This is a genomic window from Pseudomonas sp. LBUM1676, assembly GCF_059695605.1.
This window is the reverse complement of the sequence record NZ_CP166777.1, coordinates 6314715-6430057: the sequence shown is the minus strand read 5'-3', so window position 1 is coordinate 6430057 and position 115343 is coordinate 6314715. Positions and strand designations below refer to the sequence as shown.

The window sequence follows — 115343 nt, the reverse complement described above, 5'->3', positions numbered from 1 at the left end:
AATGGGTTGTCCAGCAGGCCTTCCTTGATCATCTGCTTGGCGAACCACAGGTGACCGGTGTCGAAGATTTCCAGCTCGGCTTTCACGCCCAGCTCTTGAATGCGTTTGGCGCCGGCACGCAGCTGGGCCGGAGTGGACACGTAGATGGTGTCGCCATCGCCGAAATTCAGGGTGCCGCAATCGAGGGTGCAGATTTCCGGCAGCAGCTCTTCAACGTGGGCCAGGCGGGTCAGTGGGCCGACCAGGTCGGTATTGGGGCCGAACTCCATCGGGTTCTCGCCCGCGCCGATCTCCAGGTCGCCGCCCATGCCGGCGGTGAGGTTGACGATGATGTCGACGTCAGCCTCGCGGATGCGCTCCATCACTTCGCGGTAGAGCGCCACGTCACGGCTGAACTTGCCGGTTTCGGGATTGCGAACGTGGCAATGGACCACGGTGGCGCCAGCTTTGGCAGCTTCCACGGCGGCCGCGGCGATTTGTTTCGGGGTGACCGGCACATGTGGGCTTCTGGCGGTCGTGTCGCCAGCACCGGTGAGTGCGCAGGTGATGATGACGTCGTGGTTCATGAGGCGGTTCCTTGCAGGCGTGATGGTTCCGTTCGCAGCCCGGTGGGGCTGCGAATCGGGGGTTCGATCGGGTTTATTTGGTCGTCAATTTCAGGTTTTCAGCCGCGGGTTTGCCATCGAAGGTGGTCACGCCTTCGAGCCAGCGTTGCTTGTCCTGGGGGTGATCTTTCAGCCATTGTTTGGCCGATTCGAAGGCGTCCTTGTGATCCAGCAGCGGCTGCATCATCCGGCTCTCGTCTTCGGCGGTGTAAGTCAGGTTGCTCAGCAATTTGCCGATGTTCGGGCATTGTTCGGAGTATTTCGGCGCGGTGACGGTCCAGACCGTGGCCATGCCTTCGTTCGGGCCGAGGGCGTCTTCGCTGCCGGTGAGGTAAGTCATCTGCACGTTGACGTTCATCGGGTGCGGCGCCCAGCCGAAGAACACCACGGCTTCTTTGCGGCGAACGGCGCGATCCACCGCCGCGAGCATGCCGGCCTCGCTGGACTCGACCAGCTGGAACTTGCCGAGGCCAAACTGGTTCTTGGCGATCATCGCCTTGATCTGGGTGTTGGCGCCCGAGCCTGGCTCGATGCCGTAAATCTTGCCGCCCAGTTCTTTTTCGAACTTGGCGATGTCGGCGAAGGTTTTCAGGCCCTTGTCGGCGAGGTAAGTCGGTACGGCGAGGGTGGCGCGGGCGTCCTTGAGGCTTGGCGCTTCAAGCACCTTGACTTGATTGGCGTCGACGAACGGCGTGATGGTCTGGGTCATCAGCGGGTTCCAATAGCCCAGGAACAGGTCCAGGCGCTGGTCGCGGATCCCGGCGAAGATGATTTGCTGGGACGCGCTGGTTTGTTTGGTGTTGTAGCCGAGGCCGTCGAGCAGGACCTGCGTCATGGCGCTGGTGGCTATCACGTCGGTCCAGTTCACGACGCCCATACGTACGTTCTGGCACGACGCGGGTTCGGCCGCCATGACACTGGCGCTCAACAAGGCGGTACCGCTGAGTGCAAGAACACAGCTGCTGATCAGTCGTTTCATGTCGGGGTTCCTCGGCAGTTCGTTATTGTGGGTCCGGGCGTCTTCGTGCGCCGGTGATGCTCAAGTTACGCAGCATAGCCCCCGTGAAAGCGCACTACGGCGACCAGCTCTTGCACTGCGGCGACCTGTCCTCTTGAATGCCGTCGGCAAGTGGCGTATCAACGTCCACACGCTACCCGCCCTCACGTTACCCGCCTATCGAGTGCGCTCCATGTCCCAGGATTTTTACTTCATGTTGATGCCGGGTTTCTCGGCCATCGGGTTTATCTCAGCGATCGAGCCGCTGCGGGTCGCCAATCGCTTTCGCGGCGAGCTGTATCGCTGGCATGTGCTCAGCGCCGACGGTGGCGCGGTTCTGGCCAGCAATGGCATGTCGGTCAACGCCGACGCGGCGCTGGAACCGCTGAAGAAAGGCGCCACCCTGTTGGTAGTCGCCGGTTTCGAACCGCTGAAATTCGCCACCCCGGTGCTGGAGCACTGGTTGCGCCGCCTGGACAACGAAGGCGTGACCCTCGGCGCCATCGATACGGGCAGCTTCGTCCTCGCCGAAGCCGGCTTGCTCGACGGCCATCGCCTGACCCTGCACTGGGAAGCCATTGACGCGTTCAAAGAGTCCTACCCGCAGCTCAGCGTCACCCAGGAACTGTTCGAGATCGACCGCCGCCGTATCACCTGCGCCGGCGGCACCGCTTCCATCGACCTGATGCTCGACCTCATCGGACAGGCCCACGGCCCCGAGCTGGCGATCCAGGTCAGTGAACAATTCGTACTGGGGCGCATTCGTCCGCGCAAAGACCACCAGCGCATGGAAGTCGCCACGCGTTATGGCCTCAGCAACAAGAAACTGGTGCAGGTGATAGGTGAGATGGAGCAGCACAGCGAGCCGCCGTTGAGTACGCTGGAACTGGCGGAATCGATCAAGGTGACTCGGCGGCAGTTGGAGCGATTGTTTCGGCTGCACCTGAACGACACGCCGAGCAACTTCTACCTGCGGTTACGGCTGGAGAAGGCGCGACAATTGTTGCGGCAAACGGACATGAGTGTGCTGGAAGTGAGTATTGCGTGCGGGTTTGAATCGCCGTCGTATTTCACCCGCAGTTATCGGGCGCGGTTTGCGCGGTGTCCGCGGGAAGACCGACGACGGAGCGAGCAAGCCCGCTCCCACATTTGATCTGCTTTGATCTTACTTTTTCATTAAGGCCGAACACGCCGCCTTGTACGCCTCATGCTGATACTTGTTCAGCGTCGCCGGCAGCGCAAAATCGAACTTCTTGTTCTGCGCATTGATCGTCTGCGGCGACAATAGCGTCACCTCACAACTCTCCAGCAACTGGAAAACCCCTTCGATCTTGAACGTGGTCGGCCCACCGGCAAACTCGCCTTTCTTGCTGCGTTTCTTGATCGCGATCCGATCGATGGAATTCTCCCGCACAAACGACGCCACTTGAGCCGCAAACACTTTGACGTTCGCCGCCTCGTCGTCATCGTCGAGGGCGATTTTCTTGGTGGCCAGGGCGACATGGCTCAGCGCCAGGCCGTCGAGGGAGGCCACCGCGATAATCGCTTCGCTGCCTTTGATTTCGATGCCGCAGATGTTCATATCAATCCCTTTTCCCGATGCTGGCGTGCAGCTTACAGCTCTAGTTGGCTGGCGGTGATGCCAAAAGCCGCGGCAATCTTCTCACGGGTCGCCTTGCGCGGCTTGGCGACGCTCTCTTGCTGGGCGAAGGCCGGCTGGGAAATGCCCATGCGTCTGGCCACTTCATCCTGTGTAAGGTTCAGGTGTTCGCGCCAGGCTTGAACAGGGAGTACCCCATCGACAAGGCGGCTGACTACTTCGTGCGGGATCAAATGATTCTCCATTCTTGTGTTTACTGCTGTCCGATCGACTCCAGAAACTCCGACCGCTCATCACTCATCCGTGCCACGCAATCATTCTGCGCAATGTTGAACGCCTTGCTGCCGCTGGTCGCCGGGAACGCCTCGACCGCGCAATCCGCGTCCCGGGTCTTGAGCCACTGTTGCTGAGACGTCTTGATCCTGGCGGTGACGTCGGCCAGTTGCGCCTGGTTCTTGCCGTAGAGCGTCTGCATGCGCTCGTTCAGGCTCTGGTAGTTTTCCTTGAGCAAGTCTTCGGCTGTGGTTCGGCTGTAGGCCGAGCATTCCAGGGTCTGAATTTCGTTTTCGACGGCGTCGCAGGGGTTGTCATCGGCCTCTTCAGCCTGTACGCCAGTCGCTATCAGTGCCAAAGCCAAGAAGATCGATTTCATTGCGTTGCCGCCCCTTATTCAATGAAGCATCAGTAAAACATCCGGTGATGCGATGGATTCTCGCGTATGCGCACGGGCTTGAACAGGTGGCTTATCCAGCCGGCTGACGACCCTTTGTCGCGGATTGACGCTTTCGGCAATTCCCCTGTCGTTTTTGCACCCGGCTGCCCCGGTCCTCAGGCATATGCTGGCCCCAAAGCGCCGGCATACGATTCGGCGCATGAATCGCTAATAGGGGACAGCCTGATGAGCCCAGCCGAATTGCACGCCGACAGCATCGTTATCGACGGGCTGATTATTGCCAAGTGGAACCGTGAGCTGTTTGAAGACATGCGCAAGGGCGGTCTGACCGCAGCCAACTGTACCGTGTCGGTGTGGGAAGGCTTCCAGGCCACCGTCAACAACATCGCCGCCAGCCAGAAGCTGATCCGCGAGAACAGCGACCTGGTGATTCCGGTGCGCACCACTGCCGACATCCGCAAAGCCAAGGAGCAGGGCAAGACCGGGATTCTCTTCGGTTTCCAGAATGCTCACGCCTTTGAAGACCAGATCGGCTATGTCGAGGTGTTCAAGCAGCTGGGCGTCGGTATCGTGCAGATGTGCTACAACACCCAGAACCTGGTCGGTACCGGTTGCTACGAGCGCGACGGCGGCCTGTCGGGTTTCGGTCGTGAAATCGTCGCCGAAATGAATCGCGTTGGCGTCATGTGCGACCTGTCCCACGTTGGCTCGAAAACGTCCGAAGAAGTCATCCTCGAATCGAAGAAACCGGTCTGCTACTCCCATTGCCTGCCGTCGGGCCTGAAAATTCACCCGCGCAATAAATCCGACGAAGAGCTGAAGTTCATCGCCGACCACGGCGGTTTCGTCGGCGTGACCATGTTTGCACCGTTCCTGGCCAAGGGCATCGATTCGACCATCGACGATTATGCCGAAGCCATCGAATACACCATGAACATCGTCGGCGAAGATGCCATCGGCATCGGCACCGACTTCACCCAGGGCCATGGCCAGGACTTCTTCGAATACCTGACCCATGACAAGGGCTACGCCCGCCGTCTGACCAGCTTCGGCAAGATCATCAACCCGCTGGGCATCCGCACCGTCGGCGAGTTCCCGAACCTGACCGAAACCCTGCTCAAACGCGGCCATTCCGAGCGCGTGGTGCGCAAGATCATGGGCGAGAACTGGGTGAACGTCCTGAAAGACGTCTGGGGCGAATAAGCCGCCGCACTTCTGAATCCTTACCTGCGGCCATTCGCGCCGCAGGCAATACCAAAATTTTTCTGGAGTTAAGTTTCCATGGCCAAGATCGCCCCGCAATTGCCAATCGAAGTCGACAGCGAGACCGGTGTCTGGACCTCCGACGCACTGCCGATGCTGTACGTGCCGCGTCATTTCTTCGTCAACAATCATATGGGCATCGAGGAAGTGCTGGGCGCCGAAGCCTACGCCGAAATCCTCTACAAGGCCGGCTACAAGTCCGCCTGGCACTGGTGTGAAAAAGAGGCCGAGTGCCATGGCCTGGAAGGCGTCGCGGTGTTCGAGCACTACATGAAACGCCTGTCGCAACGGGGCTGGGGCCTGTTCAAGATTCAGGACATCGACCTCGACAAGGGCACCGCCAGCGTCAAGCTCGAACACTCCGCGTTCGTCTACGTGTACGGCAAGGTCGGGCGCAAGGTCGACTACATGTTCACCGGTTGGTTCGCCGGTGCCATGGACCAGATTCTGCAAGCCCGCGGCAGCCAGATCCGTACGGTTGCCGAACAAGTCTACGGTGGCTCCGAAGAAGGCCACGATGACGGTTTGTTCACCGTCAAGCCGTTGTAAGTCGAGGATCCCGCCATGGCTTTCGAAGCAATGTTCCAGCCGATCCAGATCGGCAAACTGACCATCCGCAACCGCGTGCTCAGCACCGCGCACGCCGAGGTCTACGCGACCGACGGCGGCATGACCACCGACCGGTACGTCAAGTATTACGAAGAGAAAGCCAAGGGCGGGATCGGCCTGGCGATTTGCGGCGGTTCTTCCGTGGTGGCGATCGACAGCCCGCAGGAGTGGTGGAGTTCGGTGAACCTTTCCACCGACCGCATCATTCCGCACTTCCAGAATCTCGCCGACGCCATGCACAAGCATGGCGCGAAGATCATGATCCAGATTACCCATATGGGCCGTCGCTCACGCTGGGACGGCTTCAACTGGCCGACGCTGATGTCGCCGTCTGGCGTACGTGAGCCGGTGCACCGTGCCACCTGCAAAACCATCGAGCCGGAAGAAATCTGGCGGGTGATCGGCAATTACGCGCAGGCCGCTCGCCGGGCCAAGGCCGGGGGCCTGGATGGCGTCGAATTGTCCGCGGTGCACCAGCACATGATCGACCAGTTCTGGAGCCCGCGGGTCAACAAACGTACGGACGAATGGGGCGGCAGTTTCGAGAATCGCATGCGGTTCGGCCTGGAAGTGCTCAAGGCCGTGCGCGCCGAAGTCGGGCCGGATTTCTGCGTCGGCATCCGTCTGTGCGGTGACGAATTCCACCCGGATGGCTTGTCCCACGAGGACATGAAACAGATCGCCAAGTACTACGACGATACCGGCATGCTGGACTTCATCGGAGTCGTGGGTTCGGGTTGCGACACCCACAACACCCTGGCCAACGTGATCCCGAACATGAGCTATCCGCCGGAGCCGTTCCTGCACCTGGCGGCCGGTATCAAAGAGGTGGTCAAGGCTCCAGTGCTGCACGCGCAGAACATCAAGGACCCGAACCAGGCCACCCGTATCCTGGAAGGCGGTTACGTCGACATGGTGGGCATGACTCGCGCCCACATCGCCGACCCGCACCTGATCGCCAAGATCAAAATGGGTCAGATCGACCAGATCAAACAATGCGTCGGCGCCAACTACTGCATCGACCGGCAGTACCAGGGCCTGGACGTGTTGTGCATCCAGAACGCTGCGACATCCCGCGAGTACATGGGCCTGCCGCACATCATCGAAAAGACCACGGGCGTGAAACGCAAAGTCGTGGTGGTCGGCGCCGGCCCTGCCGGGATGGAAGCCGCACGTGTGGCTGCCGAGCGTGGCCACGACGTGACTTTGTTCGAGAAAAAGGAATTCATTGGCGGGCAAATCACCACCGCGTCGAAAGCACCGCAACGGGACCAGATCGCCGGTATCACGCGCTGGTATCAGCTTGAACTGGCGCGATTGAAGGTCGACCTGCGCCTGGGCGTGGCGGCCGATGCGCCGACCATTCTCGACCTGCGCCCGGACGTGGTCGTGCTCGCCGTCGGCGGTCACCCCTTCCTGGAGCAGAACGAACACTGGGGCGCGGCTGAAGGCCTGGTGGTCAGCAGCTGGGACATCCTCGATGGCAAGGTTGCACCGGGCAAGAACGTGCTGGTCTACGACACCATTTGCGAGTTCACCGGCATGTCGACGGCCGACTTCCTGGCCGACAAAGGCAGCCAGGTCGAGATCGTCACCGACGACATCAAGCCCGGCGTGGCGATTGGCGGCACATCGTTCCCGACCTACTACCGCAGCATGTACCCGAAAGAAGTGATCATGACCGGCGACATGATGCTGGAGAAGGTCTACCGCGAAGGCGACAAGCTGATCGCGGTCCTGGAAAACGAATACACCGGCGCCAAAGAGGAGCGGGTGGTGGACCAGGTGGTGGTCGAAAACGGCGTGCGCCCGGACGAAGAGATCTACTACGCGATGAAGGAAGGCTCGCGCAACAAGGGCCAGATCGACGTCGAAGCCTTGTTCGCAATCAAGCCGCAACCTTGCCTGGAACAGAGCGGCGATGGCTACTTGCTGTTCCGCATCGGCGACTGCGTGGCGCAACGCAACGTGCACGCGGCGATCTACGACGCGTTGCGGCTCTGCAAGGATTTCTAACGGATAACCACCATCACATGTGGCGAGGGAGCTTGCTCCCGCTGGGCTGCGAAGCGGCCCCAAAACCTGCAGTCGGGGTGCATCAAATAGGCACCGGCGACTGTTTTGGGAGCGCTTCGCACTCCAGCGGGAGCAAGCTCCCTCGCCACAAGTAAGTACGTCGCTCTTACCGGCGCGCACATGACTCCGAGGTCTTTGGGAGCTCCACCATGTTGAACACCCTTCTTCCAATCCTGTTGTTCGCCGCCCTGGGCCTGGCTGTCCTGGGCGCGTTGCGGCGGGTGGCCATGTGGCGCCGGGGCCGGGCTTCGAAAGTCGACCTGATCGGCGGCCTGTTCGCCATGCCCAAGCGCTACATGGTCGATTTGCACCACGTCGTCGCGCGGGACAAATACATCGCCAATACCCACGTCGCTACGGCTGGCGGCTTTGTGCTGGCGGCGGTGCTGGCGATTCTGGTGCACGGTTTCGGCCTGCATAACCGCATTCTTGGCTACGCCTTGCTGTTGGCATCGGTGCTGATGTTCGGCGGCGCGGTCTTCGTTTACCTGCGTCGGCGCAATCCGCCAGCACGGTTGTCGAAAGGCCCGTGGATGCGCCTGCCGAAAAGCCTGATGGCGTTCTCGGTCAGCTTCTTCCTGGTGACCTTGCCGGTGGCCGGGATTCTTCCAGTGGACTTCGGCGGCTGGTTGCTGGCCGCATTGCTGGGCCTGGGCGTGCTCTGGGGCGTGTCGGAAATGTTCTTCGGCATGACCTGGGGCGGGCCGATGAAGCACGCTTTCGCCGGGGCGCTGCACCTGGCCTGGCACCGTCGCGCCGAACGTTTTGGTGGTGGTCGTTCCACCGGTTTGAAGCCGCTGGATCTGAATGACCCGAACGCGCCGCTCGGCGTGGAGAAACCCAAGGATTTCACCTGGAACCAGCTGCTTGGCTTCGACGCCTGCGTGCAGTGCGGCAAGTGCGAAGCCGCGTGCCCGGCCTTCGCCGCCGGCCAGCCGCTGAACCCGAAAAAACTGATTCAGGACATGGTCGTCGGCCTCGCCGGTGGTACGGATGCCAAGTTCGCCGGCAGCCCTTACCCAGGCAAACCAATCGGTGAACACGCGGGCAACCCGCATCAACCGATCATCAACGGTCTGGTGGACGCTGAAACCCTGTGGTCCTGCACCACCTGCCGCGCCTGCGTCGAGGAGTGCCCGATGATGATCGAGCACGTCGATGCCATCGTCGACATGCGTCGCCACCTGACCCTGGAAAAAGGCGCGACCCCGAACAAGGGCGCCGAAGTCCTGGAAAACCTGATCGCCACCGACAACCCGGGCGGCTTCGCCCCGGGCGGACGGATGAACTGGGCGGCGGACTTGAACCTCAATTTGCTCAGCGAAAAGAAATCCACCGACGTGCTGTTCTGGGTCGGCGACGGCGCCTTCGACATGCGCAACCAGCGCACCCTGCGCGCGTTCGTCAAAGTGCTGAAAGCGGCGAAAATCGACTTCGCGGTACTCGGCCTCGAAGAGCGCGACAGCGGCGACGTGGCCCGACGTCTGGGCGATGAAGCGACCTTCCAGTTGTTGGCCAAACGCAACATCCAGACCCTGGCCAAGTACAGCTTCAACCGCATCGTCACCTGTGACCCGCACAGCTTCCACGTGCTGAAAAACGAATATGGCGCCTTCGACGGCAACTACCTCGTGCAGCACCACAGCACCTACATGGCGGAAATCATCGGCGCTGGCGCCCTGAACCTTGGCCAGCACAAAGGCAGCAGCGTGACCTATCACGACCCGTGCTACCTCGGCCGCTACAACGGTGAGTACGAGGCGCCACGTGAAGTACTGCGAGCACTCGGAATTGAAGTCAAAGAGATGCAACGCTCCGGTTTCCGTTCGCGCTGCTGCGGCGGTGGCGGCGGTGCGCCGATCACCGACATTCCGGGCAAGCAACGGATCCCCGACATGCGCATGGAAGACATCCGCGAAACCGGCGCCGAACTGGTGGCGGTGGGTTGCCCACAATGCACCGCGATGCTCGAAGGCGTGGTCGAACCGCGTCCGCTGATCAAGGACATCGCCGAACTGGTGGCTGACGCGTTGCTCGAAGACGCAGCGCCGAACAAGCCGTCTACGCCGGCCAAACGTGAACCTGCGGAGGCCCACTGATGAGCGACATTATCCGCCGCGACCCGCGCGCTGAATGGATCGCCCGCAATCGCCTGCACCCGCTGCACGCGGCGATGCAGCCGGTGCAGCACAGCTGGATGGGGCCTAACGGTGTCATCCGCAAGAATCCCCATGGCATCGGTTTTATCGGCCCCAACGGCATTAAACGGATCGACCGCAGCGGCGCGCAACAGGGCGGGGCGGCCAAACGCTCGGCCGCGGTTGAAGTGCAACTGCCGCTGCATCAGGTGCCGCAGCCGGCGTTTTACATCAACGTGGTGCCGGACATGGTCGGTGGCCGCTTGAGCAGCCACGACCGCGACCTGCTCGGCCTGGCGCATCAGCTGGCGGGCAAGGACGGTGCGGTATTGGCCGTGGTCTTCGGTGAACACAAAGAAAATGCCTTCGCCACTGCGGGCGTCGATCGCTTGCTGGTGCTCGATGGCGATGAATTCAGCGGTTATGCACCGGAACAACGGGTCCAGGGCCTGCGGGCTGTGGATAACCAGTTCAGCCCGCGTCACTGGTTGCTGCCGGACAGTCGCAGCGGCGGTGGCGAATTGGGTAGGCGCTTTGCCGCTGCCCTGGGTGAACGCCCGGCCACGCGAGTCTGGCAGGTCAAGGATCAGGAATGCATCGGCCGTGCCGGTGCAGGCTTGCAAGACTTGGCGCGCCCGGTGGCACGCTTGATCCTGGCCGCCGTCGAATGCGCCGAGCCGGTCAGCGAAACCCGTCACGAAGCTTTGCACGTGGAGTTATCCACAGCCGTCGCCCGCAGTCTGTCGCGCATCGAAGATCTGGGCGCGGTGGCAGTGGATCCGGCGGCCATTCCGATGGCCGAAGCCGAGTTCATCTTCTCCGGCGGCAACGGGGTCAAGGATTGGGGACTTTTCCACAGGACGGCCGAAGCGTTGGGCGCTACCGAGGGCGCGTCCCGGGTGGCGGTGGACGACGGCTTCATGGCTCGCGACCGGCAGGTTGGCGCGTCCGGCACCTGGGTCACTGCACGGGTCTACGTGGCCGTGGGGATTTCCGGGGCGATCCAGCACCTGCAAGGCATCGGTGCCTGCGACAAGGTGGTGGCGATCAACCTCGACCCTGGCTGCGACATGATCAAACGGGCCGACCTGTCGGTGATCGGCGAAAGCGCGGAGATTCTTCAAGCTTTGATCGCGGCGGTAGAGGCTTACCGCAACGAAGCCAAGCGCGATGCGGCTTAAGGAAAGGAAAGGGTTATGAGCACGAAAATCATCAGCCTGGTGTCCATCGGCGCCCACCCGACCTCCGGCCGGCCACGTCGCGCGGAACAGGATGCGCGGGCGGTGGAACTGGGTCTGCAACTGGCTGGGGATAACCTGCAAGTGCTGCATGCCGGCGACGTCGCGGAACCTGCGCTGCGCGCTTATCTGGGCATGGGCCTGGAGCAGTTGCATGTGCTTGAACAACCTTCAGGCGCCGATGCACTGCCGGCATTGACCGCGTATTTGCGTGATGCCGGAGCTCAGGTCGTGCTGACCGGCAGCCAGGCGGAAACCGGCGAAGGCTCGGGCATGTTGCCGTTCCTGCTGGCGGAGAATCTGGGCTGGCCGCTCGTCGTAGGGCTGGCTCAAGTTGAATCCATCGACGGCGGTTCGGCGCTGGTGCTGCAAGCTTTACCACGCGGTCAGCGTCGTCGTTTGAAAGTGCGGCTACCGTTTCTCGCGACGGTGGATAACGCTGCGCCGAAACCTCGGCAGAGCGCTTACGGCCCGGCCCGACGCGGGGTGTTGCAGGCGGATGAAGTCGAAGTGATCGACGATGAACTGCTGGCGGTCGCCACCCTGCAACCGGCCAAACCACGGCCTAAACGTTTGAAGGTGATCAAGGCCAAGAGCGGCGCGGACCGGATGAAAGCGGCCACGGCCAAGGCCAGTGGCGGCGGTGGGCAGGTCCTCAAAGGGCTGAGTCCCGAGGCGGGGGCCGAGGCGATTCTCAAGCTCCTGATCGAAGAAGGCGTGGTCCGTTAACAGCTAATCGGCACAGATCCAATGTGGGAGCGGCCTGCTCGCGAATGCAGTCTGTCAGTCAAATTGATGTTGGAGATGACGCCTCTTCGCGAGCAGGCTCGCTCCCACAAGGGAAAAATAATGGCAGTTGAGTTTCGTTCGGCCGTGCGTGCGGATGCGCGTGAGATTGCTCGTTTGTTTCAGATCACATCAGAGGGCGCCGCGGACTACATCTGGAGCCAGTTGGCGGAGCCCGGTCAGGATCTGCTGGACGTCGGCACCCTTCGATATGCCCGTGACAACGTGGACTTCTCCTGGCAGAACTGCCTGATTGCAGAGTCCGACGGCCAGGTCATTGGCATGATGCATAGCTACGTGATGCGTCACGATCCGCTGGCACCGCCTGTGACCGACCCGGTCCTGGCGCCATACGCGACGATGGAAATCCCCGACACCCTCTACATTTCCAGCCTGGCGCTGCATGAGGGCTGGCGCAACCTGGGCCTGGGCAAGCAATTGCTCGACTACGCCTATGATCGTGCCAACCAGCTCGAGCTCAATGGCTTGAGCCTGATCGACTACGCCGTGAACACCGGCGCTCGTCGGTTTTACGAGCGACATGGCTTCCGGATCGTCGATACCTGCCAGGTCACGCCGCATCCGATGATTCGGGTGACGGGTGAGGCCTATCTGATGTATCGACCGTAGGATTGGTGTCTGCGGCTTTCCTTCGTCGGGTTTGAGGGTGATCCTAGCAGAACTGCTAGTGTCGGTTTTGCGGGTGGTTTGTTACGTTGATGAACAGGTGATGCCCGCTTACCCTGAGCTGGGTGATCGCCCGATCAACCCGCGAAGTTGCCGAAGCACTGCGGGTCAATTACGTCTGCAAAAGGACGCTGTCGATGCCCGCTCCTCGTCAAACCCGAGGTCTTGTCCGCTCTCCTGCTGTGGCCTTTTCGCGAACCCTGTTGCTGGCGCCTGATCTGCAACAGACCATCCTCGCTGAACTGGACCGCACGGGTCCGAATCGTCTTGCCTATACCCCCTATGGTTCCCAGAGCAGCCTGCTTGCAGCGCAAAGCAGGCTTGGCTTCAGTGGACAGCTCATGGAGCGGCCAACGGGCTGGTATCACCTGGGTAATGGTCACCGTGTGTATAACCCGGTGTTGATGCGCTTTCATAGCCCGGACCGGTTGAGTCCGTTTAGTAAGGGCGGATTGAATCCTTATGTTTACTGCGTGGGGGACCCGGTCAACTTCACAGATCCAACCGGTGAGTTCGGCTTGGCGATTTCTCAACTAATTCAGCGATCTCTGACTGCAGCCTTGCATGTCGGGATTCCAGCAGGGCTATTGCTGGCACCGAAGGCTACCGGTTTGGCGTTGCAAGGCGTTCGTGCCAGCTTGGCTGGCTCTGCTACCAGTGCTGCTGGCGCTCTCCTTCAGTTAGGAGGGGTAGCGGCCGGTACATATGTCTCCAATGTAGGAATAGCATTATCTGTGGGTGGTCTTTTCACACGGGTAGCTGTGACAGCCCGTGCGGCCTATCAGAGAGGTGCGCTATGGGCGACTGTCAGAGGAAACTTGAGAAGTGTATTCGGGATGTCCAGAGCAACACCGACAGGAACTGCAGCAGGTGTTGGAGGCGGTAATTCAATGTCTCTCAATGTCATATCACCCTCTAATACTGCATTACCAAGTCGCGTACCGCTGGCAGGCTCGGCCGAGACCCCGCCGTTTGCGTCCAGTATTGCCATCAGAACGCGCTAATTTTTTAGGTCGAGCTTGGTTACCCACAAACCCTGTTAGCGCTTCTGTGGATAACCTGTTCGCCCCTGGCTCCAGCCTATGCAAACCAAGCCCTGCAGCCAGTCGTACAAAAAACACTCAGCCTAACCCACGGTTTTTTCGAGCTTTTTCCAGAGGATAAGTTTGTCGGCGAGCCAATACTTGCCCCCAATCTCTGTTGGCGCTTCTGTGGATAAGATGTTTGCTGTCCGCTGTAGGCCATGTAAAACGGACTTATCAGGCTGTTGATCAAAAAACGATCAAAACCTTGTTTTACACCGATAAACCTCCTGCGAAGCCCTGTTTTTCACGGCTTTGAGCGGTTTTCCACAGATCTGCCGTAGTTGCCCCCAAAGTCTGTTGGCGCTTCTGTGGATAAGGTGTTCGCCATCCTCTGTGGGCCAGGTAAACCGTGGCTTGTAGGCTTTAGGTCAAAAAACAACCAATTGTTGTCAAGAACCCTTGTTCCCGATAAGTCACGGATTTTCTTCGCATTCTGTGAATAAAATTTTCACCGATTCCACACTTGTCCCCATTTGCTGTGGGTGGAGTTGTGGATAACTTGTTCGCCAAACCCTGCAAGCCACGTTCCGCATAGGCCTGAACGCAATAGATCAGATTTCATACAGTTCCAAGGCCCTTCCTGACTTCGATCGGTCACCTGTTTTCACTCGCACGGCACAAGACAGCCGTCACTTATCCACATCCGGTTCAGGGAGAACGCGCGGGATGAGGCGTACCCGGATCGGGTGTTGAATGGTTATGTGAAGGTGCGGTTGGTGGAGGAGTGCATCGTGGAAGAGTTTATTGGTGAGGATGGCAGTGTGCGGTGGTCTTCGAGTTGATCGGGTGAATGTAAGGCCGCTTACGCGAGCAAGCCCGCTCCCACACTTGATCTGCGTCGTTCACAAAACTTGTGTACGCCACCGATCCACTGTGGGAGCGGGCTTGCTCGCGAAGCTTTTGATCTTAATCAGCCCTGAACCGGAACACCTTTGAGGTACGGCGCAGGCTCAGCCCCAAGGTTGTTCAGCAAGCGCTCGCTGTACCAGTCCACAAAGTTCACCACACCAAACTCATAGGTCTTGGAATAAGGCCCTGGCTGGTACGCCGTGGAGTTGATCCCGCGCTGGTTCTCTTCCGCCAGGCGACGGTCCTGGTCGTTGGTCGCATCCCAGACCTGGCGCATGCGCTCCACGTCGTAGTCCACGCCTTCGACCGCGTCCTTGTGCACGACCCACTTGGTGGTGACCATGGTTTCCTGGGCGCTGATCGGCCACACCGTGAAGACGATGATGTGATCGCCCATGCAGTGGTTCCACGAGTGCGGCAGGTGCAGGATGCGCATCGAGCCCAGGTCCGGGTTCTTGATGCGGCCCATGAGTTTGGCGCAGCCTTGTTTGCCGTCCAGGGTCATCGACACGGTGCCCTTGAGCAGCGGCATGCGCACGATGCGGTTACGCAGGCCGAAGCTGGCGTGGGCGTAAGGGATTTTCTCGGCTTCCCAGGCGGCGGCGGAGGCGGCGACGTGGTCCTTGAACGCCTGGTCGGCGCGCGGGTCGGTGACGTCATCCCACTCCAGCAGGGTTTTCAGCAGTTCCGGGTGCGACGCGTTGCAGTGGTAGCACTCGCGGTTGTTTTCCAGCACAAGCTTCCAGTTGGCCTTTTCCATCAAGGTGGTGGTAATCGCCACCTTGGTGTTTTCCATGTCGTACGGTTCCATGTAATGGTTCAGCGTCGACAGAAAGTCATCAATGGCCGGCGGGTTCTCCGCCAGGCTGATGAAGATGTAGCCGCCGGCAGTCTTCACGTTCACCGGCTTGAGGCCGTACTGCTTCATGTCGAAGTCGGCGCCCATTTCGGTGCCGGCGAACAGAAGGCGACCGTCCAGCTCGTAGGTCCACTGGTGGTAGTGGCAGACCAGCTTGGCGACCTTGCCCTTTTCACTGGTGCATAGCCGCGAACCGCGGTGACGGCAAACGTTGTGGAACGCATGCACCACGCCTTCGGCGCCGCGAATCACGATGATCGGGTTCTTGCCGATTTGCAGGGTCAGGTAGTTGCCCTTGGTCGGGATCTCGCAGGTCATGCCGGCGATCAGCCACTCTTTCTGGAAGATTTCCTGCATGTCGATATCAAACAGCCGCTCGTCAGAGTAAAACGGCTGCGGCAGCGAGAAAGTACGCTCGCGCTCTTGCAGCATCTGCGCGGTGGCCTTGCGTGCGGGTTCCAGCGGATCGCCCAGGCTGATTTTTGCGGTGACGTCCATCGATTTGATCCTCAAGGCCATTCTGTGTGGCCGGCGAAAGTGGCTAATCAGGGTTACTACGCAAGGTGTAAGGATTATGTATTGGTATGGGGCGAGTGTGGGGCCGGCGCTGGCCAGAACCTTATCCATGGGCGACATGGCCCAATCTGTTCCCGACGCGCAACCCCCGGTAGTTGGGGGCTGGTCGCGATAAGTATGTGAATGTCGCAGATAGGTAAATGGGTGGTTCGCGCTATACGCAGAATCGCCAACATAAGGCCGACCATCGGCGGTGGAGAACAGCATGTCCAACAGCTTCCTGAATCCGGTAACCACCCAGACCTGGGCCAATGGTCGACACATCGTCCGTTGCGTCAAAGTCATCCAGGAAACCTGGGATGTGCGCACCTTCTGCTTTATGGCTGACCAGCCGATCCTGTTCTTCTTCAAGCCGGGGCAATTCGTCACCCTGGAGCTGGAAATCGAAGGCGTGCCGATCATGCGCTCCTACACCATTTCCAGCTCGCCCTCGGTGCCGTACAGCTTTTCGGTAACGATCAAACGCGTGCCGGGCGGCAAGGTCTCGAACTGGCTGCACGACACTCTGCATGAAGGCCAGGAGCTGGCAGTACACGGCCCGGTCGGGCTGTTCAACGCCATGGACTTCACCGCGCCGAAGGTGTTGTACCTCAGCGGCGGCGTCGGTATCACGCCGGTCATGTCGATGGCGCGCTGGTTTTACGACACCAACGGCAACGTCGACATGGTGTTTATCCACAGCGCCCGCTCGCCCAAGGACATCATCTACCACCGCGAGCTGGAACACATGGCGTCGCGGATCGACAACTTCAGCCTGCACCTGATCTGCGAGAAGCATGGCCTGGGTGAGCCGTGGGCCGGATATCGCGGTTACCTGAACCAGAAAATGCTTGAGTTGATGGCACCGGACTTCCTTGAGAGGGAAGTCTTCTGCTGCGGCCCGACCCCGTACATGAACGCTGTCAAACGAATGCTCGAGACCATCGGTTTCGACATGTCGCGATATCATGAAGAATCCTTCGGCGCGACGCCACCGGAAGCTCGCGCCGATGCGGTGGAGCAGGCCGAAATCGCAGCGGACGCACCGGACATCGACGTGGCGGATCTGCACCAGGTGGAATTCACGGCGTCCGGCAAGAGCATTCGTGTGGCGCCGGGTGAAACCGTGCATGCCGCAGCGGCCAAGCTCGGTCTGTTGATTCCGAAGGCGTGCGGGATGGGGATCTGCGGCACGTGCAAGGTGTTGAAACTCGGTGGCGAGGTCGAAATGGACCACAACGGCGGGATTACCGAAGAAGACGAAGCCGAGGGGTTCATCCTGTCGTGCTGCAGCGTGCCGAAGGGCGACGTGCGCATCGAGTTCTGATATCGGTTGCCAGTTAGCACCGAACCTGTGGGAGCGAGCCTGCTCGCGATAGCGGTGGTGAATGTACCGGCGCTTTCGCGAGCAGGCTCGCTCCCACAAGGGTTGGTATTTCAGTCCACAAACAAATCCGGCATCAGCTTGTCGTTGGTGCCGGGCTCGAAGCGGTAATGATCGAATTCGGTCACGCCATTTTCCCGCAGAATCTCTTCATCAATCAGCAGCCGACCGGTGATGCTGCAGCCGCTGCTGTCCAGAATGACGTGGGCGGCATCCGCCATGATCGCGGGCGTTCGTGCGTGTTTGAACGACTCGCGTGACCCGAGTTGAAACTCGATCGCAGCGGTCGCAATCATCGTCTGCGGCCACAGCGAGTTGACGCTGATGCCGTAGTTTTTGAATTCCTCGCTCATGCCCAGGGTCAGCATGCTCATGCCGTATTTGGTCACGGTATAGGGGCTGTACTGGGCAAACCACTTGGTCGCCAGGTTCAGCGGCGGGGACAGGTTGAGAATGTGGCCGCTGCTCTTTCTCAAGTACGGCAGGGCGGCCTGGCTGCACAGCAGCACGGCGCGGGTGTTGATCTGGTGCATCAGATCAAAGCGCTTGAGCTCGATGTGTTGCACCCCGGTCAGCTTGATCGCGCCGGCGTTGTTGACCAGTGCATCGATGCCGCCGAAGTGTTCGTTGGCCTGGGCCAGCGCCTCACGCACCGCGACTTCATCGCGTACGTCCACTTGCAAGGCCAACGCCTTGCCGCCGGCGGCTTCGACTTCCTGCGCCACACTGAAAATCGTGCCCGGCAGCTTGGGATGGGGTTCGGCGCTTTTGGCGGCAATCACGATATTGGCACCGTCGCGCGCGGCCCGCAGCGCGATCTCGCGACCGATCCCGCGGCTGGCGCCGGTGATGAACAGGGTCTTGCCTTGTAGTGACATGCGTGCGCTCCTGATTGTTGTTATCTGAGCGAATGGAACGGCTCGCCAGTCAATGTAGACGAAGTCTTCAGGTGTACGCGGTCACTGTGGCGAGGGAGCTTGCTCCCGCTGGGCTGCGAAGCAGACCCAAAGTCTGAGAATGCGGTCTGTAGGCAGACCGCATTGGCTGGTTTTACGACTGCTGCGCAGCCGAGCGGGAGCAAGCTCCCTCGCCACAGGGGGTAGGGTTGCGGCTTAGCGGGACATCACTTCGCGAATGTCCGCCGCCAATTCCCGTACACGTTCCTCTTCGGTATCCCACGAGCACATGAAGCGTGCGCCGCCGTTGCCGATGAAAGTGTAGAAGCGCCAGCCCTTGGCCGTCAGCGCGGCGATTGCCGGTTCCGAGAGTTGCAGGAATACGCCGTTGGCCTGCACCGGGAACATCAGTTCCACGCCTGGAATGTCGCTGACCAGTTCGGCCAGCAATTGCGCGCAGTGGTTGGCGTGGCGGGCGTATTTGAGCCAGGCGTCGTTTTCCAGAATTCCGACCCAGGGTGCCGACAGGAAGCGCATCTTGGAAGCCAGCTGTCCGGCCTGTTTGCAGCGGTAATCGAAGTCTTCGGCCAGTTTGTGGTTGAAGAACAGGATCGCTTCACCCACCGCCATGCCGTTTTTCGTGCCGCCGAAGCACAACACGTCGACACCGGCCTTCCAGGTCAGGTCTGCCGGCGAGCAGCCCAGGAATGCGCAGGCGTTGGAGAACCGCGCGCCGTCCATGTGCAGGTTCAGGCCGAGCTCCTTGCAAGTGACACTGATGGCGCGGATTTCTTCGGGGGTGTAGATGCTGCCGACTTCGGTGGCCTGGGTCAGGGTCACCACGCGGGGTTTGGGGTAGTGGATATCCTGGCGCTTGAGGGCGACTTCACGGATCGATTCCGGGGTCAGCTTGCCATTTTCGGTACGGGCAACGAGCAACTTCGAGCCGTTGGAGAAGAACTCCGGTGCGCCGCATTCGTCGGTTTCGACGTGGGCGGTTTCCGAGCAGATCACGCTGTGGTAACTCTGGCACAGCGACGACAGGGCCAGGGAGTTGGCGGCGGTGCCGTTGAAGGCAAAGAACACTTCACAGTCGGTTTCAAACAGTTTGCGGAATTGATCGGACGCGCGAGCGGTCCACTCATCGTCGCCGTAAGCGCGCTGGTGGCCGTGGTTGGCCTGTTCCATGGCCGCCCAGGCTTCAGGGCAGATACCGGAGTAGTTGTCGCTGGCGAACTGTTGGCTCTTATCGGTCATGGCCGGCTTCCGTGGTCGAACCTCTTATGGTTAAGAGCTTCGTGGTCAATGATGGTGCGCACTTTACCGAAGATCGTCCGGGGAGCACACGGGATGTTTCTGTCAGAAAAATACAGGGATGACGGGCAATTATGCACATGACTCAACGGGACGGTGCACTGGATCTGCTCAAGTGGCTTGCGCTCTTGAGCATGGTGCTCGATCACCTGCGATATGTCGGTTATCCCGTCGATATTCTGTATGTGCCAGGTAGGTTGGCGTTCCCGTGGTTCTGTCTGGCGATGGCGGCCAATCTGTCGCGCGCCCCAAGCGTCACGACCGACGGCCAGTGGCGTTATATGGGGTGGTTGCTGCTGTTTAGCGCCATCAGTGAAATTCCCTACCGAATGTTCATTCCTGATCCCGACACCTTGAATGTGTTGCCCACGCTGGCCCTGGGCCTGTTGGTGGCGCGTGGCTGGCAGCAACCGCTGCTGCAACCGCTGCTGCAATCGCGACTGCTGGCGGCCGCTGCCGTGGTGTTGGCGGCACTGTTCCCGGAGCGACTGATGTTCGGTTTTTTCGGGGTGCTGTTGCCGTTGGCGATGCTGCTGGTGATCAGGCTGCCCTGGTATTTCAGCCTGTTGCCGGGGCTGGTGTGCCTGGCGGCCAATCAGTGGGAGGTGCTGTATTACTCGGCCCGGTTTGGCAATGGTGCTGCCATTCTCGGCATCGCCACTTGTCTGATCGCGCCATTGCTGGGACTGGTCTTGTTGCGACATGCCCGAGGCGTCCGGCCACCGCCGATGCGGCGCTGGGCGTACGCCTTGTATCCGCTGCATTTTCTCCTGCTGCTACTCGTCCGCCAGATCGCCGCCTGACCCTGTGGGAGCGAGCCTGCTCGCGAAGAGGGAGTGCCAGGCGACATCAATGTTGCTGATACACCGCCTTCGCGAGCAGGCTCGCTCCCACAGGGATCCTTGCTGGTTCGGAGATCGTGTTCGGCATGCCATTTCCCGCCATGTCGTAAACGCACCTTTGCGTGGCGTCCGTAGGCATTTGGCCTGTCTGCGCCGGTCATACCATCGCATTCAAAGGGCACTGCCGAAAGGTACGTGCCTCACCGAGACGAATGGCGCACCACCGCCGCTGGGAGAGACGCGATGTTCAGCAAGCAAGACCAGATCAAAGGCTACGACGATGCACTGCTGGCGGCGATGAATGCCGAGGAGCAACGCCAGGAAGATCACATCGAGCTGATCGCGTCAGAGAACTACACCAGCAAACGCGTCATGGAAGCGCAAGGCAGTGGCCTGACCAACAAATACGCCGAAGGCTATCCGGGCAAGCGCTACTACGGTGGCTGCGAGCACGTCGACAAGGTTGAAGCCCTGGCCATCGAACGCGCCAAGCAACTGTTCGGTGCCGACTACGCCAACGTGCAGCCGCACTCCGGTTCTTCGGCCAACAGCGCCGTTTACCTGGCCCTGCTGCAAGCCGGCGACACCATTCTCGGCATGAGCCTGGCCCATGGTGGTCACCTGACCCACGGCGCCAAAGTGTCGTCCTCGGGCAAGCTGTACAACGCCGTGCAGTACGGCATCGACACCAAGACCGGGCTGATCGACTACGACGAAGTCGAGCGCCTGGCTGTCGAATGCAAACCGAAGATGATCGTCGCCGGCTTCTCGGCCTACTCCAAGACCCTCGACTTTCCACGTTTCCGTCAGATCGCCGACAAGGTCGGAGCGCTGCTGTTTGTCGACATGGCTCACGTCGCCGGTCTGGTCGCTGCCGGCCTGTATCCGAACCCGTTGCCGTACGCCGATGTGGTCACCACCACCACCCACAAGACCCTGCGCGGTCCGCGTGGCGGCCTGATCCTGTGCAAGTCCAACGAAGAAATCGAGAAGAAGCTCAACTCGGCAGTCTTCCCGGGTGCCCAGGGCGGCCCGCTGATGCACGTGATCGCCGGTAAGGCCGTGTGCTTCAAGGAAGCGCTGGAGCCTGGCTTCAAGGCTTACCAGCAGCAAGTGATCGACAACGCCCAGGCCATGGCCGGCGTATTTATCAAACGCGGCTACGATGTAGTGTCCGGCGGTACCGATAACCACCTGTTCCTGGTCAGCCTGATCCGTCAGGGCCTCACCGGCAAAGAGGCGGACGCAGCACTCGGTCGCGCCCACATCACCGTGAACAAGAACGCTGTCCCGAATGATCCACAGTCGCCGTTCGTGACCTCCGGCCTGCGTATCGGCACCCCGGCGGTGACCACTCGCGGCTTCAAGGTGACCCAGTGCGTCACGCTCGCTGGCTGGATCTGCGACATCCTCGACAACCTCGGCGACGCCGACGTCGAAGCGAATGTCGCGCAGCAAGTGTCGGCACTGTGCGCGGACTTCCCGGTTTATCGCTGAGCGCGGTTTTGGAGTAAATGACTATGCAACGCTACTCGGGCTTCGGCCTCTTCAAACACTCCCTCAGCCATCACGAAAACTGGCAGAAAATGTGGCGCACGCCGACCCCTAAAAAGGTCTATGACGTGGTCATCGTCGGCGGTGGCGGGCATGGTCTCGCCACGGCTTACTACCTGGCGAAAGAACACGGCATCACCAACGTGGCCGTGGTCGAGAAGGGCTGGCTGGGCGGCGGTAACACCGCGCGCAACACCACCATCGTTCGCTCCAACTACCTGTGGGACGAGTCGGCGCACCTGTACGAACACGCGATGAAACTGTGGGAAGGCCTGTCCCAGGACCTGAACTACAACGTGATGTTCTCCCAGCGTGGCGTCTACAACTTGTGCCACACCTTGCAGGACATCCGTGATTCCGAGCGTCGGGTCAGCGCCAACCGCCTCAACGGCGTGGACGGCGAACTGCTCGATGCCAAACAAGTGGCCGACGAGATTCCGTACCTCGACTGCTCGAAAAACACCCGCTACCCGGTGATGGGCGCCACCGTTCAGCGTCGCGGCGGCGTGGCCCGTCACGATGCCGTGGCCTGGGGTTTTGCCCGTGCCGCCGACGCCTTGGGCGTGGACCTGATTCAACAGACCGAAGTGATCGGCTTCCGCAAGGAAAACGGCGTGTGCATCGGTGTTGAAACCAACAAGGGCTTCATCGGCGCCAAGCGCGTCGGTGTAGTGACCGCCGGTAACTCCGGGCACATGGCCAAACTCGCCGGTTTCCGTTTGCCGATTGAATCCCACCCGCTGCAAGCGCTGGTATCCGAGCCGATCAAGCCGATTATCGACAGCGTGATCATGTCCAACGCCGTGCACGGTTACATCAGCCAGTCCGACAAGGGCGACCTGGTGATCGGCGCCGGTATCGACGGCTACAACGGCTACGGCCAGCGTGGTTCGTACCCGGTGATCGAGCACACCATCCAGGCCATCGTCGAGATGTTCCCGGTGCTGTCGCGCGTACGCATGAACCGGCAGTGGGGCGGCATCGTCGACACCACGCCGGACGCGTGCCCGATCATCTCGAAAACCCCGGTGCCGAACATGTTCTTCAACTGCGGTTGGGGTACCGGTGGCTTCAAGGCAACACCTGGCTCGGGCAACGTCTTTGCCGCCAGCCTGGCCAAGGGTGAAATGCACCCGTTGGCTGCACCTTTCTCCATCGACCGTTTCCACAACGGTGCGTTGATCGACGAACACGGCGCTGCAGCAGTCGCCCACTAACAGGAGAAATCCCTATGTTGCATATCTTCTGTCCTCACTGTGGCGAACTGCGCTCCGAAGAGGAATTCCACGCATCCGGCCAGGCGCATATCCCGCGCCCACTGGACCCGGCCAGCTGCACCGACGAGGAGTGGGGCGACTACATGTTCTTCCGCGATAACCCTCGCGGTCTGCACCACGAACTCTGGGATCATGTCGCCGGCTGCCGTCAGTACTTCAACGCCACCCGTGACACCGTGACCTACGAGATTCTCGAAACCTACAAGATCGGCACCAAGCCACAATTCACCGACAAGACCGACAGCCCGAAAGCGGCCGCCACGGCTCTGGGAGAGAAGGTATGAGCCAGATCAATCGCCTGTCCAACGGCGGACGGATCGACCGCAACAAAGTGCTGAGCTTCACCTTCAACGGCCAGGTCTACAAAGGCTTCGAAGGCGATTCCCTGGCCGCAGCCTTGATTGCCAACGGTGTGGACATCATCGGTCGCAGCTTCAAGTACTCCCGTCCGCGCGGCATCTTTGCCGCCGGTGCCGAAGAGCCGAACGCCGTGCTGCAGATCGGCGCGACCGAAGCCACGCAGATCCCCAACGTACGCGCCACGCAACAAGCGCTGTATCAAGGTTTGGTCGCCACCAGCACCAACGGCTGGCCAAGCGTGAACAACGACATGATGGGGATTCTCGGCAAGGTCGGCGGCAAGCTGATGCCGCCGGGCTTCTACTACAAAACCTTCATGTACCCGCAATCGTTCTGGATGACTTACGAGAAGTACATTCGTAAGGCCGCAGGTTTAGGCCGCTCGCCGACCGAGAACGATCCGGACACCTACGACTACATGAACCAGCACTGCGACGTGCTGATCGTCGGCGGTGGTCCTGCTGGCCTGGCCGCTGCACTGGCAGCTGCGCGCAGCGGCGCACGCGTGATCCTGGCCGATGAGCAGGAAGAGTTCGGCGGCAGCCTGCTCGACTCCCGCGAAAGCCTCGACGGCAAGCCGGCCACCGAGTGGGTCGCCAGCGTCATCGCCGAACTCAAGGACACCCCGGACGTGCTGCTGTTGCCGCGCGCCACGGTCAACGGTTACCACGACCATAACTTCCTGACCATTCACGAGCGCCTGACCGATCACCTCGGCGATCGCGCCCCGATTGGCCAGGTCCGTCAGCGCATCCACCGGGTTCGCGCCAAGCGCGTGGTGCTGGCAACCGGCGCTCATGAACGTCCACTGGTTTATGGCAACAACGACGTGCCGGGCAACATGCTCGCCGGCGCTGTCTCGACTTACGTGCGTCGTTACGGCGTGGCGCCAGGCAAAAAACTGGTGCTGTCGACCAACAACGACCACGCCTACCGCGTCGCTCTGGATTGGCTCGACGCCAGCCTGCAAGTCGTGGCCATCGCCGATGCCCGCAGCAATCCACGCGGTGCACTGGTTGAAGAAGCTCGCGCCAAAGGCATTCGCATCCTCACCGGTAGCGCCGTGATCGAGGCCCGCGGCACCAAGCGCGTGACCGCAGCCCGCGTGGCGGCGATCGATGTCAAAGCGCACGCGGTGACCAGTCCTGGTGAATGGCTCGATTGCGATCTGGTCGCCAGCTCCGGCGGTTACAGCCCGGTGGTCCACCTGGCGTCGCACCTGGGCGGCAAGCCGATCTGGCGCGATGACATCCTCGGTTTCGTACCGGGCGAAGCACCGCAGAAACGCGTGTGCGTCGGTGGCATCAATGGTGTCTACGGTCTCGGCGATTCCCTCGCCGATGGTTTCGAAGGTGGCGCTCGCGCGGCCAGTGAAGCCGGTTTCAGCGGGGTCGAAGGGACCCTGCCCAAAGCCCTGAGCCGTGTCGAAGAGCCGACCCTGGCGCTGTTCCAGGTGCCTCATGAAAAGAACTCTGCGCGTGCGCCGAAGCAATTCGTCGACTTCCAGAACGACGTCACCGCCGGTGGCATCGAACTGGCGACCCGCGAAGGCTTCGAGTCGGTCGAGCACGTTAAACGCTACACCGCACTGGGCTTCGGCACTGACCAGGGCAAGCTCGGCAACGTCAACGGCCTGGCCATCGCCGCCCGTTCACTGAACGTGACCATCCCGCAGATGGGCACCACCATGTTCCGTCCGAACTACACGCCGGTCACCTTCGGCGCCGTGGCCGGCCGTCACTGTGGGCACATCTTTGAGCCGGTTCGCTTCACCGCGCTGCATCACTGGCACGTGAAGAACGGCGCCGAATTCGAAGACGTCGGTCAGTGGAAACGCCCGTGGTACTTCCCGAAAAATGGTGAAGGCCTGCACACCGCGGTCAAGCGCGAATGCAAAGCCGTGCGCGACAGCGTTGGCCTGCTGGACGCTTCGACCCTGGGCAAGATCGACATCCAGGGCCCGGACTCCCGTGAGTTCCTCAACCGCATCTACACCAACGCCTGGACCAAGCTCGACGTGGGCAAGGCGCGTTACGGCCTGATGTGCAAAGAAGACGGCATGGTGTTCGACGACGGCGTAACCGCCTGCCTGGCCGACAACCACTTCGTGATGACCACCACCACCGGCGGCGCTGCACGCGTGCTGCAATGGCTGGAAATCTACCACCAGACCGAATGGCCAGACCTGAAGGTGTACTTCACTTCCGTGACGGATCACTGGGCAACCATGACCCTGTCCGGGCCGAACAGCCGCAAGCTGCTCAGCGAAGTCACCGACATCGACCTGACCAATGAAGCGTTCCCGTTCATGACCTGGAAAGAAGGCCTGGTCGGCGGAGTGCCGGCGCGGGTGTTCCGGATTTCGTTTACCGGTGAGCTGTCGTACGAAGTCAACGTGCAGGCTGACTATGCGATGGGCGTCTTGGAAAAAATTGTTGATGCTGGCAAGAAGTACAACCTGACGCCATATGGCACCGAAACCATGCACGTGCTGCGGGCCGAGAAGGGCTTCATCATCGTCGGGCAGGACACTGACGGGTCGATGACCCCGGATGACCTGAACATGGGCTGGTGTGTCGGTCGCACTAAACCGTTCTCCTGGATCGGCCAGCGTGGCATGAACCGTGAAGACTGCGTGCGTGATCAGCGCAAACAGTTGGTGGGCCTGAAGCCGATCGATCCGACCAAATGGCTGCCTGAAGGCGCGCAACTGGTGTTCAACACCAAGCAAGCGATCCCGATGAGCATGGTCGGTCACGTGACGTCCAGCTACCTGCACAACTCCCTGGGCTATTCGTTTGCCATGGGCGTGGTCAAAGGCGGCTTGAAGCGCATCGGTGAGCGGGTGTTCGCACCGCTGGCGGATGGCAGCGTGATCGAGGCGGAAATCGTTTCTTCGGTGTTCTTCGATCCGAAAGGTGATCGCCAGAACGTGTGATGGTCTCGAGATCTGTGGGCGGGCTACCAATCGCTAGCAGGCTAGCTCCCACAGGGGAAAGCGGTTGAATGTGGGAGCTAGCCCTGCTGGCGATGACGGCAGTGCAGCCACCACAAGAACCAACAGAATTCAGGAAAGGTGCTTTATGACCGCAGCCAATGTGTACCAACAACGCCCAACCACCGGGGCCAAGGCCGAGTCGTCGTTGCATCATGCCGACCTCGCCAGCCTGGTGGGCAAGGGCCGCAAAAGCGCCGGCGTGATCGTGCGTGAGAAAAAACTCCTCGGCCACCTGACCATTCGTGGCGATGGCCACGATGCGGCCTTCGCCGCTGGCGTGCACAAAGCCTTGGGCATTGAATTGCCCGGTGCGTTGACCGTCATCGTCAAAGGCGAAACCAGCCTGCAATGGATGGGACCGGATGAATGGCTGCTGATCGTGCCGACCGGTGAAGAATTCGCCGTGGAGAAAAAGCTGCGTGAAGCGCTGGGCGACCTGCACATTGCCATCGTCAACGTTAGCGGCGGTCAGCAGCTCCTCGAACTGAGCGGCCCGAACGTGCGCCAGGTATTGATGAAATCCACCAGCTACGACGTGCACCCCAACAGCTTTCCGGTCGGCAAGGCAGTCGGCACCGTGTTTGCCAAATCGCAACTGATGATCCGCCACACCGCCGAAGACACCTGGGAACTGCTGATCCGTCGCAGCTTCTCGGATTACTGGTGGTTGTGGTTGCAGGATGCGGCTGCCGAGTACGGGCTTAGCGTTCAGGCCTGACCCAGTGGTGTGTCATGACTGCTTTTGTGGCGAGGGAGCTTGCTCCAGCTCGGCTGCGAAGCAGTCGTAAAACCTGAACCCGCGTTCCTTCTGAAGGCATGCGGTTGCTGATTTTGGGGTCGCTTCGCAACCCAGCGGGAGCAAGCTCCCTCGCCACAGAGTTCTCTCTGATCACTGTTGTAGCAGCAGGAGTCACCGCACTATGAGCCGCGCCCCAGACACATGGATTCTGACCGCCGACTGCCCAAGCGTCCTCGGCACCGTGGATGCGGTGACCCGCTTTCTGTTCGAGCAGGGCTGCTACGTCACCGAGCACCATTCCTTCGATGACCGGCTCTCGGGCCGCTTCTTCATTCGAGTGGAGTTCCGCCAGCCCGACGGTTTCGACGAGCAGTCGTTCCGCGCAGGTTTGCAGGAGCGCGGTGAAGCCTTCGGCATGATCTTCGAACTGACCGCGCCGAACTACCGGCCGAAAGTGGTGATCATGGTCTCCAAGGCCGATCACTGCCTCAACGATTTGCTCTACCGCCAGCGCATCGGCCAGTTGTCCATGGATGTGGCCGCCGTGATCTCCAATCATCCGGATCTCAAGCCGTTGGCCGATTGGCACCAGATTCCGTACTACCACTTCCCGCTGGACCCGAACGACAAGCCGTCCCAGGAGCGTCAGGTCTGGCAGGTGATCGAAGAGTCCGGGGCTGAACTGGTGATCCTTGCGCGTTACATGCAAGTCCTGTCGCCAGAGCTGTGCCGCAAACTCGATGGCAAGGCGATCAATATTCACCACTCCCTGCTGCCGGGTTTCAAAGGCGCCAAGCCGTATCACCAGGCTTACAACAAGGGCGTGAAACTGGTCGGCGCCACGGCGCACTACATCAACAACGACCTCGACGAAGGCCCGATCATTGCGCAGGGCGTGGAGGCTGTGGACCACAGCCACTATCCCGAGGACCTGATTGCCAAAGGCCGGGATATCGAAGGACTGACCCTGGCGCGGGCCGTTGGTTATCACATTGAACGACGCGTGTTTTTGAACGCGAACAGAACGGTCGTTCTTTAGATCGCCATCGTCGGATCGCCGCCCGGGGCAAGCCCGCTCCCACAGTGGGCTGAGGTATACCCGAGATCTGTGGGCGACATAAAACCCTGTGGGAGCGAGCTTGCTCGCGATGGCGGCATAACAGACAACACAAGACGCACAAGCAATAACCCGAGCAATCAACGCGCCGCCGATCCCGGGCGACGCGGCTATTACATAAAAACAACAGCGAGGTGAAAGCATGTCTGGCAATCGTGGTGTGGTGTATCTCGGCAATGGCAAGGTCGAAATACAGAAAATCGACTATCCGAAAATGCAGGACCCGCGCGGCAGGAAGATTAACCATGCTGTCATCCTGCGCGTGGTTTCCACCAACATCTGTGGTTCCGACCAGCACATGGTGCGCGGCCGTACTACCGCTCAAACCGGCCTGGTGCTGGGCCATGAAATCACCGGTGAAGTGATCGAGAAGGGTAGCGACGTCGAAAACCTGAAAATCGGCGACCTGGTCTCGGTGCCGTTCAACGTGGCTTGCGGGCGCTGCCGTTCCTGCAAGGAAATGCACACCGGCGTCTGCCTCAGCGTCAACCCGGCCCGTCCAGGCGGTGCCTACGGTTATGTCGACATGGGCGACTGGACCGGTGGTCAGGCTGAATACGCGATGGTGCCGTATGCCGATTTCAACCTGCTGAAACTGCCTGATCGCGATCGCGCGATGGAAAAAATCCGCGACCTGACCTGCCTCTCCGACATTCTGCCGACCGGTTATCACGGTGCCGTGACGGCTGGCGTTGGTCCAGGCAGCACCGTGTACATCGCGGGTGCCGGCCCGGTCGGTCTGGCCGCTGCCGCTTCCGCTCGCCTGTTGGGCGCAGCAGTAGTGATCATCGGTGACGTCAACACCGTCCGCCTGGCGCACGCCAAGGCCCAGGGTTTCGAAATCGCCGACCTGTCCCTGGATACTCCACTGCACGAACAGATCGCCGCACTGCTGGGCGAGCCGGAAGTGGATTGCGCCGTCGACGCCGTAGGCTTCGAAGCGCGCGGTCATGGGCATGATGGTGTGAAACACGAAGCGCCGGCTACTGTGCTCAACTCCCTGATGGGCGTGGTTCGGGTTGCCGGCAAAATCGGTATTCCTGGCCTCTACGTCACCGAAGATCCAGGTGCAGTGGATGCCGCCGCCAAAATGGGCAGCCTGAGCATTCGCTTCGGCTTGGGTTGGGCAAAATCCCACAGCTTCCACACCGGGCAGACGCCGGTGATGAAGTACAACCGCCAGCTGATGCAGGCGATCATGTGGGATCGTATTCATATTGCTGACATTGTGGGTGTTGAGGTGATTAGCCTGGATGACGCGCCACGTGGTTATGGCGAGTTTGATGCGGGTGTGCCGAAGAAATTTGTGATTGATCCGCATAAGTTGTTTAGTGCAGCGTAAGGCTTCACGCAAAACAAAACGGCGACCTTCGGGTCGCCGTTTTTGTTAATAGTGAAGTCGTTTGGATGCGTCCTACTACTGCCGAACAGTCTCAGCCGGATCGAATATTGTTGATTGTAGAGTTGATGTTTTTTTTCCCGCGCCTGCGGAGAAGTCAGCAAGTCCAGAATCTGCTGTTCTTTGAACAGCTTCATATTTAGATCGTAAATTGACCCGCTAACCATGTTGTGAGCGCTACGGGGTTGAAGCTCTTCGTAAATATTTTGGTTGGAGTAGTTAGGACTAGGATAACTCCATTCTGTTTTAGACATAATTCCTCTCGGCAGCGGAGCGCGAGGTCCGAGTTTTGCTGTGGGTTCGATGAAAAAGTCTCTTTTGCTGCTCAACGAAGATGCGTAGCTAGACGAAGCCGAGGAAATTTTTGAGCTCCCGGACGAGATAGAGGAGTAAGAGGAGAGTTGCCCCTCGTCCGGATAGTCCAGGCTGACGATTGTTGAACGTTGTGAGTGGGGGCTCGGAAAGTCAAGGAGCGCTCGTGTGTATGCCTCGTTGGCTCGAGCCATACGTTTGGCTCTTGCCATGGGCGAGGGTCTAAGTTTTAAGAAGTTCAAAACCCCTTTCATTGGAGCGCCAAAGTGCCCAGTGTGATCACTCAGGTTCGCAGGATCCCTTTGCAATATGCATAGGCATTTAACCCACCCTTTCCAAACGGACTCCAACTGTCCGGACTGTTGAATCGCATCAACGCTGGGTTAAACGCCCGATAGCCATTCCCCAACAAATAGCACCCCGTCGCCGGATCCTGCGGTTCACCGTTGAAGCCAAGCAGGCTGAGCAAGCCGCCTCCGGGGAGCGATGGCCGTAAGGTGTGTAGGCGAAGGAACGAGGTGATGTTGCTTCGAATTCGTTCAACACCGAACGTTGTTGATCAGTGGCGAGCAAGGTTGTTTTTGCGCGGCCGTCCTGGCGCTGTTGCTGCGCCAGCAGTTGATCGTCGTGCTGCATGATGGAACGCTGCACCGCGCCTTGTATTTCGGTGGCCAAGCGATCTTTTCGGTAGAAGCGCTGGGTGATGGCTTGCTCCGACGGTATGCAATCAATTAGCCGATCCAGCGGGTCGTAGTGGTAGCGGCACAGCAGGGTTTCGCGACGGGTATGCATGGGCAGCGCTCCTGAAAGATCCGTCGATTCAGGGGGCTACTCTCCCGCATCTGACCACTTTTGCCTACTAACAGAACTGATAGTGTCGCTGGGCTGTTGTGAGTGTTCAGGCCTCGCCAGTAAAACCATTCATCGCCCGGCTTTCACGGTTTCACATTTTGCCAACGCGAAGGGGGCTAAAAATGGATGCAGCGCCGAGGAACATGCCGGGGAATATCCGGTCAAAACCGGCAGTTTTTCCGTCTATTCACAGGCGGTTTTCATGGCACAAGAGGATGTCTGGATGAAGATTACACGCGGTTTTGCACTGGCATCGCTCATGACCCTGGTGGCCAGCCCGGCCTTTGCTCAGTTCAGCCTGAACGATGCGGCCAATGCCATTTCGGGCATGAAGGGCGATAACGCCGCCACTGCGGCTGCGCCGACTTCGGAGACGGCTGGCCTGCTGAGTGCGCTCAGCCAGTTGAACGTGACGCCACAGCAAGCCGTTGGCGGCACCAGTGCGATGCTGGGGTTGGCGAAGAATCAGTTGAGTTCGACTGACTATTCCGAGTTGGCCAAAAACGTACCAGGCATCGATAAGCTGTCGGGCGGTGGTGAACTGGGCGCGCTCGCCGGTTTGCTTGGCTCCTCCGGCAAGGCAGCCGGCCTGGATAACGCCCTGGGCGCCGTCAAGGACACCAGCGACCTGAACAACGCTTTTAGCGCCCTGGGCATGGACAGCGGCATGATCGGCCAATTTGCCCCGCTAATCCTGCAATACTTCGGTCAGCAGGGCGTCGGCGGTTCGTTGCTGCAAAGCCTGGGCGGAATCTGGGGTGTCGGCACCGGCACCGGTAGTTGATTCAGCGGCGCTCGGCGCGTAAGGCGTCGATGCGCTGGTCCTTTTCGATCCAGAGCTGGTTGACCCACTTCTGGACGGTTTCTCGAAACAGCGGATCGTTTTCGTAATCGCCCTGCCATAGCGCGGGGTCGAGTTCGCGGGTCTTGATGTCGATGATCACTCTCGGCACGTTGCCGCTGATCAAGTCCCAGAACCCCGGAATCGGCTGCTGCGGATACACCACCGTCACATCGAGAATGGCGTCCAGCTGTTCACCCATCGCCGCCAGCACGAACGCCACGCCACCGGCCTTGGGTTTGAGCAGATGGGTGAAGGGGGATTGCTGTTGAGTGCTTTTCGCGGCGGTGAACCGGGTGCCTTCCAGATAATTGACCACCGTCACCGGCTGACGCTTGAACAGCTCGCACGCGGCTTTGGTGATCTCCAGATCCTTGCCGGCCAACTCCGGGTTCTTCGCCAGGAACGCCTTGGTGTAGCGCTTCATGAACGGATAATCCAGCGCCCACCAGGCCAGTCCCAGGAACGGCACCCAGATCAATTCTTTCTTGAGGAAGAATTTGAAGAACGGTGTACGCCGGTTGAGGGTCTGGATCAGCGCCGGGATATCGACCCAGGATTGATGGTTGCTGATCACCAGATACGAAGTACCGCGGCGCAGGTCATCGCCGCCGCGAATGTCCCATTGCGTCGGGATACACAAATGGAAGATCAGTTTGTCGATCTCGGCCCAGGTCTCGGCAATCCACATCACCGCCCCTGAGGCGTAATCGCGAAGACGCCCGGGCAGGATCAGTTTGAGCAAGGCAAACACCATCAGCGGCCCGAACAGGACCAGGGTGTTGAGCAACAGCAGCAGGGTAACGAAACAGCCGGTGAGCAGGCGGCGCATAAATGACTCTTGAAAGCGTTTGGGCGCGCCATGATAGGCAGCTTCTTGCGCTAGGCCAAATCGACGCTGACGAATGTTTCACCTTTGCCTAGCTATGCTGGCCCTGTGGTGATCGTTCCGGTCCCATCGGGAGCAGGCTCGCTCCCACAGTGTCCGCACAATCCCTGTGGGAGCGAGCCTGCCCGCGAAAGAGCTCAAGAACGAACGAATTCCCTGCTGACGGTCTAAAATCTCGCGGTCGACGCCCCTATTCCCCAAGGAAGCCCATTACGTGAAATCCCTCCTTGCACTGCTTTCCCTCGTGGCCCTGCCAATCCTGGCCGCCGAGCCAACCCTGTACGGGCGCTACGAATACATCGCGCTGCCGGAAATCGGCGGCGAAGTGCTAAAGGCCAAAATGGACACCGGCGCCCTGACCGCGTCGCTCTCGGCCAAAGACATCGAAACCTTCACCCGCGACGGAGACGAGTGGGTACGCTTCCGCCTCGGCACCAAGGACGCGAGCAACAAGGTCTACGAGCACAAGGTCGCGCGGATCAGCAAGATCAAGACCCGCTCTGAAGAAGGCGACGATGATGACGAAGACGTCGCCCCCACCAAGCGGCCAGTGGTGGATCTGGAGCTGTGCCTGGGCAACGTCAAGCGCACGGTTGAGGTGAATCTGACCGACCGCAGCAGCTTTAATTATCCGTTGTTGATTGGGGCGAAGGCGTTGCGTGAGTTTGGGGCAGCGGTGAATCCGGCTCGGCGGTTTACGGCGGACAAGCCGGATTGTTGATCGACCGAACTTTGTCGTCCTTTTTGTGACCGTCATATGGATAGTGGTGAACGAGGATTGCGAGTCTGATTTACTTTTTTAGTGAGTTCGGAAATGTCGCTGTCTATGTTATTTAGCAGGAATAGACGCCTCTCTCTGTCACCGGGGGTATCGGAGGCGAGTCTGTTGGATACATTGATTCTGGCAGACTCAAGGTTGCCCGCCTTTCCCTAGGATCATTTAAATACTGTGCCCGAACGCGGGGGGCTACGGGCAACTGTTTTTGATACCGGGCTTGTATTTTTAGCTACTTTAGATCCGCGCCCGAACAGCCATCTGAAGAATTTTCCGATCCCCCAAAAATGTCCGGGTGTGTAGGTGATGGGCTGAAGTCGGTTCGAGTCGAGCGCGTTCAGCACCGAACACTGTTGATCGGTGACCAACAGTATTGTTTTGCGATGGTTTACAGGCATCGGCGGCGCTCCTGGCACGGTCCATGAAATCGGACCTTCAGCATCAGGCCGTTTTCAGTTTTTGCCTACTATCAGAACTGCTAGGTCCGAGCCTCTAACCCCCCTTGCGGATTGACGTCGCATTAACCTTGGTTCACCGTTCGCCCATTCAACTGCCGGGCTCGAACGCCATGCCCCATATCCTGATCGTCGAAGACGAAGCCGCCATTGCCGACACCCTGATTTTCGCCTTGCAGGGCGAAGGCTTCACCACGACCTGGTTGAGTCTCGGCGTGGCAGCGCTTGAGCATCAACGCCAGACGCCGGCGGATCTGATCATTCTCGACATTGGCTTGCCGGACATCAGCGGTTTTGAAACCTGCAAGCAACTGCGACGGTTCAGCGAAGTGCCGGTGATGTTCCTCAGCGCCCGGGATGGGGAAATCGATCGCGTGGTGGGTCTGGAAATCGGCGCGGACGATTACGTAGTCAAGCCGTTCAGTCCCCGTGAAGTGGCAGCGCGGGTCAGGGCGATTCTCAAGCGCATGGCGCCACGAGCCGTGTCCGAGACATCTTCGGCAGTGTTTCGCATCGACAGCGAGCGCGTGCAGATCAGCTATCGCAACCAGTCGCTGAGCCTGACCCGTCACGAATTTCGTCTGCTGCAATGCCTGCTGGATCAGCCCGAGCGTGTGTTCAGCCGCGAGCAGTTACTCGATGCGCTGGGTGTCGCCGCAGATGCCGGTTATGAGCGCAGCATCGACAGCCATATCAAAAGCGTGCGCGCCAAATTGCGTCTGGTGAAGGCTGATGCCGAGCCAATCCAGACCCACCGCGGCCTGGGTTACAGCTACAGTCCAGGACGCAGCTGATGCCGCTGGGGATCCGGATATTCCTGGTCTACGTGCTGTTTATCGGCCTGACCGGTTACTTTGTGCTCAACACCGTCATGGAAGAAATCCGCCCTGGTGTGCGTCAGTCCACCGAAGAAACCTTGGTCGACACTGCCAACCTGTTGGCCGAGATTCTGCGTGATGACTTCAAGGCCGGCACCCTCAATCAGCACCGTTGGCCGCAATTGCTCAAGGCCTACGGTGAGCGGCAACCGAATGCGAGCATTTGGGGCTTGCCGAAGAATAAGGTCAACCACCGCATCTACGTCACCGACGCCAAAGGCATTGTGGTGCTGGACTCCAGCGGGGTGGCGCTGGGGGAGGATTACTCGCGCTGGAACGACGTCTACCTGACCCTGCGCGGTGAATACGGTGCGCGCTCCAGCCGCAGCGATCCGGATGATCCCGCCTCCTCGGTGATGCACGTTGGCGCGCCGATCCGCGACAACGGCCAGATCATCGGCGTGGTCACCGTGGCCAAACCCAATAGCTCGTTGCAGCCGTATGTTGATCGCACCGAACGGCGATTGCTCGCGTACGGCGCCGGGCTGATCGGTCTCGGCCTGTTGTTCGGCGCGCTGTTGTCGTGGTGGTTGAGCGCCGCGTTGCGCCGGTTGACGGTGTACGCGCAGGCGGTCAGTGCAGGTCGGCGGGTCGAGGTGCCGCACTATCGTGGCGGCGAGCTGGAGCAGCTCGCGACAGCGGTGGAGCAGATGCGCACCCAGCTCGAAGGCAAGGCTTACGTGGAGCGTTATGTCCACACCCTGACCCATGAATTGAAGAGCCCGCTGGCGGCGATTCGTGGCGCGGCGGAGCTGCTGCAAAGCGAGATGCCGTTAGCGCAGCGGCAACGGTTCGTCGGCAACATCGACAGCGAAAGCGTGCGGATGCAGCAGTTGATCGAGCGCTTGTTGAACCTGGCGCAGGTGGAGCAACGCCAAGGGTTGGAGGAGCGGGTGAGGGTGCCGTTGGCCGGTTTGGTTGATGAGGTGTTGAGTGCGCAAGCGGCGCGGATCGAGGGCAAGCAGTTGCGAGTCGAGCAACAGATCACGACGGATTTTGAGCTGCTCGGCGAACCTTTCCTGTTGCGTCAGGCGTTGGGCAATCTGCTGGAGAACGCCCTGGATTTCACTCCGGTTCAGGGCTTGCTGCGATTGCGCGCCGAGCGGGTTGGGGGGCTGATCGAATTCAGGCTATTCAACCAGGCTGAGCCGATTCCCGACTATGCGCTGCCGCGCTTGAGCGAGCGTTTTTACTCGCTGCCGCGTCCGGACAGTGGACGTAAAAGCACCGGGTTAGGGCTTAACTTTGTCGAGGAGGTGGTGAAGCTGCATGGCGGAGAAATGAGCATTGGTAATGTCGAGGGTGGGGTTGAGGTCAGGTTGCGCCTGGCTTAGGACCGAGTCGCGCCTTTCGCGAGCAAGCCCGCTCCCACAAGGGGCTTGAGGTGAACACAAACACTGTGGGAGCGGGCTTGCTCGCGAAGAGGCCGGCCCAGTCTCCACAAAATATCCATATTCCCCACATAAAACCCCCACACACCCACACCAGACTTTCCCCATCCAAACAAGGAGAGTCCCATGAGCCGCAGCCTGACCCTCAAACTCGGGGCCATTGCCCTGCTTATTCTGTTGTTGCTCGTCCCATTGCTGATGATCAGCGGCGTGATCCAGGACCGCCAGCAACTGCGCGATGGCGTGCTCGAAGACATCGCCCGCAGTTCCAGTTACAGCCAGCAACTGAGCGGCCCGCTGATGGTGGTGCCGTATCGCAAGGTGGTACGCACCTGGAAACTCAACGAGAAAACCAACCAGCGTTATCAGGAAGTTGGTGAAGAACGTGGTCGGCTGTATTTCCTGCCAGAGCGCTTTGAACTCGATGGCCAGGTTCAGACTGAATTGCGTAAACGGGGCATTTATGAGGCGCGGCTGTTCCACGCCGACAATCGCATCAGTGGGCATTTTTCGCTACCGGCGCAATTGGGGATCAAGGAAGACTTCAACGATTACCAGTTCGATCAGCCTTTCCTTGCCGTCGGTATCAGCGACATTCGTGGCATCGAGAACGCCTTGAAACTGGAACTGGACGGCCAGCGTCTGGACTTCATTCCAGGCAGTCAGGTTCGCTGGTTGGGGGAGGGCGTGCACGTAACGCTGCCGGCTCTGGACGCCAGGGCGCCGACTGAACTGACCTTTGGTTTTGATCTGCGCCTGCAAGGCACCGGTCAGTTACAAGTCGTTCCGGTGGGCAAGACCAGCAAGGTATCGCTGGCCGCCAACTGGCCGCATCCGAGCTTCATCGGCAACTACCTGCCGGCCCAGCGCGAAGTCACCGACCTGGGGTTCACCGCCAATTGGCAAACCTCGTTTTTCTCCACCAACTTGCAAGAAGCCTTGAACAGCTGCGTGTCTGGCAGTGGCTGCGAAGCCTTCAGCGGCCGCAGTTTCGGCGTGAGCTTCATCGACCCGGTGGACCAGTACCTGAAAAGCGATCGGGCGATCAAATACGCGCTGTTGTTTATCGTCCTGACTTTCGCCGGGTTTTTCCTCTTCGAAGTGCTGAAAAGCCTCGCGGTGCACCCGGTGCAATATGCGCTGGTGGGCGTGGCCCTGGCGTTCTTTTATCTGTTGCTGTTGTCGTTGTCCGAGCACACAGGTTTTGCCTTGGCGTATGTGTTGTCGGCGAGCGGCTGTGTGCTGTTGATTGGGTTCTATGTCTGCCACGTGCTGCACAGCGTGCGTCACGGATTGAGTTTTTCGGCTGGGCTGGCGGCGTTGTATGGCTTGCTCTATGGGTTGTTGAGTGCAGAGGATTACGCGCTGTTGATGGGTTCGTTGTTGCTGTTCGGATTGCTGGGTGTGTTTATGGTGCTGACGCGAAAACTGGATTGGTATGGGGTTGGGCAGAAAAAGACCAAGCCGCTGGAATTCGATATTGGGGCGGTGGAATGAGCCGGTCGGTGGGGTTGCGAGAAGATCAGCGGGAGGGAAAAGCGTTAGCGACGCGGATTGCGTTGTTGTTTCCAGCAGACCCGGTGTGGTGCCATCGCGAGCAGGCTCGCTCCCACAAAGGGTCTCTAGTAAACACAAGGTTTGTATACGCAATAGATCAAATGTGGGAGCGGGCTTGCTCGCGAAGGGGCCAGTGAGGCGAGCGGCTTGGTTATGGTTTAAATTAATCTGAGAATCATCTGTCCCGTCGTTGGTCCGTACAGGGAACTTCTCTCGTCGAAAAGTAAGTTTTCCTACAGGAAAAACTGGCCTCCTACAGAGCTAACCCCTTCCTTTTGCAGGACGATTCCTAGATTATTTCGCACGCTTGCGCCGACAGATTTCCGTGCCTAATCTCCGTCCGTCACTGCTCATCAGTGATCGGGTTTAGTCGCCCGGATCTTTCTAGGCGCACAGCGCCACCTCATTCCAGGTGTTTTCATTGCCTGAAAGTTATGGTGGCTGTGCGCAGGGCACCCTCGGGTGCGCCGGGTTGCCTAGAGACCGGTCGACTAACCTGCGTGCAGCCGCCACCCCTGTTCGTTTAGTCGCGATATCGGTTGGCTCCAATTAGCTCTAGGAGTTTTACCAATGAAAAAATCTGTCCCCGATCCACCTCCCGAAACGTCCACCCAAGGCAAACCCACCGACGATCCGCCAAGAGACCGTTCCGCCCTTTATCGTGCGATCGATTTCTACCTGACCGGTGAACAACCGTCGGCACCGGATGAATTGCGGTTTTACAACGTCAGTGATGATGTGAGCTTCGAAGACACCCAACTCTATTTCGCCGACCTGCTGCGCTGTGCCTCGGTCACCGCCTATCAATGCGGCGAACACCTCAAAGGCGCGGACAGGGCCATGGTGTTTTCCGTCTGGCATTCGCTGGAGATCGCCAACGCCATGGTTGATCGGTCGATTGATTGTCTGGGGATGAAGCAGGGTCGGGATTGATCCGAGTCATTGGTTGTCACTGATATTGCTCCCGCGAGCAGGCTCGCTCCCACAGAGAAGTTGAGGCGAGAAAAAAATGATATAGGAAAGGATATTTACGGAAAACACAGCAGGACAGATTAATTGGGTTAAAATCTGTCCCGCTGCTTACGCTGGTAGTAAAATAAATAGTTAAATAAATCGGACCCGTTAAATTATTGATGTGAGGCGCCAAGGCGTAGGATCTGAAGAATAGCAGCTTATACCGACATTTACGTCATTCAAAGCATCAGCTTTTGCTGGTCACGCTTTAAGTAAGTTGTCGTATAGATGTGTTCTGTTTTGCTGGTGTGGATTTTAAGGTGGTTTCTATATGTTTAAAGAAATTTAGACGGTCCGCAAAGTACATTGCTTCTGCGTGTAATTCGCGAACTGCGATGTCTTTGGAGGTAATAGGGTCTACAGTGGGGAATTGAATAACGCGTTCTTCGAAATCTTTAATGGCTTTTAGCTTTTCAGGACCGTCGGGCATCTGGGTCAGTAGATTTTTGGTTTCTTTGACTAGTTTGGCGTTATTGTCTTTGATGACGTTGGTATAAGCTTCAATTTCTGTAATGCTTTTTTTGTCTAGATTTAATTTGGAAGATTTCTCTCCAAGTTGGTAGCCTAAGGTTTTTCCTTGGTAAAGCATTCCCTGTTTCATGTTTGCGATTCCGGCTGCGGTGCTTACTATTTCTGCACTCGAGGTAGGCACTCTTGCTATAGAATTTGATCGCCCAAATAAAGCTAAAAATCCAAATGAATGCCCGGTAGGATCTATCCGATTTTGGGGGTCTCCCCCACAATAAGCATATGCATTCAACCCTCCCTTCCCAAACGGACTCCAGCTGTCCGGGCAGTTGAACCGCATTAACGCCGGATTGAACTGTCGATATCCGTTTCCTAAATGATAGTGCCCGGTCACCGGATCCGGCCGTTCGCCGTTGAACCCGAGCAAACTGAGTAAGCCATTCTCCGGTGGGCGATGACCGTAGGGCGAATAGGCGAGAGGATTAGGCTGGTTTGCATCCAGCGCATTTAATACTGAACGTTGTTGATCAGTCGCCAGCAGTCTGGCAGCCACCTTGCCGCCCTCGCCCTGTTGCTGTGCCAACAGCTGGTCGTCGTGCTGCACGATTGTGCGTTGCGCCACGCCTTGTAATTCGGTGGCCAGGCGGGTTTTGCAGTAATAGCGCTGAATGGTAGATTGTTCAAAGGGGGTGCTATCGACCATGCGATCAAGTGGATCATAGTGGTAGCGACACAATGGGATTTCGCGAGTGAGAGTAGGCATTGACTAAGCTCCGTGCAAGGTCCAAAAAGCCGAGCCGTCAGCATCATTCCTTTTTCAGTCGTTGCCTACTATCAGAACTGCTAGGGTTTTGTCCTTTCTGAAGTTAAACCTTCGGCATAGTCGCCAACATCGACGCCCGCTGGCTCACCTCGAAATACCATCCTGCCAGCTTTGGATTCGCCTCACGCCACTCCAGATCCGGGTGGCGCAAATCCAGATAGCCCAACGCACACGCCACACTGATCGCCGCCACATCGAAATGGCTGGTCAGTTCGGCAATCGCGTCTTCTTCCAGCAACGCCAGCGTGCGGCGGATTTTATCGCGTTGGCCATCCAGCCATTCGGCCCAGTGTTTTTCCGGGGCGCGCAGGGCCACTTCGTAGCGGGTCAGTACCGCAGCGTCCATGATCCCGTCGGCCATGGACGCCAGGGTCAGGCGACGCCAGCGGGCCGAGCCGTCGCGGGGGATCAGGGGGTTGCCGACGTGCTGGTGATCGAGGTAATCGAGGATGACCCGGCTGTCATGGATGACGTTGCCGTCGGCCAGGCGCAGGGCCGGGATTTTGCCCAGGGGGTTGTCGTCGATCAGTGCAAGGTCCGGGTCGACTGGCGTCAGCACGCAGTTTTGCAGGGCCACGCGGTTTTGTTGGCCGGTTTCGTGGAGCAGCACCATGACTTTGCGAACGAAGGGCGATAAGGGGTTGTGGTAGAGGGTCATGCTCGGGGCGGACATGGCGGTGTCTCGGTCAGTGGCAGGTGTCGGCAGCATAGCGCGTTGATCTGGTAGCTCAAGTGCGAGTTGAGGGCCGCGCACCGATCCAAGGTGGGAGCGAGACCGGCTTGCCGGCGAAGAGGGCGTCACATTCGACATCGGTGTCGACTGACATACCGCATTCGCGAGCAGGCTCGCTCCCACAAAAGTCAGCCGCGTTGCAGCAGCCCGCGCAGGGCGAGAAGCGCGGGGACGCCCAGGCCCAGCCAGCTGAACCCATCCCACACGCCATCGCCCAGCAACGCGGCGAACAACCCCGCGCCGCTGAGCAGGGCGATGACGGTCGGGGTGGCGAAGACTTTCCAGAAGTTCGACTGTCGCGGTTTCATGCTTGAGCCTGCGCCTGTTCGAGTACAGGTTTGGCCGACTTGCGCCGTACCACCCACAGGTAAACCCCGCTGCCGAGCACGATGATGGTCAGTACATCCAGGGTCGCCCAGAGGATTTTCATCGGCATACCGCCGTAATCACCGAAGTGCAGCGGCTGCGACATGGCCATGGCGTCCATGTACCACGGCCGTTCGGCCACGGCAGTGACTTGCAGGGTACTGGCGTCGATCAGCACTGGCGTCAGCAGATGCGAGGTCAGGTGCGTGCTGCCTTTCATGAATACCGAGTAATGGTGTTCGCTGGAGAAGCGCGTTCCGGGGAAGGCGATGAAGTCCGGTTGCATGCCGGGTGCGACGTCTTTGGCGATGTCGAGCAAACGTGTCGCTGGAGCGAGTTGCGTCAGCGGTGGCGCGTTGCGGTACGGCGCGACCATTGCGCTAAGGCTGTCGTTACGCCAAGCGGCGATCAGCAGGTCGGCGCAGGCGCTGATGACGCCGGTCACGCCGACCACCAGGGCCCAGGTCAGGGTCACCACACCGATCAGGTTGTGCAGGTCGAGCCAGCGCAGGCGGGTGGATTTGTCCTGGCGCACGGTGGCGAATTTCAAGCGGCGCATGAATGGCAGATAAAGCACAGTCCCGGACACGATCGCGACCACGAACAGCAGCCCCATGAACGCCAGCAACAGCTTGCCCGGCAGCCCGGCGAACATGTCCACGTGCAGGCGCAGCATGACCATCATGAAGCCGCCATTGGCTGACGGCATCTCCAGCGCTTCACCGGTGCGGGCGTCGAGCATGAAGGTGTGAGACGAGTTCGGTTCGGTGCCGGCAGTGGCCGCCATGATCGCGATGGCGGCGTTGGGTTCGTCTTCGTCGAAGCCGAAGTACTGCATGACTTCGCCGGGGCGATGTTTTTCCGCGGCCTGCACCAACTGCTGCAGATTCAGCTGCGGGGTGTTCGCCGGCATTGCCTTCAGCTCGGCGGCATCGCCCAACAGGTGGTCGATCTCATGATGGAATATCAAGGGCAGGCCGGTCAGTGCCAGCATCAGCAGGAACACCGTACAGATCAGGCTGGTCCAGGTGTGGACGAAGGACCAGCGGCGAATTGTTTTACTTTTCATTTCATGGCCTTCAGAAATACCAAAGCCGTCCTCGAAGGACGGCCTGGGTATCGAGCGTGTCGGATCAAGCAATTACCACTTGTAAGTGGCACTGGCGACGACACTGCGTTGGTCGCCGTAGTAGCAGTAAAAACTGTCGCACGTGGAGATGTAATCCTTGTCGAACAGGTTGGTCGCGTTCAGTGCCAGGGACGCGCCTTTGAGGCTGTTGTCCAGCCGGCCCAGGTCGTAATGCACCGCGGCGTCAAACACGGTGTAGGCGTCGGCCTTGCCCAGCCAGGTATTGCCTTGATCGCCGTAGGTGTTGCCGGTGTAACGCGCGCCGGCGCCGATGCCGAAGCCATTGAGCACGCCGTTATGCCAGGTGTAATCGGCCCACAGCGAGGCCTGTTGGTTCGGCATCAGTTGCAGGCGGTTGCCTTTGAAGTCGCCTTTTTGCACTTCGGACTTGGCCAGGGTGTAGGCGGCAATGACCTTGAGGTTTTCGGTCACGTCGGAGACCGCTTCCAGTTCCAGGCCTTTGACTTTGACTTCACCGGTCTGGCTGGTCATTGCAACGCTGTCCGAGTTGGTGGTGGTGACGGAGACGTTTTTCTGAGTCAGGTTATACACGGCAGCGGTCAGCAGGGTGTTGCTGCCAGGCGGTTGGTACTTGATGCCCAGCTCCCACTGCTTGCCTTCGGTCGGCTTGATCGAATCGGTCGGCGAGGCCGTGGCGTTGCTGGTCGGCTGGAACGATTCGGCGTAGGACAGGTAAGGCACGAAGCCGGAGTCGAACACATAGCTGATCGCTGCGTTGCCGCTGAATTTCTTGTCACGCTCGGTGTTGGTGGCATCGCCTTTGTTGAAGAACCTGGTGCCAGTGTGGACCCAGTCTTCACGACCACCCAAGGTCAGGCGCCATTGGTCGAGGGCCATCTGGTCCTGGATGTATAGACCGGTCTGGTAGGACTTCTGGTTGTAGTCATAAAACGCAGTAGAGCGAGGCGGACGAACGATCGGCTGGCCATAGATCGGGTTGTTGACGTTGGTAGTCTCGCCGTCACCGAAGATCGAGGTGTAGTTGGTGTTGCTGCGTTGGTGATCAAGGCCGATCAGCAGGGTGTGACGAATGTCGCCAGTGGCGAAGTCGCCCTGGAAGTTGTTATCCACGGCGAACTGGCTGATGTCTTCGTCGGTACTGGTGCTCGAACGGCCAACGTTGCCCTCGGCGTCGACCTGGGTGAAGGGATAGGCGCCGGGAGTGAGGGTCTGGAAGGACAGGTCCGACTTGGTGTAGCGCAGGTTCTGCTTGAACTGCCAGATATCGTTGAAGCGATGTTCAAAGGCGTAGCCCAGTGCGTAATAGGTGCGGTCGTAGTATTCCCAGTCCGGGTCGCCCAGGTTCTTGTGGTGGGAAATATCGCCGAGCGGCGAGCGAATCCTGGTGCCTTGCACCGGGAGGAACTGACTGGTAATCCCGGTATCGTCACGGGTGAATTGCGTGAGCAGGGTGAACCGGGTGTCGTCGTCGATATTCCAGGTCAGGCTCGGCGCGATGTTGTAGCGCTTGTTGTCGACATGATCGATCTGCGTACCGCTGTCGCGTATCACGCCGCTCAGACCGTAGAGAAACCGACCTTCATCATCGATCTTGCCGGTGCTGGCGAAGTTGATCTGGCGATGGTTGTCGCTGCCGTATTGCACCTGGATTTCATTGCTCGACTCGGCGCTGGGGCGGCGGCTGACCATGTCCAGCAAGCCGCCCGGCGGGGTCTGGCCATACACCGACGAAGCCGGTCCGCGCAGCAGGGCGAGGCGATCCAGGTTCCAGGTTTCCTGTTTCGGGTTGGCGTAAACACCTTTTGGCAGCGGCAAGCCGTCAAGGAATTGAGTCGGTTCGAAACCGCGTACCCGCAGCCAGTCGGCGCGGGTGTCGCTGCCGTAGCTGCTGGCGGTGATACCGGGCATGTAGCGCACGGCGTCATCGATGTTTTGCACTTTGCGATCGTCCATCTGCTGACGGGTAGCGACCGAAATCGAACGCGGTGCTTCGACCAGGGCAGTGTCGGTCTTGGTGCCCGCAGCGGTGCGGGTGGCCACATACCCTTGCACCGGGCCCCAGGCGCTTTCAGTGTTTTGCACACCGATGACGGCGGTTTCCGGCAAAGCCATCACGCCTTCGGGCACGGCCACCAGGGTGTAGGTGCCCGCGCTGCTCTGTTCCAGTTGCAGGCCGGTGCCGCGCAAGGCTTCGCGCAAAGCGCCGGCAGCGTCGTACTGGCCGTTGACCGGTGCCGAGGTTTTGCCCGCCGCCAGGGACGGATTCAGCGACAGGGCAAGGCCCGCCTGGCTGGCGATCTGGTTAAGCGTGCTGGCCAATGGGGCGGCCGGCAGGTTGTAGGGGCGAACGCTGGACACCTGCTCGGCGGCGATCAATTGACCGCAGGCCAGAGGGGCACAGAGGGCAATGGCGGTTGCCAACAACCCGGGGCGCAACAAGGTGTCTAGCGAACGGGACATACGGCGGCTCCTGAATAGAAATATTTCTCAATTGCCTGGATGCCGAACGAGAATTCAAAAGTGATAGGGGTGGATGAAAATAATTTTGATTCATTAAATCAGTGCTGAATGATCGTTGGATGAAACCGGCTTTCGTTGGGAGGCTGATGACCCCTTCGCCGGCAAGCCGGTCTCGCTCCCACATTTGACCGCGATCCCCTGTGGGAGCGAGAGCCTGCTCGCGAAGGCGATCTGACTGTCGAAACAAATTTCAGGGCCGGGCTTCAGCCTTCGCCACCGTCACCCACCACGGCGTGTGCTGTTCGATCTGCACCGGCAGGGTCGGCAGCAGGGCGCGCAAGGCCAGGTCGGTGTCGTGCAGCGGGAAACTGCCGGTGATTCGCAGGTCGGCAACTTCCGGTGCAACGCCCAGATGTCCGCGGCGATAGCGGCCGAGTTCGTTGATCAGGTCCTCCAGTCGCGCGTTATCCACCACCAGCATGCCGCGGGTCCAGGCATCGGCGCCGAGGTTGAGCGCGATGATCGGGCCCAGGCCGTTGTTGCGCATCAGCACTTGCTGGCCTTCGCGCAGAACCTGTTCTTCAGGGCTTGATTGCGGATGGGCGGCCACCGCCGACTGCAGCACACTCAGGCGCGTGCCTTCGTCCTCGCGCTTGACCAGGAATCGGGTGCCCAACGCGCGCATGCTGCCTTCGCGGGTTTCGACGATAAATGGCCGGGCATCGCCATGACCGGTTTCGATGAGGATTTCCCCTTCCTGCAGAATGATCAGCCGTTGCTTGTCATCGAAACGAACGTCCACGGCACTGTGGGTGTTGAGGTTGAGCAGCGTACCGTCGCTCAGGCGCAGGGTGCGTTGTTCGCCGGTGGCGGTGCGCTGGTCGGCCAGCCAATAGTCGAGCGGCAGGTAACGGTCACCGGCGAACAGCGCCAGGCCGATCACCGCGACGATGCTCGCCACACCGCTGCCCAGTTTGCGCACCCGCCGGCGTATGCTTTCGCGCGATTGCAGCAACGCGGTGCGGGCCGGGCCGCTGGCGACGCTGAAACGCGCGTCGAGCATGGCCAATTGGCGCCAGGCCCTGGCATGTTCTTCGTGGGCGGCATGCCATTTGGCGAATTCTTCGCGATCCACCGGATTGCCGGAATCCAGGGTCAGTTGCCAGGCAATGGCGGCATCCAGCACCTGTGCCGATACCGGTTTGGCGCTGACCGGGGTCACACCGGCTCACCGTACAGTGCGATGTAGCACTGACGAATGCCCTGGGCCAGGTACTGACGCACCCGCGGCACCGACACGCCCAGACGCTCGGCGATTGCGGCGTGGCCGAGACCGTCGAGCCGGTTATAGAGAAACGCTGCCCGGGCCTTGCTCGAGAGTTGGCCGAGCAGGCGGTCGATGTTTTTCAGGTCTTCGAGAATCAGCTGTTGCTCTTCGACTGAAGGTTGTTCGCCTTCGGGAATCAGCATCAATTCGGTGAGATAGGCCTGCTCCAGCGCGGTGCGGCGGAAATAGTCGAACAGCAGGCCCTTGGCGATCGCCACCAGAAATGCCCGCGGCTCGCGAGGCTCCTTGAGTCCGTCACGGCCGAGCAGGCGAACGAAGGTGTCCTGACTCAGGTCTTCGGCCCGTTGCGGACAGGCCACGTTGCGCCGCAGCCAGGCCAATAGCCAGCTGCGATGGTCGCGATACAACGCACCAACAAGCTCACGCTGGGGGCTTTGGACTGACGGCACGCCGTATCACCGATTGGGAAGTGTTAACTAACGAGAATTGTTCGCGATTGTGGCAGAGGCGGGGGAGGTAAGCAATTGGCCACTGGTCGGGTGATTTCAGTACGCCACGGTTGGAAGTCGAACCAATCACTGTGGGATTTAGAAGGACGGCGCGCGCTGCCGCCGCTTCCACTGACTCAACCGCTGCTGCAGATTCAACGGGCTATGTATCTGCTGCTGCCGGGCCCGGCTGAACAAAATCAGCGCCAACTCTGCCGTGGCCAGTGCATCGGCACTGGCATTGTGACGCTCGAACACCTCCAGCTTGAACCAGTCGATCCATTCATCCAGCCCAGCCTCGCGGATGTGCGCTTGAGGGCAAATCATCGGTGCTATATCCGCGACATCCAGAAACAAATGTTGCAACTTGTAGCCCAGATGATCTTTCAGCGCGCGCCCGAGCATGTGTTGATCGAACGGCGCATGGAAAGCCAATACCGGACTGTCACCCACAAATTCCATGAAATCGAGCAGGGCCTGGGCCGGGTCGCTGCCGGCGGCAATCGCGCTCGGGCCCAGACCGTGAATCAGCACGCTGGGCCCGAGTTTGAGTTCGCTGCATTGCAAAGTGCGTTCGAACTGCTGGCTGAAGTCGATCGCCCCGTCTTCGATCACCACCGCGCCGATGGACAGCACCCGGTCCTTGTTCAGGTTCAATCCGGTGGTCTCCAGGTCGAGCACGATCCAGCGTTGCTCACGCAGGCTGCACTCGCCCAGCTCGGCAGCTGCGGGCAAGCGTTGCAGGCGTAGTTGAAGTTCACCGGATAACATCGGCCCTGCCGGACGCAACCATGAAAACAGGCTCATAGCTGATACCGCAGGGCCAGGCTGCTTTGCAGGCGCTGAGCCTGGCGCAGGGATTCACGCAGGATCCGTCGATCCAGATGGTTGAGGCTGTCCGGATCGACCCGATTGGAGTAGGGCAAATTCTCCCGGGTCTGGAGCTGATGTTGCTGCATGCGGGTTTGCTGAATAAAGTGATACGCCTCTTCGTATGCCGCGCCATCCAGCCGTTCGATGACCTCTTTGTCCACCAGTTGGCGAAAGCGCTCAAGGGTATTATTCGCTTCGATCCCGTGGGCCAGCGCCAGCAAGCGGGCACCGTCGACAAACGGGGTCAAGCCCTGGATTTTCAGATCCAGGGTGGCTTTTTCGCCATTCTTGCGAGCCAGCACAAAATCACGGAAACGTCCTACGGGCGGGCGATTGCGCAGGGCATTCTCGGCGAGCATGCGCTGGAACAACCGGTTGTCATCGACCTGATCGAGAATCCCCTGGCGCAACTGCTCACAGCCTTGCTCGTCACCCCAGACCACGCGCAGGTCGAAGTAAATGCTCGAACTCAGCAGATTCTCCGGCGTGGCTTCGCGGATAAACGCCGCGAAGCGCCGCGCCCACTCGGCCCGGGACAGGCACAGCTCGGGATTGCCGGCCATGATGTTGCCCTTGCACAGGGTAAAGCCACAGAGTGCCAGGCTCTGGTTGATCTGCTGGGCGATGGGCAATAGCTTGCCGCGGATCTCGGCGGCGTGGGCCGTGTCCCTGGCTTCGAACAGAATGCCGTTGTCCTGATCGGTGTGCAGCGTCTGTTCGCGGCGACCTTCACTGCCGAAGCACAGCCAACTGAACGGGATGCCGGGGTCACCTTTCTCGGCAAGGGTCAGCTCGATCACGCGGCAGACGGTGTGATCGTTGAGCAGGGTGATGATGTGGGTGATCTGGGTCGACGACGCGCCGTGGGCCAGCATGCGCTCCACCAGTTGGCCAATCTCGCCGCGCAGCGCCACCAGGTTTTCCACGCGCTGAGCGCTGCGGATGGTTCGCGCCAAGTGCACCAGATCGACCCGTTGCAGGGAAAACAGATCCCGCTCGGACACTACGCCGCACAGGCGATGGTCCTTGACCAGGCAGACGTGGGCGATGTGCCGTTCGGTCATGGCGATCGCCGCATCGAACGCGCTGTGGTCCGGCGACAGGAAAAACGGCGCCTGGGTCATATGGCGCTCGATCGCTTCGTTGAAGTCGTCGGTGCCATCGGCGACTACATGGCGCAGGTCGCGCAGGGTGAAAATGCCCAGTGGGGCTTTCTGCTCGTCGACGATCACTATGCTGCCGACCTGCTGCTCGTGCATCAGGGTCACGGCTTCACGCAGGGGGGTGGTCGGGCTGCAGGTCACCGGGTGGCGCATGGCCAATTCACCCAGCCGGGTGTTCAGTGAGTACTGGGTGCCCAGGGTTTCCACGGCTTTTTGCTGGACTTGCTGGTTGACCTGATCCAGCAGGCTGCTGACGCCGCGCAGGGAAAAGTCACGGAACGCGCTGGAAAGTGCGAACAGTTTGATGAACGCCAGCTTGTTCAGCTGCAGGCAAAAGGTGTCTTCGGCAGCCAGGTGCTCGGTGCGGGTCGCACGCTCGCCTAGCAGCGCGGCGAGAGGGAAACACTCGCCGGTGGCGATTTCGAAGGTGGTTTCAGTCCCGCCTTTGGCCGTGTGCGGGCGTTCGCCCACGACCCGGCCTTGTTTGACGATGTAGAAATGCTCTACCGGGCCATCGGCGGGTTTGATGATGCATTCACCGGGCGCATAAAAACGCAGCTGACATTGTTCGACCAGGTACGCCAGGTGGGCGTGTTCCATTTGATTGAAGGGCGGGAAGCGCTGAAGGAACTGCAAAGTGCCCTGGATGTTCTGCAACACCGCGGTTTTCCCTGCCTGTGTGAAGGCGTCCGCTTTACTCATAACCTTTACCGCAGTCGTTTTTATGAATTTTTGTTGTCGGATGACTTGGCCATGGTCGGCCCCTGGACGCAGGGTGCCCATTGGACGTAAGTCTAGGTAGGCAGCGCGGATGTCGAAACTTGGGAAATGTCTTACGCAACTATCGGAAAAGCCTCCTACATTGGCTATAGGAAGACTTTCCGACGAAGTGCAGATTGTAGGTCTTGCTGGCGATGTCTGACGAATAAGTCAGGCGATTGAATTTGAAATGTAGAGTAAGCCATGTCCGACCACGATATTTTGAGTGACGCCGAGCGCGAGGCGCTGAGTGCCGTCATGCTCGAACCTGACTTGCCGCCGCAGCGGGTGCTGATCGTCGACGACGATAAAGACGCGCGTGAGCTGTTGTCAGAGATTCTGGCGCTGGATGGTATTCGGTGCATGACCGCAGCCAGTGGCGAAACCGCACTCAAGATGTTGAGCGAAAAGCCGTCGATCGGCCTGGTGATCACCGATCTGCGAATGGGGCATGTCGATGGCCTCGACTTGATCCGCCAGGTACGTGAGTCGGTACGGGCGGCCATGCCGTTCATCATCGTTTCCGGCGATGCCGACGTGCAGGATGCGATCGCCGCCATGCACCTGAGCGTGGTTGATTTCCTGCTCAAACCGATCGATACCGTCAAGCTGTTGGGGTTGGTCAAGCATGAGTTGGGGATGGAGCCGTAGCTTCATTTTTGTATTGTCCTGGCGAAGGCAACACCGCCGATTTCAAACAAATGAAAAAGCCCTGATCTCTCGATCAGGGCTTTTTCATGTCCGGCATCAACGCTCAGTTACAGGCCATTGGCTGCCTTGAACTCGCGACGACGACGGTGCAGCACCGGCTCGGTATAGCCGTTCGGCTGCTTGGTGCCTTCGACGACCAATTCGACCGCCGCCTGGAAGGCGATGTTGCTGTCGAAGTTCGGGGCCAGCGGGCGATACAGCGGGTCATTGGCGTTCTGACGATCGACGACCGGCGCCATGCGCTTGAGGCTTTCCATCACCTGATCTTCAGTGACGATGCCATGACGCAGCCAGTTGGCGATGTGCTGGCTGGAAATACGCAGCGTCGCACGGTCTTCCATCAGGCCGATGTCGTTGATGTCCGGTACTTTCGAGCACCCCACGCCCTGGTCGATCCAGCGCACCACATAACCGAGAATGCCCTGGGCGTTGTTGTCCAGTTCATGCTTGATCTGTTCCGTGGTCCAGCTCGGGTTCACGGCCAGCGGGATGGTCAGGATGTCGTCCACCGAAGCGCGGGCACGTTGCGCCAGTTCAGCCTGACGAGCGAATACGTCGACCTTGTGATAATGCAGTGCGTGCAATGCGGCGGCGGTCGGCGAAGGCACCCAGGCAGTGTTGGCGCCGGCCATCGGGTGAGCGATTTTCTGTTCGAGCATCGCCGCCATCAGGTCGGGCATGGCCCACATGCCTTTACCGATCTGGGCGCGACCTTGCAGGCCGGTGCTCAAGCCGATATCGACGTTCCAGTTTTCGTAGGCGCCGATCCACTTCTCGGCCTTCATGTCCGCCTTGCGCACCATCGGCCCGGCTTCCATGGAGGTGTGGATTTCATCGCCGGTACGGTCGAGGAAGCCGGTGTTAATGAACACCACGCGCTCGCTGGCGGCCTTGATGCAGGCCTTGAGGTTGACCGTGGTACGGCGCTCCTCGTCCATGATCCCGACTTTCAGGGTATTGCGCGGCAGGTCGAGCACCTCTTCAATGCGACCGAACAGCTCGTTGGTGAACGCCGCTTCTTCCGGACCGTGCATCTTCGGCTTCACGATATAGACCGAGCCGGTGCGGCTGTTCTTGCGCGAGTTGTTGCCGTTGAGGCTGTGGATGGCCGCGAGGCTGGTCAGCAGACCGTCGAGAATGCCTTCCGGTACTTCGTTGCCTTCCTTGTCGAGAATCGCGTCGATGGTCATCAGATGACCGACGTTGCGCACGAACAACAGCGAACGACCGTGCAGGCTCAGTTCACTTCCGTCGACGCCGGTGTAGCGGCGATCGGCGTTCATGGTGCGGGTAAAGGTCTGATCGCCCTTGGAGACTTCTTCCGACAGATCGCCCTTCATCAGGCCGAGCCAGTTGCGGTAGATCACCACTTTGTCGTCGGCATCGACGGCGGCGACCGAGTCTTCGCAGTCCATGATGGTGGTCAGCGCGGCCTCCATCAGGATGTCTTTGACGCCGGCCGGGTCGGTCTGGCCGACCGGGGTGCTGGCGTCGACCTGGATTTCGAAATGCAGGCCGTTGTTTTTCAGCAGGATCGCGGTCGGAGCACTGACATCGCCGAGGTAACCGATCAATTGCGCATCGTCGCGCAAGCCGGTGTTGCTGCCGCCTTTGAGGGCGACCACCAGTTTGCCGTCGATGATCTTGTAGCCAATGGAGTCGACGTGGGAGCCGGCAGCCAAGGGGGCTGCTTCGTCAAGGAAAGCGCGGGCGAAGGCGATAACCTTGTCGCCACGAACCTTGTTGTAGCCTTTGCCTTTTTCCGCGCCGTCCGCTTCGCTGATGGCATCGGTGCCGTAGAGCGCGTCATACAGCGAACCCCAGCGGGCGTTCGAGGCATTGAGCGCGAAGCGGGCATTCATCACCGGCACTACCAGCTGCGGGCCAGCCATGCGGGCGATTTCGTCATCGACGTTTTGCGTCGTTGCCTGGAAGTCGGCTGCTTCTGGCAGCAGATAACCGAGTTCTTGCAAGAAGGCTTTGTAGGCCACGGCGTCATGCGGTTGACCGGCACGGGACTGGTGCCAGCCATCGATACGAGCCTGGAAATCATCGCGTTTGGCGAGTAGGGCTTTGTTCTTCGGGGCCAGGTCATGAATGACCTTGTCGGCACCGGCCCAGAACTTATCGGCGGTGAGGCCGGTACCGGGAATGGCTTCGTTGTTCACGAAGTCGAACAGGACTTTGGCGACCTGCAGGCCACCGACTTGAACGTGTTCAGTCATTGCTTGCCTCACTCTGCTCAGCTATTTCGCTTTTCAGCTCTTCAATTTAACAATGAAGCCTCTGGCCATTTAAACCACAAACCCGTCTACCAGTACATGCCATCGCGGGCGGCTGGGGTTGGTCCAATCAACGGCTTGGGGCCTTGCTGACAGGGCTTTCAGGGTTGCGACTGCGCCTGTGGCAGACATCGATCCAAGGTTATGTAGTGCGCGCTGCGGCATACTACATGATGAATTGCGCTTGTGAAAATTAGACTAATTACGTCGTTCTGCGACCCCATGACGCATTGCAGTCAGCTCGGGGAACAGGATGTTCTCAAAAAACTGATGGATTGTTCCAGCTAAATATAAAAACTTGTACACGATTTGTGGTTTTCAGTTCGATTAGCAGTACCTTCATTCGCGAGCAAGCCCGCTCCCACAGGTACTGCGCAATCCTTGTGGGAGCGGGCTTGCTCGCGAAGGCGCCAGACGATTCAACACAGAATCACCCCTTGCCTATACTTGTTTTTCTATAACAAAAGTCATGACCAAGAGGATTGCGCCATGGACCACCTCGTACTCACTGTATTCGCTCCGGACAAGCCTGGGCAGGTCGAGCGCATCGCCCAGTGCATCGCCGAGCACGGCGGTAACTGGCTGGAAAGCCGAATGTCGCGCATGGCCGGGCAGTTCGCCGGGATTCTTCGGGTGGGCGTGCCGGCCGAGGCTTACGATGAACTGGTGGGCGCCCTGCAGGCATTGTCCACCCACGGCATTCGCGTGCTGATCGCCGAAAGTGGCATCGAACAATCCTGCACCTGGAAACCGATTGCCATGGAACTGGTGGGTAATGATCGTCCGGGCATTGTCCGCGACATTACCCGTCTGCTGAGCGAACAGGGCGTGAACCTGGAGCGCCTGGTGACCGAAGTGCGCCCGGCGCCGATGAGCAGCGAGCCGTTGTTCCACGCCGAAGCGATTCTCGCCGTGCCGTTGACGCTGTCGTTGGACGTGTTGCAATCGCGCCTGGAAACCCTGGCCGACGACCTGATGGTGGAATTGGTATTACGCAGCGAAGTTTGAAAGGTTATCCAAGTTAAAAGTGCACCTGCCTGTGGATAACCTGTAGAGACAGCCCGCCAGGCCACGCCGACCGGGCTTCTTCAGTACCTGATCAAAAAATCAACAGTTTCAACAAGTTGCGCACAAACGGCGGGGATCACGCTGTGGATAACCTTGGGAAGGATCGGTGCAGGCCACGAAGGACGTGGCCTGCAGAGGGTTGTGCGTTTTTTGATCAGCTGCGACGGCGCAGACTTATCCACGCATCGACGCTGTAGAGCGCCAGGCCGGCCCAGATAAAGATGAACGCCAATAGCGTACTGGAGGACATGTGTTCACCAAACAACAGTACGGCTTGCAGCAGTACCAGCGTTGGCGCGAGGTACTGCAGAAATCCCAATGTGGTGTAGGGCAAATGCCGTGCGGCGGCGTTGAAACACACCAGCGGCACCAGCGTTACCGGCCCGGCGGCCACCAGCCACCAGGCTTCGGAAGTGGTCCAGAATTCAGCTTGCGCGCTGTTGACCGTCGGATTGAACAGCAGCCAGGCGACGGCGATCGGCACCAGCATCCAGGTTTCCACCACCAGCCCCGGCAGCGCCTTGACCGGCGCTTGTTTACGGATCAACCCGTAGAAACCGAAGGTCAGCGCCAGCACCAGTGACACCCAGGGCAGGCTGCCGACTTGCCAGACCTGCTGTGCGACACCCACCGCCGCCAGGCCAACGGCCAGCCATTGCATGCGCCGCAGCCGTTCGCCGAGGATCAGCATGCCCAGCAGCACGTTCACCAGCGGGTTGATGTAGTAGCCCAGGCTGGCCTCGAGCATGCGACCGTTGTTCACCGACCAGACGTAGGTCAGCCAGTTGGCCGCGATCAGCGTGCCGCTCAGGGCCAGGATCGCCAGCCGTTGCGGGTTGTCACGCAGCTCGCGCCACCAGCCCGGATGCTTCCAGACCATCAGCAGCAAGGCGCCGAACAGCGCGGACCAGAGTACGCGATGGATGATGATCTCCACGGCGGGCACGCTGGCGATGGCTTTGAAGTAGAGCGGGAACAATCCCCAGATGATGTAGGCACTCAGGCCCAATATGTACCCGCGACGCGGGTTGGCGGCTTGCATGCAGAGTCCTTGCTTAGGCAGCTAACAAAGAGGGGATTGTAAGGAGATTTGTCTGCGAATGTCCTACCTGAATAGGTTGGGCAATTGTGAACACGAACAACTGTGGGAGCGAGCTTGCTCGCGATGGCGGTGGATCAGCATGCATCAATGTTGAATGTGTGGCCGTCATCGCGAGCAAGCTCGCTCCCACAGGTTTAAGGGGGGGGGTCAGAAAAGTTTTAATGGTTCTTCATTGAGCGCAGCCAGCTGCTCACGCAACGCCAACACCTGATCCCCCCAATACCGCTCGCTGCCGAACCACGGAAAACTGTGCGGAAACGCCGGGTCGTCCCAGCGGCGGGCGAGCCAGGCACTGTAGTGCATCAGGCGCAAGGCGCGAAGCGGTTCGATCAGTGCCAGTTCCCGAGGATCGAAATCGTGGAACTCGTTGTAGCCGTCCATCAATTCCGACAACTGACCGAGGCATTCCTGGCGGTCGCCAGCGAGCATCATCCAGATGTCCTGCACCGCCGGGCCCATTCGACAGTCGTCGAGGTCGACGATGTGGAACATCTCGTCGCGACACATCATGTTGCCGGGGTGGCAATCGCCGTGCATGCGGATGTTCTGGTGCGGCGTGGCCTTGTAGACCTCTTCTACCCGCTTGAGCAGGTCCCGGGCCACGGACTCGTAGGCCGGCAGCAGACTTTTGGGTACGAAATTGCCTTCGAGCAATGTCGTCAACGAGTCGTGACCGAAGTTTTTCACACCCAGTGCTTCACGGTGTTCGAACGGCTTGGTCGCGCCCACGGCGTGCAACCGACCGAGCAGTTGGCCGAGGCGGTACAGCTGATCGAGATTGCCCGGCTCCGGCGCCCGGCCGCCACGGCGGGGGAACAGGGTGAATCGGAAGCCATTGTGTTCGTGCAGGCTGGCGCCGTTGTGAATCATCGGCGCCACCACTGGCACGTCGCACTCGGCGAGCTCGAAGGTGAACTGGTGCTCTTCGAGAATCGCTTCGTTGGTCCAGCGTTGCGGACGGTAGAACTTGGCGATCAGCGGCTCGGAGTCTTCGATACCGACCTGATAGACGCGGTTTTCATAGCTGTTGAGCGCCAGAATGCGCGCGTCGCTGAGAAAGCCGATGCTTTCGACGGCATCGAGCACGAGGTCTGGGGTGAGGGTTGCAAACGGGTGGGCCATGCTGACTCCTGCGCGCAGCAGGCTGCCGCGTCCGGCCAAGCATGGTAGCGCAGACGGGGCGTCTTTAGGGGTTGGGCTTGAGATGAGTTTTTTGGGCTATCGCATTCGCGAGCAGGCTCGCTCCCACAAGGGATCTCCTGTGTGTCACAAAATCCTGTGTGCACCGCAGACCCCTGTGGGAGCGAGCCTGCTCGCGAAGGGGCCTGATCAGGCGCCGACGACCCCGCCGTCTTCCCGTGAAATCGCCATCACCGAAGACCGCGGCTTGCCATTGGGCAGGTGCTCAGGGAAGGTCGACCCGCCGTTCTCCCCCGGATGCTGGATTCCGACAAACAGCGTTTTCTGGTCCGGCGAGAAGCTGATCCCCGTCACCTCACAGCCCACCGGTCCGACCATGAAGCGACGAATCTCGCCGGTCACCGGGTCGGCACACAGCATCTGGTTATTGCCCATCCCGGCAAAATCCCCCGCGTTGCTCGAGTCGCCGTCCGTCAGAATCCATAACCGCCCGGCCGTGTCAAAGCCCAGGCCATCGGGACTGTTGAACATATTCTGTGGGGTGATGTTCGACGAGCCGCCCTTCGGCGTGCCAGCATGAACGCCTGGATTGCCGGCGACCACGAACAGATCCCAGGCAAACGTCTTCGAGCCATGATCATCACGGTCGGTGCGCCAGCGCAGGATCTGTCCGTAGACGTTTTTCTCCCGCGGGTTCGGCCCGCCCAGCGGTTGCCCGTCTTCGCCGCGTTTGGCGTTGTTGGTCAGGGTGCAATAGACCTGGCCGTCCTTGGGGCTGACGACGATCCATTCCGGACGGTCCATGCGCGTAGCTTTCACCACGCTGGCCGCGAGGCGCGCATGAATCAGCACTTCGGCCTGATCGGCAAAGCCGCTGCTGGCGTCGATGCCGTTTTTACCGTGGGTCAGTTCGACCCATTCGCCCTGGCCCTTGGGGCGATCGGCATTGCCGTCGCCCGCGTCGAAGCGCGCCACGTACAGAGTGCCGTGGTCCAGCAAATCGCGGTTGGCCTTGGGGTCTTTGTGGTTGATCTTGTCGCGGCTGACGAATTTGTAGATGAACTCGCCGCGTTCATCGTCGCCCATGTACACCACGGCGTGACCATCACTGGTTTCGGCAAGCGCCGCATTTTCATGCTTGAAGCGGCCGAGCGCGGTACGTTTGACCGGGGTCGATTGCGGATCGAACGGATCGATTTCCACCACCCAGCCGTGACGGTTGAGTTCGTTCGGATTCTTTGCCAGGTCAAAACGCTCGTCGTGCTGATGCCAGTTGATCTCTTTACTGGCCGCCACCGCACCGTAGCGTTTTTGCGCAGCGTCGAACTTCTGCTCGGCGTTACTGCTGCCAAAGCAATCAGTGAAGTTCTCTTCACAGGTCAGGTAAGTCCCCCACGGCGTCTTGCCATTGGCGCAGTTCTGGAACGTTCCGAGGACATTCTTGCCCTGGGGGTCGGCGCTGGTTTTCACAAGGGCGTGGCCGGCGGCCGGGCCACTCAGGCTGATCGGCGCGTTACCGTGAATGCGCCGGTTGTAGCGCGAACCCTGGACGAAGTGCCACTGGCCGTTGTTGCGCTGGACCTCGATCACCGACACGCCTTCGCAGGCCAGTGCCTTGCGCACTTCGTCGGCTGATTGCGGCATACCGCCGTGGGGGTAGAGGTAGCGATAGTTGGTGTACTCGTTGTTGATTGCCATCAGCGCCCGATCTTGCTCCCCGGGAAACTCGAACAGGCTCATGCCGTCGTTGTTGTCACCGAACTGGACTTCCTGATGCTCGGCGCTGCCCTGGCCGCTCGGGTCGAACGCCGGGCCGTCCTTTTGCAACGGCTGGCCCCAGCTGATCAACACCGAGGATTTGTAGCCCGGCGGCAGGCTGATGGCGTCGCTGGTGGCGGCGGGGATGCTGTCAAAACCCAACAGTGTGCTGGAACCGGCGCTGACACTGGCGGCCAGCACGCTGCGACTCAGCAGGTTGCCACCCAGGAACATCGCTGCGCCGCACAAGGCACCTGCGCTGATGAAGCCGCGACGGCTGAGGCCGACCATTTTTTCGAGGTCGGTGGACTGGTTTTCTTCTAATAGGCTCACATCGGGCTCCCTGCGGTTTTTGCAGCCACCTTAATCAGCGTTCGTGACGCTAATATTTCAGAGCGGTGTACCGAGCAAAACGTTGGATGGCGCGAACTGCACCCGTACCGCGGTATCCGTGGCCAGGCCCAGGGTTCGCAAGTGCAGCGGTTCGGCCAGCGCGCAAAGGGTTTGGCCATTGGGCAGGCCGATACGCACTTCGCTGGGACCGTCCTGGGCGTCGAGGATTTCTTCGATGATGCCGGTCAGGTCATTGTGTCCAGGCGTTACTGCCTCCTGGATGGCGAGCAGATCGAGCCAGCCGGCCTTGATCAGCGCCACCACTTCGGTGCCTATTTCCAGCTCCAGGCGCAGGGTGCTGTCGTGGGTGATCTGCGCCTCGATGGTCAAGCCGCCGGCGAGTTCCAGGCGGATCAGGTCGTTGCGACCCTGGCTATCGATCGCCACGACCTTGCCGTGCAATTGATTGCGTGCGCTGGTGCGCAGCATCAGGCGACCGAGCAGGTTGAGGTCGCTGGCATCTTCGGCGGCTTCCAGCACCTGGGCCTGCAGGGTTTGCAGCTTTTGATACAAGCGCAACACGCGCTCGCCTTCACTGGACAGTCTGGCGCCACCACCGCCCTTGCCGCCGACACTGCGCTCTACCAGTGGCTTCTGCGCAAGGTTGTTCAGTTCGTCGATGGCGTCCCACGCCGCCTTGTAACTCAGGCCTGCGCTTTTTGCCGCGCGGGTGATCGAGCCTTGTTCGGCGATGTGTTGCAGCAGCGCGATGCGCTGCGGGCGGCGAACAATGTGTTGGGTCAACAACGTGGGCAAGGACATGGCGGATGCTTCGGGCTGTGGCGATGGGGAGGACGTTGGCGACTTGGGACTAGGGAGTCAAGTCAGACCCTTTTCTTTTGGGAGCGAGCCGGCTCCGGACGGCGTTCCGACGAATAGGCTGTCACATACAACAATGTTGTCGGCTGACCGACCGCTATCGCGAGCAGGTCGCACCGTCGCTCCCACAGGTTTTGTGTTCTCAGGTCAAACCGCGTCGCCGGGTTTGGGGGTGCGGGCCAGGCAGTAGACGTCGACCCGCGCCGCGCCGGCGTCCATCAACAGGCGAGCCAGTGCCTGGGCGGTGGCTCCGGTGGTCAGGACGTCATCCACCAGTGCCAGGTGTCGACCCTTGACCGGCGCATTGGGTACGAGGGCAAAGGCATTGCGCAGATTGTTTTTGCGGGCGTTAGCCTTCAGCTCCTGTTGCGCGCTGGTGTCCTGAACCCTCAGCAACAGTCTTTCATCGCAAGGAATGTCGAGGCTGGTGCCGAGCCAGCGGGCAAGCATGGCGGCCTGGTTGAAACCGCGTTGGCGCAGGCGTTTGACGGCCAGTGGCACCGGGACCAGCATGTCCGGGCGGTCCAGGTCTTCTTCGAAGCGATGCTGCAGGGATCGAGCGAGAAGTTCGGCGAGCAGGCGCCCGAACGGCCATTTCGCGCTGTGCTTGAAGCGTGTGATCAAGCTGTCCACGGGAAAGCTGTAAGTCCAGGGCACAGCGACCCGGTCGAAGGCTGGCGGTTGCTTCAGGCATTGGCCGCACGTCAATCCCGCGCCGGGCAAGGGCAGAGCGCAGGTCTGGCATTGGTCGCCAAGCCAGGGCAGCTCGGTTTCACAGGCGGTGCAAATAGGTGTCGCGTCATCGGATGCTTCGCCGCACAGCAAACAGGATTGTATGTTTTCTAACCAGATGTAAACCGGTCCGTCGTATGGTGGTTGACAGCGCATGAGTCTTCCTTAAATATGCCGAGCATCCGTGTCGAGTCTGTGGGTATTCCAGCCCCCAGCCGTTTGCCAAGCATAAAACAAAGGAAACGCCCATGAGCGCCAGCACCACTGCAACCCTGCGTCATGACTGGTCTTTGGCCGAAGTCAAAGCACTCTTCGTTCAGCCATTCAACGACCTGTTGTTCCAGGCGCAGACGGTGCACCGTGCGCATTTCGACGCCAATCGGGTCCAGGTTTCGACGCTGCTGTCGATCAAAACCGGAGCCTGCCCGGAAGATTGCAAATATTGTCCGCAGTCCGGTCACTACAACACCGGCCTGGAAAAAGAAAAGCTGATGGAAGTGCAGAAGGTCCTCGAAGAGGCCGCGCGCGCCAAGGCCATCGGTTCGACCCGTTTCTGCATGGGCGCTGCCTGGAAGCATCCGTCGGCCAAAGACATGCCGTACGTGCTGGAAATGGTCAAGGGCGTGAAAGCCATGGGCCTGGAGACCTGCATGACCCTCGGTCGCCTCGATCAGGATCAGACCGTCGCCCTGGCTCAGGCCGGCCTCGACTATTACAACCACAACCTCGATACCTCGCCGGAATTCTACGGCAGCATCATCACCACCCGTACCTACAGCGAGCGCCTGCAAACCCTGGCCTACGTGCGCGAATCGGGGATGAAGATCTGCTCCGGCGGCATCCTCGGCATGGGCGAATCCCTCGACGACCGCGCCAACCTGCTGATCCAGCTGGCCAACTTGCCGGAGCACCCGGAGTCGGTGCCGATCAACATGCTGGTGAAGGTCGCCGGTACGCCGCTGGAAAATGCTGACGACATCGACCCGTTCGACTTCATCCGCATGCTCGCCGTTGCCCGCATCCTGATGCCGCAGTCCCACGTGCGCCTGTCCGCCGGCCGCGAAGCGATGAACGAGCAGATGCAAGCCCTGGCGTTCTTTGCCGGTGCCAACTCGATTTTCTACGGCGACAAACTGCTGACCACCGCCAACCCGCAGGCCGACAAGGACATGCAACTGTTCTCGCGCCTGGGGATCCTGCCGGAAGCACGGGAAGAGCACGCTGACGAAGTGCATCAGGCGGCTATCGAGCAGGCCTTGGTTGAGCAGAAGAGCAGCGAGCAGTTTTATAACGCGGCTGTTTGACCACACCGATTCCTCTGATGGAATGCAAATCCCTGTGGGAGCGAGCTTGCTCGCGATGACGGAGTGACATTCAGCATTGATGTTGATTGAGCCGCCGCCATCGCGAGCAAGCTCGCTCCCACAGGGGATTGTGCAACTTCCGCACTCTGCGATCTGACCCCGAGGCCTGCATGTCTTTCGATCTCGCCGCACGCCTTGCTGCCCGTCGTGCCGACAATCTCTACCGCCAACGCCCGCTCCTCGAAAGCCCTCAAGGCCCGCAAGTGGTGGTTGACGGCCAGCCGCTGCTGGCGTTCTGTAATAACGACTACCTGGGCCTGGCCAATCACCCGCAAGTGATCGAAGCCTGGCGCGCTGGCGCCTTGAAGTGGGGCGTGGGTGGCGGGGCTTCGCACTTGGTGATCGGCCACAGCACGCCGCATCACGAATTGGAAGAAGCCTTGGCCGACCTCACCGGTCGCCCGCGCGCCCTGCTGTTCACTACCGGTTACATGGCCAACCTCGGCGCGGTCACCGCGCTGGTCGGGCAGGGCGATACGGTGCTCGAAGACCGGCTCAATCATGCGTCGTTGCTGGACGCGGGCCTGTTGTCCGGAGCGCGCTTCAATCGCTATCTGCACAACGACGCAGCAAGCCTGGCCAGTCGCCTGGAAAAGGCCACCGGCAATACGTTGGTGGTCACCGACGGCGTGTTCAGTATGGACGGTGACATCGCCGATCTGCCGGCGCTGGCCCGGGAAGCCAAGGCCAAAGGCGCATGGCTGATGGTCGATGACGCCCACGGTTTTGGTCCGCTGGGCGCCAATGGCGGCGGGATCGTCGAGCATTTCGGCCTGAGCCGGGACGACGTGCCGGTACTGGTCGGTACCCTCGGCAAGGCGTTCGGTACAGCAGGTGCTTTTGTGGCGGGCAGTGAAGAGCTGATCGAGACCCTGATTCAGTTCGCCCGCCCTTACATTTACACCACCAGCCAGCCTCCGGCCCTCGCCTGCGCTACGTTGAAAAGCCTGGAGTTGCTGCGCAGCGAACATTGGCGGCGTGAGCATCTGAGCACGCTGATCCGCCAGTTCCGCCAGGGGGCCGAGCAGATTGGCCTGGAATTGATGGACAGCTTCACGCCGATCCAGCCGATCATGATCGGCGACGCCGGGCGTGCTGTTCGACTGTCGCAGATGCTGCGCGAACGCGGTTTGATGGTGACGGCGATTCGTCCGCCGACCGTGCCTGCCGGCAGTGCCCGCCTGCGCGTGACCCTGACCGCTGCCCACAATGAGGCGCAGGTGCAGCTATTGTTGAATGGACTGGCCGATTGCTTTCAACAACTGGGACCGGAGCCAAGCCATGCGTGATCGTCTGATTCTGCTGCCCGGCTGGGGCCTTGGGATTTCACCGCTGGAGCCATTGGCTGCAGCGTTGCAGGGGCTGGATGAACACCTGCGGGTCGAGATCGAGCCATTGCCGGAACTGGAGTCCAGCGATGTTGAAGAATGGCTCGATGAATTGGATTCGACCCTGCCTCAGGACGCCTGGCTGGGTGGCTGGTCCCTCGGCGGCATGCTCGCCTGCGAATTGGCAGCCCGGCGCGGCGATCGCTGCTGCGGCGTGTTGACCCTGGCGAGCAACACTTCGTTTGTCGCCCATGAGCAATGGTCGAGCGCGATGCCGGGCGAGACCTTCGACGGGTTTCTGGCCGGCTGCAAGGCTGATCCACGCATCACCTTGAAACGCTTTGCGCTGCTCTGCGCCCAGGGTTCTGCAGACCCGCGCGGATTGTCCAGGCTGTTGCTCGGTGGCGCGCCGCACACCAGTGCATCGGTGTTGATCAGCGGCCTGGAAGTGCTCGCGCAACTGGATACCCGCAAAGCGCTGCAAACATTCCGCGGTCCGCAATTGCACCTGTTCGCCGGCCTCGACGGGCTTGTTCCCGCCGAAGCCGCGCAAGCGCTGCTGATGTTGCTGCCGGATGTAGAAATCGGCCTGATTGAACGGGCCAGCCACGCGTTTCTTCTGGAAGACCCCCACGGTGTGGCGGGGGCGATCCAGGCCTTTTTGCATGAGTTCGGTGATGACTGATTTATCCCTTCCAGATTTGCCCGGCGGCTTGCCTGACAAGCGCCAGGTGGCGGCCTCCTTTTCCCGCGCAGCGGCGAGTTATGACAGCGTTGCCGAGTTGCAGCGTGATGTCGGTGGCCAGCTGCTGAGTCGTTTGCCGGAAGATTTCGTACCCGGTCGCTGGCTGGATCTGGGGTGCGGCACCGGGCACTTCAGCCGGCTGCTGAGCCAGCGTTTCCCTGCCGGTCACGGAGTGGCGCTGGATATCGCCGAAGGCATGCTCAATCACGCACGGCCGTTGGGCGGCGCCACGCATTTCATCGCCGGGGATGCGGAGCGCTTGCCATTACAGGCTTCGACCTGCGATTTGATCTTCTCCAGCCTTGCGGTGCAGTGGTGCTCGGACTTTGCCTCGGTGCTCAGTGAGGCACATCGCGTGTTGAAACCTGGCGGAATTTTCGCGTTTGCTAGTCTGTGCGTGGGTACGTTATACGAATTGCGTGACAGTTGGCGTCAGGTGGACGGCATGGTGCACGTCAATCGCTTCCGTGAATTCGGGGTTTATCAACAGCTGTGCGCCGACAGTGGGTTGAAAGCCGTGAGTCTGGAAACCCGTCCCCATGTGTTGCATTACCCGGATGTGCGCAGCCTGACCCATGAACTCAAGGCACTGGGTGCACACAACCTGAACCCGGGTCGGCCGGGCGGTTTGACCGGCCGGGCGCGGATCCTCGGCTTGATCGAGGCGTATGAGCAGTTTCGCCAGGGCAAAGGTCTGCCGGCGACTTATCAAGTGGTGTACGCGGTTTTGGAGAAACCCCTATGAGCGCTGCCTATTTCATCACCGGCACTGACACCGATGTTGGCAAGACCACCGTTGCTGCAGGCCTGCTGCATGCCGCGCGGTCGACGGGCCTGAGTACGGCGGCAGGCAAGCCGGTCGCTTCCGGTTGCGACGTGACGCCCAAGGGCTTGCGCAATGCCGACGCGCTGGCGTTGATGGCTCAATGTTCGGTGCCTTTGACTTATGCACAGGTCAATCCGGTGGCATTCGAACCGCCAATCGCGCCGCACCTGGCGGCGCGGGAGGCCGGTGTGGCGTTGACGGTGCAATCACTGCTGGCGCCGATGCGGCAGATTCTCGATATGCAGGCCGACTTCACCCTGATCGAAGGCGCGGGCGGCTGGCGCGTGCCCCTGGCGGATCAGGACAACCTGTCGGACCTGGCGATGGCGCTGGATTTGCCGGTGATTCTGGTGGTTGGCGTGCGTCTGGGTTGCATCAATCACGCGCTGCTGACGGCTGAAGCGATTGCGCGGGACGGCCTGCAGTTGGCGGGCTGGGTGGCCAATATCATCGATTCGAAGACTGCGCGCCTGGAAGAGAACCTGGCGACACTGGCTGAGCGCATCCCGGCGCCATGCCTGGGACGCGTGCCGAAACTCAAGCTGGTGACCGCCGAAGCGGTGGCCGAGCATCTTCAGTTGGATCTGCTGGACTGAGGGCTGCGTCTCGCTGAATCCGCCTGCCAACGCCGCGATCATTCGCGGCGTTTTTCTGCGTAAGTCCTTATCCCTCAACTAATCTTTCCTTCATGGACAACTGTTTCCATGGACGCTGTGGCGTGGCTGCGCGCCCGCTATTGCCGTGGTGTCATGACGAACGGCGAAAGATCGGCGCTTGACAAGGTTTGGGCGTAAACGTATGTTTCAAACAACTGTTTGACCGCCACAACAAATCAACGCGGTCGTTCATTCCCGGTTACATCAGCAGAGGTTTATCGCTATGCCTGACTACAAGGCCCCCTTGCGTGATATTCGCTTCGTTCGTGACGAACTGCTCGGCTACGAAGCGCACTATCAGAGCCTTCCGGCTTGTGCAGACGCAACTCCGGACATGGTTCACGCCATTCTCGAAGAAGGCGCCAAGTTTTGTGAGCAGGTGCTGGCTCCGCTGAACCGCGTGGGTGACACCGAAGGCTGCACCTGGAGCGAGTCCGGCGTTAAAACCCCGACCGGTTTCAAGGAAGCCTACAAGCAATTCGTCGAAGGCGGCTGGCCAAGCCTGGCCCACGACGTGGAGCACGGTGGTCAAGGGCTGCCGGAGTCTCTGGGTCTGGCAGTCAGCGAAATGGTTGGCGAAGCCAACTGGTCGTGGGGCATGTACCCGGGGCTGTCCCATGGCGCAATGAACACCATTTCCGAGCACGGCACGCCTGAGCAGCAAGAGGCCTACCTGACCAAACTGGTGTCCGGCGAATGGACCGGCACCATGTGCCTGACCGAACCGCACTGCGGCACCGACCTGGGCATGCTGCGCACCAAGGCCGAACCTCAGGCCGACGGTTCCTACAAAGTCTCCGGCACCAAGATCTTCATCTCGGCCGGTGAACACGACATGGCCGACAACATCGTCCACATCGTGCTGGCACGTCTGCCGGATGCACCGGCCGGCACCAAGGGCATTTCCCTGTTCATCGTTCCGAAATTCCTGCCAAACGCAGACGGCTCGATCGGTGCTCGCAACGCCGTGACCTGTGGTTCCCTGGAACACAAGATGGGCATCCACGGTAACGCCACGTGCGTGATGAACTTCGACGCGGCCACCGGCTACCTGATCGGCCCGGCGAACAAAGGTCTGAACTGCATGTTCACCTTCATGAACACCGCACGCCTGGGTACCGCGCTGCAAGGCTTGGCCCACGCCGAGATCGGATTCCAGGGCGGCCTGAAATACGCTCGCGATCGCCTGCAAATGCGCTCCCTGACTGGCCCGAAAGCGCCGGAAAAAGCCGCTGACCCGATCATCGTGCACCCCGATGTACGTCGCATGCTGTTGACCATGAAGGCGTTCGCCGAAGGCAACCGCGCAATGGTTTACTTCACCGCCAAACAAGTCGACATCGTCAAGTACGGCGTAGATGAAGAAGAGAAAAAGAAAGCCGATGCACTGCTGGCCTTCATGACTCCGATCGCCAAAGCCTTCATGACTGAAGTCGGTTTTGAATCCGCCAACCATGGCGTGCAAATCTACGGCGGTCACGGTTTCATCGCCGAGTGGGGCATGGAGCAGAACGTTCGCGACAGCCGCATTTCGATGCTGTACGAAGGCACCACCGGTATCCAGGCACTCGACCTGCTGGGCCGCAAAGTGTTGATGACTCAAGGCGAAGCCCTGAAAAGCTTCACCAAAATCGTTCACAAGTTCTGCCAGACCAACGAAGGCAACGAAGCCGTCAAAGAGTTCGTCGAGCCATTGGCGGCGCTGAACAAAGAGTGGGGCGAGCTGACCATGAAGGTCGGTATGGCGGCCATGAAAGATCGCGAAGAAGTCGGCGCGGCGTCGGTGGATTACCTGATGTATTCCGGTTACGCCTGCCTGGCCTACTTCTGGGCTGACATGGCGCGTCTGGCGGCCGAGAAACTGGCGGCCGGCACGTCCGAAGAGGCGTTCTACACCGCCAAGCTGCAGACGGCGCGTTTCTACTTCCAGCGCATTCTGCCGCGTACCCGCACTCACGTTGTAACCATGCTGTCGGGGGCCAACAACCTGATGGACATGAAAGAAGAAGACTTCGCACTGGGCTACTAAGCCTTACGCGTTCTTCACCAGGCCGCTGCTTCTTCGGGAGCTGCGGCCTTTTTTTGTGCCCCGTGTAGGAGCCGGCGTGCTGGCGAACCCGGCGGCGCGGTGGATCAGATGTTGCTGCGGGATGAGTGATGATGGCGCATTCAGCGTCTGGACTGTGATTGTGGGGCCTGGCCGGGGGCAGTAGGTTTGGGAGATCTGCTGACGGAGAAATGACCATGCCCGAGTACAAAGCTCCCCTGCGCGACATGCGCTTTCTGATCGACCACGTGTTCGACTTTCACAGCAATTACGCGGCGCTGGGTGTCAACGACGCCAGCCCGGACATGGTCAATGCGATCCTCGAAGAAGGTGCGAAATTCTGTGAGAACGTGCTCGCACCGCTGAACCGCAGCGGAGACGAAGAGGGCTGCCATTTCGACAACGGCGTGGTGACGACGCCTGCAGGGTTCAAGCAGGCATTCGCCCAATATGTCGAAGGCGGCTGGCATGGCCTGGCGGCGGATCCGACCTACGGCGGCCAGGGTTTGCCCAGCTCCCTGGGCCTGGTCATCAGTGAAATGGTCGGTTCCAGCAACACATCCTGGGGCATGTACCCGGGGCTGACCCACGGTGCGATGTCGGCGATTCACGCCCATGGTACCGAAGAGCAGAAGCAGACCTACCTGAGCAAACTCACCGCCGGCCTATGGACCGGCACCATGTGCCTGACCGAAGCCCATTGCGGCACTGACCTGGGCATCATCAAGACCCGCGCCGTGCCTGTGGCCGACGGCAGTTACTCGATCTCCGGCAGCAAGATCTTCATCTCCGCCGGCGAACACGACCTGAGTGACAACATCATCCATCTGGTGCTGGCGAAGCTGCCGGATGCGCCGGCCGGGACCAAGGGCATCTCGCTGTTCATCGTGCCCAAGTTCCTGCCTGACACCGAAGGTGAGGCTGGGGAGCGCAACGGCGTGTCCTGCGGTTCGATCGAGCACAAAATGGGGATCAAGGCCTCCGCCACCTGTGTCCTTAACTTCGACGGGGCCAAGGGCTTTTTGATCGGGGAGCCGAACAAGGGCCTGAACTGCATGTTCACCATGATGAACCATGCGCGCCTGGGCACCGGGATGCAGGGATTGTGTCTGGGGGAGGCCAGTTTCCAGGGGGCGATCAGGTACGCCAACGACCGTCTGCAGATGCGCTCGCTGACCGGGCCGAAAGCGCCGGAAAAGGTCGCCGACCCGATCATCGTTCATCCTGATGTGCGCCGGATGCTGCTGACCATGAAAGCCTTCAACGAAGGCAACCGGGCGCTGACCTACTTCACCGCGCAGTTGCTGGATACCGCGCATCTGAACCCGGATGCCACCGCGCGCCAGGAGGCCGAAGACCTGTTGGCGTTCCTGACACCGATCTGCAAGGCCTTCATGACCGATACCGGGCTGGAAGTGACCAATCAAGGCATGCAGGTATTCGGTGGGCACGGTTTCATTCGTGAATGGGGCATGGAGCAGTTGGTCCGCGACTGCCGTATCGCGCCGATCTACGAAGGCACCAACGGTATTCAGGCGCTGGACTTGCTCGGACGAAAGGTGCTCGGCAGCCAGGGGAAGCTGCTGCGCGGATTCAGCCGAATCGTCCACAAATTCTGCGCCGCCAACGCCGAGCATCCGCAACTTGCCTCTTATGTGGCGCAGCTCGACGAACTGAATCAGCAGTGGGGCGAGCTGACCACCAGGGTCGGCATGGCGGCGATGAAAAACCCTGATGAAGTCGGCGCCGCGTCGGTGGATTACCTGATGTACAGCGGTTACATCATCCTCGGCTATTTGTGGCTGCGCATGGCATTGGTGGCTCAGGCGCAGCTTGACGACGGCAGCGGCGACGCCGATTACTGCCGGGGCAAACTGGCGACCAGCGAGTTTTACTTCAAGCGATTGTTGCCACGAACTGCCGCTCATCGGGCCGCTATCGAGGCGGGTAGTGATTGTCTGATGCAGTTGCCGGCGGAGTTGTTCTCGCTTTAACGGTCAGGGCTTTAAAAGCTTCGCGGGCAAGCCTCGCTCCTACAGGGTCTGTGTCGTTCGTGCTCGCGCGTACGACGAGGACCTGTAGGAGCGAGGCTTGCCCGCGAATGGTTCCGGCAGACAAAAAATATTCAACTGATTGCCAGTGACTAAAAATTACAAAACAGTCACGGCCTGACCCTATGTGTCGCAAAAGTTGTTGGGTTACACTCGGACTCAACGAAAACACCCTTCCACGATTCACCCGTTTAGATCTTGCGAGGTTTGCCATGGCTGACTACAAAGCGCCCCTGCGCGATATGCGCTTCGTCCTCAATGAAGTGTTCGAGGTCACGAAACTCTGGGCCCAGCTGCCAGCGCTGGCCGATTCCGTCGATGCCGAAACCGTCGAAGCCATTCTCGAAGAAGCCGGCAAGGTCACCAGCAAAAGCATCGCGCCCCTGAGCCGTGCGGCGGACGAAGAAGGTTGCCACTGGGCGGACGGTGCCGTCACCACGCCGGCCGGTTTCCCCCAGGCCTATCAGACTTACGCTGAAGGCGGTTGGGTGGGGGTCGGTGGCGATCCGGCCTATGGCGGCATGGGCATGCCCAAGGCGGTCTCGGCCCAGGTCGAGGAAATGGTCAACTCCGCCAGCCTGTCGTTCGGCCTGTACCCGATGCTGACCGCCGGGGCCTGCCTGTCGCTCAATGCCCACGCCAGCGAAGAACTGAAAGCGGCGTACCTGCCGAACATGTACGCCGGGGTCTGGGCCGGCTCCATGTGCCTGACCGAGCCGCACGCCGGCACCGACCTGGGGATCATCCGCACCAAGGCCGAGCCCCAGGCGGACGGCTCCTACAAGGTTAGCGGCACCAAGATCTTCATCACCGGCGGCGAACACGACCTGACCGAGAACATCATCCACCTGGTGCTGGCCAAACTGCCGGACGCGCCGGCGGGGCCGAAAGGCATTTCGCTGTTCCTGGTGCCCAAGTTCATGGTCAATGCCGATGGCAGCCTGGGCGCACGCAACCCGGCCAACTGCGGTTCGATCGAACACAAGATGGGCATCCAGGCGTCCGCGACCTGTGTGATGAACTTCGACGAGGCCGTGGGTTACCTGGTCGGCGAGCCGAACAAGGGCCTGGCGGCGATGTTCACCATGATGAACTACGAGCGTTTGGGGGTGGGTATCCAGGGGCTGGCCACTGGCGAGCGCTCGTACCAGAACGCCGTCGAATACGCGCGCGATCGCCTGCAAAGCCGTTCGCCGACCGGTGCGCAGAACAAGGACAAGGTCGCTGATCCGATCATCGTCCACCCGGACGTGCGGCGCATGCTGCTGACCATGAAAGCCTCGAACGAAGGCGGCCGTGCGTTCTCGACGTACGTGGCGATGCAACTGGACACCGCCAAATTCAGCGAAGACGCCCCCACCCGCAAACGGGCCGAAGACCTGGTGGCCTTGCTGACGCCGGTGGCCAAGGCGTTCCTCACCGATCTCGGCCTGGAGACCACGGTGCACGGCCAGCAGGTGTTCGGCGGCCACGGCTACATCCGCGAGTGGGGTCAGGAGCAACTGGTGCGCGACGTGCGCATCACCCAGATCTACGAAGGCACCAACGGCATTCAGGCGCTGGACCTGGTGGGGCGCAAGATTGTCGGCAGTGGCGGTGCGTTCTATGACTTGTTCGCCGACGAGATCCGTCATTTCACTGCGACCGCCAGTGCTGACCTGGCGGAGTTCACCAAGCCACTGAACGATGCCGTGACTACACTTGACGAGTTGACCGCGTGGTTGCTCGACCGGGCGAAAAACAACCCGAATGAAATCGGCGCGGCATCGGTCGAGTATCTGCAGACTTTCGGTTATGTGGCGTACGCCTATATGTGGGCGCTGATGGCCAAGGCCGCCTACGGAAAAGAGGCGCAGGACGATTTCTACGCGAGCAAGCTGGGCACGGCACGGTTCTATTTCGCCCGCCTGCTGCCGCGCATTCATTCGTTGAGCGCGTCGGTGAAGGCGGGTAGCGAATCGCTTTTCCTGCTGGAGGCAAGCCAGTTCTGACAATGTAACGTCATGTAAGCAATCTCTTACAAGACGTGATGCTGTTTTCCCATGGTCGAAGATTGGATCCACAGCTAATCTACTTCACATGGACGTCGCGCAGGAAGCGCAAAGCAACAACACGGACACGTAGGATTCTGCCAGGACGGCGGAGTGAAATGGATGTCAGGGAAACAGTCTGCAAAGCCCCGCTTCGGCGGGGTTTTCTTTTGCCCGCAGAAAAGTGTCAGCTCAGTCCGTTGACGATGACGATGACGATACTGAACCCTGACGAACGGCACGGGTCGATTAGATGTATGGCTCACGAGAGCCCACTTCAATCAGGAGCTGATCCCATGGACTTTATTCGAATCATCATCGCCATTCTGTTGCCGCCACTGGGTGTGTTTCTGCAAGTCGGTTTCGGCGGAGCGTTCTGGCTGAATATTCTGCTGACGTTGTGCGGTTACATTCCGGGGATCGTGCATGCGGTGTATATCATTGCCAAGCGCTGATACTGGCGGCGTCAGGTAAATCGCTTTCGCGAGCAGGCTCGCTCCCACAGTCGACCGAGTTCCCCAGGAGCACGATAAATGTGGGAGCGACGGTGCGACGATTCGACCTGCTCGCGAATGAGGCGCTGCAATTTCTGCAATTGAGCAAAGGCTTCAGTCCGCCAACGCCATCACCCGCCGATAAAACAACCACTCCTGCTCCAGCGCATGGGCCTGATTACCCGCCTTGCGGAAACCATGACGTTCGTCCCCGTAATAATGCGCTTCAACCAGAATACCGTTTTTCTGCAGAGCCTCGACCATGTCGCGAGTCTGTTGCGGCACCACCACGGCATCCTGTTCCCCCTGAAAGAAAATCACCGGAACACTGATATTGCTCGCATGCAGCAGCGGCGTTCGCGCGGCGTAACGCTCGGCATCCAGCACCGGATCACCGATCAGCCAATCCAGATAATCACCTTCGAACTTGTGGGTTGCACGGCCGAGAGCGACAGGATCGCTGACGCCATACAGGCTGGCGCCGGCGCGGAAAACCTTGTGGAAAGCCAAGGCGCAAAGGGTGGTGTAGCCGCCGGCGCTGCCGCCGCGAATAAACGCCCGGTCGCCATCGATCAGCCCGCGCTCGGCGAGATAAGTAACGACCGCGCAGGCATCTTCCACATCGACTTCACCCCAGCCCAGATGCAGCGCCTGGCGATAAGCCCGGCCGTAGCCGCTGCTGCCGCGATAATTGAGGTCGGCCACGGCGAAGCCGCGTTGTGCCCAGTACTGGATGCGCGGATCGAGCATCGGGTAGCAGGCCGAGGTCGGGCCGCCGTGGATGAACACCACCAGCGGCGGTTGCGCATCCCCGGTCATCGCCGGATAGAAGAAGCCATGGGCTTCGCCTGAACCGCTCGGGTAGCGCAGGGTTAGCGGCAGGCTGATCTGTTCGGCCGGCAGCGGCGCTGCACCGCCGGCCAGCACCTTGACCTGGCGGGTGTGGCGATCGATGGCAATCACCGCTGGCGGGCTGATCGGTGAGGCGGCGATGCAGTAAATGAACTGCGCATCCAGCGCCAGATGGCGGAAGCGGCTGTAGTCACCGGTGAAATCCTCGTCAGTCTCGCCAACCAGACCCAATCGGCCAAAACCGCCTTCGGTCCAGCTTGCCAGATAGCTGCCTTCGCCTGTAGGCAGCCAGGTGCATCCGCCCAGTTGCCACGGAGCCGGCCCATGGTCGGCAGCGGCGCTTGGCAGAGGGCTCAGACCGTCGTCCGACTCCACCCAAGGTTGCCAGTACCCGCCTCTATCAGTCAGACAGAACAGCCGGCCGCTGGCATCGAACCGGGGCTGTTGCAGCGACGCCTGAGTCACATCGCCGGCCACGCAGCGCGGCTGAGCATAACCGCCATCGTCCTGGCGCTCGGCAACCATCAGGCGGGTCGCGGTCCAGGGCTGATCCGGGCGGCTCCATTCGATCCAGGCCAGACGGCGAGCATCCGGGCTCAGGGTCGGCGAGGCGTAAAAATCCGCGCCCTCGGCCAGTAAGTGCCGCGTGCCGTCCACCAGGTCGATGGCGACCAGACGGTGCCGGTCCCGGTTCTCTTCAACAGCCAGCACCTGCCCGTTGGCGAACTGCAGATCGCCATAGCGGCATTCACTGTCAGTCAGTACCTGCGGCTCGCCTTTGAGCGACTGTCGGTACAACTGCTGGTCCGCCTCGTTGACGAAAACGATCCCGTCATCGGTCAGGCAAAACGCGCCACCGCCATATTCGTACACTCGACTGCGCACACTGAAACCCGGCGGCGTCAGGCAATGCGCCTGGCCATCGCGCCACTGCCAGAGGCGGCAGGCGGCATCCTCCGGGCGGTACTCGTTCCAGAACAAGCCGTGCCGACCGAGCTGCAATTCGGCAAAGTCGACACCGGCAGCGACGGCTCTGGCGGCGCTGAAGGGTTCAGCTTTTGGCGATGAGGCGTGAGTTTCGTTCATTGCGAAAGGCCAGTTGTTCGATGGTCTGGGTCGCGTGCTCGGCTTCTTCGCGGGCCTTGAGGATCACGCCATGATGGTGCGACTTGCTGCACACCGGGTCGGCATTGCTCGCGTCACCGGTGAGCATGAATGCCTGACAACGGCAGCCGCCGAAGTCCTTTTCTTTCTCGTCGCAGGAGCGGCACGGCTCGGGCATCCAGTCGTAACCGCGGAAGCGGTTGAAGCCGAACGAGTCGTACCAGATATGCTGCATGCTGTGGTCGCGCACGTTGGGAAATTGCACCGGCAGTTGCCGGGCGCCGTGACAGGGCAGGGCGGTGCCGTCTGGTGTGACCGTCAGAAAAATACTGCCCCAGCCGTTCATGCAGGCTTTCGGGCGTTCTTCGTAATAGTCAGGGGTGACGAAAATCAGCTTGCACGGATGCCCTTGGGCTTCCAGTTTGGCGCGGTATTCATTGGTGACGCGTTCGGCGCGGACCAGTTGTTCCCGGGTTGGTAACAGGCCGACCCGATTGAGCTGCGCCCAACCGTAAAACTGGCAGGTGGCGAGTTCGACGAAGTCGGCTTCAAGGGCGATGCACAGCTCGATGATCCGATCGATCTTGTCGATGTTGTGCCGATGGGTCACGAAGTTGAGCACCATCGGATAGCCGTGGGCCTTCACCGCACGAGCCATTTCGAGCTTCTGGGCGAAGGCTTTTTTCGAGCCGGCCAACAGGTTGTTCACTTGCTCGTCGCTGGCCTGAAAGCTGATTTGAATGTGATCCAGACCCGCCTTCTTGAAGTCGCTGATTTTCTGCTCGGTCAGGCCAATGCCGGAGGTGATCAGGTTGGTGTAGAAACCCAGCTGGCGCGCTTCGAAGATCAGCTCGGCGAGGTCCTGGCGCACCAGCGGCTCGCCACCGGAAAAGCCCAATTGCGCCGCACCCATCTCCCGCGCTTCGCGAAATACCTTGATCCACTGCTCGGTGCTGAGTTCTTTGCCCTGCTCGGCGAAATCCAGCGGATTGGAGCAGTAGGGGCATTGCAGCGGGCAGCGATAGGTCAGTTCGGCCAGCAGCCACAGCGGCAGGCCGATTTCCGGTTTGGGCGGTAACTTGTCTGACACGGAATCAGGCAAGTTCGATCCAGTGCTGAGCACGGGCGACCTCCATGAACTGCTCGATGTCATCACCGAGCTCGGGCGCGTCGGGAAACTGCGCACCCAGTTCGGCAATGATCATCGCGACATCGCGCTGGCCGTCGATCAGGCCGCCGATCAACGCGGCGCTTTCATTGAGTTTGATCATGCCTTCCGGGTAGAGCAATACGTGGCCTTTCTGCGCCGGTTCGTACTGGAAGCGGTAGCCCTGACGCCAGGTCGGGGTCTTGCTGCGGTCGAAACTCATAAGGTGATTCCTTTATGCCAGACCCGTTGCCCGGTCACGCTGTGATATGGCTGGCGGTTCAGTTCGTAAGCCATGCTCATGGCATCGAGCATGCTCCAAAGGATGTCCAGTTTGAACTGGAGAATTTCCAGCATGCGCTCCTGGCCTTGCCGCGTCGTGTAGTGCTGCAAGGTGATCGCCAGACCGTGTTCGACATCCCGGCGCGCCTGACCCAGGCGGGTGCGGAAATATTCATAACCGGCCGGGTCGATCCATGGATAGTGCTGCGGCCAGCTGTCCAGGCGCGATTGGTGGATCTGTGGCGCGAACAGTTCGGTCAGGGAGCTGCTGGCGGCTTCCTGCCAACTGGCGCGACGGGCGAAGTTGACGTAGGCATCCACGGCGAAACGCACGCCGGGCAGCACCAGCTCCTGGGAGCGTAACTGATCCGGGTCCAGACCGACGGCCTGGCCGAGGCGCAGCCAGGCTTCGATACCGCCGTCTTCGCCGGGGGCGCCGTCGTGGTCCAGCAGGCGCTGAATCCACTCGCGACGGATCTCGCGGTCCGGGCAGTTGGCGAGGATCGCGGCGTCCTTGAGGGGAATGTTCACCTGGTAGTAAAAGCGGTTGGCAACCCAGCCCTGGATCTGCTCGCGGGTGGCCCGGCCTTCATACATCGCCACGTGGTAGGGGTGATGGATGTGATAGTAGGCGCCTTTGGCGCGCAACGCGGCTTCGAATTCGGCGGGGGACATTGGGGTGTCAGTCATTGCGGTTCTCCGGGTACAGCCGGTGGATTTTGTGGTGTCTGGACCGGCCTCATCGCCAGCAGGCTGGCTCCCACAGTTGATCGCATTCCCTGTGGGAGCCAGCCTGCTGGCGATAGACCGCGAAGCGGTCTCGGCCCCTTACAACACAATACTCATGCCGTCATACGCCACTTCAACCTTGCGCCGACCCAGCTCCGCACGTTCCGGCGAATCCTCATCGAGAATCGGGTTGGTGTTGTTGATGTGGATAAGCACTTTGCGCGGTTTGGGCAGTTTTTCCAGTACTTCCAGCATGCCGCCAGGACCGTTCTGCGCCAGGTGGCCCATTTCCCGGCCGGTGCGCGTGCCGACGCCACGGCGCTGCATCTCGTCGTCGTCCCACATCGTGCCGTCCACCAATAGGCAATCGCTGCCGGCCATGATTTCCAGCAGCGGCGAATCGACCTTGCCCAGGCCCGGGGCGTAGAACAGTTTGCCGCCGGTCTTCAGGTCTTCGACGATCAGGCCGATGTTGTCGCCCGGATGCGGGTCAAAGCGGTGCGGCGAGTACGGCGGGGCGGCGCTGCGCAGGGGCAGCGGGGTAAAACGCAGGTTCGGGCACGCCGGGATGCTGAAGCTATGATCAAGTTCGATGCGGTTCCAGCTCAGCCCGCCGTTCCAGTGGGTGAGCATGGGGAACAACGGGAAACCGGTGCTCAGGTCTTCGTGGACCATGTCGGTGCACCAGACCTGATGCGGGCAACCTTCGCGCAGGCTGAGCAGGCCAGTGGTGTGGTCGATCTGGCTGTCCATCAGGATGATCGCGCTAATGCCGGTATCGCGCAGGGCGCGGCCCGGCTGCATTGGCGCAAAACTCTGGAGCTGGGCGCGGATGTCCGGTGAGGCGTTGCACAGCACCCAATTTACGCCGTCATCGGAAATCGCGATGGACGACTGGGTCCGCGCCTCGGCCCGCAGGCTACCGCTGCGAAAGCCTGCGCAGTTGGCGCAGTTGCAGTTCCACTGGGGGAAACCGCCGCCGGCGGCGGAACCTAGAATCTGGACAAACATGGCTGCTCCATCATTTCACAGCAGAAAATAAAAACGCCTCGGCGAACCGAGGCGTTGCACATCATCTCTACCAAAACGGCAGGACTTAGCGGCTTGCGAAGTACATGGTGACTTCAAAGCCGATACGCAGATCGGTGTAAGCAGGTTTGGACCAGGACATGAGAGTGCTCCTTTCAGGTGGATAAGACAGTTGATACCTATACATATAGTCCACCTCCAGTCGGAGATGTTCAGATAGTTAGGTGGCTATGTTACTCAAAATTTCAGAATGATTGGCCGGGAATCTTTGAGAAAGCTAATTGCAGCGCCGGTAATGATCATTTTGCCACTTGCCAAGGGGCGCTCGGCCCCGAGCTGGTGGCCAGGCAGCGCCAGCCGCCGTCGGCCTTGTTCAACCGCTGGATGGCGTCGAGCAGGGCGGGGCGGTCGATCTGCAGAATCGCCTCGGGTAGTTGGGTCAGATAATCCGACGAGTGGCCCGCCAGTTTGCCCTGCCATAGTAATTCAGCGGCCTGGATATGTGGCACCGCGGTGCTGACAAACTGATCGGCCAAGGCCTGGCGCTGGGCGACGAAGGCCGCATCATCAATGCCATGGATCATCCTGGGCAATCCGTTCAGGAATTGTTCAATGTGCTCCAGCAGGTAAACGGGTGCAACACTCGGTGATTGAACACCGAAAAGCAGCCCGGTCTGCCCATGAATCTGCCGCAGGCCGCTGAATACCGCATAGCCCAGCTGCAGCTCTACCCGCAAACGCTGATAGAAAGGTGTCTGGCACAGGTGAGCAAGCAAGCGCCAGGCGGCTTCGTCGGCGATGTCCCGGGTTGCGGTCGGACAAAAGAGCAGTAGCGCGTGCTCGCTGCAGCCGGTGTCGATGTGGTGCCAGAGATGTTCAGAACAGATCGATGAGTATGAGCCAGGTTGGTTGTCCGGGCTGCCCGGCACACGGCTCAAGGCCGGGCCCATCGCCGCTTGGGTCTGGGCGGACAGGCCTGTCGCCAGACCCTCCCAGTACGCATTCGACCACAACTGCTGCAAGTCGTCCGAGTCAGGGGTTTGTTCCAGGCAGTGATCAGGCAGTGCTTTGAGCAACTGCCGAATCGGCATCAGCGCAGCGCTTGTCGATGCAGTGTGTGAGACCGCGACATCAGCATTTGTCAGTTCTTTCAGTGCGTGTTCGAGGACTGTCGGCATCGGCTCCTGCAATCCGGTCATTTTCAGCAGCCATTCATTGCCCGTCGCGCTGAAGGAAAACTCGACACCTGCCTGACGAGCATCTTCACGCAAGGGTTGCAGGCGGTTTTCCAGTGCCGACTGCAGGTTGCTGCGAGGCGCCAATGCCAAGCGCCAGCGCAGGTAAACGGCGCCTTCAGCCGTATTATCCGGCAACGCCTGGCTGAATTGCATCGGCGAGCGTTCGCGGCGGCTGCGCGAGCGATCCTGGGCAAAGGTCCGCAGACCGCGGTGTTTGCTGGTCTGGCCGCGGATCAGTCCGGCACTTGAGGCTGGAGCCTCAGCGTGTAAAAAGGGATTGGCTGTCGGCATTTGCCATTGGCCGCTGAAGTTATCCACAGCGCCCATTTGCTGCAGGATCTCCTTCAGGGCGATGACACCCTGGTCGGATAAACCGGCCTCTAGTTGCTCGCTGTCCAGTCGCGCCAGGGCCAATGCCCCGCTGACCAGCTGCTGACGTCGCAACAGGGCGGCGTACTCTTCGCGCAACGCGCTCCAGTCATGCCGGGAGGCAAAAAAGCCCAGCCAGTCCAGTAACTGCTCGCGGATCCCGGTGTGCGTGGCATGGGTGGGTAAGGTGAACTCGACGTGCAGCAATGCTTGGCCGGCGAACCGGTACAGCGGCGTGGCTTTCAGGATGTCGGCCATCCCGCCGTCGCGCAAAACCGCCAGCAGGCCACCTGGTTTCGCGCAGTTCAACCAATGGCACAGGAACGACAAACCTTCGGCCGAGGCATCCGGCAGCGCTTCGAAGGCGAACAACAGATCCAGCCGGCGCTCGCCAGCCTGTTGATAACTATTGTTCGCAGACTCCATCAGCGGCACAGGGGCTTGTTGCGGGACTTCTTTCCCCGCCGGAATGACTGCGCCAAAGCTTTGCGCCATCGAGCGCAATTCATCGAGCCCCTGAGGCCCCGCCAGGCTCAGCGTCATCTGTCCGGTCTGATAAAAGCGATAATGGAAATCCTTCAGCGCGTTTTGAAACTCCGTCTGCGGCAGCGGCAGGCTATAGCGATTGCCCGCATGAAACGCGCGCAACGGATGAGCGGCGCAAACACCATCGAACAGCGAAAACTGCTGCTGGGCCGTCGCATCCCGTGACCAGGCGACAAATTCTGCGTGCAGCACTTCCCGTTCCCGCCGCTGATCGTCCGGATTCATACGCGGATAAGCGAGCATGTCTGACAGACGCTCCAGCCCCCCGCCAAACGCCTGAGGTGGCAATTCAAAGAAAAAGTCGGTCGTGCGTTCACTGGTCCGGGCATTCACCTGCCCGCCATGACCCTGTACGTAGGCCATCAAGTCTTGACCTGCAGGAAAGCGCTCGGTACCGAGAAACAGCAGATGTTCCAGAAAGTGCGCCAGACCAGGCCAGGCCAGCGGAACATCATGGCTGCCCGCGGCGACGCGCAACGCCGCAGCGCAACGCTTCAAATCGGGAGCATGACGCAACGTCACCCGCAGACCGTTGGCCAGGGTTTCAGTGTGAAGGCGGGGGTGATTCGGCGCAGGCATGAGCACTTCCAGAACAGGGAAGCGCTAATGCTAGCGGATTGGGGGGCGTTCTCCATCAGTTCCACATCGCACCGGGGAAACTGATCGAGAACGCCCCCTGAAATGGATCAGCGCTTGTTCAGCTGGCTGTAAAGCTCGGGCCGACGATCGAGCAGATAACGATTGGCCGCGCGGGAATCGACCATCAACTGCCGATCCAGCTCGCCGACAATCAAGGCTTCATCCAGGCCGGCCTGAGCGATACGACTGCCATCGGGCGCGGCGATGCTGCTCTGGCCACAGTACTGAATTTCACCTTCGTGCCCGCAGTAGTTGGCGTAAGCCACATAACACTGGTTTTCAAAAGCCCTGGCGCGGACCGTGACGTCGGCGACAAAGTCATAGGGGACCATGTTCGCCGTCGGCACCAGAATCAGCTCGGCACCGGCCAGGGCCAGGCGCCGGGCGTTTTCCGGGAATTCCAGGTCGTAGCAGATCAGGAATCCGAGCTTCCAGCCGTTGAGCTCGACCAGCGGAAACTCGTCCTTGCCCGGGCTGAACATCGAGTGATCGAGATCACCGAACAGATGCGTCTTGCGGTAGTTGCACAGGCGTTCGCCATGGGCGTCGATCAATTGCACGGCGTTGTAGATCTGTCCATCTTCGGTGCGCTCGGGGTAGCCATACAAAATGGCAATCCCCGCGGTCTTGGCGATGCGCGCGATCTGCTGCGCCGATTCACCGTTGTACACCTCCGCCAGCACACTGACCGCATCAAGGCCGATGTTGTAGCCGGTCAGGAACATCTCCGGCAGCACCAGCAGGTCGGCGCCTTTGGCCTCCAGCGCCAGTTGATGCAGGCGTTGCAGATTGCCCGGGACATCCAGGGGCAATGGTGGACATTGGTAAAGGGCTACGCGCATTTCGGATTCCTCTTACTCGGGCAGGGCGATCGGACCGATCTCGTTGAACACATCTCCTGGACCCGGGTTCTCGGCGTGAGTTTCACCGCCGAAGTGTTTCATGATGCCCCACACCGCATTGAGCGAAGTCTGCACCGCGCCTTCGACCCAGGCCGGCGTCCAGGAAACGTCGTCGCCGGCGATGAAAATGCCCCGTTGCTCAGCCGGCATGTCCGCCTGCATGAAATGCGCGTACATGCGCTGGTTGTAGCGGTAGTGGCCGGGCAGGGCGCCTTTGAACGCACCGAGGAAATGCGGATCGGCTTCCCAGGACACGGTAATCGGGTCGCCGATGATCCGCGCGGCGATGTCGACTTTCGGGTAGATCTTCTTCAACGAATCCAGCGCCAGCTTGACGCGTTTTTCCACCGGGTGTGGAAGCATTTTCAGCGCGTCGCTCATCCACGAGTACGACAGGCAAATCACCCCGGGCTTGTCGTCGCCGTTGTCGAACTTGCCGTTTTCAAACAAGTACGTGCCGCGGGTCAGGCGATCGGTAAGGGTCATGCTCATCAGGTCGCGGCCGGTTTCCGGGTCCTTGTCCTTCCAGAACGGGCGGTCGACCATCACGAAGGTTTTCGACGATTGCATATAGCGGGTGCGGTCCAGGGCCATCCACATCTTTTGCGAGAACAGGGTTTCGTCGCATTCGATCTGGGTGGTCAGCAGCCAGCTCTGGCAGGTGGTCAGTACCGCCGCGTATTCGCGGGTGTCACCGTAGTTGTCGGTGACCGTAAAACGGCCGTTCGGTGCGTGGGCAATTTTCTTCACGCCGGATCGAGGTGCGCCGCTGTGCAACGAGCTGAGACTGGTGCCTTCCGGCCAGTGCACGCAACGCTCCGGCACATGGCGCCAGATGCCCAGTGGCACTTGTTCGACGCCACCGACCACCAGGTGCTGGTGATCGTCGCAGTTGGTCATCACCACGCGGAAGATTTCCAGCATCGAGTTCGGGAAGTCCGAGTCCCAGCCACCGGTGCCGAAACCGACCTGGCCGAACACTTCGCGGTGATGGAACGAGAGCCTGGCGAAGGCTTCGGAGGTGGCAACGAAGTCGTAGAACGTGCGGTCGTCCCACAACGGCACCAGGGTGTTCCACAATTCCTTGAGGCGTGGCACGTCGCGGTCGCGGATCGCTTGCTGGATATCGGAGAACTGCGAACCGGCTTCCAGTGCATCCGCCCAGGCGTCAGCCACTTCCTGGAACAGTGCAGGAAGATCCGCCAGTTTCTGTGCGTAATGGGTTTTGCCTTCCAGGTCGATCACGGTACTGCCCGAGGCAGGTGTCAGCGGGTTCGGGAAGGGTTTGGTCTGCAGGCCGAGTTTATCGACGTAGTGATAAAACGCGGTGGACGACACCGGGAACCGCATGCCACCGAGTTCGGCGACGATGCCTTCGGCGCCGTTGAACGCTTGGGAACGCAGACGGCCGCCCATTTTCGAAGCTTCATAGACGACGGGCTTGAGGCCCAGTTTCATTAACTCGTAAGCCGCCACCAGACCCGCGATACCGGCACCGACAATCGCCACTTCGGCACCGTGGTTGTGCGCAGGAATACTGCCCAGGCCGGCCGGGTGTTCAATCCAGTCGTCGAAGGCGAAAGGGAAGTCCGGGCCGAAAATGGTAACCGGTTTTTTACCGTCTGCAGGATGGCGATTGTTCTTGTTCATGGCTGACCTTGCTGGCGACCCGACGCGCAGTGCGCATCTGAGTATAGGAAAAGATGGCAGCCATTCTAGAGAGCGTAGAACACGTTAATAAGACGCAATGTGTCGTCGTTTTGCATGTTATTTGCGCACTACGACGACAGCACGATACAGACTGACAAAGCACGGTCCCTGTGGGAGCGGGTTTGCCCGCGAAGAGGCCTGACCAGACACCGAACTTCTACAGGCAGAAACTCAACCCGGCTGCCCCCGATCAATCTTGCTACTCAAAATGATCGACGTAGTCGTCTTCTCCACCCCATCCACACTGCCAATCTGATCCAGCAACTGATCCAGCTGCTCCGGCGAATCGGTGCGCAACCACGCCACATAATCAAATTCGCCACTCACCGCACACAGCTGCTGCACCTGTGCCATGGTACTGAGGCGGCGCAACACTTCCTTGCCGGACCGCGGTTGCACCGTGATCCCGACATACGCCTGCAGCCCTCCATCCACCACACGTTGCCCCAAACGCACACCGTAACCGGTGATCACTTTGGCCTTTTCCAGTCGCGCCAGCCGTGACGTAACGGTAGTGCGGGCAATACCGAGGTGCCGGGCGAGCATGGCCACGCTTTCGCGGGCATTGATCTGCAGGGCGGCGATCAATTGGCGGTCGATTTCGTCAAGGATGGGCGGGCGGATGTCAGGCAAGGGGCGGCTCCAGTGGCTCAAAGCAATGGGTAAGCATGTTACAGGCACAGCCCTCGAAGCGGATGCCTGATCCAGGCTCGGTACCGTTCATGCCATTTGTGCCTGCGACAATTTGCCATAAGTAACCAGTTGGTACATTATTCCGCGCTTGTCACAAATGGGGAAAATTTTCGACATGAATAATTCTGGGGCTGCCGCCGGCGGCAAATGGTTGCTGGTGGGGCCAGGTGTCCTCATCGCATTGATCGGGCTTGGATTGGCCGGTGGCGGTGGCTATCTGATCTCGCTCGGTGGCAGCGCGTACTTCCTGTTGATGGGCCTGGCGATGCTGGTGTCCGGACTGATGATCGCCCGGCGTAAACCGCAGGGTGCATGGCTGTATGGCCTGGCGCTGATCCTGACGGCGATCTGGGCGGTATGGGACGCCGGTCTTGAATACTGGCCGCTGGTTTCGCGGGTACTGACCTTCGCCGTGATCGGCCTGGTAGTCGCGTTGATCTACCCGACCCTGGTGCGAGCCTCGGGCGCGACCGCGGGCCGTGGTGCCTACGGTCTGGCCGGCATTCTGGGCGTTGGTGTGGTTGCAACGCTGGCCTACATGTTCGTACCGACACCTGTGGTCAAGGCCAGCAGTGAACCCGCTGTGACGCCGGTCGCCGCGGGTACTGAACAGAAAAAATGGGCGCATTGGGGCAACACCACCGCCGGCAACCGCTTTGCCGCGCTGGACCAGATCAACAAAGGCAACATCGACAAGCTGCAGGTGGCGTGGACCTTCCGCACCGGCGATATTCCTGAAAGCACCGGCGCCGGCGCCGAAGACCAGAATACGCCGCTGCAGATCGGCGACACCGTCTACACCTGCACTGCCTACGGCAAAGTCTTCGCTCTGGATGCCGACACCGGCGCCCAGCGCTGGAAGTTCGATCCGCAGGGTACCGCGCCCAATTGGCAGCGCTGCCGGGGGCTGGGTTATTCCGAAGCCTCTGCGTCTACGGACAACCCGCCAACAGCCTGTACGAAACGTCTGTTTCTGCCGACCGGCGATGCGCGTCTAATCGCCATCAACGCCGAAACCGGTGAGCCGTGTGAAGAGTTTGGCAACAAAGGCACGGTCGACCTGACAACCGACATGGGCGAAGTGAAGCCGGGTTACTACCAGCAGACTTCGACCCCACTGGTAGCAGGGGATGTCGTGATCATCGGCGGCCGCGTGGCCGATAACTACTCCACCGGCGAACCGCCAGGTGTGGTCCGTGCCTATGACGTGCGCAGTGGTGAGCTGGTGTGGGCCTGGGATCCGGGCAACCCGAACACCACCAAACGTCCGACAGCCGGCGAGACCTATACCCGTGGCACGCCCAATGTCTGGTCGGCCATGTCCTACGACGCCCAGCTCGGTCTGGTGTACTTGCCCACCGGTAACGCCACACCGGACTTCTTCGCCGGTCAACGCACCGAGTTCGACGACAAGTGGAGTTCGTCCATTGTCGCCATCGACGTGAAGACCGGTCAGGTACGCTGGCACTTCCAGACCACGCACCACGATCTGTGGGACTTCGACCTGCCCGCCCAACCGCTGCTCTACGACGTGCCTGACGACAAGGGCGGCACCCAGCCAGCCCTGGCGCAAGTCACCAAACAGGGTGAGATATTCCTGCTCAACCGCGAAACGGGCGTGCCGATCGCCCGCGTCGAAGAGCGTCCGGTGCCGCAGGGCAACGTGCCTGGCGAACGCTACTCGCCGACCCAGCCGTTCTCGGTGGACATGCCGTCAATCGGCAACCAGACACTCACCGAATCCGACATGTGGGGCGCCACGCCGTTTGACCAGTTGATGTGCCGCATCCAGTTCAAAGGCATGCGCCACGAAGGCGTCTACACGCCGCCGGGCATGGACCGGGCCCTGCAGTTTCCGGGTTCCCTGGGCGGTATGAACTGGGGCAGCGTATCGGTCGATCCGAACACCCACTACATGTTCGTCAACGACATGCGCCTGGGCCTGGCCAACTACATGATCCCGCGCGACAAGATTGCCGCCGGGGCCAGCGGAATCGAAATGGGCGTGGTACCGCAGGAAGGTACACCGTTCGGCGCCATGCGCGAACGCTTCCTCTCGGCGGCTGGCATTCCGTGCCAGAAACCACCGTTTGGCACCATGTCCGCCATCGACCTCAAGACCCGCAAACTGATGTGGCAGGTGCCGGTCGGCACCGTGCAGGACACCGGCCCGCTGGGCATTCGCATGCACCTGCCGATCCCGATCGGCATGCCGACCTTGGGCGCATCGCTGGCGACCCAGTCGGGCTTGCTGTTCTTCGCGGGGACCCAGGACTTCTACCTGCGTGCTTTCGATACCGGCAACGGCAACGAAATTTGGAAGTCGCGTTTGCCGGTGGGTAGCCAATCCGGACCGATGACCTACGTGTCGCCGAAAACCGGCAAGCAGTACGTCCTGCTCACTGTTGGTGGCGCACGTCAGTCGCCGGACCGTGGGGACTATGTCATTGCTTACGCCTTACCTGAGTAAAGGCTGAATAGCAGGTACGAAAAAGCCGCGCAATTGCGCGGCTTTTTTGGGCGTGCGAACTGACCTGAAGCCATCAACGGGACGCCACGATGGACAGCGACAGTCACTCGTAGTCGAATGCAAAATCCAGGGATGCGAGGTGACGGAGATGACGAACAAGATGCCTCCCGCTGTACGGGACCATGCATTACAGATTGCACATCACGAAATGGGGCACTACGTCATGGCCCGTGCCTTGGGGTTTGCAACAGGCGGCGTGACCCTGACAGTGACCATGGACTTGAGGCATCAAGGGGGTGCTTCCATCACCTTGGCGCGGCCCATTGCGTCGATGGACTCGATGAAAAGTCATTTGGAGGCGCGGATGATGGTCCTCTTGGCTGGCTCTATGGGGCAGACATTATCTTCAGCGCATTCGCCCAGGAAACTCGTCGACAAGTCGAAAGCGACAACCATCCTCAAAGGAGGGCTTGGGGCGGAACAGGATTACGCAAAAGTAAGGGAGTTGCAGCAATTGCTCCGTAACATCGCCTACCCCGATACAGATCCCGCGTCGTCTGACCGCATAACGGCTGAGCTCAAGGAGATCACTGATCGCGTGTGGCTACGGACTCAAGAAATCGTGGAGGCGTTGGCCGATACGATTATTGAACTGGCATTGGCGTTGGTAGACGGCATGGTCATGGTGGAGCAGTGGGGAAGGGCGGCGGATACGTATGAGGTTGTGTTGACGGGGGAAATGCTTGAACGGCTGCGGCCAGTACAGGCTATTCCTTCGAGTGTTTGGGCGTAAGCCGCTGACTTTTGCCGAAGTAAGCGACGACGCTTACCTGAATCGTCGTTGTGTATAGTGTGTAGTGATTGCTTGTGTTGCTTGTTGGTGTGTGTATCATACACAACATCGGAGCAAGGGGAGGGACGGGATGCGAAGTAGAGAGGTGATTGATCTGATGTTGGCAGATGGGTGGGAGGAGGTGGCAGTAAAAGGCAGTCATCACCAGTTCAAACATCCAACAAAACCTGGCCGGGTGACAGTTCCACACCCCAAGTCTGAAATCGCTAAAGGAACGCTGCACAGTATTTTAAAGTCCGCCGGCCTCAAGTGAGGCCGAACGCACCGCCTGAAACCCTACAGCAGGGTTTTCGGTGGGTCGGTTCGGTAACAGTGGCTGTCCTTACAGAGGCGCCTGCTCTGGCTCAACCGATTGAAGAGCGTATAGCATGCTAGAAGCTCAAAGGAGCGCATGATGAAATTTCCAGTCGTAATACATAAAGACGCCGATTCTGATTACGGGGTGATTGTGCCCGACGTGCCTGGATGCTTCTCGTCCGGCAGCACCTTCTCGGAAGCGCTTGAAAATGTACGCGAAGCACTGGCGCTACATTTAGAAGGCATGGTCGCTGACGGTGACGCTCTACCCCAAGCTAAGGAGGTAGACGCGCACTTAGGCGAGCCAGATTACGAAGGCGGTGTGTGGGCGGTGGTCGATTTCGATCTGACTCCTTATCTCGGAAAGTCAGTTCGATTTAACGCCTCTTTGCCTGAAAACCTGCTGTTGCGTATAGACGAGAAGGTCAACAAAGATCACCGCTACTCCTCACGCTCTGGCTTTTTGGCCGCCGCTGCGTTGCGAGAGCTGGCCGTCTGATTAGCACAATAACCATCTGAAAGGCGCCTATGGCGCCTTTTTTTTATTGTGCGCCAGGCATGGCGCGTTGCGCGCAAGCGCAACCAGCTTGGATGTGGTGGCCACGCTGGTGTAGTGGTCAACTAATCCCGGACACGATGTTAAGTTTTCTTCGGCCCGAGCTGGCGCCAGCCCACCGTTGAATAGATGGGGTCGAATCCAGTAGTACCGATGCATCAAGAAATGGCTGATATCGCGCTGAGCTTCTTGAACGGTTCTGTAGCCCACGGTCGGTATCCATTCCGTTTTCAAACTGCGGAACACACGCTCCATCGGCGCAGTGTCCCAGCAATTTCCCCGGCGATTCATGCTCTGGCGCATGCGATAACGCCACAGCCGCTGGCGAAATAAACGCCCCGACAGGTGGCAGGCCCGTCCACAGACTTTATAGAGGAACGAAAACCGCCAGAAACAAAAAAGGCCTACGTCTGAATGACGTAAACCTTTGATTTGTTTGGTGGGCCCACACGGACTTGAACCGTGGACCAAAGGATTATGAGTCCTCTGCTCTAACCAACTGAGCTATAGGCCCTCAGTAGGTCGCGGATTATAGCGATGGTTTCTCGGCTGTGCTATCCGAAAAATCCAATATGGCTGTACGAAGAAACGTCGCGGCGAATTCGGCTGGGGGCAGGGGCATGCTGACGATGTAGCCCTGGATCTGTTCACAACCCTCCGCGGCCAGGAATTGCTGTTGCGCCAGGGTCTCGACGCCCTCGGCAATAACTGTGAATTGCATGCTGCGGCCCAGGGCGATAATGGCGCGAACGATGGCCGCATCGTGGGGATCGTCCGGCAGGCCGCGGACAAATGACTGGTCGATCTTGAGGATGTCCAGCGGCAGGCGCTTGAGGTAGCTCAGGGACGAGTAGCCGGTGCCGAAATCGTCGATCGCCAGTTGTACACCCAGGTGTTTGAGTTGGTGCAGCACCGCCAGCGCTTCTTCGGCCTGGCTCATGATGAAGTTTTCGGTGATTTCCAGTTGCAGGAAATCGGGCCGCAGGCCGTTGTCCTTGAGCAGTTGTTCGATGCGGCCGAGCAGGTTCGGCTGACGCAGCTGGGCGCCGGCGAGGTTGACCGACAGTGGTCCCAGGCATTCGTAGACCTGATTCCATTCGTACATCTGCCGGCAAGCGGTCTCGAGTACCCAGTCGCCGATCTGCAGGATCATGCCGTTTTCTTCGGCCAGGGGGATGAAGTGTTCCGGCGGTACATCGCCAAAGGTCGGGTGACGCCAGCGAATAAGCGCTTCGGCGCCGACCAGGCTATGGTCGGCGAGGCTGATCTTCGGCTGATAGTGCAGGAACAGTTCATTGCGCTCGATGGCGCGCCGCAGTTCATGTTCCAGCGCAACGCGCTCGCTGGCTTGGGCGGTGAGGTCGCGGGTATAGCTTTCGACCCGATTGCGCCCCTTGGCCTTGGAGCGATACATCGCCGCGTCGGCGTTCTTGACCAGTGTGGCGACGTCACAGCCGTCCTTGGGATAGAGGCTGGTGCCGATGCTGGCACTGATAAAAAACTCGTGCTCGCCGGCCTGGAACGGTGCGCCGAAGCAATTGAGCAGCTTGGTCGCGATGTTGTCGGCGTCGCTGGATTGCTGCAGGCCGGGGAGCAGGATGATGAATTCGTCGCCGCCCAGGCGCGCCACGGTATCGATGTCGCGCAACTGTTCCTTGAGGCGCACGGCGATGCCTTTGAGCAACAGGTCGCCGACCGGGTGACCGAGGCTGTCGTTGATGTGTTTGAAGCGGTCCAGGTCGAGGAACAGCACGGCGCCCTGGCCGCCGTTTTCCTGTTGGTTGTTGAGCGCGGTGAGCAGCCGGCTCTCGAACAGGGTGCGGTTCGGCAGGCCGGTCAGCGGATCGTGGTGCGCCTGGTAGTCAAGTTTGGCCTGGGCGTGCTTGAGGCTGGAAATGTCCGCGAACACGGCGACAAAGTGGGTGATGAATTTGTCCCGGTTGCGCACCGCGCTGATGGTCAGCCAGCTCGGGTAGAGCTCGCCGTTCTTGCGCCGGTTGGAAATCTCGCCCTGCCAATGACCTTCGGCGGTCAGTTGGTGCCACATGGCCGCATAAAACGCGCTGTCGTGCAGGCCTGAGGCCAGCAGGCGCGGGGTGTGGCCCAATGCTTCGCTCTCGCTGTAGCCGGTGATTTCGGTAAAGGCGCGGTTAACGGCACTGATGTGCTGTTGAGTGTCGGTGATCAACACGCCCTCGGCGGTGCTCTCGAACACGGTGGCGGCCTGTTGCAGTTTCTCCTGCATCAAGTGCCGCTCGGTAATGTCCCGGGCGATGGTCAGCATGCAGTCTTCATCGCCGATCGGCAGCGGCCGGCTGGACACCTCACAGAGACGGATCTGCCCGTCGCTACGGCGAATGTGGCAGCTGAAGTCGCGCACGAAACCGTCACGGTGCAGCAGGTCGAGCATTTGTTTGCGTTCGTTGAGATTGACCCAGATCCCCAACTCCAGCGCCGAACGATCCACGGACATCGCGCTGTTGAAGCCGGTAATGCGGCTAAACCCCTCGTTGACCTCCAGCAGCAAACCGTCGCTTTGCCGGGACAGCAATAAGCCATCGGGGGAGGCATGAAAGGCCTTGGCGAATTTTTCTTCGGAGGTTTGCAGCTGTTGCTGGGTTTCCTTGAGCTGGCTGATGTCGCGCACCACGACCACCAGCGCAGGGGTGGTATCGAGGTCGAACGGCTCTGCGGAAATCAGGCCGGTAAACACCTGGCCATTGTTGCGACGAAAGGGCATCTCCAGGTTGCGAATGCTGCCGGCCTGCAATCGCTGCAACAAGCCCGGCCCCACGCCGGGCACGCCCCAGATGTTCAGGTCGGTGGCGGTCTGGCCGATGACGTCTTCAGCCTTGAGGCCGATCTGTTCTTCGAACGCCTCGTTGACCTCCAGCAAACAACCGTCGCACAGACGCGCGATTACCAGAATGTCCGGGCATTGCTGGAACACCGAAGCAAACTTCTGTTCCGAGAGGCGCAAGGCTTCTTCTGTGCGCTTGGCGTCGCTGATATCGATCATCAGCCCGCGCATCACCGGTTCATGGCCGTGTTCGATCAGGCTGACGATGTCACGCACCCACAGGCAGCGGCCGTCGGCGGTAATGACCCGGTAGTCGAGGGAGTGATCGCGCCCGGCCAGGACTTCTTGATCGCAGAAGGTCTGTGCGCGGGTGAGGTCGGCGGGGTGGATGATATTGCGCCAGAAGCCCGGAATCAGCCAGTGCGACAGGGGATAACCCAGCAGATCCTCGGCATGGGGTGACACGTAGCTGTAGGTGAAATCGGTGATCCTCGCTTCCCAGGCGATGGCCGAAAGACTCTCCACCAGTCCGCGATAGTGGTATTCGCTGCTGCGCAGTTCCTGTTCCAGGTCGACCCTGCGGGTGATTTCCGAGCTCAGGCGACGGTTGATCCTGATCACCATCGCCAGTACGCCGATCAACAGCAGTAATCCGGGTAGGCCGTAAACCAGCAAATCCGACCAGAAGGTCCGATGATCGAGGACGTTGCCGACCCAATGCTCCTGTATAGCGCTGATTTCATCCGGGGACATATCGGCCAGGACTTTGTCCAGTATGCCCACCAGCATCTTGTTGTCCTTGGGCACGCCCATGGCCAGTTGATAGCGATAGGGTGTCTCACCGCTGACATAAAGCCCGTCGAGCTTGAGTTGGCGCAGGCTCCAGATGCTGGAGGCGAGATCGCCGACCACGGCGTCCACCTCATCGGTGGCCAGTGCCTGCAAGGCTGAACTGACATTGGGCATGGCCACAAGATTCAGGTCAGGATGGTGGGTGCGCAGCAGTTCATGGGGGGCGTAATTTTCCACCACGGCGATTTTCAGGCCGTACAGGTCTACCAGTTTGCGCGGCTGGGGCCCGCCGACATGGGCAAGAATGACAATCGGAAAGTCCAGGTAGGGACGGGTAAACGCCAGGTAACCCTGGCGCTCCGGGGTCGACATGATGCCCGGCAGCAAATCCAGCTTCGCTTGTTTGGCCTGCTCCAGGACAACCGTCCAACTGACCGGCTCGATGGGCGTGAGTTTGATGCTCAGGCGTTGACGAATCTTGTTGATGTAGTCCGCTGCAAGGCCCTGGTAGCGGCCCTGATCGTCGCGAAACTCGAAGGGCGGCCAGGACGCATCGACGCCCAGGCGCAAGTCCGGGTGAGCCGCCAGCCAGCTACGTTCTTCGTCGGTCAGAGTCAGCGCGCCAGCCGTTGCGGTCCAGGTTATCAGCGACAGCAAAAAAAGCACGGTTGGCAGTCTCTGCATAACGGTCTCGTTACGGCACGGGGGAATGTTTCGAGTGTAGACGGGCAATCAGGCGGGAGTGAAACGTGGGAAATTTTATCTGCAAAAAGCAAAACCCCCGGCCTGGGCCGGGGGGTTTGTTATCACTCGTCGAGGAAGGAGCGCAGATGCTCGCTTCTCGTCGGGTGGCGCAGCTTGCGCAGCGCCTTGGCTTCGATCTGACGAATCCGTTCACGGGTCACGTCGAACTGCTTACCAACCTCCTCGAGGGTGTGGTCGGTATTCATGTCGATACCGAAACGCATGCGCAGTACCTTGGCTTCACGGGCAGTAAGGCCGGACAGCACTTCGCGAGTCGCTTCTTTAAGGCTCTCAACGGTAGCAACATCGATTGGCGACTGCATGGTCGAGTCTTCGATGAAGTCACCCAGATGGGAGTCTTCGTCATCACCGATCGGGGTTTCCATGGAGATCGGCTCTTTAGCGATCTTCAATACCTTGCGGATTTTATCCTCGGGCATTTCCATGCGTTCGCCCAGCTCTTCCGGGGTCGGTTCGCGACCCATTTCCTGCAACATCTGCCGGGAAATGCGGTTGAGCTTGTTGATCGTCTCGATCATGTGCACCGGAATACGGATGGTGCGGGCCTGGTCGGCGATCGAGCGAGTGATCGCCTGACGGATCCACCAGGTGGCATAAGTCGAGAACTTGTAGCCGCGACGGTATTCGAACTTGTCCACCGCTTTCATCAAGCCGATGTTGCCTTCCTGGATCAGATCGAGGAATTGCAGGCCACGGTTGGTGTACTTCTTGGCGATGGAAATCACCAGACGCAAGTTCGCTTCAACCATCTCTTTCTTCGCGCGGCGGGCCTTGGCCTCACCGATCGACATGCGACGGTTGATGTCCTTGATCTCGGCGATCGTCAAACCGGTTTCGGTTTGCAGTGCGGTCAGCTTCTGCTGGCAACGAATGATGTCCGGTTGCAGGCGACCAATGGCTTCAGCGTATTTGCTTTTGCCTTTGGCCAGCGCATCGGTCCAGCTTTCGTCGACTTCATTGCCCGGGAACTGGCGCAGGAAGTCGGCACGCGGCATGCGGGCATCACGAACGCAAAGTTGCATGATCGCGCGCTCTTGCTGACGCAGACGATCCAGGGCGCTGCGAACACGCTCGACCAGGCCTTCGAATTGCTTCGGCACCAGTTTGATCGGCATGAACAGCTCAGCCAGGGCAATCAGCTCGGCAATTGCCAGCTTATTGCCACGACCGTGCTTTTTCAGGGCCTTGCGGGTGATTTCCATCTGATCGGAGACAGCGCCAAAACGCTGTGCGGCGATGACCGGATCCGGACCGCTTTCGGCTTCTTCTTCGTCATCAGTCGTCGCTTCGGCGTCATCGTCGTCGGTGTCGTCGTCCGCTTTCACGGCTTTCGGGTCGACAGGCGGTGGCACTTCTGCAGCAGGCGGCGCAATGCCGTCGTCCGGGTCGATATAACCGCTCAGGACGTCGGACAGGCGGCCACCTTCGGTGGTGACGCGAGTGTATTCGGAGAGAATATGGTCAACCGTGCCAGGGAAGTGCGCGATTGCGCCCATCACTTCGCGGATGCCCTCTTCAATACGCTTGGCGATTTCAATTTCGCCTTCACGCGTGAGGAGCTCTACCGTACCCATTTCACGCATGTACATGCGCACCGGGTCGGTGGTGCGACCAATGTCGGTCTCGACCGCTGCCAACGCTGCTGCTGCCTCTTCGGCCGCGGCTTCGTCGGTATCGGCGTCGGCCAGCATAAGGGAATCCTTATCTGGCGCAACCTCGAATACGTTGATCCCCATGTCATTGATCATGCGGATGATGTCTTCCACCTGTTCCGGATCTGAAATATCCTCCGGCAGGTGGTCGTTGACCTCCGCGTAAGTCAGGTAACCCTGCTCACGACCAAGTGTGATCAACTCTTTGATACGAGACTGCTGTTGCGCTTTTCCGGACATAACACCCTATCCACTGAAGGTCTTGGCGGGCAAAAAACAAGCCGAGGATTATACCTGAGCTATGACCTCACGCGCCAGTTGAGGTCGGGTTTGATGCGGAAACATTGCGACTTAAAAGGTCGCGCAGTTGATTTTTCTCTTCGGCACTCAATTCGCTTTGCCGCGCTTTTCTGAGAAGTTGTTCCAGGTTTCGCTCGCGTTGGCGGGCGGATAAACTAGTAATGGTGTCGAAAAACTGTTGTTCAAGGTTATCTCCGTCAATCAGCCATTCCTTTTCCGCCAGCGCCTTGAGCAAACGCCCTTGTTCGGTACCGTGCCAGCGTGCGATCAACTGAAATGAGTTTAGCTTGGGATTCTTCTGTACGGCTTCGAGAAGGGCCACCAGCAGTTGCGTATTAGTGTGATCCTCGGCAGCAAAGTGCCCGGCATCCTCGACTTTTTCGGCCAGTTGCGGATGGTGCAATAGCGTGCGCAAGGCGGCCAGGGTGGGGGGTTCGACCGCGGCCGGCACCCGTGGCGCGCGGGGTTGGTCGCGATCGCCGCCGTGTTTGCCATTCTTGTCCCACGGTTTCTTGTCCCACTTCTTGCCGCCGGCGCCGGGTTTCTTTGGCGTCCATTCCTGCTGCGGCACGTACATCTCCTGTGCCTGCGGCTGATGGTAGTCGCTGTAATCCGGCATGGCGTCGTAATCGATGCCCGGGTCGTAGGCCGGTGGTGCTTCCTGGGGCGCGCTTTGCACCAGTTGGCTCACGGCTTCACCGCTCAGGCCGGTGATTTCGCTCAGGCGTTGGCGCATCAGGATGCGCAGGTTGGCACCCGGGACTTTGTCGATCAGTGGCGCGGCGAGGGTGGCCATGTGGGCCTTGCCTTCCAGCGAGCGCGGGTCCGATTCCTCGGTCAGCTGTTGAAAAAAGTAATCCGCTAACGGTTGGGCGTGCTGGTTGATCCGTGCGCGGAAGGCATCAGTGCCTTCGGAGCGAACCAACGTATCCGGGTCTTCGCCTTCCGGCAGGAACAGAAAACGTGCGCGCCGCCCATCCTGCAGGCAGGGCAGGGTTGCTTCCAGCGCCCGCCACGCGGCGTTACGGCCGGCCTGGTCGCCGTCGAAGCAGAACAGCACATTGGGTACGACGCGAAACAGTCGCTTCAAGTGCTCTTCGCTGGTGGCGGTACCCAGGGTTGCCACGGCATTGCGCAGGCCTTGCTGGGCGAGGGCGATGACATCCATGTAGCCTTCGACGACGATGATTTCGTCGAGATTGCGGTTGTTCTTGCGTGCCTCATAAAGACCGTAGAGTTCCTGGCCTTTATGGAATACCGGCGTTTCCGGAGAGTTCAGGTATTTGGGCTTGTCGTCGCCCAGTACCCGGCCGCCAAAAGCGATGATCCGCCCACGGCTGTCGCGGATCGGGAACATCACGCGATCGCGGAAGCGGTCATAGCGTTTGCCGGTTTCGGCGTTCTCGATCAGCAGGCCGGCATCGACCATGGCTTTCTGCTGAAGAGTGTCGCTACTCAAGTGCTTGAACAGATTGTCCCAGCCGGGCGGGGCGAAACCGAGGCCGAAGTCCCGGGCGATTTCGCCGGTAAGCCCGCGACCTTTCAAGTAATCCACGGCGGCTTTGCGCGACGGATGGCTCTTCAAGGCCTGTCGGTAGAAGTCGGCAGCCGCGGTGAGCAGGGGATAAAGTGGCGAGTCGGTCGGCTGCCGCGGTTTGTGCGGCCGGCCGCTTTCTTCGCGGGGTATTTCCATGCCGGCGGCTTTGGCCAGTTCTTCGACAGCCTGGACGAAATCCAGGTTGTCGTGGTCCATCATGAAACCTAGGGCATTGCCGCCAGCGCCGCAGCCGAAGCAGTAATAGAACTGTTTGTCGGGACTGACGCTGAAGGACGGGGTTTTCTCTTTGTGAAAAGGGCAGCAGGCGGTGTAGTTCTTGCCGGCCTTTTTCATTTGCAGGCGCGAGCTGACCACATCGACGATGTCGGTGCGGTTCAGAAGGTCGTCAATGAAGCTCTGGGGAATTAGCCCGGCCATGGCGTTCTCGTCATCTGCGCTGAAATGGACCCGAAACAAAAGGCGGCCGAATGCGGGTCGTTGTTTGAGGCGCGCAAAATGTACGGCTCGACCTGTCTCGTCTGCGTAATCGCTGTCGGGAAGTGTATCCGCCGAAAATCCACTGACGTTAGTACCAATCAGTATTCGACTATTTGAAAATATTGCGCTGAAATCCGCTGCGGCCAGTCGATGGCCCCGGATCGCTCATAAGCGGGCACGCAAGAAGGTGCCTTGGGCTGATCGTCGTGAGAGGAATCAGTGGGTGTGCTCGTCAGTAGCCTTGGAAGGCTCGTCAGAAAAGACGTGCACCGCTGGCAAAAGAGCCAGGTCTGACGCTGTGAAGCAGGTTTGTCTCGGTCGCATCGGCGGCTTTGACGGTGAAGCATCAAGCGTATTACGCAAATGCCATTAGCCCGGCTGAGGGCCGGGCTTGGCAGAAGCTTGCTACGAACGTCTGTGTATTAGTACAGACGAACGGCGCGGCGCTGCTCGCGCTGAACTTTCTTGGCGTGACGCTTAACAGCGGCTGCTGCTTTACGCTTACGCTCAGAAGTCGGCTTCTCGTAAAATTCGCGGCTACGAACTTCAGCCAGAACACCGGCTTTTTCGCAGGAGCGCTTGAAACGACGCAGAGCTACGTCGAAGGGTTCGTTCTCTTTTACTTTGACGGCTGGCATCCAGAGCTACCTTCATTCATTACCGGGGTCAACATCCTCGTGGCAAAAGAGCACTTGAAGACGTCGGTTTTTAAGGGTTGCGGATGTTAACCCCTCATCGCTCGGAATGCAAAGCCTCTGATCGAAAACCGCTGGTCGGGGCATCACGTGGCGACTATTATGCGCGCCTTCGAACTCAGCCTAAACAAGGCGCAAACCCATGCTAGTACTGGGATTAGAAACCTCTTGCGACGAAACTGGTGTCGCATTATATGACAGTGAACGCGGCCTGCTGGCCGACGCGCTGTTCAGCCAGATAGACCTGCACCGTGCCTATGGTGGCGTGGTGCCGGAGCTGGCCTCGCGTGACCACGTCAAGCGCATGCTGCCCTTGATTCGTCAGGTGTTGGCCGAGGCCGACTGTGTGCCGACCGAGATCGATGCGATCGCTTACACCGCGGGTCCCGGGCTGGTCGGTGCGTTATTGGTGGGGGCTTCCTGCGCCCAGGCGCTGGCCTTTGCCTGGGGCATTCCGGCCCTTGGTGTGCACCACATGGAAGGCCATTTGCTGGCGCCCATGCTGGAGACGCAACCGCCGCAATTTCCGTTCGTCGCTTTGTTGGTGTCGGGTGGTCATACGCAACTGGTCCAGGTCGACGGAATCGGCCAATACACCTTGTTGGGCGAGACCCTCGACGATGCCGCCGGTGAGGCGTTCGACAAGACTGCGAAGATGATGGGTCTCAATTATCCAGGCGGTCCGGAGATCGCGCGACTGGCGGAGCAGGGGGTTGCAGGACGATTCACTTTCCCGCGTCCGATGTGTGACCGCCCGGGCCTGGCGTTCAGCTTCAGCGGCTTGAAAACCTTTGCCCTGAACACCTGGCAGCAATGCGTCAGCGCCGGGGACGACAGCGAGCAAGCCCGTTGCGACATCTCGCTGGCGTTCCAGCAGGCCGTGGTGGAGACTTTGACCATCAAGTGCAAGCGCGCCCTCAAACAGGCGGGTATGAAGCGTCTGGTGATCGCTGGGGGCGTCAGCGCCAACAAGGCATTGCGCACTTCTCTGGAGAAAATGCTCGGGGATATGCGCGGCGATGTGTTTTATGCCCGTCCCGAATTCTGTACGGATAACGGCGCGATGATCGCGTTCGCCGGTTGTCAGCGCTTGCAAGCGGGCCAGCACGAAAGCCTGGCAATCAGCGTCCAGGCACGCTGGCCAATGGAGCAATTGACGGCGCTGTGATGAGCGGCGCTCATGTCCGGTATTAGAAATGCCGTTCGCGCCCGGCCAACAGGTCGCGTAGATTGCCGCGATGACGCCAGACGATCAGCGCGGTGAGCGCACTCATGGGCAACAGTGCCGCCGGCTCTTGCCAGGCCAGCAGCGGCAGGGTCAGCGGCGTGGCGATCAATGCGGCGAGCGAGCTGGTGCGGGTCAGGTAAAACGTCAGCAGCCAGGCGCAAACGGCCAACAGTGCCGCAGGCGGGTACAGGCCGAGCAACATTCCGGCGGCGGTGGCGACACCTTTTCCACCGCGAAATCGGAAGTACAGCGGAAACAGGTGGCCGATGACGGCGCAGATGCCGATCCAGGCCTGTTCCTGCAGCGAAAGCCCTGCAACTCCTGCGATCAGCACTGGCAGCAGGCCCTTGCAGAGGTCGCCGAGCAAGGTCAGGGTGGCGAGCTTTTTGCCTGCCACGCGCAACATGTTGGTGGCACCGGCATTGCCCGAGCCACTCATTCGCGGATCGGGGTTACCGGTCAGGCGGCTGAGCAAGATGGCGAAGGACAGAGAGCCGAGCAGGTAGGCGAGGATCGCCAGTAACCAAAACATGCTAACTATTCCGGGCGAGGACGCCCTGATTCTAACGGCGCATTGCGCCCTTGTCGTGCAGCGGAGAAAAGTGCTTGGACAGAGTGTTTATCGAGGGCCTGGAAGTCGACACCGTGATTGGTGCCTACGACTGGGAGCGAGGCATCCGGCAGTGCTTGCGTCTTGATCTGAGCTTCGCCTGGGATAATCGCCCGGCGGCAGCCGGTGACGACCTGACGCTGGCGCTCGATTACGCGAGCGTTTCATCGCGCATCCAGGCGTTTGCCGAGCAGGCGCAGTTCCAGCTGGTCGAAACCTTTGCCGAACGGCTGGTTGAAGTGCTGATGAGCGAGTTCAATATCACCTGGATGCGACTCAAGCTGACCAAGCCAGGTGCAGTACCGGCTGCCACCGGTGGTGTGGGCGTGGAGATCGAGCGCGGATGTCGCTGACTCAGGTTTATCTCGGGCTCGGCAGCAATATCGAGCGCGAATCCCATTTGCAGGCTGGCCTGGACGCCTTGGCCGGTTTCCTGGTGGACATACGTTGCTCGGCGGTGTTCGAAAGCCAGCCAGTGGGGATCAAAAGCGGGCCGTTCTTCAATTTCGTGGTCTCGGCGTACACCGATCTGCCGCTGGTGGAGTTGGACCGTCGGTTGAAATTCATTGAGGCGGATAATGGTCGTTACGCGCCGGACCGCAAGGGTTTGCCGCTGGATATCGATGTGCTGCTGTTTGGTGATCTGGTGGGCAACTTCGATGGTTTGATTCTGCCGCGGGCCGAGATTCTGAAAAATGCCTTTGTGTTGTGGCCGTTGTCGCTGATTGCGCCGGATCGCGTGCATCCGGGTATCGGCAAGAGCTTTGCGACGTTGTGGAGCGAAGCGCGGATTGATCAGGTGTTGGCGCCAGTGGCGTTTGAGTGGCGCGGAGAGCAGTTGACGCCTTCAGATTTGCTTTGAATTGGATGACGCCTTCGCGAGCAAGCCCTCTCCCACACTGGATCTCGGGTGTTCACACCAATGTGGGAGTGGGCTTGCTCGCGAAGCTTTCAGACAGACGCCGCCTCTTTGTAGGATTTCAACGCTTTCAAGCGTTCTGTTTTCAACGCTTCTCCCAGTTCAGGCCCCTTGAATCCCTTCTCCAGTAACGGCTGCACCGCGACACTGCGAGCCGCCGTCGCTGCTCCACGCAAATAATCCGCCTGTGGATAACTTCTCTGCTCCAGCCCCTTGCGCCCACGCGCGTCCATCTCGCACGCCGCGATAAATTCCTCGAACCGGTGCGGCCGGCGGTAAATATCGAAACTCTGCAGCAATTCGAGCAAGGTCGACGGCTTCAGCTCCAAGGCACGATGACCATGGGTGTGATATTGACCGACCAGCAGAGCCAGTTCCTGGCAGTCCCTGGGTGCCTTGAAGCGTTCATTGACCGCCTTGATCAGCTTCAGGCCCTTGTGCTCATGGGCAATGTGTCGGGGCCATTCCTCCTCGGGCGTGAGTCCCTTGCCCAGATCATGCAGTAGACAGGCCCAGCGCACGGTCAGCGGTTGTTTGTGCAGGGCTGCTTGCTGTAGCACGCTCAAGGTGTGCACGCCAGTGTCGATTTCAGGATGATGGGCTTCCGGTTGGGGCACGCCGAACAATGCATCGACTTCCGGCATCAGCACCTTGAGCGCACCGCATTCGCGCAGTACTTTAATGAATACCTGAGGCTGATCTTCCATCAATGCGCGGGAGATTTCTTTCCAGCTGCGCTCCGCTGTCAGGGCTTGCAATTCGCCTGACTCGCTGAGTTGGCGCATCAGCTCCATCGTTTCAGGAGCTACGGTGAAACCCAGTTCGGCGTAGCGCGCCGCAAAGCGTGCAACACGCAGTACCCGGAGGGGATCTTCGGCGAAGGCGGGGCTAACGTGACGAAGCAGGCGAGCTTCGAGGTCGCGCTGGCCATGGTAGGGATCCGTCAGGATTTGCTGATCGTCTTCAGCCATGGCATTGATCGTCAGGTCGCGACGGATCAAGTCTTCTTCGAGGGTGACTTCGGGACTGGCGTGAAAGGTGAAGCCGCCGTAACCGCGCCCGCTTTTGCGTTCGGTTCGGGCAAGGGCGTATTCCTCACCGCTTTTGGGATGAAGGAATACCGGGAAATCCGCACCCACCGGGCGGAAGCCCTTGGCGAGCATTTCTTCAGTGGTGGCGCCTACAACGACCCAGTCGATATCGGTGACAGGTTTGCCCAGCAGGCGATCGCGAACTGCCCCGCCGACTTTATAAATCTGCATAAAAAACCTCCGTTAGCTCGACAGAATAACCTTTGCGTCGAACTTCCGGAGGCAGAAACAGGATCAAAGATGGATAACAGCCAGATCCAGTCGGCCGTAATCACCCTCGCTGTGTTCACCTCTAGGCGGAACGTGATGGGTTTTCATCACTTGGTCGCCTTGCAAGGTTTCCAGGTGAATGTCGAAGCCCCAGAGGCGATGCAGGTGTTTGAGTACTTCCTCGGTGGATTCACCCAACGGTTTCCGGTCGTGTTGCTGGTGGCGCAAGGTCAGCGAGCGGTCGCCTCGACGGTCGATGCTGTAGATCTGCACGTTGGGTTCCCGGTTGCCCAGGTTGTACTGCGCCGCCAAGGTTTCCCGAATGATGCGATAACCCCCTTCGTCGTGAATCGCCGGGACCAGCAGGTCTTCCTTCTGATCGTCATCGAGAATGCTGAACAGCTTCAAGTCGCGGATCACCTTGGGTGACAGGTACTGCAGAATGAAACTCTCGTCCTTGAAACTGCTCATGGCGAACTTGATGCTCGACAGCCAGTCGGTGCCGGCAATTTCAGGGAACCAGCGGTAATCCTCTTCGGTTGGGTTTTCGCACATGCGCCGGATGTCCCGGTACATGGCAAACCCCAGGGTGTAAGGGTTGATACCGTTGTAGTAGGGACTATCGAAGCCAGGCTGGTAGACCACGCTGGTATGGGATGTCAGAAACTCCATCATGAATCCGTCAGTCACGAGGCCTTCGTCATACAGGTCGTTCATCAGGGTGTAATGCCAGAATGTGGCCCACCCCTCGTTCATCACCTGAGTCTGGCGCTGCGGGTAAAAATATTGTGCGATCTTGCGCACGATCCGCACGATTTCCCGCTGCCATGGCTCCAGTAGCGGTGCGTGTTTTTCGATGAAGTAGAGGATGTTTTCCTGGGGTTCGGCGGGGAAGCGCGCATTGTCCTTGTCGCTGTACTTGTCTGCGCCTTTGGGAATGGTCCGCCACAGGTCGTTGATCTGCTTCTGCAGATGCTCTTCCCGATCCTTTTGCCGGCGACGTTCTTCTTCCGCCGAAATAGGGTATGGGCGCTTGTAGCGGTCAACCCCGTAATTCATCAGCGCATGGCAGGAATCGAGCAGGTCCTCCACGGCATCAATGCCGTGGCGCTCTTCACACTGCATGATGTACTGCTTGGCGAACACCAGGTAGTCGATAATCGAGCTGGCATCGGTCCAGGTGCGAAAGAGGTAATTGCCCTTGAAGAAGCTGTTATGCCCATAGCAGGCATGCGCGACGACCAGTGCCTGCATGCAAATGGTGTTTTCTTCCATCAGGTAGGCGATGCACGGGTCCGAATTGATCACGATCTCGTACGCCAGCCCCATCTGGCCGCGACTGTAGGATTTTTCGGTACTGAGGAAGTGTTTGCCGTAGGACCAATGGTGATAACCCAACGGCATGCCGACGGAGGCGTAGGCGTCCATCATCTGCTCGGCGGTGATCACTTCGATCTGATTGGGATAAGTATCCAGGGCATAACGAGCCGCCAGGCGACTGATTTCCTTGTCGTAGGCCTGAATCAGCTCGAACGTCCACTCGGAGCCGGTGGAAATGGGTTGGCGCTTCTGCTCTTTGGCGGTCATGTCACTAACCTGCGCTGGAAGAGTTCACGGAAGACCGGATAGATATCCCCGGCCGAGACCAGTTGTTGCTGGGCAAAAGTGTCAGAGAAGGCTTCGGCGATGCGTTCGTATTCGAACCACAGGGCCTGGTGTTCGCGTGGGGTGATCTCAACGTAAGTGTAGTACTGCACGAACGGCATGATCTGGTTGATCAGGATGTCGCGGCAAATCGGTGAATCGTCGTTCCAGTTGTCGCCGTCGGAGGCTTGAGCGGCATAGATGTTCCACTCATTGCTCGGATAGCGTTCAGCCATGATTTCCTGCATCAGCTTGAGTGCACTTGAAACGATGGTGCCGCCGGTTTCGCGGGAGTAGAAAAATTCCTCCTCATCCACTTCCCTGGCACTGGTGTGGTGACGGATGAACACGACGTCGATCTTGTCGTAGTTGCGCTTGAGAAACAGGTACAAAAGTATAAAGAATCGCTTGGCGATGTCCTTGGTCGCCTGGGTCATGGAGCCGGACACGTCCATCAGGCAGAACATCACCGCCTTGGAACTCGGGTTCGGTTGTTTGATCAGCAGGTTGTACTTGAGGTCGAAGGTGTCGAGAAACGGAACGCGATGTATGCGCGCACTGAGTTTTTCGATTTCTGCTTCGATTTCCTGAATATCTCCGAAGTTATCCGGCTCGTCACGTTTCAGTCGAAGAAGTTCTTCCTTGGCTTCACGCAATTTCGCCCGGCTGCTGCCAGACAGGGCGATTCTGCGCGCATGGGCCGAGCGCAGAGTGCGGATAATATTGATCCGCGATGGATTGCCTTCATTGCTGATACCGGCACGAACCGTCTTGAAGGTATCGGTGCCGGTCAGGTTGCGCTTGACCAGGTTCGGCAGCTCGAGGTCCTCGAACATGAATTCGAGAAATTCCTCCTGGGTGATCTGGAAGACGAACTCGTCCATCCCTTCGCCCGAGTTACCGGCCTTGCCGGGGCCTCTGCCGCCGCCACCTCCAGGTGGGCGGGCAATATGCTCGCCGCTGGTGAATTCCTTGTTGCCCGGGTGCACGACGGTCTGCTTGCCGCCGCGACCATGATGAAGCACCGGCTCGTCGATATCGCGGCCAGGGATGCTGATTTGTTCGCCGTGTTCCATATCGGTAATGGAACGCCGGCTGACCGCCTCTTCGACAGCCTTCTTGATGTGGTCACGATAACGCCGCAGAAACCGCTGACGGTTCACCGTGCTCTTGTTCTTGCCATTGAGACGTCGGTCGATCACATAGCTCATGACTGCTCCTTAGAAGCTGTCCTGAAAGGGGCGAGCGGTTATGCAGCATCGACCGTGCCAAGGGATGTTCACGCTCCCCCAAGCGCTTTGGATACTGCTTGAAACTCGCTACCGACTTTCGAACACCTTCCAGAGGCCTGTGTAACAGAAAATGTGTACACAGACCTCTGGCTGACGACAACCGGTCTGACCGGCAGCGGGTTACTGTGATTTTCTGACCCGCAGGTACCACTCGGACAGCAGTCGTACCTGTTTGTCGGTGTAGCCCCGCTCGACCATCCTTGTGACGAAGTCGTTGTGCTTCTGCTGATCCTCTTTGCTGGCCTTGGCATTGAAGCTGATGACTGGCAGGAGGTCCTCGGTGTTGGAGAACATTTTCTTCTCGATGACTACCCGCAGTTTTTCGTAGCTGAGCCAGGTTGGGTTCTTGCCATTGTTGTTGGCTCGGGCGCGCAGCACGAAATTGACGATTTCGTTGCGGAAATCCTTCGGATTGCTGATGCCTGCCGGTTTTTCGATTTTCTCTAGTTCTTCGTTCAGCGCTACGCGGTTGAGAATTTCGCCGGTTTCCGGATCGCGATACTCCTGGTCCTGGATCCAGAAGTCGGCGTACAGCACATACCGATCGAAGATGTTCTGGCCGTATTCGCTGTAAGACTCGAGGTAGGCGGTCTGGATCTCCTTGCCGATAAATTCGATATAGCGTGGTGCCAGGTACTCCTTGAGGAAGCGCAAGTAGCGTTCGCGGGTCTCGGCCTGGAATTGTTCCTGTTCGATCTGTTGTTCCAGCACGTAGAGCAGATGCACCGGGTTGGCGGCGATTTCGTGCGGATCGAAGTTGAAGACCTTCGACAGGATCTTGAACGCGAACCGGGTCGAAAGGCCGTTCATGCCTTCGTCGACACCCGCGTTGTCGCGGTATTCCTGAATCGACTTGGCCTTCGGATCGGTATCCTTGAGGTTTTCGCCGTCATACACCCGCATCTTGGAATAGATGTTGGAGTTTTCCGGCTCCTTGAGACGCGAGAGCACGGTGAACTGGGCGAGCATCTTCAGGGTGTCAGGCGCGCAGTGAGCCTTGGCCAGCGAACTGTTGAACAAGAGCTTGTCGTAAATCTTCACTTCGTCGCTGACCCGCAGGCAGTACGGCACCTTGACGATGTAGATCCGGTCGATGAAGGCTTCGTTGTTCTTGTTGTTGCGGAAGGTGTGCCATTCCGATTCGTTGGAGTGAGCCAGCAGGATCCCGGTGAACGGAATCGCGCCGAGACCTTCGGTACTGTTGTAATTGCCTTCCTGGGTGGCGGTCAGTAATGGGTGCAGCACCTTGATAGGCGCCTTGAACATTTCGACGAATTCCATCAGGCCCTGGTTGGCCCGGCACAGTGCGCCCGAGTAGCTGTAGGCGTCGGCGTCGTTTTGCGGGAATTCTTCCAGCTTGCGGATATCAACCTTGCCGACCAGCGCCGAAATGTCCTGGTTGTTCTCGTCACCCGGTTCGGTTTTGGCCACGGCGATCTGGTTCAGGATCGACGGATAGAGTTTCACCACGCGGAACTGGCTGATGTCGCCGCCGAATTCGGCCAGGCGCTTGGTGGCCCATGGCGACATGATGGTGTTGAGGTAGCGCCGCGGAATGCCGAAGTCTTCCTCGAGGATCGCGCCATCTTCAGTGGCGTTGAACAGACCCAGAGGCGATTCGAATACCGGCGAGCCCTTGATCGCGTAGAAGGGTACTTTTTCGATCAGCTGTTTGAGCTTCTCGGCCAGGGACGATTTACCACCGCCGACGGGGCCGAGCAGGTAGAGGATCTGTTTCTTTTCTTCCAGGCCCTGAGCGGCATGGCGGAAATACGACACGATCTGGTCGATGCATTCTTCCATCCCGTGGAAGTCTTCAAAGGCCGGATAGCGGCGGATCACCTTGTTGGAAAAGATTCGCGACAGCCTCGAGTTGGTCGAGGTGTCGAGCAGCTCCGGTTCACCGATGGCCAGCAAAAGACGCTCGGCTGCGGAAACGTAGGCGCTGCGGTCCTGTTTGCACAGTTCAAGATACTCTTGCAGCGAGAGTTCTTCCTGGCGTGTGGACTCGAAGCGTTGTTGGAAGTGGCTAAAGATACTCATGACGTCACCTCGCTCGATACGTGGAGCCGACGCCGAATCAATCAGTCGATGCTGGCAGCAACCGGATATGCAGTTGCTGTTTACCCCCCAGAACACTTTCAGAGCTACAGCCCTGGAAGCTACTCCCGATGATCCGCGCGCCGGTGTACCGGCTCTCCCCTGTTTTGGATGGCCTGCGCTTAAGGATAGTTGGGAATTCAGGAGGTAAAGGCAAGATAAGTAATTAGTTGTGGCAGACCGTTCGTCTGCCACCGCGCTAACCCGCGGGAGCCGGGGGCTTGCGCATTACAAAAAAATTATTCGGAGGTGCCTTGCGCTGTTTCCGAAGGATAAGTCGTACGCCACAACTCAAATCCGCCATCCATGCTGTAGACGTCGGAGAAGCCCTGGCTGATCAAGTAAGCGGCCGCGCCCTGGCTGGAATTACCGTGATAGCAGACCACTACAGTCGGTGCGTCCAGATCAGCGCCCTGAATGAAGGCATGCAGGGAATGGTTGTCCAGATGCTTCGAGCCGCTGATGTGCAGGGCGGCATAGGTCGCGGGGTCGCGAACATCGACCACTACTGCGCCTTGTTCACGCAGGGCCTGGGCCTGTTCAGGGGGGATACGTTTGAATTCGCTCATGGCGGGCTCCTGTGGCTCGGCTGAAAGCGCAGTCTAGCGCGGGGCGCTGGCTGACGACGGTTCGGAAATTCGTGGGGCGACTGGTGGCAGGGCGGCATGGCCGTGCTCGTCGCATTTGCAGGGAAGGCGTTCACCGCTGTCGACATTCATCAGCGTCAAGGCACCGCCCCAGACACAGCCGGTGTCGAGGGCCGAGATCCCCGGCTCGTTGCATTTGCCTTCCAGTGCTGCCCAATGGCCAAAAATGATCTTCAGGCCCTTGGTCTTGCGTTCCTTGTGCTGGAACCAGGGTTTGTAACCTGGCGGCGCATTATCGAGACCTTCCTTGCTCTTGAGGTCAAGCTTGCCCTCGGCGGTGCAGAAGCGCATCCGGGTAAAATAATTGGTGATTACTCGCAGGCGCGCGATGCCTTTGAGGTCGTTGTCCCATTTCGCCGGATCGTTGCCGTACATGCCATCTAGATAAGCAGGAAACAGGTTATCGTCGCGCAGGGCGGTCTCGACCTCGGCGGCGCACTTCAGGGCTTTGCGCAACGACCATTGCGGCGGAATGCCGGCATGCACCAAGGCAACATTTCGTTGTTCGTCGTAGTGCATGAGTTTTTGCTGGCGCAGCCAGTCCAGCAGCTCGGCACAATCAGGAGCTGCGATGATTTCGCGCAGGGTGTCGGCTTTCTTCAGGCGCTCGATGTTCTGCCCTGCGGCCAGCAAGTGCAGGTCATGGTTGCCAAGTACACACACCAGTGATTCACGGATGCCATAGAGGAAACGCAGTGTCTCGAGCGATTGAGGGCCGCGGTTGACCAGGTCGCCCACCAGCCACAGACGATCCTTCGTCGGGTCGAAGGCAACCTGTTTGAGCAGGCATTGCAGCGCTTCAAGGCAGCCTTGCAGATCGCCGACGGCATACGTCGCCATCAGTGCAGGGCTCCGGGCACCGCCAGGCGGAATGGCGCGATGATGGCGTCGAAGTGTTTGCCGTCTTCGGCGACCATCTCATAAGTGCCTTGCATCGTCCCGACCTTGGAGGTCATGACGGTGCCGCTACTGTAAGTATGGCTTTCGCCCGCCTCGATCAGCGGCTGCTGGCCAACAACGCCCGCCCCGCGAACTTCTTCGACATGCCCGTCACCGTCGGTGATCACCCAATGCCGCGACAGCAGCTTGGCCGGTAACTCGCCGTTATTGTGCACGGTGATGGTGTACGCAAAGGCAAAGCGGGAGTGCTCGGGTTGCGATTGTTCAGCCAGATAGCGGGTGACGACGCTGACGTCGACCTGATAACGAGGATCGGACATGCAAGAGGCCTTAAAAACGAAGCGGGACGCGGGGCATAGCTGATTGAACTCAGTCTAGGCCAAGTATCGGATAGTAAACCAGACATGTGCGCCGGTGTCCTATCCGATAACGCTTCAGACCTGTCAGATGTCTGCAGGCTTTTGCAGGACTTGTTCACTCAGCGTGTCGGCCAGGCGCACAAAGGCGGCCAGATCGAGCTGTTCGGGGCGCAGGCTGCCATCGACACCGGCGGCTTCGATCTCGGCATTGCTCAGCAGCAACTTGAGGGTGTTGCGCAGGGTCTTGCGTCGCTGGTTGAAGGCTTCGCGCACGACGCGCTCCAGCAGCTTGTGATCCTTGGCCGGGTGTGGCAGCACCGAGTGGGGCACCAGGCGCACGATGGCCGAGTCGACTTTCGGCGGCGGGTTGAATGCGCCCGGGCCAACGTTGAACAGATGCTCGACCCGGCAGTGATACTGAACCATGATCGACAGCCGGCCCCAATCGCCACCACCAGGGCCCGCGGCCATGCGCTCGACCACTTCCTTTTGCAGCATGAAGTGCATGTCGCGGATCAGGCTGGCGTTGTGCAGCAGGTGAAAAATCAGCGGTGTGGAGATGTTGTACGGCAGGTTGCCGACCACTCGCAGACTGTTCGGTGCGGCGTTGAGGCTGTTGAAGTCGAACTTCAGCGCGTCACCCTGATGCAGGTTGAAGTTGCTTTTGCTGGCGAATTGCTGGTTGAGGATCGGGATCAAATCCTTGTCCAGCTCCACCACGTCAAGCTGCGCACCGCTGTTGAGCAGGCCTTGGGTCAGCGCGCCCTGGCCCGGACCGATTTCCAGCAGGCGGTCTTCAGGTTTGGCGTGGATGGAACGCAGGATGCGGTCGATAACGCCAGCATCGTGCAGGAAATTCTGGCCGAAACGCTTGCGCGCCCGGTGTTGGTAATGCTCGGTCATAAACGGGTCTCGGCCATCTGATAGGCGGTTTCCAGGGCGACCTGCAGGCTGCCGGTGTCGATTTTACCGCTGCCGGCCAGATCCAGGGCAGTGCCGTGGTCGACCGACGTGCGGATGATCGGCAAGCCGAGGGTCACGTTGACTGCCGCGCCGAAGCCTTTGTATTTCAGCACGGGCAGGCCCTGATCGTGGTACATCGCCAGCACCGCGTCGCAGTGCTCCAGATATTTGGGGGTAAACAGAGTGTCGGCGGGCAGGGGACCGCGAAGGTCCATGCCTTCGCCGCGCAGGCGCTCCAGTGCAGGTTCGATGATGTCGATTTCTTCATGGCCCAGGTGGCCGCCTTCACCGGCATGGGGGTTGAGCCCGCAGACCAGGATGCGTGGCCGGGCGATGCCGAATTTTTCTTGCAGATCGCGGTGCAGGATTCGCGTGACCCGTTCCAGCCGCTCCGGCGTGATCGCATCGGCAATCTCGCGCAGGGGCAGGTGGGTGGTGACCAGCGCCACGCGTAATCCGCGGGTCGCAAGCATCATCACCACTTGCGCGGTATGGGTCAGGTCGGCGAGAAATTCCGTGTGCCCGGAAAAAGCGATCCCGGATTCATTGATCACGCCCTTGTGCACAGGGGCGGTGATCATGCCGGCAAAATGCCCATCCAGGCAGCCCTGGCCAGCGCGAGTCAGGGTTTCCAGAACGAACGCCGCATTGGCCTTGTCCAGTTGCCCGGCGGTGACCCTGGCGTTGAGTGGTGTATCCCAGACGTACAGGCTGTTGGCGGGTGCGGGTGCATCCGGCCAGCTGTCCGGCGCGACCGGCAGCAGATCGACAACCACGCCCAGCTGCGCGGCCCGCTCAAGGAGCAGGTCGCGGCTGGTAATGGCGATCAGGGGATAGGGCTGGGCTTGCGAGGCGAGCAGCAGGCACAGGTCGGGACCTATGCCGGCCGGCTCGCCCGGTGTCAGCGCGAAACGTTTCGGTTTCACTGCGTGGCCTGGTCTGCACCAGGGAGCTTGATCTCTACGTACGCTTCGTCGCGGATCTGGCGCAGCCAGGTTTGCAGCTCTTCGTCGTATTTGCGATTACGCAGTACGGTCATCGCTTGCTGTTCGCGGGCCTGGGAAGTGCTGTCGGTGGCGCGACGGCCAAGAACTTCCAGGACGTGCCAGCCATATTGGGTCTGGAACGGCTTGGACAGCTGACCTTGCGGGGTATTGGCCATCACTTCACGGAACTCGGGAACCAGGGCATTCGGGTCGATCCAGTTAAGGTCGCCACCGTTGAGGGCCGAGCCCGGGTCTTCCGAGAAGTTTTTCGCCAGTTCGCCGAAATCTTCGCCCGCTTCGATACGGGTGTAGAGCGACTGAGCCAGGGCCCTGGTTTTTTCTTCGTCGCGGATCGGGCTCGGTTTGACCAGGATATGACGCACGTGCACTTCGTCACGCACCTGGGCCTCACCGCCACGCTTGTCGAGGATCTTCAGGATGATGAAGCCACCTGGGGTACGCATTGGCTGGGTGATGTCGCCGACAGTCATGGTGCTCAGCAGGCGATCGAACGGAGGTGGCAATTGAGCGGCTTTGCGCCAGCCCATGTCGCCGCCTTCCAATGCGGTTTCGCTGGCGGATTTGGCGATTGCCAGTTGACCGAAGTCAGCGCCTTGCTTGAGCTGCTGGTATACCGCGTCGGCCTGTTTGGCTGCATTCTGAATCGCGTCGGAGTTGGCGCTTTCCGGCGTAGGAATCAGGATGTTGGCCAGGCGGAACTCTTCGGACAACTGCATCTTGCCCAGATCGGAAGCGAGGAAGTTCTTCACTTCCTGTTCGGATACCTGGATGCGCTCGGCCACACGACGCTGACGCACACGGCTGATGATCATTTCGCGGCGAATCTGGTCACGGGCTTCGTCGTAGGACAGGCCATCGCGAGTCAGGGCGGCGCGGAATTGATCCACGGACATGTTGTTGCGCTGGGCAATGGTGCCGACAGCCTGGTTCAGTTCTTCATCGGTAATGCGGATGCCGGAACGTTCGCCGATCTGCAATTGCAGGTTCTCGACGATCAGGCGCTCGAGTACCTGCTGATCCAGCACGTTGGCCGGCGGTACTGCAGCACCGCGTTTGGCGATGGTTTGCTGAACTTCATGGACCCGCTGGTCCAGCTGGCTCTGCATGACCACGTCGTTGTCGACGATGGCCACCACCTTATCGATGGACTGTACCCCGGCGTTGGCCGCGGTACCCAGGAACAGCGCGCCCAGCATTAGCGGGCGCAGACAATCAGAAAGCTTGGTCTTCACGTTCACGATAACCTTGGATGCCTTTGTCGAGGAAGCTCTCTACTTTGGAGCCGGTGAGGCCGCCGAGACCTTTCAGAACGATTTGGAGGAAGACGCCATGGTCGCCTTTTTCGTTTTGCGGTGCGTCTTGACTGGTTTCGTCATAGTCGACCCAGTAACGGTTGATCAGGCGCAGTTTCCAGCAGCAGTTGTCGTACTCGAAGCCACCGAAGGCTTCCAGGGTACGGTTGCGGTTGTAGTCATACTGCCAGCGGCTGATCAGGTTCCATTGCGGCACGATCGGCCACATGACCGAGAAGTCGTGTTGCTGGATCTTGTAGTAGTCCTTCACGTAACCCGGGGTGCCTGGAGTACCGTAGTCACCGCCGCCCACTGCCCATTGACCGGTGTTCTGGTCGTAACGGACCTGGTCATTGCGATAGCGATAACCGGCGTTGATGACCTTGTTCGGGTTGTCTTCAGGCTGGTAGTGGAACATGGCGCTGCCCGAGCGAGGGCTGCGGCTGTCCGGGTCCCAGTTGTAATCGGCGGTGGTGCGCCAATCGCGGTTCCAGCGGTATTCGTATTCCAGTGCGTAAGGCGAAACGTCCGACTGTGCATCCTGGCGGGTCCTGGCATCGATGCCTGGCAACTGAACCTTGCGATCCTTGAAGTAGACGGCCTGGCCGACGCTGATGCGTTGACGCTCGAAGCCATTGTCCTCGATCCAGCGGTTGGTGATGCCCAGCGACAGTTTGTTCTCGTCGCCGACGCGGTCGGAGCCGGAGAAACGGTTGTCACGGAACAGCGACGCGTAATTGAAGGTGTACTCGCTGGTGTCGAAGACTGGAATGTCTTCCTGGTCCGTTTCCGGAACATAGAGGTAGAACAGGCGTGGCTCAAGGGTCTGGCGATAATTCTTGCCGAACCATTGGGTGTTGCGATCGAAGTACAGGCCGCTGTCGATGCTTGCAATCGGCACGCCGCGGTTCTGGTTGCTGTCGAAAGTACCGTTGAGTCTGTCCTGTTCTGCGTTCTGCGCGGCAATCTGGGTTTTACCCGTGCCGTCCAGGTCCAGCTGATATTGCGTGTACTGATACTTGAGCGTTGGTTTCAGGAACCCATAAGTCCAGTCCAGCGGCAGGCTCACGGCTGGCGCCAGGTTGAGACGGTCACCGGTGGCGCGCGCCAGACCCTGGACATTTGTATCCAAGCGCGGCGTCACATTGCCATCTTCGTCCGAGAAGTTCCCGTTTTCCAGATCGCGGTCAAACCTGACGAGTTCAGTGTTGTACGAGAAATCCAGGCCGCCCGGGTGGTAAGGCAGTGCACCATCAAAGGTGATCTGCGGCAAACGATCGTACGGGGTAATGTTCGATACGGTCGCCAGCTGATAAGCCTGGGCGTTGACGCGAGCGGTGTAACTGTCGCCGCGATAGCTGACCGAACCCTGCTGGTTCACGTAGTCAGAACTTTTCACGCCAATCTGGTCAGTCTGCAGATCCTGGAAGTAATACGGATCGCTGATCTTGGTGTAATCGACCTGGGAGAGGACGCGCGAGTCGAGGCCACCCTTGTGCTGCCAGTTGTACATGTAGCGGGTTTTTTCGTAGTCGGTCTGCAGCTTGCGATCGTCGTTTTCATCGTTGAGGTACGCGGCGCCGAACTGACCTTCGCTGGACTTGGTCAGGTAGCGGAATTCGCCTTCCATCAACAGGCCGCGCTTGCTCATGTAGCGCGGGTACAGCGTGGCATCGTAGTTCGGTGCCAGGTTGAAGTAGTACGGGGTGACCAGCAAGAAGCCGGTATCGCTGCCGGTACCGATGGTCGGCGGCAGGAAGCCGGACTGGCGACGGTCATCGATCGGGAAATAGATGTACGGCGTGTACAGGACCGGAATGTCCTTGACCCGCAATGTCACGTTGGTAGCGGTACCGAAGCCGGTGGCCGGGTTCAGGGTGATGTTGTTGCCCTTGAGCTGCCAGGCGTTGCTGTTCGGTTCGCACGTGGTGTACGTACCATCCTTTAGGCGGATGATCGCGTTCTCGGCACGTCTGGCGTACAGCGCGCTGCCGCGAATGCGGGATTTGTGCATCACGTATTCGGCGTTGTCGACCTTGGCTTCACCGGTGTCGAGCTGTACGTCGGCATGATCACCGACGATCAATGCGCCGTTGTCGCGAACTCGCACGTTACCGCTCAGTTCGCCACGGCTCTCGGCCTGGTAGAGGTTCGCTTCATCAGCTTCGACCTGCATGCTGCCCTGGCGCATGACCACGTCACCGGCCAGGGTGGCGACCTGTTCTTCCTGCTTGTAGCGAGAGGCCTTGGCGCCGATAAAGGTTGGGGCGTCACTTTTATTCGTCTTGTCATTCATGCCAGGACGAGTCGGTTCGACATAGGAACCGGAGCAATAAGGACCGGTTTCGGCCAATTGAGCTGCCGTGAGGTTTTCGCGTGGCACCCAGTCGAGGTGACTGTAGTCTTCGCTACGCGACTTCAGGCCGCGGCCCTTGGCTTCGGTCACCAGCACTGGCTTGGCACCGGTGTCTTGACTGACACTGCCCTCAGCCGGCGTCTCGCCGCTCGAGCTGACTGCGCCGCCGTCATGGACGGGACGCGGTGGCAGTGCAGGGGCTGGGGATTTTGGCGCACAGTCCCAGGCACCCGAAGCAGAGACTGAGCAGTCATACTGTTCCGCGGCGACCACGAACGAAGTGGCTAAAGGTTGCAGGGCCAGCAGACTGCCAGTTACCAACAACGGAAATTTTTTACGAAACGCGGGGGATTTCAATGCCATCTTATTAGTCCGGGCTTCCTGCGTGCCATCTGCCCGCGGTGTGGGCCGCACGCCTCTCGATGGTCTGAAAAAGATGCTGGATAATAAAGCATGACCCGCTTGACGGCTAGCGCCGTCGGAGACCCTTGCAATGCCTGACCAAGATGTACGTTTGCAACACCTGAAAGTTTGGCTCGATGAGCAGTTGCCGATCCTCTTTGCCGAACATGACTGGGGGACCGTTCCCCCGGCCACGTTGACCGCCGCCAGTAGCGACGCGAGCTTCCGACGCTACTTTCGCTGGGAAGGCTGTGGCAGAAGTTTCGTCGTGATGGACGCTCCACCGCCCCAGGAAAACTGCAAACCCTTTGTGGATATTGCTTTCCTGCTGGCGAAATCCGGAATAAATGTGCCGAAAATCTATGCCGAAGACCTCGAACGTGGATTTCTTTTGCTCAATGACCTGGGCAACAAGACTTATCTGGACGTGATCGACAGCGAAAATGCCGACGACTTGTTCAAGGATGCCCTGCAAGCGCTGCTGGCTTTTCAGCAGTTGCCGATGGTCGCACCGCTACCGAGTTATGACGTGGCCTTGTTGCGGCGCGAACTGGAATTGTTTCCCGAGTGGTACGTGAAGCACGAGTTGGGCATCGAGTTCGACCCGGCTCAACAAATGCTCTGGCAGCAGGTGAGCGACAAGCTGATCGATAGCGCCCTGGCCCAGCCCAAAGTCCTGGTGCATCGCGATTACATGCCGCGCAACCTGATGCTCAGCGAGCCGAATCCGGGTGTCCTGGATTTCCAGGACGCGGTCTATGGCCCGGTGACCTACGACGTGACCTGCCTGTTCAAGGATGCGTTCCTCAGCTGGCCCGAGGAACGAGTGCGCGCCTGGCAGAGAGATTACTGGCAACAGGCGGGCGAGCGGGGGATCCCGGTTCAGCCTGACTTCGAGGATTTCCTGCGCGCCAGCGACCTGATGGGCGTGCAGCGCCACCTGAAAGTGATCGGCATCTTCGCCCGGATCTGTCACCGCGACGGCAAGCCACGTTACCTTGCGGATGTGCCGCGCTTCTTCGCTTATATAGACGCCGTGGTCGCGCGCCGCCCGGAACTGGCTGAGCTGGATGTGTTGCTGGCCAGTCTGCGCGCTGGAGCGATTGCATGAAGGCGATGATTCTGGCGGCTGGCAAAGGCGAGCGCATGCGTCCGTTGACCCTGACCATGCCGAAACCGCTGGTTCGCGCTGGCGGCATACCGTTGATCGAGTATCACCTGAAAGCCTTGGCGGTGGCGGGGTTTACCGAGGTGGTGATCAACCATGCCTGGCTTGGCCAGCAGATCGAAAACTACCTGGGCGATGGCTCGCAATACGGTGTACGCATTCAGTACTCGCCGGAAGGTGAGCCACTGGAAACCGGAGGCGGTATTTTCCGCGCGTTACCGTTGTTGGGGGATGAAGCCTTTTTAGTCGTCAACGGTGACATCTGGACCGATTACGACTTCAGCGTGCTACATCAGCCTATTGCAGGGCTGGCACATCTGGTGCTGGCGGACAACCCGGCTCATCACCCCACCGGGGATTTCAGCCTGGTCGACGGGCAGGTACACGACGGTCAGGCGGACACCGCCAACTTGACCTACAGCGGCATCGCGGTGCTGCATCCGCAGCTCTTCGAAGGTTGCTCGGCAGGGGCTTTCAAGCTTGCACCGTTGCTGCGCACCGCCATGGCGGACGGTCAGGTGACCGGCGAACACCTGAACGGGGTCTGGGTGGATGTCGGCACTCACGAGCGTCTGGCGCAAGTGGATGCTCTGATAGAAGCGAGACGCTGACATGCTGTGGCCAGGGACTCTGATTGGAGCCGGAGCGGGCTTTGCCATTGCCAGCATTCCGGGGGCCATGCTCGGCGGCTTGTTGGGACAGGCGCTGGATCGGCGCCTGCAGCTGCAGAGCTGGGCGGACGTGCGGGAAAGGCTCGGTGGCCGGCCGGCGCTGCGCAACGATGAACTGCTGTTCGTGTTGCTGGGGCGCCTGGCCAAGTGCGATGGGCGGGTAGTGGATGGCCACATCCACCAGGCTCGCCAGGAGATGCGCTCGCTGGAAATGACCGACTCGGCCCAGCGCCGTGCGATTGCGGCGTTTAATCGCGGCAAGGCGGGGCATGATCGGTTGCGGGGTTATATGCGCCGTCTGAGTGCTCAACCCCATGCAGCTGAAGGCGTCTTGCGCGCCTGTTGGCGGATGATCTGGGCGGATGGCCACGCCGGTGTCGGTGAGCTTGAGCTGCTGGCCCAGTGGGGTAAATGGCTGGGCTGGACGCGGCAACAGGTACAGGCGCTGGCAACCGACTATGAACCACAGAAACGTCCGTTGGTCAGCAGCACCGTGACTTATCAGGAGGCTTTGCGGCTATTGGGTGTTTCCGCCAGCAGCGAGCCGGCGCAGATCAAGCGCGCTTATCGACGTTTGCTCAGCCGCCATCACCCGGACAAGATCGCCGGCAGCGGTGCGACGGCGTTGCAGGTGCGTGAGGCTACCGATAAGACTCGTGAACTGCATACGGCGTACACGTTGATTCGTGAGCGGCGGGATTTTCGGTAGGAGGACAGAGTTGTGTTTAATGTGATGCCGCCTTCGCGAGCAGGCTCGCTCCCACATTAAATTTTCAGGGGGCACAGAATCTGTGTACCACCGGGATCAATGTGGGAGCGAGCCTGCTCGCGAATGGGGCGACTCGGTCTATCTGTCCGCCGCAGGCTGAGGATTCAACCAACCCCGAACCCGGCGCACCAGCTGCTCTTGCTCAGCCTTGGCGTTACCAGGCAGCGCCTTGAGCGATACCTGGCTGAAACCGGAACTCTTCAAGCGTTTACTCGCCTGCAAACGTTCCAGCGCCGCGTTGCGATCCACCGGCTTATCCATATAGAAGATATCTGCAGTTGGCAGCTTCAAGGTTGGTGCGAGCTCAGCCAGCCCTGG

General features: G+C 59.8%; 96 protein-coding genes, 1 tRNA gene and 3 pseudogenes (2 of these 100 cut by a window edge). 46 read left to right on the top strand and 54 right to left on the bottom strand.

The window, feature by feature from the left end; genetic code table 11:
- Together cdhC and choX are read right to left on the bottom strand one after the other, a co-directional pair.
- Positions 1-566, bottom strand: partial view of a 3-dehydrocarnitine:acetyl-CoA trimethylamine transferase CdhC gene (gene cdhC / locus ACA041_RS29750; protein ID WP_497439010.1) — the 5' portion only. It extends 322 nt beyond the left edge of the window; only the first 566 of its 888 coding nucleotides appear in the window; it begins with the start codon at positions 564-566; its stop codon lies off the left edge, out of view.
- A 73-nt stretch (positions 567-639) separates the two neighbouring features.
- A complete protein-coding gene (gene choX / locus ACA041_RS29745) occupies positions 640-1584 on the bottom strand; it encodes a choline ABC transporter substrate-binding protein (RefSeq protein WP_497439009.1) in 945 nt (314 codons plus the stop codon).
- Positions 1585-1795: 211 nt separating this feature from the next.
- On the opposite strand from choX, the gene ACA041_RS29740 reads away from it, so the two are divergent.
- Positions 1796-2755, top strand: coding sequence for a GlxA family transcriptional regulator (locus tag ACA041_RS29740; protein WP_497439008.1), 960 nt, complete (start codon positions 1796-1798; stop codon positions 2753-2755).
- A 12-nt stretch (positions 2756-2767) separates the two neighbouring features.
- Here ACA041_RS29740 and ACA041_RS29735 read toward each other — a convergent pair whose 3' ends face one another.
- The 3 genes and pseudogenes from ACA041_RS29735 to ACA041_RS29725 form a co-directional block, all read right to left on the bottom strand.
- Positions 2768-3184, bottom strand: coding sequence for a DUF3010 family protein (locus ACA041_RS29735; RefSeq protein WP_497439007.1), 417 nt, complete (start codon positions 3182-3184; stop codon positions 2768-2770).
- A 32-nt stretch (positions 3185-3216) separates the two neighbouring features.
- Positions 3217-3444: pseudogene (locus ACA041_RS29730) on the bottom strand (helix-turn-helix domain-containing protein); the annotation flags it as partial.
- 11 nt (positions 3445-3455) lie between these two features.
- Complete coding sequence (locus ACA041_RS29725) at positions 3456-3854, bottom strand: lysozyme inhibitor LprI family protein (protein WP_497439006.1); 399 nt, start codon at positions 3852-3854, stop codon at positions 3456-3458.
- Between the two features lie 246 nt (positions 3855-4100).
- Here ACA041_RS29725 and ACA041_RS29720 point away from each other — a divergent pair, with 246 nt between their 5' ends.
- The 9 genes and pseudogenes from ACA041_RS29720 to ACA041_RS29680 all read left to right on the top strand — a co-directional run.
- Complete coding sequence (locus ACA041_RS29720) at positions 4101-5078, top strand: dipeptidase (protein ID WP_008033250.1); 978 nt, start codon at positions 4101-4103, stop codon at positions 5076-5078.
- Positions 5079-5156: 78 nt separating this feature from the next.
- Positions 5157-5687, top strand: a complete 531-nt coding sequence (locus ACA041_RS29715; protein ID WP_027606002.1) for a DUF5943 domain-containing protein — start codon at positions 5157-5159, stop codon at positions 5685-5687.
- A 15-nt stretch (positions 5688-5702) separates the two neighbouring features.
- Complete coding sequence (gene dgcA, locus ACA041_RS29710; protein WP_497439005.1) at positions 5703-7763, top strand: dimethylglycine demethylation protein DgcA; 2061 nt, start codon at positions 5703-5705, stop codon at positions 7761-7763.
- Positions 7764-7972: 209 nt separating this feature from the next.
- Entirely contained in the window at positions 7973-9922 is a 1950-nt protein-coding gene (gene dgcB, locus ACA041_RS29705; protein WP_497439004.1) for a dimethylglycine demethylation protein DgcB, read from the top strand.
- Positions 9922-11142, top strand: a complete 1221-nt coding sequence (etfA, locus tag ACA041_RS29700; protein ID WP_497439003.1) for an electron transfer flavoprotein subunit alpha — start codon at positions 9922-9924, stop codon at positions 11140-11142. Before dgcB ends, etfA begins: the two co-directional genes overlap by 1 nt.
- Positions 11143-11157: 15 nt before the next feature.
- The gene (etfB, locus tag ACA041_RS29695) at positions 11158-11928 is read left to right on the top strand and encodes an electron transfer flavoprotein subunit beta (RefSeq protein ID WP_497439002.1); all 771 of its coding nucleotides are present in this window, start codon (positions 11158-11160) and stop codon (positions 11926-11928) included.
- Positions 11929-12048: 120 nt separating this feature from the next.
- Positions 12049-12615 carry a GNAT family N-acetyltransferase gene (locus ACA041_RS29690; RefSeq protein WP_497439001.1) on the top strand — a complete coding sequence of 189 codons (567 nt, stop codon included), beginning with the start codon at positions 12049-12051 and terminating at the stop codon, positions 12613-12615.
- A 194-nt stretch (positions 12616-12809) separates the two neighbouring features.
- Entirely contained in the window at positions 12810-13676 is an 867-nt protein-coding gene (locus tag ACA041_RS29685) for an RHS repeat-associated core domain-containing protein (protein WP_497439000.1), read from the top strand.
- Positions 13677-14410: 734 nt separating this feature from the next.
- A pseudogene (locus ACA041_RS29680) lies at positions 14411-14539 on the top strand (metallophosphoesterase); the annotation flags it as partial.
- A 128-nt stretch (positions 14540-14667) separates the two neighbouring features.
- Here the strand turns inward: ACA041_RS29680 and gbca are convergent.
- On the bottom strand, positions 14668-15963 hold the full coding sequence (gene gbca, locus ACA041_RS29675) for a glycine betaine monooxygenase oxygenase subunit (protein WP_150745775.1): 1296 nt from the start codon (positions 15961-15963) through the stop codon (positions 14668-14670).
- Positions 15964-16246: 283 nt separating this feature from the next.
- Between gbca and gbcB the strand changes: the two genes are divergently transcribed.
- Positions 16247-17347, top strand: a complete 1101-nt coding sequence (gene gbcB / locus ACA041_RS29670; protein ID WP_497438999.1) for a glycine betaine monooxygenase reductase subunit — start codon at positions 16247-16249, stop codon at positions 17345-17347.
- A 110-nt stretch (positions 17348-17457) separates the two neighbouring features.
- Here gbcB and ACA041_RS29665 read toward each other — a convergent pair whose 3' ends face one another.
- Both ACA041_RS29665 and ACA041_RS29660 read right to left on the bottom strand, forming a co-directional pair.
- Positions 17458-18282: an SDR family oxidoreductase gene (locus tag ACA041_RS29665; protein WP_497438998.1), complete on the bottom strand. Its 825-nt coding sequence runs from the start codon at positions 18280-18282 to the stop codon at positions 17458-17460.
- Between the two features lie 234 nt (positions 18283-18516).
- Positions 18517-19557 (bottom strand): threonine aldolase family protein, encoded by a 1041-nt coding sequence (locus tag ACA041_RS29660; RefSeq protein ID WP_497438997.1) that lies wholly within the window; start codon positions 19555-19557, stop codon positions 18517-18519.
- 131 nt (positions 19558-19688) lie between these two features.
- On the opposite strand from ACA041_RS29660, the gene ACA041_RS29655 reads away from it, so the two are divergent.
- The 8 genes from ACA041_RS29655 to fdhA all read left to right on the top strand — a co-directional run bounded on the left by ACA041_RS29655 (position 19689) and on the right by fdhA (position 29843).
- A complete protein-coding gene (locus tag ACA041_RS29655; protein WP_497438996.1) occupies positions 19689-20417 on the top strand; it encodes a TraX family protein in 729 nt (242 codons plus the stop codon).
- Between the two features lie 282 nt (positions 20418-20699).
- Entirely contained in the window at positions 20700-21953 is a 1254-nt protein-coding gene (gene glyA / locus ACA041_RS29650) for a serine hydroxymethyltransferase (RefSeq protein ID WP_497268882.1), read from the top strand.
- Between the two features lie 23 nt (positions 21954-21976).
- Positions 21977-23227: a sarcosine oxidase subunit beta gene (locus tag ACA041_RS29645; RefSeq protein WP_007947735.1), complete on the top strand. Its 1251-nt coding sequence runs from the start codon at positions 21977-21979 to the stop codon at positions 23225-23227.
- A gap of 14 nt (positions 23228-23241) precedes the next feature.
- Complete coding sequence (locus ACA041_RS29640) at positions 23242-23571, top strand: sarcosine oxidase subunit delta (RefSeq protein ID WP_028619944.1); 330 nt, start codon at positions 23242-23244, stop codon at positions 23569-23571.
- Positions 23568-26585: a sarcosine oxidase subunit alpha gene (locus tag ACA041_RS29635; RefSeq protein WP_497438995.1), complete on the top strand. Its 3018-nt coding sequence runs from the start codon at positions 23568-23570 to the stop codon at positions 26583-26585. Before ACA041_RS29640 ends, ACA041_RS29635 begins: the two co-directional genes overlap by 4 nt.
- Positions 26586-26730: 145 nt before the next feature.
- A complete protein-coding gene (locus ACA041_RS29630) occupies positions 26731-27363 on the top strand; it encodes a sarcosine oxidase subunit gamma (protein ID WP_497438994.1) in 633 nt (210 codons plus the stop codon).
- Positions 27364-27565: 202 nt separating this feature from the next.
- Positions 27566-28423, top strand: a complete 858-nt coding sequence (purU, locus tag ACA041_RS29625; protein WP_497438993.1) for a formyltetrahydrofolate deformylase — start codon at positions 27566-27568, stop codon at positions 28421-28423.
- A gap of 220 nt (positions 28424-28643) precedes the next feature.
- Positions 28644-29843: a formaldehyde dehydrogenase, glutathione-independent gene (fdhA, locus tag ACA041_RS29620; RefSeq protein WP_497438992.1), complete on the top strand. Its 1200-nt coding sequence runs from the start codon at positions 28644-28646 to the stop codon at positions 29841-29843.
- A gap of 635 nt (positions 29844-30478) precedes the next feature.
- On the opposite strand, the pseudogene ACA041_RS29615 reads toward fdhA, so the two are convergent.
- Positions 30479-31004, bottom strand: a pseudogene (locus ACA041_RS29615) (RHS repeat-associated core domain-containing protein); the annotation flags it as partial.
- A 283-nt stretch (positions 31005-31287) separates the two neighbouring features.
- Here ACA041_RS29615 and ACA041_RS29610 point away from each other — a divergent pair.
- Positions 31288-31848, top strand: a complete 561-nt coding sequence (locus ACA041_RS29610; protein WP_497438991.1) for a DUF2780 domain-containing protein — start codon at positions 31288-31290, stop codon at positions 31846-31848.
- Between the two features lies 1 nt (position 31849).
- On the opposite strand, the gene yihG is transcribed toward ACA041_RS29610, so the two are convergent.
- Positions 31850-32737 (bottom strand): 1-acylglycerol-3-phosphate O-acyltransferase, YihG family, encoded by an 888-nt coding sequence (gene yihG / locus ACA041_RS29605; protein ID WP_497438990.1) that lies wholly within the window; start codon positions 32735-32737, stop codon positions 31850-31852.
- Positions 32738-33008: 271 nt separating this feature from the next.
- Here yihG and rloA2 point away from each other — a divergent pair, with 271 nt between their 5' ends.
- The 5 genes from rloA2 (at position 33009) to ACA041_RS29580 (ending at position 38783) form a co-directional block, all read left to right on the top strand.
- On the top strand, positions 33009-33515 hold the full coding sequence (rloA2, locus tag ACA041_RS29600; protein ID WP_064680154.1) for a retropepsin-like aspartic peptidase RloA2: 507 nt from the start codon (positions 33009-33011) through the stop codon (positions 33513-33515).
- A gap of 622 nt (positions 33516-34137) precedes the next feature.
- Positions 34138-34818 carry a two-component system response regulator CreB gene (gene creB / locus ACA041_RS29595; protein ID WP_497438989.1) on the top strand — a complete coding sequence of 227 codons (681 nt, stop codon included), beginning with the start codon at positions 34138-34140 and terminating at the stop codon, positions 34816-34818.
- On the top strand, positions 34818-36236 hold the full coding sequence (creC, locus tag ACA041_RS29590; protein ID WP_497438988.1) for a two-component system sensor histidine kinase CreC: 1419 nt from the start codon (positions 34818-34820) through the stop codon (positions 36234-36236). The genes creB and creC overlap by 1 nt, the downstream gene beginning before the upstream one ends.
- Positions 36237-36419: 183 nt before the next feature.
- Complete coding sequence (gene creD / locus ACA041_RS29585) at positions 36420-37790, top strand: cell envelope integrity protein CreD (protein WP_497438987.1); 1371 nt, start codon at positions 36420-36422, stop codon at positions 37788-37790.
- A gap of 630 nt (positions 37791-38420) precedes the next feature.
- Positions 38421-38783, top strand: a complete 363-nt coding sequence (locus tag ACA041_RS29580) for a DUF6124 family protein (RefSeq protein WP_497438986.1) — start codon at positions 38421-38423, stop codon at positions 38781-38783.
- 289 nt (positions 38784-39072) lie between these two features.
- Here the strand turns inward: ACA041_RS29580 and ACA041_RS29575 are convergent, their stop codons facing one another.
- From ACA041_RS29575 to ACA041_RS29535, 9 genes are all read right to left on the bottom strand, one after another.
- On the bottom strand, positions 39073-40095 hold the full coding sequence (locus tag ACA041_RS29575; RefSeq protein ID WP_497438985.1) for an RHS repeat-associated core domain-containing protein: 1023 nt from the start codon (positions 40093-40095) through the stop codon (positions 39073-39075).
- A gap of 103 nt (positions 40096-40198) precedes the next feature.
- The gene (locus tag ACA041_RS29570; protein ID WP_497438984.1) at positions 40199-40828 is read right to left on the bottom strand and encodes a glutathione S-transferase; all 630 of its coding nucleotides are present in this window, start codon (positions 40826-40828) and stop codon (positions 40199-40201) included.
- A 188-nt stretch (positions 40829-41016) separates the two neighbouring features.
- The gene (locus ACA041_RS29565; RefSeq protein ID WP_497438983.1) at positions 41017-41196 is read right to left on the bottom strand and encodes a hypothetical protein; all 180 of its coding nucleotides are present in this window, start codon (positions 41194-41196) and stop codon (positions 41017-41019) included.
- Positions 41193-42323: a PepSY-associated TM helix domain-containing protein gene (locus ACA041_RS29560; RefSeq protein ID WP_497438982.1), complete on the bottom strand. Its 1131-nt coding sequence runs from the start codon at positions 42321-42323 to the stop codon at positions 41193-41195. The genes ACA041_RS29565 and ACA041_RS29560 overlap by 4 nt, the downstream gene beginning before the upstream one ends.
- A gap of 72 nt (positions 42324-42395) precedes the next feature.
- The gene (locus ACA041_RS29555) at positions 42396-44825 is read right to left on the bottom strand and encodes a TonB-dependent siderophore receptor (protein ID WP_497438981.1); all 2430 of its coding nucleotides are present in this window, start codon (positions 44823-44825) and stop codon (positions 42396-42398) included.
- 250 nt (positions 44826-45075) lie between these two features.
- Complete coding sequence (locus tag ACA041_RS29550) at positions 45076-46047, bottom strand: FecR domain-containing protein (protein WP_497438980.1); 972 nt, start codon at positions 46045-46047, stop codon at positions 45076-45078.
- Positions 46044-46562 (bottom strand): RNA polymerase sigma factor, encoded by a 519-nt coding sequence (locus tag ACA041_RS29545; RefSeq protein WP_497438979.1) that lies wholly within the window; start codon positions 46560-46562, stop codon positions 46044-46046. The genes ACA041_RS29550 and ACA041_RS29545 overlap by 4 nt, the downstream gene beginning before the upstream one ends.
- A 138-nt stretch (positions 46563-46700) precedes the next feature.
- Positions 46701-47408, bottom strand: coding sequence for a 3'-5' exonuclease (locus ACA041_RS29540; protein WP_497438978.1), 708 nt, complete (start codon positions 47406-47408; stop codon positions 46701-46703).
- Entirely contained in the window at positions 47405-49339 is a 1935-nt protein-coding gene (locus ACA041_RS29535; protein ID WP_497438977.1) for a putative nucleotidyltransferase substrate binding domain-containing protein, read from the bottom strand. Before ACA041_RS29535 ends, ACA041_RS29540 begins: the two co-directional genes overlap by 4 nt.
- Positions 49340-49600: 261 nt before the next feature.
- Between ACA041_RS29535 and ACA041_RS29530 the strand changes: the two genes are divergently transcribed.
- A complete protein-coding gene (locus tag ACA041_RS29530; protein WP_497438976.1) occupies positions 49601-50047 on the top strand; it encodes a response regulator in 447 nt (148 codons plus the stop codon).
- A 107-nt stretch (positions 50048-50154) separates the two neighbouring features.
- Here the strand turns inward: ACA041_RS29530 and ACA041_RS29525 are convergent, their stop codons facing one another.
- Positions 50155-52332 carry a malate synthase G gene (locus ACA041_RS29525; RefSeq protein ID WP_497438975.1) on the bottom strand — a complete coding sequence of 726 codons (2178 nt, stop codon included), beginning with the start codon at positions 52330-52332 and terminating at the stop codon, positions 50155-50157.
- Positions 52333-52878: 546 nt separating this feature from the next.
- On the opposite strand from ACA041_RS29525, the gene ACA041_RS29520 reads away from it, so the two are divergent.
- Positions 52879-53397: a glycine cleavage system transcriptional repressor gene (locus tag ACA041_RS29520; protein ID WP_497438974.1), complete on the top strand. Its 519-nt coding sequence runs from the start codon at positions 52879-52881 to the stop codon at positions 53395-53397.
- Between the two features lie 214 nt (positions 53398-53611).
- On the opposite strand, the gene rarD is transcribed toward ACA041_RS29520, so the two are convergent.
- The 5 genes from rarD to ACA041_RS29495 all read right to left on the bottom strand — a co-directional run bounded on the left by rarD (position 53612) and on the right by ACA041_RS29495 (position 59557).
- Positions 53612-54499 carry an EamA family transporter RarD gene (rarD, locus tag ACA041_RS29515; RefSeq protein ID WP_497438973.1) on the bottom strand — a complete coding sequence of 296 codons (888 nt, stop codon included), beginning with the start codon at positions 54497-54499 and terminating at the stop codon, positions 53612-53614.
- Positions 54500-54706: 207 nt separating this feature from the next.
- Positions 54707-55681, bottom strand: a complete 975-nt coding sequence (locus tag ACA041_RS29510; protein WP_064680141.1) for a serine/threonine protein kinase — start codon at positions 55679-55681, stop codon at positions 54707-54709.
- Between the two features lie 207 nt (positions 55682-55888).
- A complete protein-coding gene (locus ACA041_RS29505) occupies positions 55889-57790 on the bottom strand; it encodes a PhoX family protein (protein WP_497438972.1) in 1902 nt (633 codons plus the stop codon).
- Between the two features lie 57 nt (positions 57791-57847).
- Entirely contained in the window at positions 57848-58612 is a 765-nt protein-coding gene (locus tag ACA041_RS29500) for a TOBE domain-containing protein (protein WP_497438971.1), read from the bottom strand.
- Between the two features lie 204 nt (positions 58613-58816).
- Positions 58817-59557 (bottom strand): double zinc ribbon domain-containing protein, encoded by a 741-nt coding sequence (locus tag ACA041_RS29495; protein WP_497438970.1) that lies wholly within the window; start codon positions 59555-59557, stop codon positions 58817-58819.
- A 92-nt stretch (positions 59558-59649) separates the two neighbouring features.
- On the opposite strand from ACA041_RS29495, the gene bioB reads away from it, so the two are divergent.
- From bioB to ACA041_RS29450, 9 genes are all read left to right on the top strand, one after another.
- Positions 59650-60705 carry a biotin synthase BioB gene (gene bioB / locus ACA041_RS29490; RefSeq protein ID WP_497438969.1) on the top strand — a complete coding sequence of 352 codons (1056 nt, stop codon included), beginning with the start codon at positions 59650-59652 and terminating at the stop codon, positions 60703-60705.
- A 170-nt stretch (positions 60706-60875) separates the two neighbouring features.
- Entirely contained in the window at positions 60876-62054 is a 1179-nt protein-coding gene (bioF, locus tag ACA041_RS29485; protein WP_497438968.1) for an 8-amino-7-oxononanoate synthase, read from the top strand.
- On the top strand, positions 62047-62778 hold the full coding sequence (locus ACA041_RS29480) for an alpha/beta fold hydrolase (RefSeq protein WP_497438967.1): 732 nt from the start codon (positions 62047-62049) through the stop codon (positions 62776-62778). Before bioF ends, ACA041_RS29480 begins: the two co-directional genes overlap by 8 nt.
- Positions 62771-63583 (top strand): malonyl-ACP O-methyltransferase BioC, encoded by an 813-nt coding sequence (bioC, locus tag ACA041_RS29475; protein ID WP_497438966.1) that lies wholly within the window; start codon positions 62771-62773, stop codon positions 63581-63583. The genes ACA041_RS29480 and bioC overlap by 8 nt, the downstream gene beginning before the upstream one ends.
- Positions 63580-64260, top strand: coding sequence for a dethiobiotin synthase (gene bioD, locus ACA041_RS29470; RefSeq protein ID WP_497438965.1), 681 nt, complete (start codon positions 63580-63582; stop codon positions 64258-64260). Before bioC ends, bioD begins: the two co-directional genes overlap by 4 nt.
- Positions 64261-64543: 283 nt before the next feature.
- Positions 64544-66349 (top strand): phenylacyl-CoA dehydrogenase, encoded by a 1806-nt coding sequence (locus tag ACA041_RS29465; protein ID WP_497438964.1) that lies wholly within the window; start codon positions 64544-64546, stop codon positions 66347-66349.
- 215 nt (positions 66350-66564) lie between these two features.
- On the top strand, positions 66565-68361 hold the full coding sequence (locus tag ACA041_RS29460) for an acyl-CoA dehydrogenase C-terminal domain-containing protein (RefSeq protein WP_497438963.1): 1797 nt from the start codon (positions 66565-66567) through the stop codon (positions 68359-68361).
- Positions 68362-68630: 269 nt separating this feature from the next.
- Complete coding sequence (locus ACA041_RS29455; protein ID WP_497438962.1) at positions 68631-70409, top strand: acyl-CoA dehydrogenase C-terminal domain-containing protein; 1779 nt, start codon at positions 68631-68633, stop codon at positions 70407-70409.
- A 335-nt stretch (positions 70410-70744) separates the two neighbouring features.
- Entirely contained in the window at positions 70745-70903 is a 159-nt protein-coding gene (locus tag ACA041_RS29450) for a YqaE/Pmp3 family membrane protein (RefSeq protein WP_003228885.1), read from the top strand.
- 153 nt (positions 70904-71056) lie between these two features.
- Here the strand turns inward: ACA041_RS29450 and ACA041_RS29445 are convergent, their stop codons facing one another.
- From ACA041_RS29445 to ACA041_RS29400, 10 genes are all read right to left on the bottom strand, one after another.
- Positions 71057-72880, bottom strand: a complete 1824-nt coding sequence (locus tag ACA041_RS29445; RefSeq protein WP_497438961.1) for an alpha/beta hydrolase family protein — start codon at positions 72878-72880, stop codon at positions 71057-71059.
- Positions 72846-74021 (bottom strand): pyrroloquinoline quinone biosynthesis protein PqqE, encoded by a 1176-nt coding sequence (gene pqqE / locus ACA041_RS29440; RefSeq protein ID WP_497438960.1) that lies wholly within the window; start codon positions 74019-74021, stop codon positions 72846-72848. The genes ACA041_RS29445 and pqqE overlap by 35 nt, the downstream gene beginning before the upstream one ends.
- Entirely contained in the window at positions 73993-74268 is a 276-nt protein-coding gene (pqqD, locus tag ACA041_RS29435; protein ID WP_497438959.1) for a pyrroloquinoline quinone biosynthesis peptide chaperone PqqD, read from the bottom strand. The genes pqqE and pqqD overlap by 29 nt, the downstream gene beginning before the upstream one ends.
- Positions 74265-75017: a pyrroloquinoline-quinone synthase PqqC gene (gene pqqC, locus ACA041_RS29430; protein ID WP_497438958.1), complete on the bottom strand. Its 753-nt coding sequence runs from the start codon at positions 75015-75017 to the stop codon at positions 74265-74267. The genes pqqD and pqqC overlap by 4 nt, the downstream gene beginning before the upstream one ends.
- 138 nt (positions 75018-75155) lie before the next feature.
- Positions 75156-76067, bottom strand: coding sequence for a pyrroloquinoline quinone biosynthesis protein PqqB (gene pqqB / locus ACA041_RS29425; protein ID WP_497438957.1), 912 nt, complete (start codon positions 76065-76067; stop codon positions 75156-75158).
- Positions 76068-76152: 85 nt separating this feature from the next.
- Positions 76153-76227 carry a pyrroloquinoline quinone precursor peptide PqqA gene (gene pqqA, locus ACA041_RS29420; protein ID WP_009045898.1) on the bottom strand — a complete coding sequence of 25 codons (75 nt, stop codon included), beginning with the start codon at positions 76225-76227 and terminating at the stop codon, positions 76153-76155.
- Between the two features lie 157 nt (positions 76228-76384).
- Positions 76385-78817 carry a pyrroloquinoline quinone biosynthesis protein PqqF gene (gene pqqF / locus ACA041_RS29415; RefSeq protein WP_497438956.1) on the bottom strand — a complete coding sequence of 811 codons (2433 nt, stop codon included), beginning with the start codon at positions 78815-78817 and terminating at the stop codon, positions 76385-76387.
- Between the two features lie 107 nt (positions 78818-78924).
- Positions 78925-79719: a carbon-nitrogen hydrolase family protein gene (locus tag ACA041_RS29410; RefSeq protein WP_497438955.1), complete on the bottom strand. Its 795-nt coding sequence runs from the start codon at positions 79717-79719 to the stop codon at positions 78925-78927.
- Positions 79720-79731: 12 nt separating this feature from the next.
- Positions 79732-81429 carry a flavin monoamine oxidase family protein gene (locus tag ACA041_RS29405; RefSeq protein ID WP_497438954.1) on the bottom strand — a complete coding sequence of 566 codons (1698 nt, stop codon included), beginning with the start codon at positions 81427-81429 and terminating at the stop codon, positions 79732-79734.
- Positions 81430-81660: 231 nt separating this feature from the next.
- Positions 81661-82122, bottom strand: a complete 462-nt coding sequence (locus ACA041_RS29400) for an Lrp/AsnC family transcriptional regulator (protein ID WP_497438953.1) — start codon at positions 82120-82122, stop codon at positions 81661-81663.
- Between the two features lie 175 nt (positions 82123-82297).
- Here ACA041_RS29400 and ACA041_RS29395 point away from each other — a divergent pair, with 175 nt between their 5' ends.
- The 4 genes from ACA041_RS29395 (at position 82298) to ACA041_RS29380 (ending at position 86301) form a co-directional block, all read left to right on the top strand.
- A complete protein-coding gene (locus ACA041_RS29395; RefSeq protein WP_497438952.1) occupies positions 82298-84652 on the top strand; it encodes a glucose/quinate/shikimate family membrane-bound PQQ-dependent dehydrogenase in 2355 nt (784 codons plus the stop codon).
- 148 nt (positions 84653-84800) lie between these two features.
- Positions 84801-85445 (top strand): peptidase M41, encoded by a 645-nt coding sequence (locus ACA041_RS29390; protein ID WP_497438951.1) that lies wholly within the window; start codon positions 84801-84803, stop codon positions 85443-85445.
- A gap of 130 nt (positions 85446-85575) precedes the next feature.
- A complete protein-coding gene (locus tag ACA041_RS29385) occupies positions 85576-85758 on the top strand; it encodes a type II toxin-antitoxin system HicA family toxin (RefSeq protein ID WP_150747378.1) in 183 nt (60 codons plus the stop codon).
- Positions 85759-85899: 141 nt separating this feature from the next.
- Positions 85900-86301 carry a type II toxin-antitoxin system HicB family antitoxin gene (locus ACA041_RS29380; RefSeq protein WP_497442194.1) on the top strand — a complete coding sequence of 134 codons (402 nt, stop codon included), beginning with the start codon at positions 85900-85902 and terminating at the stop codon, positions 86299-86301.
- Positions 86302-86328: 27 nt separating this feature from the next.
- Here ACA041_RS29380 and ACA041_RS29375 read toward each other — a convergent pair whose 3' ends face one another.
- The 6 genes from ACA041_RS29375 to rpsU all read right to left on the bottom strand — a co-directional run bounded on the left by ACA041_RS29375 (position 86329) and on the right by rpsU (position 95340).
- Positions 86329-86661 (bottom strand): integrase core domain-containing protein, encoded by a 333-nt coding sequence (locus tag ACA041_RS29375; RefSeq protein WP_497438950.1) that lies wholly within the window; start codon positions 86659-86661, stop codon positions 86329-86331.
- A gap of 134 nt (positions 86662-86795) precedes the next feature.
- A tRNA-Ile gene (locus ACA041_RS29370) sits at positions 86796-86872 on the bottom strand.
- Positions 86873-86887: 15 nt separating this feature from the next.
- On the bottom strand, positions 86888-90634 hold the full coding sequence (locus ACA041_RS29365; protein ID WP_497438949.1) for a bifunctional diguanylate cyclase/phosphodiesterase: 3747 nt from the start codon (positions 90632-90634) through the stop codon (positions 86888-86890).
- A gap of 122 nt (positions 90635-90756) precedes the next feature.
- The gene (gene rpoD, locus ACA041_RS29360) at positions 90757-92607 is read right to left on the bottom strand and encodes an RNA polymerase sigma factor RpoD (protein ID WP_497438948.1); all 1851 of its coding nucleotides are present in this window, start codon (positions 92605-92607) and stop codon (positions 90757-90759) included.
- Positions 92608-92674: 67 nt separating this feature from the next.
- The gene (gene dnaG / locus ACA041_RS29355; protein WP_497438947.1) at positions 92675-94642 is read right to left on the bottom strand and encodes a DNA primase; all 1968 of its coding nucleotides are present in this window, start codon (positions 94640-94642) and stop codon (positions 92675-92677) included.
- A gap of 482 nt (positions 94643-95124) precedes the next feature.
- Positions 95125-95340, bottom strand: a complete 216-nt coding sequence (rpsU, locus tag ACA041_RS29350) for a 30S ribosomal protein S21 (protein ID WP_002551877.1) — start codon at positions 95338-95340, stop codon at positions 95125-95127.
- 199 nt (positions 95341-95539) lie between these two features.
- Here rpsU and tsaD point away from each other — a divergent pair, with 199 nt between their 5' ends.
- Complete coding sequence (tsaD, locus tag ACA041_RS29345) at positions 95540-96565, top strand: tRNA (adenosine(37)-N6)-threonylcarbamoyltransferase complex transferase subunit TsaD (RefSeq protein ID WP_497438946.1); 1026 nt, start codon at positions 95540-95542, stop codon at positions 96563-96565.
- 22 nt (positions 96566-96587) lie between these two features.
- Here tsaD and plsY read toward each other — a convergent pair whose 3' ends face one another.
- Complete coding sequence (plsY, locus tag ACA041_RS29340) at positions 96588-97157, bottom strand: glycerol-3-phosphate 1-O-acyltransferase PlsY (RefSeq protein ID WP_497438945.1); 570 nt, start codon at positions 97155-97157, stop codon at positions 96588-96590.
- Positions 97158-97231: 74 nt separating this feature from the next.
- Between plsY and folB the strand changes: the two genes are divergently transcribed.
- Complete coding sequence (gene folB / locus ACA041_RS29335; protein ID WP_008027044.1) at positions 97232-97588, top strand: dihydroneopterin aldolase; 357 nt, start codon at positions 97232-97234, stop codon at positions 97586-97588.
- Entirely contained in the window at positions 97579-98097 is a 519-nt protein-coding gene (gene folK / locus ACA041_RS29330; protein ID WP_497438944.1) for a 2-amino-4-hydroxy-6-hydroxymethyldihydropteridine diphosphokinase, read from the top strand. The genes folB and folK overlap by 10 nt, the downstream gene beginning before the upstream one ends.
- Before the next feature lie 89 nt (positions 98098-98186).
- On the opposite strand, the gene ACA041_RS29325 is transcribed toward folK, so the two are convergent.
- The 11 genes from ACA041_RS29325 to ACA041_RS29275 all read right to left on the bottom strand — a co-directional run bounded on the left by ACA041_RS29325 (position 98187) and on the right by ACA041_RS29275 (position 112378).
- Positions 98187-99416 carry a multifunctional CCA addition/repair protein gene (locus ACA041_RS29325; RefSeq protein ID WP_497438943.1) on the bottom strand — a complete coding sequence of 410 codons (1230 nt, stop codon included), beginning with the start codon at positions 99414-99416 and terminating at the stop codon, positions 98187-98189.
- 63 nt (positions 99417-99479) lie between these two features.
- On the bottom strand, positions 99480-101042 hold the full coding sequence (locus tag ACA041_RS29320; RefSeq protein WP_128873971.1) for a SpoVR family protein: 1563 nt from the start codon (positions 101040-101042) through the stop codon (positions 99480-99482).
- Positions 101039-102310, bottom strand: a complete 1272-nt coding sequence (locus ACA041_RS29315; RefSeq protein WP_010467159.1) for a YeaH/YhbH family protein — start codon at positions 102308-102310, stop codon at positions 101039-101041. The genes ACA041_RS29320 and ACA041_RS29315 overlap by 4 nt, the downstream gene beginning before the upstream one ends.
- 201 nt (positions 102311-102511) lie before the next feature.
- Positions 102512-104434 carry a PrkA family serine protein kinase gene (locus ACA041_RS29310; RefSeq protein ID WP_045059965.1) on the bottom strand — a complete coding sequence of 641 codons (1923 nt, stop codon included), beginning with the start codon at positions 104432-104434 and terminating at the stop codon, positions 102512-102514.
- 296 nt (positions 104435-104730) lie between these two features.
- Entirely contained in the window at positions 104731-105060 is a 330-nt protein-coding gene (gene glpE / locus ACA041_RS29305; RefSeq protein WP_497438942.1) for a thiosulfate sulfurtransferase GlpE, read from the bottom strand.
- 33 nt (positions 105061-105093) lie between these two features.
- Complete coding sequence (locus tag ACA041_RS29300; protein WP_497438941.1) at positions 105094-105978, bottom strand: symmetrical bis(5'-nucleosyl)-tetraphosphatase; 885 nt, start codon at positions 105976-105978, stop codon at positions 105094-105096.
- Positions 105978-106358 carry a Co2+/Mg2+ efflux facilitator ApaG/CorD gene (gene apaG, locus ACA041_RS29295; RefSeq protein WP_497438940.1) on the bottom strand — a complete coding sequence of 127 codons (381 nt, stop codon included), beginning with the start codon at positions 106356-106358 and terminating at the stop codon, positions 105978-105980. Before apaG ends, ACA041_RS29300 begins: the two co-directional genes overlap by 1 nt.
- Before the next feature lie 123 nt (positions 106359-106481).
- Positions 106482-107300: a 16S rRNA (adenine(1518)-N(6)/adenine(1519)-N(6))-dimethyltransferase RsmA gene (gene rsmA, locus ACA041_RS29290; RefSeq protein ID WP_497438939.1), complete on the bottom strand. Its 819-nt coding sequence runs from the start codon at positions 107298-107300 to the stop codon at positions 106482-106484.
- A complete protein-coding gene (gene pdxA / locus ACA041_RS29285) occupies positions 107297-108286 on the bottom strand; it encodes a 4-hydroxythreonine-4-phosphate dehydrogenase PdxA (RefSeq protein ID WP_497438938.1) in 990 nt (329 codons plus the stop codon). Before pdxA ends, rsmA begins: the two co-directional genes overlap by 4 nt.
- A complete protein-coding gene (gene surA, locus ACA041_RS29280; protein WP_497438937.1) occupies positions 108283-109605 on the bottom strand; it encodes a peptidylprolyl isomerase SurA in 1323 nt (440 codons plus the stop codon). Before surA ends, pdxA begins: the two co-directional genes overlap by 4 nt.
- Positions 109580-112378 carry an LPS-assembly protein LptD gene (locus tag ACA041_RS29275; protein ID WP_497438936.1) on the bottom strand — a complete coding sequence of 933 codons (2799 nt, stop codon included), beginning with the start codon at positions 112376-112378 and terminating at the stop codon, positions 109580-109582. Before ACA041_RS29275 ends, surA begins: the two co-directional genes overlap by 26 nt.
- A 130-nt stretch (positions 112379-112508) precedes the next feature.
- Between ACA041_RS29275 and ACA041_RS29270 the strand changes: the two genes are divergently transcribed.
- Genes ACA041_RS29270 through ACA041_RS29260 form a run of 3 tightly spaced genes read left to right on the top strand, consistent with a single transcriptional unit; the run spans position 112509 to position 114965 of the window.
- Positions 112509-113528: an aminoglycoside phosphotransferase family protein gene (locus ACA041_RS29270; protein WP_497438935.1), complete on the top strand. Its 1020-nt coding sequence runs from the start codon at positions 112509-112511 to the stop codon at positions 113526-113528.
- Positions 113525-114196 carry an N-acetylmuramate alpha-1-phosphate uridylyltransferase MurU gene (gene murU / locus ACA041_RS29265; protein ID WP_497438934.1) on the top strand — a complete coding sequence of 224 codons (672 nt, stop codon included), beginning with the start codon at positions 113525-113527 and terminating at the stop codon, positions 114194-114196. Before ACA041_RS29270 ends, murU begins: the two co-directional genes overlap by 4 nt.
- Before the next feature lies 1 nt (position 114197).
- Positions 114198-114965, top strand: a complete 768-nt coding sequence (locus tag ACA041_RS29260) for a DnaJ domain-containing protein (protein WP_497438933.1) — start codon at positions 114198-114200, stop codon at positions 114963-114965.
- Between the two features lie 138 nt (positions 114966-115103).
- Here ACA041_RS29260 and ACA041_RS29255 read toward each other — a convergent pair whose 3' ends face one another.
- Positions 115104-115343, bottom strand: partial view of an alpha/beta hydrolase family protein gene (locus ACA041_RS29255; protein WP_497438932.1) — the 3' portion only. The gene runs 756 nt beyond the window's last position; the window shows 240 of its 996 coding nt (coding positions 757-996); its start codon lies off the right edge, out of view; its stop codon occupies positions 115104-115106.

Coding starts and splice junctions, on each gene's coding strand:
- choX (WP_497439009.1), bottom strand. CDS start 1,584: ATGAAACGACTGATCAGCAGCTGTGTTCTTGCACTCAGCGGTACCGCC.
- ACA041_RS29740 (WP_497439008.1), top strand. CDS start 1,796: ATGTCCCAGGATTTTTACTTCATGTTGATGCCGGGTTTCTCGGCCATC.
- ACA041_RS29735 (WP_497439007.1), bottom strand. CDS start 3,184: ATGAACATCTGCGGCATCGAAATCAAAGGCAGCGAAGCGATTATCGCG.
- ACA041_RS29725 (WP_497439006.1), bottom strand. CDS start 3,854: ATGAAATCGATCTTCTTGGCTTTGGCACTGATAGCGACTGGCGTACAG.
- ACA041_RS29720 (WP_008033250.1), top strand. CDS start 4,101: ATGAGCCCAGCCGAATTGCACGCCGACAGCATCGTTATCGACGGGCTG.
- ACA041_RS29715 (WP_027606002.1), top strand. CDS start 5,157: ATGGCCAAGATCGCCCCGCAATTGCCAATCGAAGTCGACAGCGAGACC.
- dgcA (WP_497439005.1), top strand. CDS start 5,703: ATGGCTTTCGAAGCAATGTTCCAGCCGATCCAGATCGGCAAACTGACC.
- dgcB (WP_497439004.1), top strand. CDS start 7,973: ATGTTGAACACCCTTCTTCCAATCCTGTTGTTCGCCGCCCTGGGCCTG.
- etfA (WP_497439003.1), top strand. CDS start 9,922: ATGAGCGACATTATCCGCCGCGACCCGCGCGCTGAATGGATCGCCCGC.
- etfB (WP_497439002.1), top strand. CDS start 11,158: ATGAGCACGAAAATCATCAGCCTGGTGTCCATCGGCGCCCACCCGACC.
- ACA041_RS29690 (WP_497439001.1), top strand. CDS start 12,049: ATGGCAGTTGAGTTTCGTTCGGCCGTGCGTGCGGATGCGCGTGAGATT.
- ACA041_RS29685 (WP_497439000.1), top strand. CDS start 12,810: ATGCCCGCTCCTCGTCAAACCCGAGGTCTTGTCCGCTCTCCTGCTGTG.
- gbca (WP_150745775.1), bottom strand. CDS start 15,963: ATGGACGTCACCGCAAAAATCAGCCTGGGCGATCCGCTGGAACCCGCA.
- gbcB (WP_497438999.1), top strand. CDS start 16,247: ATGTCCAACAGCTTCCTGAATCCGGTAACCACCCAGACCTGGGCCAAT.
- ACA041_RS29665 (WP_497438998.1), bottom strand. CDS start 18,282: ATGTCACTACAAGGCAAGACCCTGTTCATCACCGGCGCCAGCCGCGGG.
- ACA041_RS29660 (WP_497438997.1), bottom strand. CDS start 19,557: ATGACCGATAAGAGCCAACAGTTCGCCAGCGACAACTACTCCGGTATC.
- ACA041_RS29655 (WP_497438996.1), top strand. CDS start 19,689: ATGCACATGACTCAACGGGACGGTGCACTGGATCTGCTCAAGTGGCTT.
- glyA (WP_497268882.1), top strand. CDS start 20,700: ATGTTCAGCAAGCAAGACCAGATCAAAGGCTACGACGATGCACTGCTG.
- ACA041_RS29645 (WP_007947735.1), top strand. CDS start 21,977: ATGCAACGCTACTCGGGCTTCGGCCTCTTCAAACACTCCCTCAGCCAT.
- ACA041_RS29640 (WP_028619944.1), top strand. CDS start 23,242: ATGTTGCATATCTTCTGTCCTCACTGTGGCGAACTGCGCTCCGAAGAG.
- ACA041_RS29635 (WP_497438995.1), top strand. CDS start 23,568: ATGAGCCAGATCAATCGCCTGTCCAACGGCGGACGGATCGACCGCAAC.
- ACA041_RS29630 (WP_497438994.1), top strand. CDS start 26,731: ATGACCGCAGCCAATGTGTACCAACAACGCCCAACCACCGGGGCCAAG.
- purU (WP_497438993.1), top strand. CDS start 27,566: ATGAGCCGCGCCCCAGACACATGGATTCTGACCGCCGACTGCCCAAGC.
- fdhA (WP_497438992.1), top strand. CDS start 28,644: ATGTCTGGCAATCGTGGTGTGGTGTATCTCGGCAATGGCAAGGTCGAA.
- ACA041_RS29610 (WP_497438991.1), top strand. CDS start 31,288: ATGAAGATTACACGCGGTTTTGCACTGGCATCGCTCATGACCCTGGTG.
- yihG (WP_497438990.1), bottom strand. CDS start 32,737: ATGCGCCGCCTGCTCACCGGCTGTTTCGTTACCCTGCTGCTGTTGCTC.
- creB (WP_497438989.1), top strand. CDS start 34,138: ATGCCCCATATCCTGATCGTCGAAGACGAAGCCGCCATTGCCGACACC.
- creC (WP_497438988.1), top strand. CDS start 34,818: ATGCCGCTGGGGATCCGGATATTCCTGGTCTACGTGCTGTTTATCGGC.
- creD (WP_497438987.1), top strand. CDS start 36,420: ATGAGCCGCAGCCTGACCCTCAAACTCGGGGCCATTGCCCTGCTTATT.
- ACA041_RS29580 (WP_497438986.1), top strand. CDS start 38,421: ATGAAAAAATCTGTCCCCGATCCACCTCCCGAAACGTCCACCCAAGGC.
- ACA041_RS29575 (WP_497438985.1), bottom strand. CDS start 40,095: ATGCCTACTCTCACTCGCGAAATCCCATTGTGTCGCTACCACTATGAT.
- ACA041_RS29570 (WP_497438984.1), bottom strand. CDS start 40,828: ATGTCCGCCCCGAGCATGACCCTCTACCACAACCCCTTATCGCCCTTC.
- ACA041_RS29565 (WP_497438983.1), bottom strand. CDS start 41,196: ATGAAACCGCGACAGTCGAACTTCTGGAAAGTCTTCGCCACCCCGACC.
- ACA041_RS29560 (WP_497438982.1), bottom strand. CDS start 42,323: ATGAAAAGTAAAACAATTCGCCGCTGGTCCTTCGTCCACACCTGGACC.
- ACA041_RS29555 (WP_497438981.1), bottom strand. CDS start 44,825: ATGTCCCGTTCGCTAGACACCTTGTTGCGCCCCGGGTTGTTGGCAACC.
- ACA041_RS29540 (WP_497438978.1), bottom strand. CDS start 47,408: ATGAGCCTGTTTTCATGGTTGCGTCCGGCAGGGCCGATGTTATCCGGT.
- ACA041_RS29535 (WP_497438977.1), bottom strand. CDS start 49,339: ATGAGTAAAGCGGACGCCTTCACACAGGCAGGGAAAACCGCGGTGTTG.
- ACA041_RS29530 (WP_497438976.1), top strand. CDS start 49,601: ATGTCCGACCACGATATTTTGAGTGACGCCGAGCGCGAGGCGCTGAGT.
- ACA041_RS29525 (WP_497438975.1), bottom strand. CDS start 52,332: ATGACTGAACACGTTCAAGTCGGTGGCCTGCAGGTCGCCAAAGTCCTG.
- ACA041_RS29520 (WP_497438974.1), top strand. CDS start 52,879: ATGGACCACCTCGTACTCACTGTATTCGCTCCGGACAAGCCTGGGCAG.
- rarD (WP_497438973.1), bottom strand. CDS start 54,499: ATGCAAGCCGCCAACCCGCGTCGCGGGTACATATTGGGCCTGAGTGCC.
- ACA041_RS29510 (WP_064680141.1), bottom strand. CDS start 55,681: ATGGCCCACCCGTTTGCAACCCTCACCCCAGACCTCGTGCTCGATGCC.
- ACA041_RS29500 (WP_497438971.1), bottom strand. CDS start 58,612: ATGTCCTTGCCCACGTTGTTGACCCAACACATTGTTCGCCGCCCGCAG.
- ACA041_RS29495 (WP_497438970.1), bottom strand. CDS start 59,557: ATGCGCTGTCAACCACCATACGACGGACCGGTTTACATCTGGTTAGAA.
- bioB (WP_497438969.1), top strand. CDS start 59,650: ATGAGCGCCAGCACCACTGCAACCCTGCGTCATGACTGGTCTTTGGCC.
- bioF (WP_497438968.1), top strand. CDS start 60,876: ATGTCTTTCGATCTCGCCGCACGCCTTGCTGCCCGTCGTGCCGACAAT.
- ACA041_RS29480 (WP_497438967.1), top strand. CDS start 62,047: ATGCGTGATCGTCTGATTCTGCTGCCCGGCTGGGGCCTTGGGATTTCA.
- bioC (WP_497438966.1), top strand. CDS start 62,771: ATGACTGATTTATCCCTTCCAGATTTGCCCGGCGGCTTGCCTGACAAG.
- bioD (WP_497438965.1), top strand. CDS start 63,580: ATGAGCGCTGCCTATTTCATCACCGGCACTGACACCGATGTTGGCAAG.
- ACA041_RS29465 (WP_497438964.1), top strand. CDS start 64,544: ATGCCTGACTACAAGGCCCCCTTGCGTGATATTCGCTTCGTTCGTGAC.
- ACA041_RS29460 (WP_497438963.1), top strand. CDS start 66,565: ATGCCCGAGTACAAAGCTCCCCTGCGCGACATGCGCTTTCTGATCGAC.
- ACA041_RS29455 (WP_497438962.1), top strand. CDS start 68,631: ATGGCTGACTACAAAGCGCCCCTGCGCGATATGCGCTTCGTCCTCAAT.
- ACA041_RS29450 (WP_003228885.1), top strand. CDS start 70,745: ATGGACTTTATTCGAATCATCATCGCCATTCTGTTGCCGCCACTGGGT.
- ACA041_RS29445 (WP_497438961.1), bottom strand. CDS start 72,880: ATGAACGAAACTCACGCCTCATCGCCAAAAGCTGAACCCTTCAGCGCC.
- pqqD (WP_497438959.1), bottom strand. CDS start 74,268: ATGAGTTTCGACCGCAGCAAGACCCCGACCTGGCGTCAGGGCTACCGC.
- pqqC (WP_497438958.1), bottom strand. CDS start 75,017: ATGACTGACACCCCAATGTCCCCCGCCGAATTCGAAGCCGCGTTGCGC.
- pqqB (WP_497438957.1), bottom strand. CDS start 76,067: ATGTTTGTCCAGATTCTAGGTTCCGCCGCCGGCGGCGGTTTCCCCCAG.
- pqqF (WP_497438956.1), bottom strand. CDS start 78,817: ATGCCTGCGCCGAATCACCCCCGCCTTCACACTGAAACCCTGGCCAAC.
- ACA041_RS29410 (WP_497438955.1), bottom strand. CDS start 79,719: ATGCGCGTAGCCCTTTACCAATGTCCACCATTGCCCCTGGATGTCCCG.
- ACA041_RS29405 (WP_497438954.1), bottom strand. CDS start 81,429: ATGAACAAGAACAATCGCCATCCTGCAGACGGTAAAAAACCGGTTACC.
- ACA041_RS29395 (WP_497438952.1), top strand. CDS start 82,298: ATGAATAATTCTGGGGCTGCCGCCGGCGGCAAATGGTTGCTGGTGGGG.
- ACA041_RS29390 (WP_497438951.1), top strand. CDS start 84,801: ATGACGAACAAGATGCCTCCCGCTGTACGGGACCATGCATTACAGATT.
- ACA041_RS29385 (WP_150747378.1), top strand. CDS start 85,576: ATGCGAAGTAGAGAGGTGATTGATCTGATGTTGGCAGATGGGTGGGAG.
- ACA041_RS29380 (WP_497442194.1), top strand. CDS start 85,900: ATGAAATTTCCAGTCGTAATACATAAAGACGCCGATTCTGATTACGGG.
- ACA041_RS29375 (WP_497438950.1), bottom strand. CDS start 86,661: ATGCGCCAGAGCATGAATCGCCGGGGAAATTGCTGGGACACTGCGCCG.
- ACA041_RS29365 (WP_497438949.1), bottom strand. CDS start 90,634: ATGCAGAGACTGCCAACCGTGCTTTTTTTGCTGTCGCTGATAACCTGG.
- rpoD (WP_497438948.1), bottom strand. CDS start 92,607: ATGTCCGGAAAAGCGCAACAGCAGTCTCGTATCAAAGAGTTGATCACA.
- dnaG (WP_497438947.1), bottom strand. CDS start 94,642: ATGGCCGGGCTAATTCCCCAGAGCTTCATTGACGACCTTCTGAACCGC.
- rpsU (WP_002551877.1), bottom strand. CDS start 95,340: ATGCCAGCCGTCAAAGTAAAAGAGAACGAACCCTTCGACGTAGCTCTG.
- tsaD (WP_497438946.1), top strand. CDS start 95,540: ATGCTAGTACTGGGATTAGAAACCTCTTGCGACGAAACTGGTGTCGCA.
- plsY (WP_497438945.1), bottom strand. CDS start 97,157: ATGTTTTGGTTACTGGCGATCCTCGCCTACCTGCTCGGCTCTCTGTCC.
- folK (WP_497438944.1), top strand. CDS start 97,579: ATGTCGCTGACTCAGGTTTATCTCGGGCTCGGCAGCAATATCGAGCGC.
- ACA041_RS29325 (WP_497438943.1), bottom strand. CDS start 99,416: ATGCAGATTTATAAAGTCGGCGGGGCAGTTCGCGATCGCCTGCTGGGC.
- ACA041_RS29320 (WP_128873971.1), bottom strand. CDS start 101,042: ATGACCGCCAAAGAGCAGAAGCGCCAACCCATTTCCACCGGCTCCGAG.
- ACA041_RS29315 (WP_010467159.1), bottom strand. CDS start 102,310: ATGAGCTATGTGATCGACCGACGTCTCAATGGCAAGAACAAGAGCACG.
- ACA041_RS29310 (WP_045059965.1), bottom strand. CDS start 104,434: ATGAGTATCTTTAGCCACTTCCAACAACGCTTCGAGTCCACACGCCAG.
- glpE (WP_497438942.1), bottom strand. CDS start 105,060: ATGAGCGAATTCAAACGTATCCCCCCTGAACAGGCCCAGGCCCTGCGT.
- ACA041_RS29300 (WP_497438941.1), bottom strand. CDS start 105,978: ATGGCGACGTATGCCGTCGGCGATCTGCAAGGCTGCCTTGAAGCGCTG.
- apaG (WP_497438940.1), bottom strand. CDS start 106,358: ATGTCCGATCCTCGTTATCAGGTCGACGTCAGCGTCGTCACCCGCTAT.
- rsmA (WP_497438939.1), bottom strand. CDS start 107,300: ATGACCGAGCATTACCAACACCGGGCGCGCAAGCGTTTCGGCCAGAAT.
- ACA041_RS29275 (WP_497438936.1), bottom strand. CDS start 112,378: ATGGCATTGAAATCCCCCGCGTTTCGTAAAAAATTTCCGTTGTTGGTA.
- ACA041_RS29270 (WP_497438935.1), top strand. CDS start 112,509: ATGCCTGACCAAGATGTACGTTTGCAACACCTGAAAGTTTGGCTCGAT.
- murU (WP_497438934.1), top strand. CDS start 113,525: ATGAAGGCGATGATTCTGGCGGCTGGCAAAGGCGAGCGCATGCGTCCG.
- ACA041_RS29260 (WP_497438933.1), top strand. CDS start 114,198: ATGCTGTGGCCAGGGACTCTGATTGGAGCCGGAGCGGGCTTTGCCATT.